Annotated in this window: 116 protein-coding genes (2 of these 116 running past the window's edge); 81 read left to right on the top strand and 35 right to left on the bottom strand. The window is 67.4% G+C overall.

The features are described 5' to 3' along the window. The 6 genes from AC1DER_RS01545 to AC1DER_RS01520 all read right to left on the bottom strand — a co-directional run. Positions 1–207 carry the 5' portion of a cytochrome c biogenesis CcdA family protein gene (locus AC1DER_RS01545; RefSeq protein ID WP_477243865.1) on the bottom strand. Its footprint begins 510 nt before the window's first position, so 207 of the gene's 717 nt are visible here — the first part of the coding sequence; it begins with the start codon at positions 205–207; its stop codon lies beyond the left edge, outside the window. Positions 208–210: 3 nt separating this feature from the next. After that, positions 211–354: a hypothetical protein gene (locus tag AC1DER_RS01540; protein ID WP_477357589.1), complete on the bottom strand. Its 144-nt coding sequence runs from the start codon at positions 352–354 to the stop codon at positions 211–213. Positions 355–535: 181 nt separating this feature from the next. After that, positions 536–955, bottom strand: coding sequence for an organic hydroperoxide resistance protein (locus tag AC1DER_RS01535; protein ID WP_477243863.1), 420 nt, complete (start codon positions 953–955; stop codon positions 536–538). Between the two features lie 204 nt (positions 956–1,159). Next, complete coding sequence (locus tag AC1DER_RS01530; RefSeq protein ID WP_441816304.1) at positions 1,160–1,453, bottom strand: hypothetical protein; 294 nt, start codon at positions 1,451–1,453, stop codon at positions 1,160–1,162. Then, complete coding sequence (locus AC1DER_RS01525; RefSeq protein WP_477243861.1) at positions 1,450–2,136, bottom strand: NAD(P)H-binding protein; 687 nt, start codon at positions 2,134–2,136, stop codon at positions 1,450–1,452. Before AC1DER_RS01525 ends, AC1DER_RS01530 begins: the two co-directional genes overlap by 4 nt. Before the next feature lie 133 nt (positions 2,137–2,269). Further along, positions 2,270–2,842 carry a TetR/AcrR family transcriptional regulator gene (locus tag AC1DER_RS01520; protein ID WP_477243859.1) on the bottom strand — a complete coding sequence of 191 codons (573 nt, stop codon included), beginning with the start codon at positions 2,840–2,842 and terminating at the stop codon, positions 2,270–2,272. 151 nt (positions 2,843–2,993) lie between these two features. Here AC1DER_RS01520 and AC1DER_RS01515 point away from each other — a divergent pair, with 151 nt between their 5' ends. From AC1DER_RS01515 to AC1DER_RS01505, 3 genes are all read left to right on the top strand, one after another. Beyond that, entirely contained in the window at positions 2,994–3,515 is a 522-nt protein-coding gene (locus AC1DER_RS01515; protein ID WP_477243857.1) for a DUF2975 domain-containing protein, read from the top strand. A 1-nt stretch (position 3,516) separates the two neighbouring features. Beyond that, complete coding sequence (locus AC1DER_RS01510; protein ID WP_477243855.1) at positions 3,517–3,777, top strand: helix-turn-helix domain-containing protein; 261 nt, start codon at positions 3,517–3,519, stop codon at positions 3,775–3,777. Between the two features lie 89 nt (positions 3,778–3,866). Further along, entirely contained in the window at positions 3,867–6,482 is a 2,616-nt protein-coding gene (locus tag AC1DER_RS01505; RefSeq protein WP_477243853.1) for a LuxR C-terminal-related transcriptional regulator, read from the top strand. 16 nt (positions 6,483–6,498) lie between these two features. Here the strand turns inward: AC1DER_RS01505 and AC1DER_RS01500 are convergent, their stop codons facing one another. The 4 genes from AC1DER_RS01500 to AC1DER_RS01485 all read right to left on the bottom strand — a co-directional run bounded on the left by AC1DER_RS01500 (position 6,499) and on the right by AC1DER_RS01485 (position 8,734). Then, positions 6,499–6,909 carry a cupin domain-containing protein gene (locus AC1DER_RS01500; protein ID WP_477243851.1) on the bottom strand — a complete coding sequence of 137 codons (411 nt, stop codon included), beginning with the start codon at positions 6,907–6,909 and terminating at the stop codon, positions 6,499–6,501. Between the two features lie 60 nt (positions 6,910–6,969). Then, the gene (locus AC1DER_RS01495; protein ID WP_477243849.1) at positions 6,970–7,266 is read right to left on the bottom strand and encodes a hypothetical protein; all 297 of its coding nucleotides are present in this window, start codon (positions 7,264–7,266) and stop codon (positions 6,970–6,972) included. A gap of 238 nt (positions 7,267–7,504) precedes the next feature. Then, positions 7,505–7,777: a hypothetical protein gene (locus AC1DER_RS01490; RefSeq protein WP_477243848.1), complete on the bottom strand. Its 273-nt coding sequence runs from the start codon at positions 7,775–7,777 to the stop codon at positions 7,505–7,507. 105 nt (positions 7,778–7,882) lie between these two features. Then, positions 7,883–8,734, bottom strand: a complete 852-nt coding sequence (locus tag AC1DER_RS01485) for a LysR family transcriptional regulator (protein ID WP_477243846.1) — start codon at positions 8,732–8,734, stop codon at positions 7,883–7,885. Positions 8,735–8,830: 96 nt separating this feature from the next. On the opposite strand from AC1DER_RS01485, the gene AC1DER_RS01480 reads away from it, so the two are divergent. Further along, positions 8,831–9,325, top strand: coding sequence for a lipocalin-like domain-containing protein (locus tag AC1DER_RS01480; RefSeq protein WP_477243844.1), 495 nt, complete (start codon positions 8,831–8,833; stop codon positions 9,323–9,325). Between the two features lie 20 nt (positions 9,326–9,345). Here the strand turns inward: AC1DER_RS01480 and AC1DER_RS01475 are convergent, their stop codons facing one another. Continuing rightward, positions 9,346–9,699 (bottom strand): 5-carboxymethyl-2-hydroxymuconate Delta-isomerase, encoded by a 354-nt coding sequence (locus AC1DER_RS01475; protein WP_477243842.1) that lies wholly within the window; start codon positions 9,697–9,699, stop codon positions 9,346–9,348. Between the two features lie 225 nt (positions 9,700–9,924). Between AC1DER_RS01475 and AC1DER_RS01470 the strand changes: the two genes are divergently transcribed. Continuing rightward, a complete protein-coding gene (locus AC1DER_RS01470) occupies positions 9,925–10,320 on the top strand; it encodes a carboxymuconolactone decarboxylase family protein (RefSeq protein ID WP_477243840.1) in 396 nt (131 codons plus the stop codon). 734 nt (positions 10,321–11,054) lie between these two features. Here AC1DER_RS01470 and AC1DER_RS01465 read toward each other — a convergent pair. Further along, on the bottom strand, positions 11,055–11,585 hold the full coding sequence (locus tag AC1DER_RS01465) for a hypothetical protein (RefSeq protein WP_477243838.1): 531 nt from the start codon (positions 11,583–11,585) through the stop codon (positions 11,055–11,057). Between the two features lie 263 nt (positions 11,586–11,848). On the opposite strand from AC1DER_RS01465, the gene AC1DER_RS01460 reads away from it, so the two are divergent. The 6 genes from AC1DER_RS01460 to AC1DER_RS01435 all read left to right on the top strand — a co-directional run bounded on the left by AC1DER_RS01460 (position 11,849) and on the right by AC1DER_RS01435 (position 18,980). Beyond that, the gene (locus AC1DER_RS01460) at positions 11,849–14,479 is read left to right on the top strand and encodes an excinuclease ABC subunit UvrA (protein ID WP_477243993.1); all 2,631 of its coding nucleotides are present in this window, start codon (positions 11,849–11,851) and stop codon (positions 14,477–14,479) included. Positions 14,480–14,911: 432 nt separating this feature from the next. Further along, positions 14,912–15,490 carry an antitoxin Xre/MbcA/ParS toxin-binding domain-containing protein gene (locus tag AC1DER_RS01455; protein ID WP_477243836.1) on the top strand — a complete coding sequence of 193 codons (579 nt, stop codon included), beginning with the start codon at positions 14,912–14,914 and terminating at the stop codon, positions 15,488–15,490. Continuing rightward, positions 15,487–15,969 (top strand): RES family NAD+ phosphorylase, encoded by a 483-nt coding sequence (locus AC1DER_RS01450; RefSeq protein ID WP_477243834.1) that lies wholly within the window; start codon positions 15,487–15,489, stop codon positions 15,967–15,969. Before AC1DER_RS01455 ends, AC1DER_RS01450 begins: the two co-directional genes overlap by 4 nt. Before the next feature lie 470 nt (positions 15,970–16,439). After that, positions 16,440–17,081, top strand: coding sequence for a hypothetical protein (locus tag AC1DER_RS01445; RefSeq protein ID WP_477243832.1), 642 nt, complete (start codon positions 16,440–16,442; stop codon positions 17,079–17,081). A gap of 65 nt (positions 17,082–17,146) precedes the next feature. Then, entirely contained in the window at positions 17,147–17,806 is a 660-nt protein-coding gene (locus AC1DER_RS01440; protein ID WP_477243830.1) for a hypothetical protein, read from the top strand. 250 nt (positions 17,807–18,056) lie between these two features. Next, entirely contained in the window at positions 18,057–18,980 is a 924-nt protein-coding gene (locus AC1DER_RS01435) for a LysR family transcriptional regulator (protein WP_477357585.1), read from the top strand. A 35-nt stretch (positions 18,981–19,015) separates the two neighbouring features. Here AC1DER_RS01435 and AC1DER_RS01430 read toward each other — a convergent pair whose 3' ends face one another. Both AC1DER_RS01430 and AC1DER_RS01425 read right to left on the bottom strand, forming a co-directional pair. Continuing rightward, positions 19,016–19,864 (bottom strand): SDR family oxidoreductase, encoded by an 849-nt coding sequence (locus tag AC1DER_RS01430; RefSeq protein ID WP_477243826.1) that lies wholly within the window; start codon positions 19,862–19,864, stop codon positions 19,016–19,018. A gap of 27 nt (positions 19,865–19,891) precedes the next feature. Then, a complete protein-coding gene (locus AC1DER_RS01425; RefSeq protein WP_477243824.1) occupies positions 19,892–20,791 on the bottom strand; it encodes a LysR family transcriptional regulator in 900 nt (299 codons plus the stop codon). A gap of 97 nt (positions 20,792–20,888) precedes the next feature. On the opposite strand from AC1DER_RS01425, the gene AC1DER_RS01420 reads away from it, so the two are divergent. Next, on the top strand, positions 20,889–21,749 hold the full coding sequence (locus AC1DER_RS01420) for an NAD(P)H-dependent oxidoreductase (RefSeq protein ID WP_441814413.1): 861 nt from the start codon (positions 20,889–20,891) through the stop codon (positions 21,747–21,749). Here the strand turns inward: AC1DER_RS01420 and AC1DER_RS01415 are convergent. The 6 genes from AC1DER_RS01415 to AC1DER_RS01390 all read right to left on the bottom strand — a co-directional run bounded on the left by AC1DER_RS01415 (position 21,664) and on the right by AC1DER_RS01390 (position 27,681). Then, entirely contained in the window at positions 21,664–22,122 is a 459-nt protein-coding gene (locus AC1DER_RS01415) for a peptide deformylase (RefSeq protein ID WP_441815196.1), read from the bottom strand. The genes AC1DER_RS01420 and AC1DER_RS01415 overlap by 86 nt on opposite strands. A 309-nt stretch (positions 22,123–22,431) precedes the next feature. Then, the gene (locus AC1DER_RS01410) at positions 22,432–22,920 is read right to left on the bottom strand and encodes a MarR family winged helix-turn-helix transcriptional regulator (protein WP_441814414.1); all 489 of its coding nucleotides are present in this window, start codon (positions 22,918–22,920) and stop codon (positions 22,432–22,434) included. Positions 22,921–23,110: 190 nt separating this feature from the next. Beyond that, positions 23,111–24,136 (bottom strand): saccharopine dehydrogenase NADP-binding domain-containing protein, encoded by a 1,026-nt coding sequence (locus AC1DER_RS01405; protein WP_477243820.1) that lies wholly within the window; start codon positions 24,134–24,136, stop codon positions 23,111–23,113. A 13-nt stretch (positions 24,137–24,149) separates the two neighbouring features. After that, a complete protein-coding gene (locus AC1DER_RS01400) occupies positions 24,150–25,949 on the bottom strand; it encodes a DUF885 domain-containing protein (RefSeq protein ID WP_477243818.1) in 1,800 nt (599 codons plus the stop codon). Positions 25,950–26,024: 75 nt separating this feature from the next. Further along, a complete protein-coding gene (locus tag AC1DER_RS01395; RefSeq protein ID WP_477243816.1) occupies positions 26,025–27,185 on the bottom strand; it encodes an alpha/beta hydrolase family protein in 1,161 nt (386 codons plus the stop codon). 121 nt (positions 27,186–27,306) lie between these two features. Next, a complete protein-coding gene (locus AC1DER_RS01390) occupies positions 27,307–27,681 on the bottom strand; it encodes a cupin domain-containing protein (RefSeq protein ID WP_441814418.1) in 375 nt (124 codons plus the stop codon). 171 nt (positions 27,682–27,852) lie between these two features. On the opposite strand from AC1DER_RS01390, the gene AC1DER_RS01385 reads away from it, so the two are divergent. Both AC1DER_RS01385 and AC1DER_RS01380 read left to right on the top strand, forming a co-directional pair. Beyond that, positions 27,853–28,836 (top strand): asparaginase, encoded by a 984-nt coding sequence (locus AC1DER_RS01385; protein ID WP_477243814.1) that lies wholly within the window; start codon positions 27,853–27,855, stop codon positions 28,834–28,836. 158 nt (positions 28,837–28,994) lie between these two features. After that, on the top strand, positions 28,995–29,651 hold the full coding sequence (locus tag AC1DER_RS01380; RefSeq protein WP_477243812.1) for a glutathione S-transferase family protein: 657 nt from the start codon (positions 28,995–28,997) through the stop codon (positions 29,649–29,651). 270 nt (positions 29,652–29,921) lie between these two features. Here the strand turns inward: AC1DER_RS01380 and AC1DER_RS01375 are convergent, their stop codons facing one another. Both AC1DER_RS01375 and AC1DER_RS01370 read right to left on the bottom strand, forming a co-directional pair. Next, positions 29,922–30,311 carry a VOC family protein gene (locus AC1DER_RS01375; protein WP_477243810.1) on the bottom strand — a complete coding sequence of 130 codons (390 nt, stop codon included), beginning with the start codon at positions 30,309–30,311 and terminating at the stop codon, positions 29,922–29,924. A gap of 12 nt (positions 30,312–30,323) precedes the next feature. Continuing rightward, positions 30,324–30,965, bottom strand: a complete 642-nt coding sequence (locus AC1DER_RS01370; RefSeq protein ID WP_477243808.1) for a glutathione S-transferase family protein — start codon at positions 30,963–30,965, stop codon at positions 30,324–30,326. A gap of 109 nt (positions 30,966–31,074) precedes the next feature. On the opposite strand from AC1DER_RS01370, the gene AC1DER_RS01365 reads away from it, so the two are divergent. After that, entirely contained in the window at positions 31,075–32,811 is a 1,737-nt protein-coding gene (locus tag AC1DER_RS01365; RefSeq protein WP_441814423.1) for an EAL domain-containing protein, read from the top strand. Positions 32,812–32,835: 24 nt separating this feature from the next. On the opposite strand, the gene AC1DER_RS01360 is transcribed toward AC1DER_RS01365, so the two are convergent. From AC1DER_RS01360 to flgA, 4 genes are all read right to left on the bottom strand, one after another. Then, positions 32,836–34,035 (bottom strand): ATP-binding protein, encoded by a 1,200-nt coding sequence (locus tag AC1DER_RS01360; RefSeq protein ID WP_477243806.1) that lies wholly within the window; start codon positions 34,033–34,035, stop codon positions 32,836–32,838. Positions 34,036–34,079: 44 nt separating this feature from the next. Next, positions 34,080–34,421: a flagellar protein FlgN gene (locus AC1DER_RS01355; RefSeq protein WP_441814425.1), complete on the bottom strand. Its 342-nt coding sequence runs from the start codon at positions 34,419–34,421 to the stop codon at positions 34,080–34,082. Positions 34,422–34,423: 2 nt separating this feature from the next. Beyond that, positions 34,424–34,735, bottom strand: a complete 312-nt coding sequence (gene flgM / locus AC1DER_RS01350; protein ID WP_441814426.1) for a flagellar biosynthesis anti-sigma factor FlgM — start codon at positions 34,733–34,735, stop codon at positions 34,424–34,426. Between the two features lie 106 nt (positions 34,736–34,841). Then, positions 34,842–35,519 (bottom strand): flagellar basal body P-ring formation chaperone FlgA, encoded by a 678-nt coding sequence (flgA, locus tag AC1DER_RS01345; protein WP_477357581.1) that lies wholly within the window; start codon positions 35,517–35,519, stop codon positions 34,842–34,844. Between the two features lie 143 nt (positions 35,520–35,662). Between flgA and AC1DER_RS01340 the strand changes: the two genes are divergently transcribed. The 51 genes from AC1DER_RS01340 to AC1DER_RS01090 all read left to right on the top strand — a co-directional run bounded on the left by AC1DER_RS01340 (position 35,663) and on the right by AC1DER_RS01090 (position 82,463). Further along, positions 35,663–36,583, top strand: coding sequence for a chemotaxis protein (locus tag AC1DER_RS01340; protein ID WP_477243801.1), 921 nt, complete (start codon positions 35,663–35,665; stop codon positions 36,581–36,583). 78 nt (positions 36,584–36,661) lie between these two features. Further along, the gene (gene flgB, locus AC1DER_RS01335) at positions 36,662–37,024 is read left to right on the top strand and encodes a flagellar basal body rod protein FlgB (RefSeq protein WP_477243799.1); all 363 of its coding nucleotides are present in this window, start codon (positions 36,662–36,664) and stop codon (positions 37,022–37,024) included. Further along, on the top strand, positions 37,021–37,428 hold the full coding sequence (gene flgC, locus AC1DER_RS01330; protein WP_441814430.1) for a flagellar basal body rod protein FlgC: 408 nt from the start codon (positions 37,021–37,023) through the stop codon (positions 37,426–37,428). The genes flgB and flgC overlap by 4 nt, the downstream gene beginning before the upstream one ends. Before the next feature lie 28 nt (positions 37,429–37,456). Continuing rightward, positions 37,457–38,122: a flagellar hook assembly protein FlgD gene (locus AC1DER_RS01325; RefSeq protein WP_441814431.1), complete on the top strand. Its 666-nt coding sequence runs from the start codon at positions 37,457–37,459 to the stop codon at positions 38,120–38,122. A gap of 20 nt (positions 38,123–38,142) precedes the next feature. Beyond that, complete coding sequence (gene flgE, locus AC1DER_RS01320; RefSeq protein WP_477243796.1) at positions 38,143–39,366, top strand: flagellar hook protein FlgE; 1,224 nt, start codon at positions 38,143–38,145, stop codon at positions 39,364–39,366. 20 nt (positions 39,367–39,386) lie between these two features. Then, positions 39,387–40,133 carry a flagellar basal body rod protein FlgF gene (locus tag AC1DER_RS01315; protein WP_477243794.1) on the top strand — a complete coding sequence of 249 codons (747 nt, stop codon included), beginning with the start codon at positions 39,387–39,389 and terminating at the stop codon, positions 40,131–40,133. A gap of 38 nt (positions 40,134–40,171) precedes the next feature. Continuing rightward, positions 40,172–40,957: a flagellar basal-body rod protein FlgG gene (flgG, locus tag AC1DER_RS01310; protein WP_441814434.1), complete on the top strand. Its 786-nt coding sequence runs from the start codon at positions 40,172–40,174 to the stop codon at positions 40,955–40,957. 8 nt (positions 40,958–40,965) lie between these two features. Continuing rightward, positions 40,966–41,679, top strand: a complete 714-nt coding sequence (flgH, locus tag AC1DER_RS01305) for a flagellar basal body L-ring protein FlgH (protein WP_477243791.1) — start codon at positions 40,966–40,968, stop codon at positions 41,677–41,679. Between the two features lie 11 nt (positions 41,680–41,690). Then, positions 41,691–42,797: a flagellar basal body P-ring protein FlgI gene (locus AC1DER_RS01300; RefSeq protein ID WP_477243789.1), complete on the top strand. Its 1,107-nt coding sequence runs from the start codon at positions 41,691–41,693 to the stop codon at positions 42,795–42,797. Between the two features lie 20 nt (positions 42,798–42,817). Further along, positions 42,818–43,837 (top strand): flagellar assembly peptidoglycan hydrolase FlgJ, encoded by a 1,020-nt coding sequence (gene flgJ, locus AC1DER_RS01295; RefSeq protein ID WP_477243787.1) that lies wholly within the window; start codon positions 42,818–42,820, stop codon positions 43,835–43,837. A 3-nt stretch (positions 43,838–43,840) separates the two neighbouring features. Further along, positions 43,841–45,724: a flagellar hook-associated protein FlgK gene (gene flgK, locus AC1DER_RS01290; RefSeq protein WP_477243785.1), complete on the top strand. Its 1,884-nt coding sequence runs from the start codon at positions 43,841–43,843 to the stop codon at positions 45,722–45,724. 10 nt (positions 45,725–45,734) lie between these two features. Continuing rightward, entirely contained in the window at positions 45,735–46,934 is a 1,200-nt protein-coding gene (gene flgL, locus AC1DER_RS01285; protein ID WP_477243783.1) for a flagellar hook-associated protein FlgL, read from the top strand. 162 nt (positions 46,935–47,096) lie between these two features. Then, positions 47,097–48,260 (top strand): flagellin, encoded by a 1,164-nt coding sequence (locus AC1DER_RS01280; protein ID WP_477243781.1) that lies wholly within the window; start codon positions 47,097–47,099, stop codon positions 48,258–48,260. Positions 48,261–48,364: 104 nt separating this feature from the next. After that, positions 48,365–49,705: a flagellar filament capping protein FliD gene (gene fliD, locus AC1DER_RS01275; protein WP_477243779.1), complete on the top strand. Its 1,341-nt coding sequence runs from the start codon at positions 48,365–48,367 to the stop codon at positions 49,703–49,705. A gap of 23 nt (positions 49,706–49,728) precedes the next feature. Further along, entirely contained in the window at positions 49,729–50,121 is a 393-nt protein-coding gene (gene fliS / locus AC1DER_RS01270) for a flagellar export chaperone FliS (protein ID WP_441814442.1), read from the top strand. A gap of 11 nt (positions 50,122–50,132) precedes the next feature. Further along, positions 50,133–50,411: a hypothetical protein gene (locus AC1DER_RS01265; protein ID WP_477357577.1), complete on the top strand. Its 279-nt coding sequence runs from the start codon at positions 50,133–50,135 to the stop codon at positions 50,409–50,411. Continuing rightward, entirely contained in the window at positions 50,408–50,968 is a 561-nt protein-coding gene (locus AC1DER_RS01260; RefSeq protein WP_441814444.1) for a PilZ domain-containing protein, read from the top strand. The genes AC1DER_RS01265 and AC1DER_RS01260 overlap by 4 nt, the downstream gene beginning before the upstream one ends. A 109-nt stretch (positions 50,969–51,077) precedes the next feature. Next, a complete protein-coding gene (locus AC1DER_RS01255; protein WP_441814445.1) occupies positions 51,078–51,740 on the top strand; it encodes a response regulator in 663 nt (220 codons plus the stop codon). Positions 51,741–51,953: 213 nt separating this feature from the next. Continuing rightward, on the top strand, positions 51,954–53,363 hold the full coding sequence (gene rpoN, locus AC1DER_RS01250; RefSeq protein ID WP_477246681.1) for an RNA polymerase factor sigma-54: 1,410 nt from the start codon (positions 51,954–51,956) through the stop codon (positions 53,361–53,363). Between the two features lie 14 nt (positions 53,364–53,377). Continuing rightward, entirely contained in the window at positions 53,378–53,764 is a 387-nt protein-coding gene (locus tag AC1DER_RS01245) for a response regulator (RefSeq protein WP_441814447.1), read from the top strand. Beyond that, entirely contained in the window at positions 53,761–55,251 is a 1,491-nt protein-coding gene (locus tag AC1DER_RS01240) for a sigma-54 dependent transcriptional regulator (RefSeq protein WP_477246679.1), read from the top strand. Before AC1DER_RS01245 ends, AC1DER_RS01240 begins: the two co-directional genes overlap by 4 nt. 90 nt (positions 55,252–55,341) lie before the next feature. After that, on the top strand, positions 55,342–55,710 hold the full coding sequence (fliE, locus tag AC1DER_RS01235; RefSeq protein WP_477246677.1) for a flagellar hook-basal body complex protein FliE: 369 nt from the start codon (positions 55,342–55,344) through the stop codon (positions 55,708–55,710). A 63-nt stretch (positions 55,711–55,773) separates the two neighbouring features. Then, positions 55,774–57,462 (top strand): flagellar basal-body MS-ring/collar protein FliF, encoded by a 1,689-nt coding sequence (gene fliF / locus AC1DER_RS01230; protein ID WP_477246675.1) that lies wholly within the window; start codon positions 55,774–55,776, stop codon positions 57,460–57,462. Between the two features lie 10 nt (positions 57,463–57,472). Further along, entirely contained in the window at positions 57,473–58,459 is a 987-nt protein-coding gene (gene fliG, locus AC1DER_RS01225; RefSeq protein ID WP_441815197.1) for a flagellar motor switch protein FliG, read from the top strand. Beyond that, positions 58,456–59,091 (top strand): FliH/SctL family protein, encoded by a 636-nt coding sequence (locus tag AC1DER_RS01220; protein WP_477246673.1) that lies wholly within the window; start codon positions 58,456–58,458, stop codon positions 59,089–59,091. The genes fliG and AC1DER_RS01220 overlap by 4 nt, the downstream gene beginning before the upstream one ends. Beyond that, entirely contained in the window at positions 59,088–60,485 is a 1,398-nt protein-coding gene (gene fliI / locus AC1DER_RS01215; RefSeq protein ID WP_477246671.1) for a flagellar protein export ATPase FliI, read from the top strand. The genes AC1DER_RS01220 and fliI overlap by 4 nt, the downstream gene beginning before the upstream one ends. Positions 60,486–60,490: 5 nt before the next feature. Continuing rightward, positions 60,491–60,958, top strand: a complete 468-nt coding sequence (locus tag AC1DER_RS01210) for a flagellar export protein FliJ (RefSeq protein ID WP_477246669.1) — start codon at positions 60,491–60,493, stop codon at positions 60,956–60,958. Positions 60,959–61,083: 125 nt separating this feature from the next. Then, positions 61,084–62,088, top strand: coding sequence for a flagellar hook-length control protein FliK (locus AC1DER_RS01205; RefSeq protein ID WP_477246667.1), 1,005 nt, complete (start codon positions 61,084–61,086; stop codon positions 62,086–62,088). A 169-nt stretch (positions 62,089–62,257) separates the two neighbouring features. Then, positions 62,258–62,737, top strand: coding sequence for a flagellar basal body-associated FliL family protein (locus AC1DER_RS01200; protein WP_477246665.1), 480 nt, complete (start codon positions 62,258–62,260; stop codon positions 62,735–62,737). Continuing rightward, a complete protein-coding gene (gene fliM, locus AC1DER_RS01195) occupies positions 62,734–63,741 on the top strand; it encodes a flagellar motor switch protein FliM (RefSeq protein ID WP_441814456.1) in 1,008 nt (335 codons plus the stop codon). Before AC1DER_RS01200 ends, fliM begins: the two co-directional genes overlap by 4 nt. Then, complete coding sequence (gene fliN / locus AC1DER_RS01190) at positions 63,738–64,073, top strand: flagellar motor switch protein FliN (RefSeq protein ID WP_441814457.1); 336 nt, start codon at positions 63,738–63,740, stop codon at positions 64,071–64,073. The genes fliM and fliN overlap by 4 nt, the downstream gene beginning before the upstream one ends. Next, positions 64,070–64,456: a flagellar biosynthetic protein FliO gene (fliO, locus tag AC1DER_RS01185; protein ID WP_441814458.1), complete on the top strand. Its 387-nt coding sequence runs from the start codon at positions 64,070–64,072 to the stop codon at positions 64,454–64,456. Before fliN ends, fliO begins: the two co-directional genes overlap by 4 nt. Further along, positions 64,453–65,301 carry a flagellar type III secretion system pore protein FliP gene (fliP, locus tag AC1DER_RS01180; RefSeq protein WP_477246660.1) on the top strand — a complete coding sequence of 283 codons (849 nt, stop codon included), beginning with the start codon at positions 64,453–64,455 and terminating at the stop codon, positions 65,299–65,301. Before fliO ends, fliP begins: the two co-directional genes overlap by 4 nt. Positions 65,302–65,314: 13 nt before the next feature. Further along, on the top strand, positions 65,315–65,584 hold the full coding sequence (locus tag AC1DER_RS01175; protein ID WP_441814460.1) for a flagellar biosynthetic protein FliQ: 270 nt from the start codon (positions 65,315–65,317) through the stop codon (positions 65,582–65,584). A gap of 8 nt (positions 65,585–65,592) precedes the next feature. Further along, positions 65,593–66,387, top strand: a complete 795-nt coding sequence (gene fliR, locus AC1DER_RS01170; RefSeq protein ID WP_441814461.1) for a flagellar biosynthetic protein FliR — start codon at positions 65,593–65,595, stop codon at positions 66,385–66,387. Between the two features lie 16 nt (positions 66,388–66,403). Beyond that, positions 66,404–67,567, top strand: a complete 1,164-nt coding sequence (gene flhB / locus AC1DER_RS01165) for a flagellar biosynthesis protein FlhB (protein WP_477246657.1) — start codon at positions 66,404–66,406, stop codon at positions 67,565–67,567. After that, positions 67,564–69,633, top strand: coding sequence for a flagellar biosynthesis protein FlhA (gene flhA, locus AC1DER_RS01160; protein ID WP_477246655.1), 2,070 nt, complete (start codon positions 67,564–67,566; stop codon positions 69,631–69,633). Before flhB ends, flhA begins: the two co-directional genes overlap by 4 nt. A gap of 61 nt (positions 69,634–69,694) precedes the next feature. Continuing rightward, positions 69,695–71,299 (top strand): flagellar biosynthesis protein FlhF, encoded by a 1,605-nt coding sequence (locus AC1DER_RS01155; protein WP_477246653.1) that lies wholly within the window; start codon positions 69,695–69,697, stop codon positions 71,297–71,299. Next, positions 71,286–72,203 (top strand): MinD/ParA family protein, encoded by a 918-nt coding sequence (locus AC1DER_RS01150; protein WP_477246651.1) that lies wholly within the window; start codon positions 71,286–71,288, stop codon positions 72,201–72,203. The genes AC1DER_RS01155 and AC1DER_RS01150 overlap by 14 nt, the downstream gene beginning before the upstream one ends. Continuing rightward, complete coding sequence (locus tag AC1DER_RS01145; protein ID WP_441814466.1) at positions 72,200–72,961, top strand: RNA polymerase sigma factor FliA; 762 nt, start codon at positions 72,200–72,202, stop codon at positions 72,959–72,961. Before AC1DER_RS01150 ends, AC1DER_RS01145 begins: the two co-directional genes overlap by 4 nt. A 51-nt stretch (positions 72,962–73,012) precedes the next feature. Then, a complete protein-coding gene (cheY, locus tag AC1DER_RS01140; RefSeq protein WP_441814467.1) occupies positions 73,013–73,405 on the top strand; it encodes a chemotaxis response regulator CheY in 393 nt (130 codons plus the stop codon). Beyond that, complete coding sequence (locus tag AC1DER_RS01135) at positions 73,402–74,043, top strand: protein phosphatase CheZ (protein ID WP_477246648.1); 642 nt, start codon at positions 73,402–73,404, stop codon at positions 74,041–74,043. The genes cheY and AC1DER_RS01135 overlap by 4 nt, the downstream gene beginning before the upstream one ends. Before the next feature lie 5 nt (positions 74,044–74,048). After that, on the top strand, positions 74,049–75,851 hold the full coding sequence (locus tag AC1DER_RS01130) for a chemotaxis protein CheA (protein WP_477246646.1): 1,803 nt from the start codon (positions 74,049–74,051) through the stop codon (positions 75,849–75,851). A gap of 26 nt (positions 75,852–75,877) precedes the next feature. Continuing rightward, on the top strand, positions 75,878–76,618 hold the full coding sequence (locus AC1DER_RS01125) for a flagellar motor protein (protein WP_441814470.1): 741 nt from the start codon (positions 75,878–75,880) through the stop codon (positions 76,616–76,618). A 7-nt stretch (positions 76,619–76,625) separates the two neighbouring features. Continuing rightward, positions 76,626–77,759, top strand: coding sequence for a flagellar motor protein MotD (motD, locus tag AC1DER_RS01120; protein ID WP_477246645.1), 1,134 nt, complete (start codon positions 76,626–76,628; stop codon positions 77,757–77,759). Between the two features lies 1 nt (position 77,760). Next, positions 77,761–78,534: a ParA family protein gene (locus AC1DER_RS01115; protein WP_477246643.1), complete on the top strand. Its 774-nt coding sequence runs from the start codon at positions 77,761–77,763 to the stop codon at positions 78,532–78,534. Beyond that, entirely contained in the window at positions 78,531–79,184 is a 654-nt protein-coding gene (locus tag AC1DER_RS01110; protein WP_477246641.1) for a chemotaxis protein CheW, read from the top strand. The genes AC1DER_RS01115 and AC1DER_RS01110 overlap by 4 nt, the downstream gene beginning before the upstream one ends. 79 nt (positions 79,185–79,263) lie before the next feature. Continuing rightward, complete coding sequence (locus AC1DER_RS01105; protein ID WP_477246639.1) at positions 79,264–79,554, top strand: STAS domain-containing protein; 291 nt, start codon at positions 79,264–79,266, stop codon at positions 79,552–79,554. Further along, the gene (locus AC1DER_RS01100; RefSeq protein WP_441814475.1) at positions 79,551–79,916 is read left to right on the top strand and encodes a response regulator; all 366 of its coding nucleotides are present in this window, start codon (positions 79,551–79,553) and stop codon (positions 79,914–79,916) included. The genes AC1DER_RS01105 and AC1DER_RS01100 overlap by 4 nt, the downstream gene beginning before the upstream one ends. A gap of 3 nt (positions 79,917–79,919) precedes the next feature. After that, complete coding sequence (locus AC1DER_RS01095) at positions 79,920–81,899, top strand: chemotaxis protein CheW (RefSeq protein WP_477246635.1); 1,980 nt, start codon at positions 79,920–79,922, stop codon at positions 81,897–81,899. Between the two features lie 45 nt (positions 81,900–81,944). Then, positions 81,945–82,463: a chemotaxis protein CheW gene (locus AC1DER_RS01090; protein WP_441814477.1), complete on the top strand. Its 519-nt coding sequence runs from the start codon at positions 81,945–81,947 to the stop codon at positions 82,461–82,463. Positions 82,464–82,524: 61 nt separating this feature from the next. Here the strand turns inward: AC1DER_RS01090 and AC1DER_RS01085 are convergent, their stop codons facing one another. Next, on the bottom strand, positions 82,525–82,698 hold the full coding sequence (locus tag AC1DER_RS01085; protein ID WP_441814478.1) for a DUF1328 family protein: 174 nt from the start codon (positions 82,696–82,698) through the stop codon (positions 82,525–82,527). Between the two features lie 179 nt (positions 82,699–82,877). On the opposite strand from AC1DER_RS01085, the gene AC1DER_RS01080 reads away from it, so the two are divergent. Together AC1DER_RS01080 and AC1DER_RS01075 are read left to right on the top strand one after the other, a co-directional pair. Beyond that, a complete protein-coding gene (locus AC1DER_RS01080) occupies positions 82,878–83,768 on the top strand; it encodes an NAD(P)/FAD-dependent oxidoreductase (protein WP_477246634.1) in 891 nt (296 codons plus the stop codon). Between the two features lie 5 nt (positions 83,769–83,773). Next, the gene (locus AC1DER_RS01075; RefSeq protein WP_477246632.1) at positions 83,774–84,679 is read left to right on the top strand and encodes a YihY/virulence factor BrkB family protein; all 906 of its coding nucleotides are present in this window, start codon (positions 83,774–83,776) and stop codon (positions 84,677–84,679) included. 89 nt (positions 84,680–84,768) lie between these two features. Here AC1DER_RS01075 and AC1DER_RS01070 read toward each other — a convergent pair whose 3' ends face one another. Beyond that, positions 84,769–85,080: an energy transducer TonB gene (locus AC1DER_RS01070; RefSeq protein ID WP_441814481.1), complete on the bottom strand. Its 312-nt coding sequence runs from the start codon at positions 85,078–85,080 to the stop codon at positions 84,769–84,771. 199 nt (positions 85,081–85,279) lie between these two features. Between AC1DER_RS01070 and AC1DER_RS01065 the strand changes: the two genes are divergently transcribed. From AC1DER_RS01065 to AC1DER_RS01035, 7 genes are all read left to right on the top strand, one after another. Further along, positions 85,280–88,090 (top strand): methyl-accepting chemotaxis protein, encoded by a 2,811-nt coding sequence (locus AC1DER_RS01065; protein ID WP_477246628.1) that lies wholly within the window; start codon positions 85,280–85,282, stop codon positions 88,088–88,090. Positions 88,091–88,172: 82 nt separating this feature from the next. Next, on the top strand, positions 88,173–89,060 hold the full coding sequence (locus AC1DER_RS01060; protein WP_477246626.1) for a CheR family methyltransferase: 888 nt from the start codon (positions 88,173–88,175) through the stop codon (positions 89,058–89,060). Continuing rightward, entirely contained in the window at positions 89,057–89,653 is a 597-nt protein-coding gene (cheD, locus tag AC1DER_RS01055; RefSeq protein WP_477246624.1) for a chemoreceptor glutamine deamidase CheD, read from the top strand. Before AC1DER_RS01060 ends, cheD begins: the two co-directional genes overlap by 4 nt. After that, a complete protein-coding gene (locus AC1DER_RS01050; protein WP_477246622.1) occupies positions 89,653–90,741 on the top strand; it encodes a protein-glutamate methylesterase/protein-glutamine glutaminase in 1,089 nt (362 codons plus the stop codon). Before cheD ends, AC1DER_RS01050 begins: the two co-directional genes overlap by 1 nt. 22 nt (positions 90,742–90,763) lie before the next feature. Next, positions 90,764–91,945 (top strand): methyl-accepting chemotaxis protein, encoded by a 1,182-nt coding sequence (locus AC1DER_RS01045; protein ID WP_441814486.1) that lies wholly within the window; start codon positions 90,764–90,766, stop codon positions 91,943–91,945. 125 nt (positions 91,946–92,070) lie between these two features. Continuing rightward, a complete protein-coding gene (locus AC1DER_RS01040; protein ID WP_477246618.1) occupies positions 92,071–93,831 on the top strand; it encodes a sensor histidine kinase in 1,761 nt (586 codons plus the stop codon). A 130-nt stretch (positions 93,832–93,961) separates the two neighbouring features. After that, complete coding sequence (locus AC1DER_RS01035) at positions 93,962–95,035, top strand: HDOD domain-containing protein (protein ID WP_441814488.1); 1,074 nt, start codon at positions 93,962–93,964, stop codon at positions 95,033–95,035. A gap of 91 nt (positions 95,036–95,126) precedes the next feature. Here AC1DER_RS01035 and msrB read toward each other — a convergent pair whose 3' ends face one another. Continuing rightward, complete coding sequence (msrB, locus tag AC1DER_RS01030) at positions 95,127–95,567, bottom strand: peptide-methionine (R)-S-oxide reductase MsrB (RefSeq protein WP_477246615.1); 441 nt, start codon at positions 95,565–95,567, stop codon at positions 95,127–95,129. A gap of 161 nt (positions 95,568–95,728) precedes the next feature. On the opposite strand from msrB, the gene AC1DER_RS01025 reads away from it, so the two are divergent. Further along, positions 95,729–96,271, top strand: a complete 543-nt coding sequence (locus tag AC1DER_RS01025; RefSeq protein WP_441814490.1) for a DUF4136 domain-containing protein — start codon at positions 95,729–95,731, stop codon at positions 96,269–96,271. Here the strand turns inward: AC1DER_RS01025 and AC1DER_RS01020 are convergent, their stop codons facing one another. Then, complete coding sequence (locus AC1DER_RS01020; RefSeq protein ID WP_477246613.1) at positions 96,272–97,177, bottom strand: LysR family transcriptional regulator; 906 nt, start codon at positions 97,175–97,177, stop codon at positions 96,272–96,274. A 132-nt stretch (positions 97,178–97,309) separates the two neighbouring features. Between AC1DER_RS01020 and AC1DER_RS01015 the strand changes: the two genes are divergently transcribed. Beyond that, positions 97,310–98,053 (top strand): SDR family oxidoreductase, encoded by a 744-nt coding sequence (locus AC1DER_RS01015; protein ID WP_477246611.1) that lies wholly within the window; start codon positions 97,310–97,312, stop codon positions 98,051–98,053. Between the two features lie 89 nt (positions 98,054–98,142). After that, a complete protein-coding gene (locus AC1DER_RS01010) occupies positions 98,143–99,042 on the top strand; it encodes an SDR family oxidoreductase (protein WP_477246609.1) in 900 nt (299 codons plus the stop codon). Between the two features lie 49 nt (positions 99,043–99,091). On the opposite strand, the gene AC1DER_RS01005 is transcribed toward AC1DER_RS01010, so the two are convergent. From AC1DER_RS01005 to AC1DER_RS00985, 5 genes are all read right to left on the bottom strand, one after another. Further along, positions 99,092–99,793 carry a sensor histidine kinase gene (locus tag AC1DER_RS01005; RefSeq protein ID WP_477246606.1) on the bottom strand — a complete coding sequence of 234 codons (702 nt, stop codon included), beginning with the start codon at positions 99,791–99,793 and terminating at the stop codon, positions 99,092–99,094. Further along, complete coding sequence (locus tag AC1DER_RS01000; protein WP_477246604.1) at positions 99,790–101,499, bottom strand: response regulator; 1,710 nt, start codon at positions 101,497–101,499, stop codon at positions 99,790–99,792. The genes AC1DER_RS01005 and AC1DER_RS01000 overlap by 4 nt, the downstream gene beginning before the upstream one ends. Next, positions 101,484–107,000, bottom strand: a complete 5,517-nt coding sequence (locus AC1DER_RS00995; protein ID WP_477357571.1) for a HAMP domain-containing protein — start codon at positions 106,998–107,000, stop codon at positions 101,484–101,486. Before AC1DER_RS00995 ends, AC1DER_RS01000 begins: the two co-directional genes overlap by 16 nt. 81 nt (positions 107,001–107,081) lie before the next feature. After that, positions 107,082–107,759: an alpha/beta hydrolase family protein gene (locus AC1DER_RS00990; protein WP_477244400.1), complete on the bottom strand. Its 678-nt coding sequence runs from the start codon at positions 107,757–107,759 to the stop codon at positions 107,082–107,084. Further along, the gene (locus tag AC1DER_RS00985; RefSeq protein ID WP_441814498.1) at positions 107,756–108,481 is read right to left on the bottom strand and encodes a DUF72 domain-containing protein; all 726 of its coding nucleotides are present in this window, start codon (positions 108,479–108,481) and stop codon (positions 107,756–107,758) included. Before AC1DER_RS00985 ends, AC1DER_RS00990 begins: the two co-directional genes overlap by 4 nt. A 25-nt stretch (positions 108,482–108,506) precedes the next feature. Here AC1DER_RS00985 and ligD point away from each other — a divergent pair, with 25 nt between their 5' ends. The 3 genes in view from ligD to AC1DER_RS00970 are tightly spaced (at most 21 nt apart) and all read left to right on the top strand, a layout consistent with a single transcriptional unit that may run on beyond the window. Further along, the gene (gene ligD / locus AC1DER_RS00980) at positions 108,507–111,227 is read left to right on the top strand and encodes a DNA ligase D (RefSeq protein WP_477244397.1); all 2,721 of its coding nucleotides are present in this window, start codon (positions 108,507–108,509) and stop codon (positions 111,225–111,227) included. A gap of 20 nt (positions 111,228–111,247) precedes the next feature. Further along, positions 111,248–112,144 (top strand): non-homologous end joining protein Ku, encoded by an 897-nt coding sequence (ku, locus tag AC1DER_RS00975; protein WP_477244395.1) that lies wholly within the window; start codon positions 111,248–111,250, stop codon positions 112,142–112,144. Between the two features lie 21 nt (positions 112,145–112,165). Then, a protein-coding gene (locus AC1DER_RS00970) for a tetratricopeptide repeat protein (protein ID WP_477244393.1) crosses the window boundary here: on the top strand, positions 112,166–112,243 show its 5' portion. It continues 747 nt past the right edge of the window; the window shows 78 of its 825 coding nt (coding positions 1–78); its start codon is at positions 112,166–112,168; its stop codon lies beyond the right edge, outside the window.

Below are 112,243 nucleotides of genomic sequence, written 5' to 3'. Positions count from 1 at the left end.
GCCAGAAGAGGACGACAATGCGCCGATCAGGATCCCGCTGGCGGCGAACGTGGCGACGAACCCGGCGATGATCAACGCAGGCTCGACGCGGCTGCGACCGGTGCTGGTGGCGAGCACGATCGGGAGCACCGGCAGGATGCAGGGCGACAGAATGGTGGCGACGCCCGCCGCACCGGCCAGCGCGAATTCGAATCCGTTCCCGACCATGGCTCAGCCCCCTTCGCGGGGCGAGAGGTCGACCTGCCGGGATGCTGCGACGCCATCGTCTGCAGTGGCCTGGTCGTTGGTGTGCGCCAGCTCCGGGGACAGGCCGGCAGCAGCGAGGAGTGCGAGGGCGAGGACGTTGCGGAACATGACAGGTACCGTGATGGGTGTCGGGACGCCATTTCATCGCCGGGGTGTATCCCGGGGGTGTCGCGCCGCAGCCGATTTGTATGCGAGCCGCGATGGCATCGATGGAGGCAAGGCCGGCCGGTTTCCCGGCCGACTTCACTGCCGGCACGCTGCGGATCCGCAGGGCAGGCGAGGAGGCGCGTCAGACCAGGTTGATCGTGACGCCGATGTTGCCGCGGGTGGCCTTGGAGTACGGGCAGGTCTGATGCGCGGCTTCGACCAGCTCGCGGGCGACGTCGCCATCCAGGCCGGGCAGGCTGACATTGAGGCGGGCCTGCAGGGCGTAGCCGTCGGCGTTCGTGCCCAGGTCCACTTCGGTGTCCACGGCCAGGTCGGCCGGGAGCTTGATCTTGCGGGCCGCGGCGGCGGCGCCGATGGCGCCGATGAAGCAGGCAGACCAGCCGGCGGCAAACAGCTGCTCGGGATTGGTGCCGGCGCCGGACGTGCCGGGCGACGACAGCTTGATGTCGAGACGGCCGTCAGAGCTCTGCGACGCGCCGTTGCGGCCGCCGGTGGTGTGGGTCTTGCCGGTGTACAGCACTTTTTCGATCTGGGTGGTCATGGCGATTCCTGGAGGCTATGGGAGAGGTGCATCGGGTTGTGGCCTGGGGTTGATATGCAACCCGCTGCCCTTTTCCGATGGCGAAATTCTTTCAACCCCATGTCCGCCGGTTGTGTCGCCGACAGGCCGTTATGCAAGGTTCTGTGGCCACGGCGGGCGCCGATACAGTTCGATACAAAGCCGCGCCGTCAATGTCCTGCGCCGTCAATGTCCTGTGTAGCGCGCCCGCTGCGACAACCCCGGCGCGGGGGCCGTCGCCAGCACCACCGTGCGCGGCCGCTCATGGACCGAATCGATCTGGCAGCCGATCGCCTCGATCGCGCTGACCACGTCGTCGCCCCAGAAGCGACCTTCGATCCGCACGTTGCGTCGTTGCATGTCGATCTGGATGCGGGCGCCCAGGTCGACACGAAGCAGTGCCCGCAGCAATTCACTCTCCGCCGCGGTGGCACTGGCCAGCGTGAGTTCCAGGTGCGCGTCTGGTTTCTTCATGGTCATTGCGAGTCCTCCTTTGGTCGCCGCACGACGTCCTCGATGTCGCCGCTTTCCAGCACCGCGCTCCTGCTGCCATCGCGGGCGACGGCGAGCATGGCCTGGCCGATGCCTTCGCTGGTCAGGACGGTATGCGGCAACAGCCTTCGCGCGAGAGACAGCAGCGGCGCGCTTACCGTGTAGATGCCGTGGATCCAGCCGGTCTTGGTGCGCACGCCGTGCAGCGGCTGGATGACGCCCGGCCGGAACAGATACACCGCCTTGAACGGAAGGCGCAGCAGCGCGTTCTCGGTGCGTCCCTTCACTCGCGCCCACATGCTGCGGCCGCTCTCGCTGCTGTCGGTGCCGGCGCCGGTCACATAGACGAAGACCATTGCGGGGTTGAGGCGGGCGAGGGTGGTCGCGGCCGCGAGGGTGAGGTCGTAAGTTACTCGTGTGTAGTCCGCCTCGCTCATGCCCAGCGACGACACGCCCAGGCAGAAGAAGCAGGCGTCGAAGCCCTGCAGCCGGTCTTCGATGGCGCTGTAGTCGAAGAAGTCGGCGTGGATGAGCTCCTGCAGTTTCGGGTGCGTCCGGCCGGTTGCGGTTCGACCGATCGCGACCACGCTGCTGACATCGGCGGCGTTGAGGCACTCGCGCAACACGCCCTGGCCGACCATGCCGGTGGCGCCAAAGATCAGGACCTTCATGACATGCACTTCCGCTGCGTGGAGGAGGCGACATTGCGGGCGGTGGTCTTGGGCATTGGCGTTCCAGCGATAGGGGGGGAAGGGGTGTTACTGAGTGTTCACGCACTCATTAATCACGGCAAAAAAAGGGGCGCTAGTCAGAAGCGGCAGCCCGCCAGAACGCCTCAAAGCCCGCACTGCGGTACTGCACGGCGGCATCGGGTTCCTTGAGCATGAAGTCCATCGTGGTTTCTGCCAGCGCGACCAGGATCGCGCCGATGTAGGCCGGCGGATGCTCGCGCAACTGACCCTTGGCCATGCTTTCCTGGAGCATCGACTGGAAGTCGGCGAAGCCCGCGGAGGCAATCGCACGGGTGTCTTGAGTGATGCGATCGGACACGGCCAGCTGCGCCACCACCTTGCGCTTGTCGACGTTCACCAGGCCCCAGTCGACGTACGTCCGCCACACATGGCGTGCCCGCTGCTTGATGTCGGCGGCACGCGGGTAGGTGGAGAGCATGGCCTCGCGCAGCTCGCGCTTGATCTCCAGGTAGAGATGATTGAGCAGCTCGTCCTTGTTGCTGAAGTACGTGAACAACGTGCCCTCGGCGACGCCGGCCACCTTGGCGATCCTTGCCGTGGGCGCGTTGATGCCGTCCTCGGCGAACACCCGGATGGCGGCGGCGAGCAGGGCGTTTCGTTTGTCTTCGCTGCGGGGGCGGGCCATGGCGGTTCGTTATTACTGAGTGCGTACTCAATCATATGCTTGCCTTGGCGATTGTGCAAACTCGCGCCTGACATATCGCATGGCAATATGTGTGTTGCTGTTTAACGATATGTTTGATATAGTCAATCGACAAAACCGTGGGAGAGACGACGTGCTCCAGCCCAGCTCTGGTACTGCGCTTACCGCCTCGCGGGTCCTGCTTGGGATCCTGCGCATCCTCAACATCGGCACGGGCATTGGCCTGCTCCTGGCCATCCCGGCCAGCTTCCTGTTCGAACCGACGTTCTTCCAGTTCTTCAGCAAGCAGCCGCCGCGCGTGGACTCGTCGCTGCTGATCCCGGTGCTGCGGACCTGGATGGTGCTGGCGCTGCTGATGGTTGCGCTGGTCCACGTGCAGCTGTCGCGACTGCTGGCGGTGGTGGCGACGGTCAACAGCGATCCGTTCGTGCCCGAGAACGCCGTGCGATTGAAGGCGATCGCCTGGTGCATGCTGGGCATCGAGCTGCTGAGGCTGGTGTTCGGCGTGATGGCAGGTGCCATGAATGCCGCCGGTTCGAACATCGACTGGAAGTTCTCGGCCAGTGGCTGGGTCGCGGTGGTCCTGCTGTTCGTGCTCGCGCAGGTCTTCGAGGTTGGCACGCGCCTGCGCGCGGACCTGGACACGATGATCTGACATGGCCATCTACGTGAAACTCGACGACGTGCTGCACGATCGGCGCATGACCCTCACCGAACTTTCCGCCAGGGTCGGCATCACGCTCGCCAACCTGTCCATCCTCAAGACGGGAAAGGCGCGCGGTATCCGCTTCTCGACCCTGGAGGCGATCTGCGAAGCGCTCGACTGCCAGCCTGGCGATCTGTTGCAGTACGAACGGTCCGCGCAGGTGACTCAAGCCGATCAGGCTGAAGCTGCCAGGGCGGACGAAGAAGGATAGGGCGGGCACGCACAACCGGGTGAAACGGACTTTCCGGGCAATCGGGTAAGCTGCGCCTCCGCGGTGTCGACCAGGTCCGACGAGCCGTCATGTCCGACTCCGAGATCATCCTCAAGACCACGCCGCCACGCTTGCCGAGCGCCGCGATGGAGCGCGAGCGCCTGGTGGCCTTGTGGGACGGGATCAGCGATCGCACCGCCATCCAGCTGGTTGCACCTGCGGGATTCGGCAAGACAACGGTGCTGCTGCAGTGGCGACGCCGCTGGCTGGAACGCGGGGCCGTCGTCGCATGGGTGAGCTGCGACGCCGAAGACGATCCGGCCCGCTTCATCGCCGCATTGTGCCGATCGGTGCACAGCGCGAGCAGCGATCTCGGACCGGGGTCCCCAGGGTCCGGCATCGCGGCATTGACCGACCTTCTGTCCGAAGTCGCCCAGCGCGGCGCGCAGACCGTCGTCGTCATCGACGAGGCCGAACGCCTGCCGGCGGCGACCGTACGCACGTGCGTGCAATACCTCCTGCTCAACGCACCGGCAAACCTGAGTGTGGCCATTGCCTCACGGCTGGCGCTTCCGTTGCGCGTCGCCGAGTTGGCGGCGAAGGGCAACCTCGCCACGCTGACCACCGATGACCTGCGCCTGCGATTCGAAGAGTCGCTCTCCATCCTCGAAAAGAACCTTGGCGCCAGGTTGAACCTGGACGAACGCGCACTGTTGCACGAAACCACCGAGGGTTGGCCCATCGGCCTGCAGCTTGCGATTGCGATGGCCGGGCACGATACCGATCCGGCCGCCGCGGTTCACCTGTTGTCGGCGCGGCGGGGCCATCTCCAGGGCTACTTCGTCGAATCGCTGCTGTCGCGTCTGTCCGGGCCGACGGTGGCATTGTTGACCCGCGTAGCCATCCTTGACGACATCAACGCCGAACTGTGCGAACTGATGAGTGGCGTCGCCGACGGCGACATGCAATTGCAGCAGATCATCGCCGAAACGCCCATCGTCATCCTTGGCGATCAAGCGGACTGGATCCGGTTGCATCCGCTCGCGCGCGACTTCCTGCTCAGCCGGTTCGAACTGCTTCCGCAGCAGGAACAGTCGGAGCTGCACGCGCGCGTTTCGCACTGGTATGCCAGGAACGAACGTTTCCATGAAGCCGCCAGGCACGCTCTTGCGGCCGGTGACGAGCCGCTGGCGCAGGCGTACGCGTTGCGATCGCTGTGGACGCTGGGCACGCAGGGTCAGATCGCCGAGGCGCGGGAATGGCTGGAGCGGATTCCCGCGGCGATGCTTGCACGCGATTGCGGGATCAGGCTCGGCGCCGCATTCGTGCTGGCGGCGACCGATCGCAATTCCGAAGCCCTGGCAATTGCGCGCGGGATCATCGATGACCCCGCCACCACACCCGCAACCCGCGTCGAGGCGCTGCGGGTCGCGGCCGGCGCGTGCATCTATGCCGACCGCCTGGGTTTGCTGCCGGACCTGGTGGCGCGCTGGACGCCGTTGCTGCGCGAGCACGACGATCCGCTGTACGCGGTTTCAAGCCTGAACACCCGCGCGATGGCAGCCCTGCATGCCGGCGCGACCCGCACTCTGCGCGAACTGTTGGACGAGGCTGCCGAACACGGAGAGGCGGGCTCGTTGCACCTTGCCGCGGGCCTGGGGCGGATGCTGCGCGCAATGGCTCACCTGTGGGACGGCGACCCCGAGCAGGCCGCCGCCACACTCCGCCGCGCCGTGGCGAATTCGGAACAGGAGAAGGGACGTCGCGGCATGGTCGCATCGCTGCAGGCCTCCGTGCTGGCCGCCGCGCTTACGCGAATGGGGCGGCCCGCCGAAGCGCTGCCGCTGCTTGCGAACCGGCTCGATGTCATCGAGCAGTGGGGCGCGCCCGACAACATCCTGCTCGCCTACCAGACGCTCGCACGGATCGCGCTTGGCGAAGGCGACGAGCGACGGGCGCTGCAGGTGCTGGAAGAACTGGATGCGTTGGCCGTGCGCCGGGAATTGCCACGCCTTCGGATTCATGGTCTCGCCGATCGCATTCGCATTCACGCGCGGCACAACGCCCGGGAAACCATCGATGCGCTCACCCAGGCGCTCGACGAGGCCCTGGCGACGATGCAGGGCGAGGAGCTTCGTCCGCTGCTGCCCGAGTGCGAACTCGTCGCGGCGATTGCCAAGGCCGATGCGGCGCTCGCACGCGACGCCCTGGACGAGGCCGAGCGCCTGCTCGATATCGGCGACGCGCTGGCAAAGTCGCTGCACCGCCAGGGCGATGTGCGTTCGATCATGGCGTTGCGCGCGGTGGTCGCATGGAAGCGCGGAGATGACCTCGCCACGCCATTGCTGAAGGAGGCCGTCCACCTGGCCACGCTCGCAGGCGATGCCTGGCTGCTGACCCATGTCCATCCGTTCGCGTTGGACATGGCGAGGGATCGGGAGCAACCGGGCAAGCGTGCAGTGGCTCCGCGCACTTCGGTGGCAAGGCCGTTGCTGGTGCGCAACGGCGTGCTGACGTCGAAAGAATCCGAAGTGCTCGGCCTGCTCGCCAGGGGGCTGTCGAACAAGGCGATCGCGCGGATCCTCGATGTCACCGCCGAGACAGTGAAATGGCACCTCAAGAACCTGTTCCAGAAACTGTCGGCTACGTCCCGCAAGCACGCGGTGGACCGGGCGCGCGTGCTGGGGTTGCTGCAGGAGCAGTGAGCTCCTGCTGCCCGGATCAGTTGGTGGGGACGAGCAGGGGCTTGCCCTTCTCGACGATGTAGGTCGCCAGTTCGGCCGCGTTGCCCTGGCCGAGGTTCTTCACCGAGTGCGCCGCACCGGCCGGGATGAACAGCACGTCGCCCGCCTTGAGCACTACCGGGGGCTGACCTTCGACCCGGTACTCCATCGTGCCTTCGATGGCATAGACGATCTCTTCGCCCGGATGGCGATGCCTGGGGGCCGTGGTCCCTGGCGCGAAGTCGACGCGCACCTGCACGACTTCGCGACCCGGAATCGATAGGTCGTGCTTCTGCAGGTCCGTGCGCTTGAGTCCGCTGGGGGCCGTCTGCGCAATGGCGGCAGAGGAGAGCACGAGCAGACCGGCAAGCGCGGCGTTGACGGATGCGATGGCGAGGTGGTTCTTCATGGGGGTCACCTGTTGCGTTGAATGGTGGAGTGGGGAGGCTGGCTGGGGTGATCGCGAGGCCTACGGCTCGTCTTCCCATGCAGTAGCCGAATCGAACATGCCCGGCTGCAGCGGCACTTCGTCCGCGAACTTCAGGTCGACCTGCGGCGCATTGACGCTGGTACGGCGTGCGGCGGGATCGATTGGCGAATTCGCCGGGTCTGCAACGATCCAGGGAGCGCGGTTCACCGGCGCGGGCACGCCAGAAGAGGCGGGGAGCAGGTCGTCGGCACGCTCGCGCACGGACTGCTGTGCGTAGGCAGCGGGGAGGATGACGGCGCAGATGAGCAGCGCCGCGGAGATGGTGAGCTTGTTCATTGCGATGCCTCTCAAGTGGTGATTCCATTTGAGCGGCTGCGCGTATCGGCAGTGTGTTCCAGTTTCCGCGGATTTGTATTTGTGTGTAGCGGCTCACGCCGCGTCCGTGAACGCGTCGTCCGCAGCGGCAAGAACCGTGCCCACCAGAGTGACGGTGCTGCCGTTTCCCCAAAACGGAACCGGGGGCCTTGTCGGCCCCCGGTTCTTGCCATCAGGTGGTCAGGCCATTGGGCCCGTCCTACAGACTGCCGCTGCAGGCCTTCTCGTTTCCGCTGCACCGGCCGAGCCGTTCAACATCGGCCTGTGCCTTGTCCTTTGCCGCGACGCGCTCGGCTTCGGTGGTGCAAACCCGCGTCGCAACGTTGCTTCCCACTTCCTTCTTCTTCTCGCATACCACGCCCTTGCCATCGGTAGCAGCGGCGGAACTCGACGCCGTGTCCGATGAAGTTGCTTCACCTGCGTAGGCAAGTGAGGTCGCCGACAGAGCAATGAGGAACAGTACGGTCTTCATTGTGGATCCTTCCTGGCTGTGGAGGGCTGAGAATAATCCTCCGGGTACTGTTTGCAAGTCAGGGGGGCAGGGCGGCTTGACCGGCGAGAGACCTGGCGAGGCGCATCAGCGGAGTGCCTGGACGAGCACCTGCAGCGTGCCCCGCGAACGCCGGTCATTGAGCGCGCTGTAGAGCATGACGTCCTGCCGGGGTATCGACGGCAACGAGGCAATGCCACTGACGTCCACCGCCCCGGCCGGGACGGCGCGTCTGGCCAGTACCGCCACCGCCAGCCCGCCGGAAGCAGCGGCGCCGAGGATGGCGGCTCCCTTGCCGACGAAGACTTCATCCCAGGCGATTCCGGCCCGGTCCAACGCGCTGGTCGCTGCTGCGCGGATCCGGCAGGACTCTCCTTGCGTAGCGAGCGGCAATGGCTTGCCGGCGAGCGGTCTCCACCCCGTGGCGGCGAACCACGAGAAATCCTCCGTGAACGCGGCCTTGCCTTGCTTGCGCCCATCGTCGGGACGCAGCACCAGGGCCGCATCGAGCTCGCCCTGCTCGTAGGCACGCATCAGCTCCTGCGTGCCTGCGATCCGCATCTCGATCCGCAGCCCTGCATCGTGGTCGTGAATGCGGCGCAACAGGGACGGCAGTTCGCTACCGATCAGCATGTGGTTGATGCCAACGACCAGTCGACGTTGCTCCGTTTCGAACGCAGCTACCGCAAGGTCGTGGCTGGACATCAGATCGCGTGCGGCGCCGAGGAAGGCCAACCCCTCAGCGGAAAGGCGAACCTGTCGTGGCGTTCGCTCCAGCAGGCGGCGTCCCAGTTGCTCCTCGAGCCGACGCAACTTCAGGCTGACTGCGGATTGGGTAATGCCCAGCGAGTCTGCCGCGCGGGTGAAGCTCTGCATCTCCGCGGCAAGAACGAAGGCCCTGACTGCACCGATGTCCAGAGTTTCCATATCGCCAATCATTCGATATTGAAATGACAGGTACAAGCATAGATATGTTTTAGTTATGCATCAAGCGGACTAACCTGCACCCGTGTAATCGTTCAACGGGAGCAACCCATGAGTCGCTTGATTGGCATTACCCTGGCAATGCTGGCCGGGTTGGCGGCGCGAGACGCCGCTTCATTCGAGAAGGTGTCACCGCTGCGCGGGACATGGACGCTGGTAGCGGCAGACAAGGTGCTGCCGGGTGGTGGACTGGCACGCGACTATGGCGAGCGGCCGAAGGGCAGGCTCGTCGTGGACGACCAGGGCCGCTACTCGTTGCAGATCTTCAAATCCGAACGGGTCCGCTTCGCCACCGACAGCAAGGCCGATGGCAGCGCGGACGAATTCAAGTCCGCGGTGATGGGCAGCAGCACGCACTACGGAACGGTAACGATCGACAGCGAGGCCAATCTGCTCGTGTTCTCGATCGAAGGTTCCTCGTTCCCGAACTGGGAAGGGACGGTGCAGAAGCGTCAGTACAAGCTCGACGGCGACGAGCTGAGTTACCGGGTGCCGCCTCGCCCCGACGGGAGCGTGCCCATCTCGGTCTGGCACAGGCAGGAATAGCCGGGGCAGGGGCCCTCAGCCTATGAAGCCGGGATCATTGCGCGGTTGAAATAGGTGGCCCGCTCGAACTCGGCGACATTCACGGCAATGCGTGGAAGCAGCGGGAACATCGCCGCCAACTCGGTAACGATGGCCTTCGACAAGGCAGCACGCTGATCGACACTGCGCCCCTGCATGATCCAGGCGAACGTGTGGATGAAGTCCTGCTTTTCACCGCCGACAGCGTAGATCTCGAAAGGCTGTACGCGGATCTTGATGTCGGATTCCTCGAAAAGCGCTGAAGCGTTCACTACTCGATGCAGGCGGGTGATGATCGCTTCTTCGCTGTGAATCTGAAGCAGTTCCTGGGAACAGTCGACTATGAAGTGCGGCATGGCGGCTCGTCGGTTGGAGGGAGAAGGCACTGGGCGGACGGAGGCCATCCTAGTCCGCTCAACCGATGGAAGTAATGTGTTCACGGAGATTTCTGGTATTTCAGAATCGAATCTTCGGTCCGTTCTTGCAGGGCGCGGCGGTCGCATCTATGGTTCTGCCTTCAAGCCGAGCCCGCTTCGCGGCTCCGCTTCGTTCAGACCTTGGTTCGCAGGGAGATCACGCAATTGGCAACAGACAATGAACGCTACGACCTTGGCGTAGCCGCACTTGCGGCGATCACGGGTGGCACGGGCACTGCGGTCGTGGAGAGCCTGAAGGACATCGCTCCCGATCTGGCGGAGTGGATCGTCTCGTTCTCGTACGGGGATGTCATGTCACGTCCCGGCCTGGACCTGCGATCTCGCCAGTTCGCGACGGTCGCGGCACTCACCGCCATGGGCACAGCCGCGCCACAGCTGAAAGTGCACATCAATGGAGCGCTCAATGTCGGCTGCCGGCCATCCGAGATAGTTGAGGTGATTCTTCAGATGGCCGTGTACGCGGGTTTTCCTTCGGCCATCAACGCCCTCAATATTGCTCGTGAGGTGTTCAAGGAACGCGGCGTGTCGATCGGCAGCTGAGAATTCATTCCAGCTCGACTCGCGCCTGCCTCGTACGGAAGAGGAGAGGCGGGTGGGCTGATGAGCCAGGAACGTAACTCGCTATCGCTCAGGGTTCCGCAGTGGGAAGCCCGGGCGGCCGACCGGCCTTGAGGTAAATCACGCTGCCACTGGCACTCATCCTGCGAGGTGGGTTCCAGGTGCCAAACGGTTCAATGCCACACGCGCAGCTTGTACCCACCGGGGCGTCCTGCACCTGGCAACCCAGGTAGGGCCGCACGTTCTCAGGGGCAATGACGAAACCGAAGTTCGATGGAAGAGGCGCGGTGCAGGCAATCTTGGAAGGATAGTCAGCGCAACGCCACGTGCTTACTTCAAACCCATTGTCCTGTTGCGCCTGGGTGCGCTGGTCATAGTCCACGCAGGCGTAATCGTTCGCTGTCGCATAGCGCCAGACGTATGGGCTCTGGCACGGAATCCGAAATGAGACGGGTCTGTTCGGGTCGGGGGTTGGCTGGGGGCGATTGTGTTGCCTGCGGAAAGCAATCGCATCGTTGTCGGCCTTGACTTGATCACGTACCGCGACTGGCACGCACACGCGGTCACTCGAAGTAGCGCGCCTGAGCGCGTAGCCAGGTCGGCAGTGCGTCGGACACTGGTATGCAGGGTCTGCCGCGAAGACAGGCACAGTCGCCCAGGCGAACGCGACAAGCCCGATGAGCGTAATGGCTGGGCCTGGCTTCATCCGCGGCACCTCACGCGTTTCGTGCACAGACAATGCGAACCCTGAGAGCCCACTCGTAAGGGGCGGGCACACCAGAAACGCCGTTGGCGTTCTTGCCCCCTGTGCCATCGAACATGGCAAACACAGTCCAGCCCCTGCCATCGTCCGTCGGTTGCGACAGGAAGACACGCCAGTCGTCGGGCTCACCGCGCCCGGATGCCGCTGAAAATCCAGCCGACATCGCCCGCATACCGTCGGGGCAAGTAACTTCGACCTGCTTGAGCTTGTTCCGGGTGGAGCCAGACGCGCGCTCGATGATGGCGTAGTTGGGCTCGTTGACGATCACTTTCGGGAGGAAGTGCTGGACCATTGGGCCAGAGCGAAATGGTTGGGGTTGGCCCAGTGCCGCGCCTGGAATTGCCAGACAGGCGAGCATTACCAACTGCGAAGTCCATGCGGTGATTTGCGCAGCCGGGCGTCGGTAACAGCCGAACCGAACCAGACGGCGCGTGGCGGCGTGGTCTCGATTCGCGGACGGGCGGGTGACGGTCGCTGCGTTCACGGCGGAGCACTCCTTTGCGGTGGGCGGCGGCCGGCACCCTGGAGGGGCCGCCGCACTCATGAATCCAACGCAGGCTGGTGCTCCGCGAGGCCAACCGTGCGCTGCGCCTTGCCGCACGTCGGCTATTGGCTGCGGTTTCAACCGGTAGATAGCGGACGTTGACCCGTTGGCAATCCTCCAGCCTGGTGACCTTCGAGCGCAAACCATCCGAGGTTCGAGGTCGTCACACCATTCAGCCGCGAACCATGCTTGGATTCACATCGATGTCCAGACGCGAACGCCAGAACGCATCGCCCGCAGCCTTCGTCCGTGTCCGAGGCGCGCGCGAGCACAACCTGCAGGATGTCGACGTCGATATTCCACGCGACGCGCTGGTGGTGTTCTCCGGCATCTCCGGCTCGGGTAAATCGTCGCTCGCGTTCGGCACCCTCTACGCCGAGGCGCAGCGCCGCTATCTCGAATCCCTTTCGCCGTACGCGCGACGGCTGGTCAACCAGGTCGGCGTGCCGGACGTTGATTCGATCGAAGGCCTGCCCCCCGCAGTGGCGCTGCAGCAGCAGCGCGGCACGCCGAACGTGCGTTCCACGGTCGGCAGCGTGACGACGCTGTCCAGCCTGATTCGCATGCTGTACTCCCGTGCGGGCACGTACCCGTCCAAGCAGCCCATGCTGTACGCGGAGGACTTCTCTCCCAACACGCCGCAGGGCGCGTGTCCGAACTGCCACGGGTTGGGCTACGTGTATGACGTGACGGAAGCGTCGATGGTCCCCGACCCGTCGTTGAGCATCCGCGGCCGAGCCGTCGCGTCCTGGCCACCGGCGTGGCACGGCCAGAACTTGCGCGACATCCTTGTCACGCTGGGCTACGACGTCGACGTGCCGTGGTCGCGGCTGCCGAAGAAGGACCGCGAGTGGATCCTGTTCACAGAGGAAACTCCAACGGTGCCGGTGTACCCCGGCTTCACCCCTGCCGAAACACGCACCGCGTTGCGCCGAAAGACGGAACCTGCGTACATGGGCACCTACACCGGCGCGCGGCGCTACGTGCTGCACACCTTCGCCACCACGCAGAGCGCGCTGATGAAGAAGCGCGTGTCGCGTTTCATGACTGGCGCACCGTGCCCCGTGTGCAAAGGGCGCAGGCTCAAGCGCGAAGCCTTGTCGGTGACCTTTGCGGGTCTGGACATCGGCACGCTGTCGCAGCTGCCGATCAATCGCGTCGTGGACGTGCTCAGGCCCGCCGCCGATGGCCACTTCGACACACCGGCTAAAACCCGCACCCGGGGCCGTGCCGACACCCGAAGGGACGTGGCCGCGCGCGTTCAGGCGGGCGGGGCGGCGCACGCCGGCGGTTCGGACGTTCGCCGCACACCGGATCTATCGGAAGAGAAACGCATCGCAGCGCAGCGCATCGCGCACGACCTGATCGATCGCATTGGCACGTTGCAGGCGCTCGGCCTGGGCTACCTCGCACTGGATCGGCCGACGCCCACGCTTTCACCAGGCGAACTGCAGCGATTGCGGCTGGCCACACAGATCCGCTCGAACCTGTTCGGTGTGGTGTACGTGCTCGACGAACCTTCCGCCGGGCTGCATCCGGCCGACAGCGAAGCACTGTACGACGCGCTGGACCGGCTGAAGATGGCCGGCAACACGTTGTTCGTGGTCGAGCACGACCTGGAATTGATGCGTCGCGCTGACTGGCTGGTGGACGTGGGTCCCGGCGCAGGCCAGCACGGGGGACGTGTCCTTTACAGCGGGGTGCCATCAGGCCTGCGCGAGGTCGAGGCATCGCATACGCGTCGCTATCTGTTCGACAAGCGCGACGCCCGCCGTCGCGATACCCGCGCCATTTCGCAATGGCTCGAACTGCGCGGCATCCACCGCAACAACCTTCACGGCGTGGACGTGCGCTTCCCGCTGGGCGCATTCACCACCGTCACCGGCGTATCAGGATCCGGCAAGTCGAGCCTTGTGAGCCAGTCCTTGGTGGAACTCGTCGGCGAACACCTGGGGCACGAACCTCCGACGGCAGACGCCGACACCGACAGTCCGCCCGGACCGGGACCAATCGCGCGCACCACGGGACGCATCGGCGCAGGCGCGGAGGCGATCCGGCGCCTGGTGAACGTGGACCAGAAGCCGATCGGCCGCACGCCGCGCTCCAATCTCGCCACCTACACGGGCCTGTTCGACCACGTCCGCAAGCTGTTCGCGGCGACGAAGGCCGCGAAGGCGCGCCGTTACGCCGCCGGCCGCTTCTCCTTCAACGTCGCGCAGGGACGATGCGAGACCTGCGAAGGCGAGGGCTTCGTGAGCGTCGAGCTCTTGTTCATGCCCAGCGTCTACGCGCCGTGTCCGACGTGTCACGGCCGTCGCTACAACGCAAAGACGCTGGAGATCGAGCTGCGCGGGAAGAACATCGCACAGGTGCTGGACATGACCGTTGACGATGCGCGGGCATTCTTCGTTGAAGAAGCCGCGGTGCATCGCCCGCTGGTCCTGTTGCACGACATCGGCCTGGGCTACCTGCGCCTCGGCCAGCCGGCGACGGAACTGTCCGGCGGCGAAGCGCAACGCATCAAGCTGGCGACCGAATTGCAGCGCAGCCAACGCGGAGACACGCTGTACGTGCTGGACGAACCGACGACCGGTCTGCATCCGGCCGACGTCGACAAGCTGATGGCACAACTGCATGGGCTCGTGGATGCGGGCAACACCGTCATCGTCGTCGAGCACGAGATGCGGGTCGTGGCCGACAGCGACTGGGTGGTCGACGTGGGACCAGGAGCGGGCGAGGAGGGCGGCCGCATCGTGGTCGCAGGTACGCCGGACGACGTCGGCCGGACCATGGCCTGTCGAACGGCGCCCTATCTGGCTCCGTGGTTACGCTGAGTCCGTCCGGGGCGATTCAGCTCGATGTTCCGTGCTGGCTGGAGCGGACACCTCGCATCGAGTCAGAACGTGAGTCGAGTACTCGTAGATCCGCGCCGCCGGAACATTCGTGGCTATGGCATGGATTCGATGGATCTGGCCACTTCAGGCCTTGCGGGCTTCCTCGGCCTTGTGGCGGTTGGCGTAACCGGCGCGTCTGAGTTCCATCTTGTCTCGCCACATTCGATCCAGAAGCCGTGGCTAAGGCCCAGCGAGGCGGGCAGGGCGCCGTTTATCGACCTCGGGGTAGGCACGGGCCGGGATCGGGGTCGGCTTATCGGGCTCGCGGGAAGCTGACTGGGGGCGGGGGTATCCGTAGCAATTGTGGCGAGCATCCACATTAGAGCATATGTGGCCTATACTTGGGCTACATATGCTCCGAAGAGACCCTCAATGACTACAGCCAAAGAGCGCAAGCGCACCGTATCCAAGAAGTTTGTCGCAGCGGCCGGGCATCGCGCCGTCTTCCATGACACGAGCGGGGACCGAATCACCAAGACGATTGTGGTGGAGGCAAAGATGCCTGCCAGCTTTGAGGGCTTCCGCGCATTCGTTCGCAACGCCAGTCCTCTACAGCGAGTGCATCTCGAGCGCGAAGGCGTGCCCTCCAGAGTTGTCAAATATCTGATCGACGAGACTGGGATGAGTTCAACCGAGTTCCAGTCTTATGTGCGTATGCCCAAGGCTACATTCACCAAAAAGATGAAGGAAAAGGCCCAGTTCTCAGGCACGACCGGACAGGCGGTCGTTGGCTGGATCGATCTAATCAACATGGTGGAAGCCATGCTTGCGGCGGAGCCAGACAACGTAGCCACGCGCGATTTCGACGCCGAGAAATGGGTCGGCAACTGGATCCAGCGCCCACAACGTGCACTCGGCGGGTTGGCGCCGGCGGAGTTGATGGACACTCCGACAGGCCGTGAATCGGTAATGCGAGTGCTGGGCGCGGTCCAAAGCGGCGCTTACCAATGAAGCTATTCCGAGTTGGGGCCAGCGGCCCTACCTGGGCTCCGAATGACATGACCGGTGCTGGCGCAGCACGTGCCCCGGGGCGTTGGAACCAGACCGGCGAGGCGATAATTTATGCCGCTCCTACCTTAGCGATGGCGGTTCTGGAAACCGCCGCACATATCGACGATTCGGGACTTCCGCTCAACAAATTCGTCGTCGCGATTGACGTGCCCGACGACATTTGGAAGGCACGCCAAGTCATTGCTGCTGTCGATTTGCCTGGCGGCTGGGATGCAATTCCACACGGTTTTGTGTCCATACAAGCTGGCTCGGCTTGGTACCTTGAAGGTCGCTGCGCGTTGTTGGAACTGCCTTCGGTTATCGTTCCAGAAGAAAGCATTGTTCTCATAAACAGTCAGCATGCCGACGCAACCCAAATTTCTGCGCGTACCGGGCGCCGACTGCAGTACAACTTACTGTTCCGGAGTGGCAGCGCTTAGGGCGACGGGGACCAGCGTGAGCTTAAGGGGGGCGCCCATAAGCTCATACATAATATGCATTATGCGAAGTGGAATTAGGCGAGCAATCCGCTTGCTCTTCGGGCCTGTAGACCATTTCCGACCCGCCCTCGCGACTTAATCCCATCCAGACACCAAACCGGGAGCCGACATATGGCTCCCGGTCTCCTACGCGGGGGTATCCCATGACAACTGACCAGAGGCCGCCGCGCTGGCGGCCGGGCAAACCCTGCCCGAACGACTGCGCGGCACGTCTCCACCAACAAGTCGTCTACAACCATCAAGTACTCAATGGGCCTTGGGCCGGCTGGCGACTGGCCGGTGCCCGATTGGTTGCACCTGGCGGAGAATGGATCGCCCCGCACCAGCTGGATCGCTGGTTGTGGATGCACGCCCGAATGTTTGAACGCTGATAGGCTGCTCCCCAGACTCGATTCTGGGGAACGCGTCGAATGTGCGCCATCGATTGGAATATCGTCGCCTCGTTGCTCAAGGTCCTGCTAAGCGGGCCCGTAGTCGCCGGTATCGTTGTCGCAGCAATACTGGCCCTGTTTCATGCGCAGATTGGCGGTCTGATCGATCGCATTGAGCTTGCCAAATGGGGCAACGCGGAAGTCAAGGCTCGCCAAAAGGACGCCGTTGACCCGAACCCCGTGAACCTGCCAAAGGTTCCTGAGGAGGAACCTTCCTTCGAGGTACAGTCTGCCGATAGCGCCGATAGCGCCGATAGCGCCGATTGCGACGAAAGGGTCCGCAAGCTCCAAGAAGCTTGGATCGAGGCGTTCAATGCGGAAAGAGCTCGTGCCTACCTGTGGGAGTACCGCTATCTCAATTATTACCTCGTCCCAAATACTCAGCGGGTGCTCGACTGGATAGCGTCAACGGAGGGCTCCACCACAACGCACCTATACGACTCACTGTGGAAATTCGCAATTCCGTCTCCTGAAGAGCGAGTGGCGATCCTGCATGCCCTACAGAACCACAGCCTTGTCTACATCGAAGGCGAAAAGGTCACGGTGACGCCAAAGGGATACGAATACATCCAATGGCGAGCAGCGGAGCCTCCGCCGACCCAACCAGTTCCGGCGACCTAGCACACCCCCCTGCGCCTCGCGATTCCCTGAGCCTTTCACGCGGGCTCACCCCGAGAAGACAACGAATGAATGCCTTTCTCTCTAACCCCGTTATTCAAGATGCATGCTCTGCCCTGCTGGCAGCGTCAGTCCTGGCAGTGCTTGCGTTCTTGTTCAGCAGGGCAAGAAACCTTCGCTGGGAGCGCGACCTGAAACGTGCCGTTGACCAGAACGGTGTCGGCTGGTCAATGGACCACAACCACGTACCGGACTTCAGTCTGCAGATTCACAACTACTCCAACGCAAGCATTCGCGTTCGCTCGGTGGTTCTTGTTGCGGATCGATTCAAAGTAGAACTTAGTCCGATGCCAAATAGGGGCATCGAACAGACCCCCATACTCAACGAGCTAACCCGAGAGAAGTTCAAACGGACTCTCCTTTCCCGCCAGATCGAGCCGGACAACAATCCACACGCTCTCATCCTTCCTCCAAAGACTATGGGGATCTGGATTGCCGATCCTCACACGATCTCATCCCGGGAATGGAAGATCGTGAAGGCATTCATCGCGTTCGAGTATCCAACTCTGTTTGGAAACACCGCGCTTATCAGGGTCGAGCTTCCGGAAAGAGCACTCGGAACAATCAAGAAGGTTTTTGATGAACTTTCAAGTGCGTCCCACAACAAGCGCCCTATGAAGGAGGTCTTCGACCTCCTTGGCCTGCCGCATCCGGCCGCGAGAGCTTGAAGCGCTGTCGCCGAGTGTCCGCTTATCGAGAGTGAAGGTCCTTGGCGGCGATGACCTTCAACTCGGTTCGAAGGCGCTTGAGAAGCCCAAGGGTCTCGGTGCGTGCCTTTCTGAACTCTGCGATAAGCGGCTCCTTATCATCCCGCGGTACCTGCCCGAATTCATGGCTCGCTGTCATTGGGGCCCGCTCGACCATGTGTACTCCGTGGCCCTGTCTGGCATATACAAGCGCTGGGATATAATCGGCGCCATGCTGCTCCGCCACCTGAAAACGTTCCTGGTCGTCGCCGAGTCGTTGAGCATCACCCGGGCCGCCCAGTACGTGCACCTGGCGCAATCGAGTGTCTCCGAGCAGATCCACGCGCTCGAAGCGGACCTCGGCGTAGCCTTGTTTGATCGCTCGCAGCGCCGCCTTCGCCTTACCGACGCCGGCCATCGTCTGTGCCCGCACGCACGCGAGTTGCTGGCATCCGCAGAGGAAGTTCGCGCTGCATTCCGCGGGCGGGCAACGGCGATGTCGGGGACGCTCAGGGTCGGGGCGCTTGAGACGCTATGTTCGACGAAGCTTCCGCCCTTGATGGCGACCTTCGGCAAGTCACACCCGTCGATCCGGTTCCAGCTGAGTTCCGCAAACAGCGCTGCTTTGCGCGAGGCCGTTGCATCGGGTGAGCTCGATGTCGGCTTCGCGTTCGGGGAGCCGCCGGCTTCCGCCGAGCTGCAGGGGGAGATCGTCGGCCACGAGGACCTCATCGCTATCGCGCCAGCCTCCCATCCCTTGCGAGGTCGCGCGTCGGTCACGACAGAAGAGTTGGCCGCCGAGCCCTTCCTGGTGACAGGGCCTGGTTGTGTGTACCAGTCGATGTTCGAGCAGGCGTTCCGCCGATCGGTCCCGCGCGTGGTCGGCGAATTCGGCAGCCTGGCTGCCATTCAATCGCTGGTGGTCAGCGGTGTGGGCTGCGCGGTCCTGCCCCGTGCGGCATTGGGTCGCGTCGAACTGGAAACGCTGCGCTTGCCATGGGTTGAAGGCGCTGGTGCGGTGCCGATTTCAATGTTGTGGCGCGGGCGGCGAGATCCGTCCCCGCCGCTGGCGGAATTCCTGGACGCGGCCAGGAATGGACTGGGCGATACCCACGCCAGCACCGCGCAGGGCGAAGGCTCCCGATTGCAGGGTTGACGATTCTGCCGGGAGCGCCCTCCCCCGCTCGACCCTTACGCCAATCGATGGCCACCGTCGACATGCAGGACGCTGCCGGTCGCGAATGCGTTGTGCATCAGGAATCGAATCGCGTCAGCGATATCCTCCGGCGTCCCAATGCGCCCCAGGGGCAAGCGTTCTGCCATGGCTTCCAGTGTTTCCTTCTTCTTGTCGCCGGCAACGAAGTCCCACAGCGGTGAGTCCACCCAGCCCGGCGAGACGGCATTCACGCGAATGGGGCCCAGTTCGACGGCCAGCGCGTAGGTGAGCGACTCGAGTGCGCCATTGATCGCCGCCACCACCGACCCGCGCGCCGCGGGACGATAGGCCGCGATGCCGGAGGTGAACGTGATCGACCCCCGCGGTGACAGTTTCGGCGCGCCATATTTCGCGAGCAACAGGGGCCCGATGAACTTGGAATCGACGACCCTGCGCGCGGCCTGCATCTCCATGTCAGGCAGCAGCCGATAGGCCCCTTCGATATCGGCGGCCGTGGTTACGATGTGGTCCACCGGTCCGATCCGATCGAAGAGGCGGGCCACCTGCTCTTCCTGCGTGATGTCAGCCGCAAGAGTCGTCAGGCGATCGGCATGGCCCAGCGATACGCGCGCGGCGGCGAGCCTGGTCTCGGTCCGGCCGACGATGACGACCTCGTCGCCGTCAGCCAGGAGCGCCCGCGCAAGCGCCAGACCCATGCCCGAGCTGCCGCCGACGATGATGATGCGTTCTGATTCCGATTGGTTGCTCAAGCGCTGGTCCCGGTCAATGTCCGTTTCGATGACGGCAAGACTCTGCGACCTGGGGCGAAATCTGAAAAGCGGGAATTTCCGATCCGATTGATCGGCATTGCCGATCAGTGGCATCAACGGAGGATTGCCGGATCGCCTGGGTCAATGATCGAACAGGGAAACAACCGTTTCGCGGATCCAGCGCTGCGCGGCGTGGTTGTGGGCGCGCTCATGCCAGACCATTGCCACGGTGAAGCCATCAACGGGCAGTGGACAGTCGATCAGTTGCAGCGTGTCCTTCTGGTCCAGCACCAGCCGCTCAGGGACGAGCGCGACAAAATCCGATTGCGACACGATCTGCGGAACGAACAGGAATGAAGCCGCCGAAAGAACGACGTTGCGGCGGCGCCCCAGTGCATCCAGGGCGGAATCGACGGGCGTGACGAATCCGTTTCCCCTGGGAGAAACGATCACGTGCTCCAGCTCGCAGAACGCTTCGACCGTCATTTGGTCCCGCAGGTGGGGGTGCATCTTTCGACCGATGAGCACGTAACGCTCGTCGAACAAGCGTCTGGCGCGAAGGTCCGGCGGCGCTGTCTGCGTTGTCATGAATGCCAGATCGACCTCCCCTCTTTCCATCTGCGCCTCCAGTTGCGAGGCGTCCAGATTCCGGATCGCCAACCGTGCGGACGGCGCTCGCTCCCTGAGTGTCCTGACCAGTGGCTTCACCACCGCCGCCTGCAGATAGTCGGTACAGGCAATCGAGACGACCACGTTGGCGCTGGAGGGGTCGAAGCCCTGGTTTGCGTGCACCGTTGCCCGCACCTGGTCCAACGCCTGCCGCAATGGTTCGAGAAGGTCGATGGCCTTGGCAGTGGGTGTCATCCCCCGCTGCGCTGGAATCAGTAGCGGATCATCGAAGAGGTCTCTCAGCCGGCTCAGCTGCGCACTCACCGCCGGCTGGCTCAGATGCAGGCGGGCGGCGGCCCTGGTGACGTTCTGCTCGATCAGCAGTGCCTCAAGCGTTACCAGCAGATTCAGATCCAGGCGCCTGCTATCCATGGTGTGGATGGTAGCCAAAAAGTTTCCCGGTTTCACCGACGGTCCGCGGTGTCGGACAGTGCCGGGTAGTTACTTCGCTCCCGCCAAGGTTGAACACATGAAGAAGAAGGTACTGATCGTGCTCGCGCACCCCGAGCCCGCTTCGCTGAACCGCCAGCTGGTCGCAGACGCGATACAGGTGCTTGAGGCGCAGGGGCACGAAGTGCTGCTGTCGGACCTCTACGCGATGGGCTGGAAAGCCATCTATGACGAATGGGACTTTCCCAGCCGGGCCGATCCGGAGCGCCTGGACTTCGTGAAAGAGTCCGGACACTCCTACTCCAGTGGGCAGCAGGTCGCCGACATCGCCGGCGAACAACACAAGGTGCTCGCCGCCGACGCCGTGATCCTTCAGTTTCCGCTGTGGTGGTTCAGCGTGCCTGCCATCCTCAAGGGCTGGATCGACCGTGTTTGGGCCTACGGTCTGGCGTATGGGTACCGGGATGCCGGGAACCGATACCGCTACGGCGATGGGGCTTTCAAGGGAAAGCGAGCGCTGCTCTCAGTGACGGTCGGCGGTCCGGCCCTGGACTACTCGGAGCGAGGCATCAACGGCCCGCTCGACCAGTTGCTGTTCCCCATTACACACGGCACGTTGTTCTTCCCGGGCATGGACGTATTGCCCACGCATGCCATCTATGGAACCGGCCGCATGACCACAGAGAGCGTGGACGCAGCGAAAGCTGCGTGGCGGCTGCGCCTTGCCCGGCTCTTCGACGAGGCGCCCATTCCCTTCCGGGCGCAGAACAATGGGGACTACCCCGACGGTCACGTTCTGGCCAGCGACGTCGCGGTTGGACGCGACGGGTTGCTGGCACATGTGGGAGACGTGTTCACTTCCGCAACAGGTGAACCTTCGTGGCGCGCTCCCGTGCCGATCTCGCAACCACTCCCCACTCAGGAAGCATTCGATCCGTAAGCAGGATGCCATCGAGGTGATCCATCTCATGCTGGATCAGTTCGGAAAGGTCCTCGGCGACGTGATCGAGCTGCGCGTGCCGCATTTCGGAATCAAGGTACGAAATGCTCAGCGAGCGGCTGCGTCGGACACGGACTGCGATCTCGGGCAGGCACATGCAGTCATCCCAGACCTCGAACTCCGCCCGGCTGATCCAGCTTATTGTCGGATTGACCATGAAGAAGGGCCCATCGCCCAGGTCAAAGGCAATGACGCGTTTGGGAACGCCCAGTTGGGGCAGAGCCACTGCCCTGCCCCAGCCATGCGACGCCCGAAAATCCGACAGGGCGGCGGCCAGGTCGGTGAAGTGGCGGGAAAGGGTTCGATCGCCCATCCCAACGGCAGCACTCAGCTGTCGCAGCCGCGGATCACCCAGCGGAAGGATTTCAGGCACAGCAAGTTCCTCGTTTGTCGATGAATGTGTCCTCAAGACGCTTGAGGTCGGCAACAGCGCCTCTTCGATGACGAAGACCAGTGCGCGAGGGACCTGGCCAAGCTGCAGCGCCGATCATGATCTTCTCAAGATACCGGTGTCGCTTTCGTGCAGGTTTGCGTGTGTTCTTGCGGCCAATCCGCGAGTGCGTGGGATCTTCTGCAGAGGTGGAAACATGAGTACCGGCGCTTTGACCGCGAACCCTGCCCTTCAACTGTTCTTGCGGGCCTTCGCGAGACTTCGATGCGCCTCTTCGATGCGGCTTGCAAAGGACTTCTTGTCCAGGGTGGCGATGGCATCCCTGAGTACGGCGGACAGCGGCATTGACATGTCCTTCTCGAGGGACCTGGCCGCTTTCTCCGTGGCAGACCAATGCTGCTCAAGCTGCGGAATCATCCGCTTCGCCGCTGCGGTGAACTCCACGATCCGCTCGCGCCCGTCATCACCGCTCCGCAGGCGCAAGAGACCCTGCTTCGCCATTTGCGAGACCGTCTGGCTGGTCGCCGAGTGCGTCATGCCCGCGTGCTCTGAGATTGATCGGATGGATGACGGACCCAGTTCCAACAATGCCCGCATGACCGGCGTGTAGCGAGGCCGATAGTCCAGCCCGACCTTTGAATAAGCTTCTTCGACAGCGCCGTCGAGATGCTCGATAAGGTTGCGGAGCAGAGTTCCGAGGGTTGAAGACTTGATGCTCATGACAGTCTGTCCGGTCAGCCCAGGCGGAAGATGGTGAACACCGAATATATAAGCGCTATTGGATTTCCGCAACGCAACGAGTGATCCGAGGATTGCACCCATGTATGGCATCCAGCACTTCGGCCCTTCCTGGCGGCCTGCATCGCCCTGAGCCTGACGCCGGGGCTACGCGGTCAGCCTTTAGCGCAGTTCATTCCATCTGGACACGCAAGCCACGGTGCGAAAGCTCATCGAGGAATTCCTCCGGATCGAACGCCTGGCCGGGGCTCAACACGCCGACCCGGGCGAAATCGGGACCCATGCGCTCCACGGCGGCGGCCATCATGGTTGCGGTGAAACCGTAGATGTCCGTGCCGCGCGCCTGCATCCTCTTCTCGCCGCGGGCATGACGAAGTGCCACCACGACCAGATAGCCGGTCTGCTGGCGTAAAGCCGCCGGCGACTGCGCAGCCACTTCCGGGTCGTGGGCACGGAACTCCTGCACGGTCGACAGCGCCATCTGCACCGTCACTTGCTGCGCTGGCACGTGCATTGGAATCGTGGCTACTTCCACGCCGGGAAAGCTGGCGACAACTTCGCGCACGCCGTTCGGAGGGCCGAAGTCGAAAGTACCGACGCTCGGTGGCTCGTTCACGGTCGAGAACTGACCCGCGCTGAACTTCAGCCGCGGCGTGCCCTGCGATTTGCGCGCCGTGGCCTGCGACCCCCGCGTCGGGATCCAACCGGTCACCAGGTATCCCACGGAAACCTCGTCGACCGAACCGAGGTCCCGCCCCGCCCGCCCCGCCAGCAGGTCGGCCAGACCCCCGAACGTCGCCATTCCAGGAATGATGGCAACGCGGGCCATGCGCGCTTCGCCGGCCAACTCGTCGAACAGCCGTTTGGCCGTCAACTGCTCCACGGCGTTGGTGTCGAGGTAGTGGGCACCGTGGTTGATCGCAGCGAGCGCCAGCGGATAGGCGGTGTCGCTCTGGGGGCCTGCGCAGTTGATGAGCACATCCACCCCGGCCAGCGCGACACCGAGCGCGGCCGGATCGTCGACGGCGGCAACGGCTGTGCGTGCGTTGCCGCCCAGGCGGTCGGCGACCCGCTGGAGCCCCTGCATCTCGCGCCCCACGAGGAGCGGCACACGGCCGGCACGTGAAAGCTCCGTTGCAACCAGCTGACCGGTATGTCCGCTGGCACCGTACACGGCGATGTTTGCGCGATTGCCCATGTTCCTTCTCGAATCAATTCTTGAGCTGGGACGGAATGAACTCGTTGCGTACTGCCTCGGCGATCAGGTCCGGCGGCAGCATGCCCTGCGCCACCAGGAAGTCGTTGAAGGACTGGCGGTCGAACTTGTCGCCCAGGGTCAGCTCGGTGCTCTGGCGCAACTGCATGATTCGCGAATAGCCGTAGAAGTACGCCGCCGCCTGGCCAGGGGTCTGGAAGGTGTAGCGGTCGATCTCCTGCTTGGCCAGGCCATCGGAGAAGCCTGCCTCGTTCACCAGCACGTCGTGTGCGCGCTGCGGCGTGATCAGGCCCAGATTCAACATCGGGTCCAGGAAAGCGCGGGCCGCGCGCAGGAGGCGGAACTGCAATGCGACGAACTGCCCTGCCGGCGGCTCGTACGGCAGCATCTCCATCTCCGAGTACAGCGCCCAACCTTCGGCGTTGACGCTGTTGAATGCGAACAGGCCGCGCGTCAAGGACACGCCGCGCTCGATCATGCCCGCGTACTGCAGCTCATGACCGGGCCGGCCTTCATGGGCGGTCAGGGTCCATGACGCGGCTTCGTAGGTGAAGTCGTCGTAGGCTTCACCCGCTTTACCACCCGTACCCGGGTGACTGGTGGTCAGCACGAAGGTGCCGCGCTCGCCCTGGTTGTCGATGAAGGCCGGCGGGTCCATGTGCGGCGACGAGATCGCGGCATTCTCGGCATCGGAGGCAATGCGGATGACGATGCTGCGTTGTGGCAATGCGACGATGCGCTCCTTCCTGATCGCCGCCTCGATACCGGAGATGGCCCGGCGGTAGGTCGGCAGTACCGAATCCTTGTCCAGTTGCCTGGCCTTCAGGCCTTTCAGGACCCCCAGGTAGTCGGTCGCCCCGATGCCCTCGGCCTGGGCCACGATCGGCGCCATCATCTGCATCGCTGCACGCGTCTCGGCGAACTCGAGCATCGCCTGCTTGATCAGCAGGTTCGGATCCACCACCAGCCCGAACTGCTTCATCCGGTGCGTGTACAACGCCTCCGGCAACCGGAAGTCGTCACGGGCGCGTGGCAATACGGTCTCGCGGGTCCAGGCGTCATACGCCTTCATCTGCGCTTCGAGCTTGTCCAAGGGGGCCTTGGCATCGGTGATCTGATACTTGGCAAAAAGCTCGCGCAGCCCGCCGATGTACTTGTCGGTCTTTCCCAGCTTCTGCTCGACCTCGCCCCGGTAAGGCGCCAGCAGGGATTTGTCGTCGAGCCGCTCCATCGTGCGCGCCCTGGCCAGTTCGGCAATTGGCTCACAACCCGGGGTCAAGCCCGCGTAGCAATTCAGGCGTTCGAGTGCCGCAGGCCGGCGCTTGGGATCGGCCTCGTCCTTGAGCAGCACGAATATGCCGTAGAACATCACCTGGCCAACGTCGGTATAGGGCAGCAGGTACTTCGAGCTGAGGTCCACGTCTTCGACCTGCAGGTCGATCTGGTCGATCAGGATCGACAGGTCCTGGCGGACGTTGGGGTCCTTCTCTGCCTTCAGGCGCAACTGCAGCTTGCCGCGCGCCGCCAGTAATGCTTCGCGCATGCGTGCGCTGGCCTGCGGCTTGAGGTCGATCACCTTTGCGTCGGACTGGGCCGCACCGAAATCGGACGCATCCTCGGGGCTGAACCGTGCGGTGACGTCGAGCAGGATCTGCGCATCAGCGTTGCTTCTGGCGATCCAGGCGGGAGCGTTGGAGGTCGCCTCGGGCGATGCGGAAGGCGTGGCCCGAACCTGCGCAGGAGTCGAAGCGAGCGCGAGCGATATCGCGGCAACGAGGGAAAAGCTTTTCAACATGGGGGTCCCCTGATGGATGGTTGTCGCGACGCTCAGACAGGTTGTCTGGCGCATCGCCACGGTCATTGGCAAGCGCTAGTGGATCTGCTCCGCCCGGCCGTACGCTGGCTTGATGTCCTGCTTGATCCAGTCGCCGAGCAGGCGGAAGTAGCCGTCGGCGACGCGGGTGAAGTGACGTTTCCCGTCGGCGTCCTCGGTGAATTCGTTGATGCCGTGGTCGGTTCGCGGGAACACGTACAGATCGATCGACTTGCCCGCATGGACCAGGTCGATCAGACGTTCTCTCGTCACCGTACCGGGTGCTTCACGATCCTCGCCGGCGAGCACCCACAGTTGCGGGATGTCCAGTGCCCGGATGGCCGCAAGCGCGTCGTACTCCCAGATGATGTTGAGATTGTCCATGCGCGCCGCACCGGTGCGGCGCAGGTCGGCCTCGTCATCCCGCAGGATTCGTCCGGTGAACTCCCCGTTGATTTCGTTGAACCATGCTTGGGAACCGAATCGCTTCTTGACCCGCGTCAGCTGGTCGTAGCCGCTCGTGAAGTGCGAGGCCATGACCGCGCCGGTAGCGTTGGTGACTTCACGCGCATCGGCGATGGTTTGCGGCGGGGCGTGCTTCTCCCGCAGCTCCTTGAACACCTGCTCCCGGTCCTCCTCCAGTGGCGTCATGACCAGCCCGAAGCCGACCGCGACAAAGTCGGCGTGAGCCCGCCTGGCGGCGAGTGGCGCGACCCAGCCGCCCTGGCTTCCGCCGAAGTAGCCCGCGCGCGAATAGCGTCCCGCCGCTACCCGTCGCGCCTCGTCCAGGGCGGCGACGGCATCGTCGGCAAGCAGTTCGAAGTTCTGGGTGTACTCGCCTTCCGAACTGCCGGTGCCTCGCTTGTCGTATACGAGCACGGACAGACCCTGCGCGGCGAGCACGTAGGGGTAGTAGAAGCCGATCGCGGGCCAGCGCTCGGAGCCATGGACGAAGACCACCAGTGGCGGCCTGCCCTGCGGATGGCTGGGTTCCATCAGAACGCCGGACAGCTTCGTCCCATGGCTGGTGAAGTGCACCGCCGTCTCGCTGATCTCGACCCGTTTCCATGCAGCGAACTTTCCATCCATGCCCTTCACGGCAACCTGGTCGTTCTCGCAGCGGACCAATGTGTCGTCGCCGTTGACGTCGCCCTTGCGGCCGTCCAGGAAGGTATACCGGGTCTTCGAGTTCGTCCCGACAGGGTTGGTGATAACCACGCGATCTCCAGCGTCGTTGCCGTGAACGCCAGTGGCGCAGCCCGCATGGGCGGCCCCCGCGGTCATCGCCAACAGCCCCGCACAGCACAGTCCTTGCCACGTTCTCACGTTGATCTCCCGGTCAGATTTGAACTTGGTCGGGTGCCGTAAAGACGGCGTCCACGACGTTTCCGGTATTGCGGGTTGCGGCGGGCTCGAATATCACGACCTCTGCCTCTTCGTCGGCAGCGGTGCGATGCTCGACACCATGCGGAACGACGAGCATCTCGCCCTCGCGCAGTTCGATAACGGCGTCGTGGAACTCGACGCGGAAGACTCCGCGCCAGACCAGGAACATCTCGTCCTCAACCTCATGGGTGTGCCAAGGGAACGTGCCCTTGACCTTGACGAGTTTCATCTCCTGCCCATTCAGCCGCGCCACCGTCTTCGGGCGCCAGTGTTCGTTGAAACGACTGAACTTTTCATCCAACCCGACTTTCTCGATCTTCCTGGTCATGGCAATCCTCTGCTGCAACCACGTTGGGGGAGCCCTTCGCGTCCACGCCTGCATGGCGACGCTCCGATAGTGTATAAGTGCTGTTATATATCCGTGGGGGTGCTTCGGCCATATGCCATTGGTCCCGTCAGTGGCTGAACGCGGCCACGGATCCCTACTGCCGAGGCCACAATGGATAACAGCAAACGTATCCCCCGCCGCATCGCACTGATCGCATGCGGTGGCACCATCTCGGGTGTTCGCGAACGCGATGGCGGATTCAGCCCCGGCAGGCATGCCGCGGAGCTTCTGTCGGAGGTGCTCGTTCCTCCGGGTGTCGAGATTCGCGCACTGGACGCATCGACGGTGCCCAGCCGGGCGATGAGCCCCAATGACGTCCTTGGCCTGATCCAGCAGGTTGATGCACTCGAACAATGGGACGAGATCGACGCGGTGGTGATCAGCCAGGGAACGGACAGTCTCGAGGAAACCGCTTACCTGTTCGAACTCATCTCGTCGGCGCGGATGCCTGTTGTGCTGACGGGCGCCATGCGAGCGGGTGCAATGCCTGGCGCGGATGGTCCCGCCAACATCTCCGCTGCCATCGCGGTGGCAGCCCACGAGGACGCTGCGCGGCATGGACCGCTGGTGGTGCTGGGCGACGAAGTGCATTGCGCCCGCTGGGTGACCAAGGCGCATTCCAGCAGGCCGGCTGCGTTCGCCAGCCCGGGTTGCGGGCCCGTCGGCATCGTTGGTGAAGGGCGTGTGCGGCTATGGGGTGGCGACCGCGCAGGACCGCCGCTTGGGCGGCCCGATTGCCTGGAGCAGCGGGTCGAGATGTTGTACATCGGCATCGGCGATGATGGGCGGCTGGCCGAAGCCGCTGGCGAGTACACCGATGGTCTGGTCGTCGCGGGGATGGGGGGCGGTCATGTTCCGCCCCGCGCTGCCGAAGTTCTGGTGAAGCTCGCTCGACGGCTTCCCGTTGTCCTTGCGACCCGCTGTGGCGCCGGCCCGGTGCTTACTTCGACCTATCGCGGATCGGGTTCCGAGACCCATCTCCTCGAACGGGGCCTGCTGCCGGTGGGGCAATTGTCTCCTCTGAAGGCCCGCCTGCGCCTCATGGTTGGACTGGCCTTGGGCCTGCCTCCTGGCGAACTGTTTCCAACCTGGTGAGTCCGGCCGACGCGACGGTCGCACGCCTACTTCAGGATCTGACTGGTTGTGACTGACGGCACACTGCGCGGACCGTATTGCGCATCACAATTCACTTTCGTGACGCGCCGTGCTGCGCGCGGGCTTGCATTCCGCAGCCCGTCGGTCTGGAGGAAATGGTGAGCAGGATCCTTTATTCAGGCACGCGCAATGCCTCAAGTTGGGCGTTTCGCGCCTGGCTCGCACTCAAGGAAGCGCATATCGATTTCGAGGAGCGCATCGTCGACATTCGCGTCCCTCAGCGTTTCGACAACCTCGCGCGCATCCAGTCGTTCTCGCCGCCCGGCGCTGTCCCGGTTCTGGTCGAAGGCGACCACGTGATCTACGACTCGTTGGCGATCATGGAATATGCCAATGATCTTTCGGGGGGCCGTCTGCTTCCACTCGACCCCGCGGTCCGCGCCACTGCACGCTCATTGCTGGCCTGGCAACACGCCGGGCTGTCGGGCCTTTGTGCGCGGCTGTCGTTCGAAAGCGCGTTTTATCCGGATCGCCGCGCGATTACCGCGAACGAGCAAGCCGAATCTGAGCGCGTCGCCGCGACGTGGGAGTCCACCCTCGAACTTTGTGGTGGACCGTATCTGGTCGGTCAGCTGTCTCTGGCCGATCTGGCATTCGTGCCCACGGTCATCCGGTTGCTGGCGCATGCGCCGGACTTGCGCGCCTATCCCTTGAGCGTGGAGTGGGCTTCGCGCCTGTTGAGACGCCCGGCCGTGGAGGAGTGGATGCAGCAAGCCGCGGAGCTGCCACCGGTCTATCTGGACGGTTACCGGTAGTCCCGATGACTGCTTTGCGAAGGTTCAATCCAGCCAGAGCCGCAGCAGCAATCTGCTCTGCCCCAGCGAGCCCGCGTCAAAGGCGCGGGTGACCGCTGCGGCAGTGACGAGACCTCCAATACCGCAGCAGGCGCATCTGAGCGCCTCGTGGAATAGTGCCTGCATTCGTGGTCGCCCCCTTGCGATCGAACCGGCCCAATACTAGTCGGACACAGGGGGCAAATCGAAGTGCCCCCGCCGGGGGGCTCCCCCCCCTGCCCTGCGTGGCCGCTAGGCCGCCGGCAGCGCGCTGAGCATGACGTAGTACCCGTCGGGGTCGCGCAATGCGATTTCCCGGGTGCCCGCGCTGGGATTCACGTTGAGCTCCTCCTCCAGGGCTTCGACGAGGCCGCGGGCGCGATCCAGGGCCTCGTCGAAGTCATCGATGCGGAAGAACAGCAGCAGGCCGTTGCCAGGCTCGGCGCGGTCGGGGCTGGAAAGCGTCGGGTGCTCATGAGCGCCCCATTGGTGAAGACAGAGCAGGACGGTCCCGTCTGTGTCGAGGATCTGCCCGAAGAAGTCGTGGGCAGGCCTGCTGGTGGGCAGCCCAAGGAGCGTCTGGTACCACGCGAAGCTGCGGGCAACATCCGCCACGCCGATGATCGTCCAGGTGCGTTTCATGGTCCTTCCCTCCTATGCCGGTTCGACCCGCGCGCAGTACGCCTCGATTGCCCGCTTCCACGCGGGCCTGGCCAGGCAACGGTCCCGATACGAGGCGACGCCCGGATACGGCGCGATCAGTCGCTCGTCCTTGATGCCCGACAGGACGTGCACCAGCAGGATGTCGGCGACGGTGAAATCCCTTGTCGCCACGAACTCGCGATCGGCAAGCCAGCGCTGCAGGTTGTTCAGCATGCGGTTCGACCAGCCGACCAGGAATTCGCGGTGTTTGCCGCAACCGCCGTCGGCGCTCCAGTCGAGGACGAGCAGGCTGAGCAGCGGCGGCTCGACCGTGTTCATCGCCGCGAAGCACCAGCGCATGACCTGCGCCTCGCCGGCGCGGTCGGAAGGGATCAGGCGGCCGGACTTCTTCGCCAGGTAGAAGACGATCGCGGCCGACTCGGACATCGCCAGTCCATCGTCGTCGATCGAGGGGATCTGTTCGAAGGGGCTGAGACGGCGATATTCCTCGGTGTTCAGGTCGTGCGCGGGGTGGTCCATCCCGGCCAGCTCGAACGGAAGCTGCATCTCTTCGAGCGCCCACAGAACGCGCAGATCGCGTGTGAACCCGCGCGCGCCGGCATTGACCTTCGAAAAGCCGTAGACCTTGAGCATGGTGACGTCCCTTCGTTGAGCTGTCCCGCTGCGAAGGGTACCGCCGCTCCAGAGCCGGTGCACCACCCTGCCCCTCCGCGCCGGCGCACGAAAACGCTACCCTGTCGCGATGAAGCAACCCTACGACGCGCTCAGCGGGATTCCTGTCGATCCCGTGACCCTGCTTTACCGGCTTGGCGCCGGTGGGCCGAGCCTGCCCAAGGAGCTGGCCGCGGCGCGTGCGACCAAGCGCCAGCTGGCGTTGCTGCACGTCGATGTGGACATGTTCCGCTCGGTCAACTCGAACATGGGCGAGGCGGTCGGCGACCAGGCCCTGGCGGCGATCGCCCAGCGCCTGCGCAAGGCCATGCCGGACGAGAGCTGGCTGTGGCGGCTCAACAGCGACGAGTTCATCGCCGGCATCCGCTACCTGCCCGGCGAGACCGACGGCGAGGCCCTGGCCGAGATGCTGCGCGACGCCTTCGAGACGCCGCTGTGGATCCCGCCCTACTCGCTGCCGGTGACGCTGTCGATCGGCATCGCGGTGTTCCCCGATCACGCCAACGATGCGCCGTCGCTGCTGGCCAGTGCCGAGCGCGCGCTTCTGGACGTCAAGCGGCAAGGCCTCAACAGCGTCGGCCTGTATTCCGCCAACGCCGACAAGAAGGCGCCCAACGACGGTTTCGCCGAGCGCTTTGTCGAGGCGATGGACAACCGCGAGCTGCACCTGTTCTACCAGCCGCTGATCGACGCGCAGGACGGCGGCATGATCGGGTTCGGCGGACTGTTGCGCTGGGACACGCCGGGCAATGGCCTGCTGCGCGCGAGCCGCTTCCTGGAGATCGTTGAGCGCGTTGGCCTGTCGGCGCAGTTGGGTTCCTGGGTCGCCGAGGCGGCGGCGCGGCAGCTCGCGCAGTGGCGCGACCAGGGGCTGGATTACCTGACGTTGTCGGTGCACCTGGCCAGCCCGCTGCTGGCACAGCCGCGTTGCCTCGATGAGATCGGCGAACTGTTGCACCGCTTCAACCTGCCCGGCAAATCGCTGGAGTTCGAGATCTCGGAAAGTGCGCTCGCCCTCGATGCGCACCGCATCCATGAAACGCTGGTCGGCCTGCGCGCACTCGGCGCAACGCTGACGGTGCAGGACTTCGGCCTGGGCGGTCTGAGCTTCGCCTCGCTCGCGCAGTACCCGCTGGACCGGCTGAAGATCGACCGCAGTTTCTTCCGCAATGTCGCCAGCGATCCGCGCAGCGCGGCCGTCGTGCGCGGCATCATCGCGATGGGCCATCGCCTGGGCATGAAGGTCACCGCCAAGGGCGTGGAGACCGAAGCCGAGCTGGGCTTCCTGCGCCGCAACCACTGCGACTTCTTCGTCGGCCATCTGTTCAGCCCGCCGTTGCCGGCGGAAGAGCTCGATGACCTGATCCGGCGCCGTTTCCTGCTGCCGGGTGCGTTCGCCGCGACCCGTCCCGAGCGCACGGTCCTGCTGCTCGACGACGAGGAGAACGTGCTGCGTTCACTGGCGCGGTTGTTCCGTCGCGACGGCTACAACATCCTCACCGCCAGCAGCGTGCGCGAGGCCTTCGACCTGCTGGCGAGCAACGCGGTCCAGGTGATCGTGTCCGACCAGCGCATGCCCGACATGACCGGCACCGAGTTCCTGGCGCGCGTGCGCGACCTCTACCCCGACACGATCCGCATGGTGCTGTCGGGCTACACGGACCTGGCGACGATCACCGAAGCAATCAATCTGGGCGCGATCTATCGTTTCCTGACCAAGCCCTGGAACGACGACGAACTGCGCGAACACATCCAGGCTGCATTCCGCGCGCACGAGCGGCGCGCCGCAGGCGAAGAAGGGTTCTGACGGCGGGGTTCCCCGCGCTTCAGGTCAGGCGCCTTCGGCGTCGCGCGGCTGGACCACCGGCAATACCACCCGGAACGCGCTGCCGGCACCTGGCGTGCTGGTGACCTCGATGCGGCCGTGGTGCTTGGCGACGATGCTGTAGGCGATCGCCAGGCCCAGGCCGGTGCCGCGGCCGATGGGCTTGGTGGTGTAGAACGGCTCGAAGATGCGCTGCAATGCATCGGGTGAGATGCCGCAGCCGCTGTCGGCGATGCTGATCCACGCTTCGCCACTCTCGGCGCCGGTGGCGATGACTATGCTGCCGCGCTCGGTGATCGCCTGGCCGGCGTTGATCAGCAGGTTCATCAGCACCTGGTTGATCTCCGACTGATGGCATTCGACCAGCGGCAGCTCGCCGTAGTGCTTCTCCAGACGGACCTTGTACTTGAGGTCGTTCCAGACGATGTTGAGGGTGGACTCCAGGCCGCGGTGCAGGTCCGACGGGCGCATCGCCTCGTCGCGGCCGGTGTGCGAGAAGTCCTTGAGATCGTGCACGATCTTGGTGACGCGCTCGATTCCTTCGCGCGATTCGGCCAGCAGCTTGGGCAGGTCGCCGATGATGAAGTCGATGTCGAGGCGGTCACGCTTGCCCCGCACTTCTTCACGGCACGCGGCGGGATCGACCGACTGCAGTGCGGCCTCGTGCGCCTCGACCAGCGCGAACAGCGCGCCGATGTACTCCTGCAGCGTGCCCAGGTTGGAATGCACGTAGCCGATCGGGTTGTTGATCTCGTGGGCGACGCCGGCGGCCAGCTGGCCAATCGATGCCATCTTCTCCGATTGCAGCAGTTGTTCCTGCGTGCCGGCGAGGCGGCGGTAGGTGTTCTGCAACTCGTCGTGTCGCAGCTGCAGTTCGCGCTCGCGGCCGTTGCGTGCCGACAGGTCGTCGAAGGTCACGAAGCTGCGAACCATGCTGGCGTGACCGGCGGGCCCAGCCTGCTCGTCGTGGTGCAGCGCGATTGCAAGCAGGACGCCGGAAGGTGTGGTGATGTCGCCATGCCAGCTGCCGGACTGGCAGGCCAGCGTCCAGGCGTCCTTGGGCAGCAGGTTGAGCAGGTACTCGGGTGCTGCGCCGGACTCGACGCGCTCGGCCAACGCGCGGGTCGCGGCATTGGCCAGCGTGACCCTGCCCGCACAGTCCACCAGCATCACCGCGTTATCGGTGACGCTGAGCGCCCAGAGCATGTCGTCGCTCCAGGTCGAAGTCGGTTTTGTCGTGCCGGGTTGGTTCATCCCACTCCAAGACAGCGCGCCTGCGGGCGGGCGCCGGGCTGTCCGGTGGAATCGTACACGCTCGTCGACTCGATGCGACCGAGGTGGCGCAAGGCCCAGTTCACTTCGCGGCGTCGGCGCGCGAGCAGCACGCTGTTGGCCTGGTTGAGCGCGCGCAACTCGGTCAGGCGACCGGCAGCGGCAGCGTCGGGTGCCAGTGATTCGGCATGGCGCAGGGCAATCAGCTTGGCAGCGGTTGAGGCAAGCAAGGCATCGACATCATGGGCGAGCAGCGCCTGGCGCTCGGCGACCAGCGCCTGCTCCAGTGCTTCAAGCGATGCGTCGATGGCGGTGCCCATCGTTACTTGCTCAGCTCGCGGTCGAGGTCGAGCATGCGCGTGGCGATGGCCTGCGAATCCACGCGGTAGCTGCCGTCGGCAATCGCGCTGCGAACGGCGTTGACGCGGGCGATGTCGATGCTGGCCGGGCCGTTGCCGAGTTGGCGCTCGAGCGCCTGCAGGCCTTCGGCTTCGCCGGTCAGGCGCACGCTGTCGGTGGCGGTGGTCGCGCCGACCGGCGCGTTGCGCTCGGTGCCGGCACGCGCGGTGGCCGACGTCACGGCGGCTTCCGGCGGTCTGGCGGCGGGCAATCCGCCGTCGATCTTGTGGGTCATGGCACGCTCCTGGGTGGCTCGGTCGAACACTGTAACGGCACGGCATGGGGGAACTTGAGGGATCCCCGTTCATCTGTTTGGGGGCGGCACTTCAAGGCGCGCCTCTTCATGGAATGACCTCGACCTCACCCTGGGCCGTGACCCGGCCGCGCAGGACGCGGCGCGAGGTGGCGTTCTCCACCGTCACCATGCCGCCGGCGCGGTCCGGGCCGAGGGCGCGGCCCTGCATCCGGACCTCTACCCCGCCGGTGCGCGACACCAGCACGACGGGGTCGCCGCGGCGAAGGGGGATGCCGGTCGAAAGATCTGCCTCGATGGGAACCGCGCCGGTTGCGAGTGCGCGGTTGGGCGTGCGCCCGACCAGTGCGGCCGGGTCGCTGAAGGTGGCGCCACCGGCGCGGCCGATATCGCGGCGTTGCACGGACAGCTGGTTGGCGGCGATGGCGACGCCGGCCGCGGCCGGGGCCGTCAGTACGACCACGTCGGCCTCGCGGCGGACTCGCACGGGCACATACAGTTGCCAGCCCGGGGCGTCGTCGCAACGCACCTGTGCGGTTCGCGGCCCGGAGGCGACGGCCTTGAGGGGTTGGCGGCACTGCGGAAGGCGCAGCGCCGGGTCGAGCGTGGCCTCGGCCTGGGCATCGCCTGCCCCGACCGCGGCGATGGCAGCCGAGCGGATCGACGCCAGCGGCTGCGGCGTGGCTGCCTGTGCAGCGGCGATCGCCATCAGCGCGACCGCAAGCAGCGCCATCGCGACGGCACGGGCACCGGCGGTCCGGCGCACTGATGGCGATCGCGTTGGAAGGTGTGGCATGACCGGGGCTGCCTCGACGGGCGGATGCATCCCCCGGTGCCTGCAAGCGCTGTGCCACGACGAAGCGTGTACGTCGACTCAAGGAACGCCCGCGCAGGCCGACAAAACGGGGCATGAGCCAGGACCTGCTCGACCGCATCGACCAACGCACCCGCCTGGCCGGCCACAACCGGCTGGCCCTTCTGCTGTTCCGCCTGGGCTCGCGTCAGCTTTTTGGCGTCAACGTGTTCAAGGTGCAGGAGGTGTTGCCGCGGCCGCCGCTGTTCACCCTGCCGCAACTGCCGCCGGCGTTCTCCGGCGCTGCCGACGTGCGCGGACGCACCGTGCCGGTACTGGATCTGGCCCGCGTCATCGGCCATGCCGGCGAGGACGGCGGCGAACCCAAATACCTGGTGGTGACCGAGTTCAACCGTTCGGTGCAGGGATTCCTGGTCGCCGGGGTGGACCGCATCGTCAACATCGCCGTCGAACAGATCCAGCCGCCGCCCGAACTGGGCGGCGACAGCCACTACCTGACCGGCGTCACCCGCCACCAGGGCGAACTGATCCAGCTGATCGACGTGGAAAGCGTCCTCGCCGAATCGGTGCCGCGGGCGAGCGATGCCGGCAACCTGTCCGCCCTCCCCGTCCACGGCGGCTCGCGCGAGGTGCTGGTGGTCGACGACTCGCGCGTGGCCCGCAACCAGATCCGGGCGGTGCTGCAGCAACTGGGGCTGGAATCGACCCTGCTGTCGGACGGACGCCAGGCGCTGGACCACCTGCAAGCGCTGGTCCAGGCCGGCCAGTCGCCGTGCGAGCGCTACGCGATGGTGATCTCCGATATCGAGATGCCGGCGATGGACGGCTATACCCTGACGACGGAAATCCGTCGCGACCCGGCCCTGCGCGGATTGTTCGTGCTGCTGCACACCTCGCTGTCGGGCGTGTTCAACCAGGCCATGGTCGAACGCGTGGGCGCCGACGATTTCGTGCCCAAGTACTCGGAAAGCGAGCTGGCACAACGGGTGGCGGCGCGGATCGGCGCGCTGCGCTGAGCCCAGCTGGCCGCCTGCGCGCGGCGTGTGGCACGTGGCTTGCCTGATCCGGGGGGAGAACCCGCCCCCGGAGGGCCCATGTCCGACTTCCTAGGCATCCACGGCACTGCGCTCGCCCTGCGCGAACAGCGCCTGCAGGTGCTGGCGGCCAACATCGCCAACGCCGACACGCCCAACTACCAGGCGCAGGACCTCGACTTCAATGGCGCGCTGCAGGCCGCGCTGCAGCCGGGCATGGCCGCGGGCGGCGATGCGATCGGCAGCGCCGCCGCCGCGGCACGCTACACGCGCGCGTCCAGCCAGCCCAGCCTCGACGGCAACACCGTGGATGGCGATCGCGAGAACGCCGCCTTCGCGCAGGCGACGCTGGAGTACCGCGCGTCGATGTCGTTCGTCGAATCCAAGGTCCGCTCGATGCTGACCGCGATCACCGGCCAATGAGCAACCTGCCGATCTTCGACGTCGCCGGTTCGGCGATGAACGCGCAGTCGGTGCGCCTGAGCACGGTCGCCTCGAACCTGGCCAACGCCGACTCGATCTCCGGTTCGCCCGATGCGGTCTTCCGCGCCAGGCAGCCGGTGTTCTCCGCCGATCCGGTCGCAGGCAGCCCGGAGCTGGCCGGCGTGCAGGTCAAGGAAATCACCCAGAGCAATGCGCCCGCACTCAAGCGTTACGAACCGGGCCATCCGCTCGCCGACGCGCAGGGCTACGTGTACGCACCCGACATCGATCCGGTCGCGCAGATGGTCGACCTGATCTCGGCCTCGCGCAGTTACCAGGCCAACGTCGAGGTCTTCAACAGCGCCAAGGAACTCGCGCTGGCCACCTTGAACATGGGCCGCTGATGCGACCCGCCAGCAAGCAAGGATACCGATGAGCAACACGATTGGCAGCACCGACAACAGTTACGCCTCGCTGGGGTTGCAGACCCCGCAGGCGACGCGCAACAGCTCGCTGGGCCAGACCGATTTCCTGCGCCTGATGACCGAGCAGTTCAAGAACCAGGATCCGCTCAAGCCGCTCGACAACGCCCAGTTCCTCGGCCAGCTGGCGCAGTTCTCCACCGTGCAGGGCATCGACAAGATGCAGGGCGCGATGGACGCGGTGGCCAGCGTGATGGAGTCCGACCAGGCCCTGCGTGCGGCCTCACTGGTAGGTCACGACGCGCTGGTGGAGGTCGACACGGTCGAGCTCGCCGCGGGCGCCGGAGTCGAAGGCGAAGTCACCGCGGCCAAGGCCGGGACGATCACGTTCGAAGTCGTCGACGCTGCCGGCGTGCGCGTGCGGCAGATGGCTGTGGAGGCCGGCGCCGCCGGCGACACGAAATTCCGCTGGGACGGTCTCAACGACAACGGCCAGCCGATGCCAGCCGGCCGCTACACGATCCGCGCCACCACCGGCAGCACCACCGACAGCGAATCGCTGGCCGTGCGCGTGGCGGCCCGCGTCGACAGCGTCTCGGTCGAACCAACCGGGCTCGTGCTCAACCTTGCGGGCGTGGGCAGCCACCCGCTCTCGTCCATCCGTCGCATCGGCTGACCCTCTTCCAGGAGCACACCATGAGTTTCCGCATCTCGCTCAGCGGCATGAACGCGGCCTCGGCCGATCTCAACGTCACCGCCAACAACATCGCCAACGCCAACACCACCGGCTTCAAGCAGTCACGCGCGGAGTTCGGCGACGTGTTCGCGCTGTCGCCGTACGGCCTGTCGCGCAACGCGATCGGCGCCGGCGTGCGGCTGGAGAAAGTGGCCCAGCAGTTCGGCCAGGGCAACACCGACTTCACCGGCAAGGCGCTGGACATGGCGATCTCCGGCCAGGGCTTTTTCACCCTGTCGGCGAACGGCGCCACGGTCTACTCGCGCGCCGGCAACTTCGGCCCCGACCAGGACGGCTACGTGGTCAATCCGGCCGGCCAGCGCCTGCAGGTGTTCCTGCCCAATGCCGGCGGCAATGGCTTCGACACCGGCCGCATGGGCGACCTGCGCCTGAGCAAGGGCGACTCGCCGCCGCTGGCGACGACCGAGGTCGAAGTCGGCACCAACCTGCCTGGCAACGCCACTGCGCCGACGCTGACGCCGTTCGATCCCAATGAACCGCTGAGCTACAACCACACCACCTCGCTGACGGTCTACGACTCGCTCGGCGCACCGCACACGCAGTCGCTGTACTTCATCAAGACCGCCAACCCGAACGAATGGCAGCTGCAGACCCAGATCGACGGCACCACCGTCGGCACCGCGCAGACGCTGCAGTATTCGTCGAACGGCGACCTGGTCACGCCCGCCGCGCCGGGCCGCATCACCCTGCCTGCCCACACCCCGCCGGGCGGCGCGGCGCCGATGGCGCTGACGCTCGATATCGGTGCATCGACGCAGTACGGCAAGGCGTTCGGTGTGTCCGAGCTGGTGCAGGACGGCTACACGACCGGCCGCCTGACCGGCATCGAAGTGTCGCCGGAAGGCGTCGTCAACGCGCGCTACACCAATGGCGTGTCGACGCCGCTGGGCCAGGTCGCGATGACCACCTTCGACAACCCGCAGGGCCTGCAACCGCTGGGCGACAACGGCTGGGCGGAAACGTTCGAATCGGGCCAGGCGCGCCGCGGTGGCGCCGGCACGTCCGAGTTCGGCCTGGTCCAGGGCGGCGCGCTGGAAGCGTCCAACGTCGACCTCACCGAACAACTGGTCAACATGATCACCGCGCAGCGCAACTTCCAGGCCAACTCGCAGATGATCTCGACCCAGGACCAGATCACCCAGACCGTGATCAACATCCGCTGACGTAGAAGGCACCCGCCGCCATGGACAAGAGCCTCTACATCGCGATGACCGGCGCCAGCGCCACGCTGCGCGCGCAGGCGCAGGTCTCGCACAACCTCGCCAACACCGACACCGTCGGTTTCCAGGCAACGTTGAACGGCATCGTCGCCGCGCCGGTGGCAGGCGCCGGGCTGCCCTCGCGCGTGGCGACCATGGCGCGCGACATGGGTGTCAGCAGTGCGGCCGGCTCGATCACCAACACCGGCAACGCGCTCGATGTCGCGCTGCATGGCGACCGCTGGCTTGCGGTGCAGGACAGCAGCGGCGGCGTGGCCTATACCCGCGCCGGCAACCTCAAGCTCAACCAGAACGGCCTGCTGACCACCGCCAGCGGCCTGCCGGTGCTGGACCAGAGCGGCGCGCCGATGTCGATCCCGCCCAACGATGCCCTGGACATCGCCGGCGACGGCACGGTGTCGATCGTGCCGCAGGGCCAGCCCGCCTCGACCATGGCCAGCGTCGGCCGGCTCCAGGTCGTCGCGGCGAACACGCGCGACCTGGTGCGTGGCGAAGACGGACTGATGCATGCCGCTCCCGGCGCCACCGCTCCGCCGCCCGCCGCGGGCACCGTCCTGACCTCGGGCGTACTGGAAGGCAGCAACGTCGATGGCACCGGAATGCTGGTGTCGATGATCCAGCTCGCGCGCCAGTTCGAGATGCAGGTACGGGTCTTGCATAGCGGTGACGAGAGCGCGCGCTCGGCCAACACCCTGCTGTCGTCGCGCTGACCACCCCACCACCCAACACTTCGTAACGGGAACCCGCCATGACCCAGGCTCTGTGGATCGCCAAGACCGGCCTCGACGCGCAGCAGACGCGCATGGCGGTGATTTCCAACAATCTCGCCAACACCAACACCACTGGCTTCAAGCGCGACCGCGCCAGCTTCGAGGACCTGCTGTACCAGACCGTGCGCCAACCCGGCGGCGCCTCGTCCGAACAGACCCAGCTGCCGACCGGCCTGTCCACCGGCACCGGCGTGCGCGTTGCCGCGACCGCCAAGGAATTCGCCCAGGGCAACATGGTCCACACCGACGGCGCACTGGACGTGGCGATCGATGGCCGCGGCTTCTTCGAAGTGCTGATGCCCGATGGCAGCACCGCCTACACCCGCGACGGCAGCTTCAAGCCCAATGCGCAGGGCGAACTGGTGACCAACTCCGGCTACCCGGTGCAACCGGGCATCCAGATTCCCGAAGGCGCCGAGTCCGTGACCATCGGCGCCGACGGCACGGTCAGCGTCAAGCTGGTCGGCCAGGCCGGCAGCGTGCAAGTCGGTTCCTTGACGCTGGCCGACTTCGTCAATCCGGCCGGGCTGCAGGCCCGCGGCGAGAACCTCTATGTCGAGACCAGCGCAAGCGGCCCGGCGCAGAGCGGCGCGCCCGGCCAGGGCGGCGCCGGCACCCTGGTGCAGGGCTCGCTGGAAGGTTCCAACGTCAACGTCGTCGAGGAGCTGGTGTCGATGATCGAGACCCAGCGCGCCTACGAAACCAACGCCAAGGCGATCTCGACGACCGACTCGATGCTCGGCTACCTCAACAACAACCTGTGAGCACGTCGATGAGCGCATCGATGACGTCCACCGCGTTCGCGTCCGCGCTGCTGATGACCCTGTCGGGCTGTGCAAGCCTGGTCGGCAATGTGCGTCCGTTCGACGAAGTGGCGCCGTCTCCGGCAACGGCCATGGCCGCCGTCAGTCCGGCGCCCGGCAACGGCGGCGGCTCGATCTTCGCCGGCAATGGCCCGGGCAATCGCGGCATGCGCCTGTTCGAGGACAACAAGGCGCGCGAGGTCGGCGACCTGCTCACCATCGTGCTGGTCGAGAACACGCGCGCCAAGACCAACGCCAAGACCGCGGTGACCAAGGACTCCAACCTGGCCATGGCGGCACCGACGATCTTCGGCCAGGACATCACCTACAACGGCAATCCGCTGCTGCAGGCCGAGGTCGAGGGCAAGCGCAAGTTCGGCGGCGCCGGCGACAGCGCGCAGAGCAACCAGCTCGATGGCGATATCACCGTCACGGTCGTCGAGCAGCTGCGCAACGGCAACCTGCGCGTGGCCGGCCAGAAGCAGGTCCGCCTGAACCAGGGCGACGAGCTCGTACAGGTTCAAGGAATCGTGCGCGTCGCCGATATCAGTCCCGACAACCGGGTCACCTCCGACCGGGTCGGCGAGGCACGCATCGTCTATGGCGGTCGTGGCGCGCTGGCGCAGTCGAACGCGATGGGTTGGCTGGGTCGCTTCTTCAACTCCGCCGCCTTCCCCTACTGAGGTCCGCGACCATGCGCCCGTCCATTTCGTTGTGCTTCGCCCTCGCCGTTGCCGGCCTGTTGCTGTCGGCTGCGCCTGCGCGCGCGGAGCGCATCAAGGACCTGGCCCAGGTCGCCGGCGTTCGCGGCAACCCGCTGGTCGGCTACGGCCTCGTCGTCGGCCTGGACGGCAGCGGCGACCGCACCAGCCAGACCCCTTTCACCGTGCAGAGTCTCAAGACGATGCTCGACCAGCTCGGCGTGACGATTCCGCCGGGCGTCAATCCGCAGCTCAAGAACGTGGCGGCGGTGGCGATCCAGGCCGAGTTGCCTGCGTTCGCCAAGCCCGGCCAGCCCATCGATGTCACCGTGTCGTCGATCGGCAACGCCGGTTCGCTGCGCGGCGGCAGCCTGCTGATGGCGCCGCTGCGTGGCGCCGACGGACAGGTCTACGCGATCGCGCAGGGCACGCTGGTGGTCAGCGGCCTGGGCGCGGCCGGACGCGATGGTTCGCGTATCTCGGTCAATGCGCCCAACGGCGGCAGCATTCCCAACGGCGCAATCGTCGAACGCGCGGTCGCCAACGCCGCGTCCAATGGCCTGGTCACGCTCAACCTGCACGAGTCCGACTTCACCACCGCCGCGCGCATCGTCAGTGCGATCGATGACGCGTTCGGCAACGGTCGCGCTCATGCCGTCGATGGCGTCACCATCGAAGTCACACCACCCGCGGGCGACCGCATCGCGTTCCTGGCGCAGCTGGAAACGCTCGATGTGAACCCCGGCGCGGCCGCGGCCAAGGTCATCGTCAACGCACGCACCGGCACAGTGGTCATGGGCGGCCAGGTCACGGTGCTGCCGGCAGCGGTGTCGCACGGCTCGCTGACGGTGTCGATCACCGAGAACGCGCAGGTCAGCCAGCCCAATGAATTCGGCCGCGGCAACACCGTGGTCACGCCGCAGTCGACGGTGGAAACCCACCAGGATGGCGGCCGCATGTTCCTGTTCGCGGGCGGTACTTCGCTGGAGGCGATCGTGCGCGCGGTCAATGCCGTCGGCGCCGCGCCGGGCGACATCGTCGCGATCCTCGAAGCGCTCAAGCGCGCCGGCGCGCTGCGTGCCGAGCTCGAGGTGATCTGAGCCCGCGCTCGGAAGCCGCCATGCGCCTGCCCGCCGCCACCGCCATCGCGCTCGAACCGACGTCGGCCACGCCGCACGCGCGGATCGAGAAGGCCGCGCACGAGCTGGAGGCGCAGTTCGCGCAGATGCTGATCAAGTCGATGCGCAGCGCCAGCCCGGGCGATCCGCTGATGGGCGGCGACAACACCTACCGCGACATGTACGACCAGCAGCTCTCGCGCGAGCTGACCAAGGGCCGCGGCCTCGGCCTGGCGCCGATGATCATGCGCCAGCTCGAACGCAGTTCCGGCACCGCGGCGCAACCGGCCGCAACCTCGTATGCCTTGCCACCGAACAACCTGCCGCTGGGCGCTCCGGGAGTTGCGGCGCCGATGTCTCTGGCGCCGTCCAGCTCGGGCGTGTCGATGCCGGCGCTGACGCCGGCCGAAGCCCCCGCGGCGCCGGCCGTCGGTGCGATGTCCGATTGCGCGCCCGATGGGCCGGTCGATTGCAGCAGCCCCGAGGCCTTCGTGCGCTCGATCTGGCCGCACGCGCAGAAGACCGCCGCCGAACTCGGCGTGCCGGCCAAGGCGCTGGTGGCCCAGGCCGCGCTCGAAACCGGCTGGGGGCGTCGCCTCGCGGGCCAGGACGGTGCGTCCTCGCACAACCTGTTCGGCATCAAGGCCGGTGGCCGCTGGAATGGGCAGCGCATGAGCGCCAACACTCACGAGTACGTAGACGGCACCCGTCGCAGCGAGCGCGCCGATTTCCGCGCCTACACCTCCCCAGCGGACAGTTTCGCCGACTACGCGCGCGTGCTCGGAAACCCTCGTTACGCCTCGGCGCGAGGCGCCGGCGACGACGTGCATCGCTTCGCCAGCGCGTTGCAGCAGGCCGGCTACGCGACCGATCCATCCTATGCCGCGAAGATCAGCGCGATTGCCAATGGCGCCACGCTCAACCGCGCACTGGCGACGATACCAGGCGCGGATTCCATGAACCGTTACGCGGCCGCCACGGTCGACATGCCTTCCGGCAGTACGCTTTCGAGCAAGGGATAAACGATGTCTGGAGTGCTCTCCACCGGAACCTCCGCGCTGCTCGCCTTCCAACGCGCGCTCGGCACCGTCGGTCACAACGTCGCCAACGCCGCCACGCCGGGCTACAGCCGCCAGCGCGTCGAGTTCGCCGCACGTCCGGGCCAGGCCAACGGCCCTGGCTATATCGGCCAGGGCGTGGACGTGGCCCGGTTGCAGCGCCTGGCCGACGGCCTGGTGTTCGCGCGCCAGGTCGACAGCAGCGGTGAACTTGGTCGCCTCAGCCAGCTGTCTTCGATGAGCGACCGCATCGACAAGCTCGTGTCCGATTCGGCGACGGGTCTGTCGACGCCGTGGTCGGCATTCTTCAATGCCGCCAAGGGTGTCAGCGCCGATCCGACGTCGCAGGTTGCCCGCAGCCAGCTGCTCGCTTCCGGCGAACAGCTCGCGAGCCGCTGGCGTGCGCTGGACGGGCAGTTGTCCTCGCTGGAGGGTGAATCCGAGCAGCGCCTGAAGGACAAGGTCGGCGACGCCAACCGCCTCGCCAGCGAGATCGCCGCGCTCAACCAGGACATCGCCAGCGCCGGCAGCAATGCCGCGCCCGACCTGCTCGACGCGCGCGCCCTGCGCATCGACCAGCTGGCCTCGCTGGTCGGCGCGGAGACCGTCGCCCAGGACGATGGCTCGATCAACGTGTTCACGCCGGGCGGTCAGCCGCTGGTACTTGCCGATCGCGCGATGAAGCTGACCACGATCGCGGACCCCTACCGTCCCGATCACCTGCAGGTCGCGCTCGAAGGCGGCGGTGGTGCGGTGCGGCTGCCGCAGTCGGCAGTGTCGGGCGAGCTGGGCGGCCTGCTCGAGTACCGCGACCGCGTGCTCGATCCTGCGCGCGCCGAACTCGGCCGCCTCGCCACTGCCTTCGCCGAGAGCTTCAACGCGGCCCATCGCGCCGGTGTGGACTACAACGGCGCGGCCGGCAAGGACTTCTTCACCATCGCCCCGCCGCGGGTCGATGCGCACGCCGGCAACACCGGCAGTGCGACGATCAACGCCAGTGTCAGCGATGTCGCCGCACTCAAGGGCAACGACCTGGTACTGCGCTTCGATGGCATCTGGAAGGCAACGCGCGCTGACACCGGCGAAGCGGTACCGATGACCGGCACCGGCACCGCTGCCGATCCCTTCAAGGTGGCCGGCGTTTCGCTGGTGGTCGGCGGCGCGCCTGCCGTCGGCGACAGCTTCGCGCTACGGCCGACGGCCGACGCCGCCGGCAGCCTGCGGGTGGCGATCACCGACCCGTTGCAGATCGCGGCGGCCTCGCCGTTGCAGGTCAAGGGCGACACGACCAACCTGGGCGATGCACGCGCGTCGGCAGCCAAGGTCACCGACCCGGCGGCATTTGCTTCCTTCGCCGGGGCCACGGTCGAGTTCATCGACGCCACGCAGTACACCATCAACGGCGCCGGCCCCTACCCTTACACCGCGGGCACGCCCATCGGCGATCCGGCGACGGGCTGGTCGATGACGCTGACCGGTACCCCGGCCGCGGGCGACAGCTTCTCGCTTGCACGCACGCCGCCGCGCTCGAGCGACAACGGCAACGCGCTGGCGCTCGCCGGGCTCGACCAGAAAACCGTGCTCGATGGCGGCACGCAGTCGCTCACCTCCGGCCTCAGCGGCCTCACCGCGCGCGTGGGCGGCGAAGCCCGCCATGCCAAGTTGAGCCTGGAAGCGCAGACCGCCATCAACGACCAGGTCATCGCCGAGCGCGAATCGCTTAGCGGCGTCAATCTCGATGAGGAGGCCGCCGACATGATGCGATTCCAGCAGGCCTACCAGGCCGCGGCGCAGGTGATCACCACCGCTGACAACATGTTCCAGACGCTGCTGTCGGCCGTGCGCCGCTGAGGACCAGACGATGACCCTACGAATCTCCACCGCCGGGTTGCATGCGCAGGGCCTGCAGAGCCTGCTGATGCGCCAGCAGCAGGTCGCGCGAACGCAGCAGCAGCTGGTCACCGGCAACAAGCTCGAGAGCGCCGCGGACGATCCGTCCGGCATGGCGCAGGCACAGCGGCTGGACCACGCGCTGGCCACGCTGGAGCAACACGGCAAGAGCGCCGGCCTGCTCGAACACCGCCTGCGTTCGCAGGAACAGGCGCTGAGCGATGTCGGCAGTCATCTGACGCGGGCGCGCGAACTGGCGATCCAGGCCAACAGCCCGGTGCTGTCGGACCCGGACCGCAAGGCGATCGCCGACGAACTGCGTTCGATCCGCAGCGAGATCATCAGCATCGCCAACCGCGAAGACGGCGCTGGCCGTCGGCTGTTCGCCGGTGCGCGCGATGGCGTGATCCCGTTTGCCGATGACAACGGCAACGTCACCTACGCCGGCGACGACGGCCGCAACCTGGTCGAGGTCGCACCCGACCTGACCGTCGCCGACACCGATGCGGGCAGCGACGTGTTCATGCGCGTGCGCACCGGCGACGGCATCGCGCGCGGCATTGCCGGCGCGGCCAATACCGGCACCGGCGTGCTCCAGGCCAGCGCGATCACCGACCACGCGGCGTGGGCCGGCCGTTCGCTGCAGGTGCAGTTCACCGCGCCCGATGCCTACCAGGTCGTCGATGCCGCCGGCACCGTGCTCGCCAGCGGCGCCTACACGGCCAACAGCACGATCAGCGCCGGTGGCGTGCAGGTCACGTTGACCGGTGCGCCCGCGGCCGGCGATACCTTCACGGTCGAACGCGCGCCGGTGCGCGACGTGTTCGCCACCCTCGAGAACCTGGCCGACACCCTCGATACCCCGGCGACCAGCCCGGCCGAACGCGCCCGCCGCAGCAATGCCCTGGGCGCTGCACTGGGCGACATCGAAACGGCGCAGGACCACATGCTGTCTGTGCGTGCCGGCACCGGCACGCGCCTGGCCTCGCTCGACAATGCCGCCGACGTGCGCGGCGCCGATGACCTGACGTTCTCCGAGACGCTGTCGCAGCTGCGCGATGTCGACTACGCCGAAGCCGCTAGCCAGCTGACCCTGCAACTGACCGCCCTGGAAGCCGCGCAGAAGACCATGCTTCGCGTCCAGTCGTTGTCCCTGTTCGACAAGATGTAAGGAAGCGAAGGACTTTTTTCGTGATCGGGTGGTCTGGCCCTAAAGCTTGACAGGACAGCGCCGATATTGATCACAGCAGCGGCGCTAGGCCCACCGGCCAACACCCTGCGAAAGCCGGACAGGCTATCGCCGCCGGATCCAACCTTCCAGGAGATCGCACCCATGCAAGTCATCAACTCCAACATCATGTCGTTGAACGCGCAGCGGAACCTGTCGACGTCCGGCTCGCAGCTCGCCACCAGCCTGCAGCGCCTGTCCTCGGGCCTGCGCATCAACAGCGCCAAGGACGACGCCGCCGGCCTCGCCATCTCCGAGCGCTTCACCACCCAGGTCCGCGGCATGGACCAGGCTGCACGCAACGCCAACGACGGCATCTCGCTTTCGCAGACCGCCGAAGGCGCGATGGGCGAAATCGGCAACAACCTGCAGCGTATCCGTGAGCTGGCCGTGCAGTCGCGCAACGCCACCAACTCCTCGACCGACCGCGCCGCGCTGAACGCCGAAGCCCAGCAGCTGAAGTCGGAAATAGACCGCGTCGCCGAGCAGACCTCCTTCAACGGCACCAAACTGCTCGACGGTTCGTTCACCGACCAGGCGTTCCAGGTCGGCGCCAACCAGGGTGAGACGATCACCGTGTCGGGCATCACCAACGCTTCCTCGTCGGCCCTGGGCACCTGGACGTCTGCCCCGACCACCACCTACAGCCAGACCACCTCGGCGGCCACGGCCACCGCGTTCGCCACCGGCATGTCGATCGACGTAAACGGCGTGACCATCTCCACGGCCGCAGGCGCCGCCGATGCCGCCGCTGCCGCGACCGCCTTCAAGGCTGCCTTCGACACCGCCAAGGCCAACCCGGCCAACACCGCCCTGGCCAACGTCACGATGAGTGCCGCCGGTGCGATCACCTCGACCGACAAGACCCTGACGCTGGCCAACGCGACCAACGTCAGCGGCGTGACCGCCGGCGCCACCAACGGCACCGCGACGACCGTCGCCGGTACCGCGCAGACCGGTTTTGGCGCCCTGGACATCTCCACCGTCGACGGCGCCGATGCCGCGATGCTGGCAATGGACGGCGCGCTGACGGCGATCAACACCGCCCGCGCCAACATGGGTGCCGTGCAGAACCGCTTCAGCTCGGTCGTCGCCAACCTGGGTTCGACCTCGGAGAACCTGTCGGCCGCACGCAGCCGAATCCAGGACGCCGACTTCGCTGCTGAAACGGCCAAGCTGACCCGCAACCAGATCCTGCAGCAGGCCGGTACGGCGATGCTGGCCCAGGCCAACCAGGCGCCGCAGGGCGTGCTGAGCCTCCTGCGCTGATGATCCACCCACGTGGCGCGGCTTCGGCCGCGCCACGTGCCGTTTCAACTGCTTCAACAGTTTCAACAGTTTCACCTTCTTCAATCTGACCCGCGGAGATCGCAATGGCTGGGGTAAGCAGCGCCGGTATCGGCAGTGGCCTCGACGTCCCGACCCTGGTTGCCCAGCTGGTCGCCAACGAGCGCGCGCCGACTGCGGCCCTGATCGACCGCAGCGAGCGCCAGACCAAGGCGCAGATCTCCGCGCTGGCGACGCTGCGCAGTGCCTTCGACGGCCTGCGCACCGCCCTCACCAAGCTCACCTCCGACGATTCGACGCTCGCGCGCAAGGTCACCGTCCAGGCCGAGGCCGGCTTCAGCGCCAGCGCCAGCGCCGGTGCGGCGACCGGCAACTACCAGGTCGAAGTCCTCGCGCTCGCGACGACCCACAAGCTGTCGTCGACCGCGTATGCCAAGAGCGACACCGCGGTCGGCACCGGCCAGCTCACCATCGTCAGCGGCGAGACGACGATCAACGTCGACATCGGCGATGACAACAACACCCTGGCCGGCATCCGCGACGCCATCAATCGCGCCGCCGACGGCAAGGGCGTCACCGCCACGATAGTGAACGCCGACGACGGCGCGCACCTGGTGCTCAGCGCCACCCAGAGTGGCGCGGCCAATGCGCTGCGCATCACCACCAGCGGCGGCGACGGCGGCCTGGCCGGACTGCGCCACGACCCGCCCAACGCCACCACGATGACCCAGCTCAGCGCCGCCGGCGATGCGCGCGTCAAGATCGACGGCCTGGTCCGTTCCAGCGCCAGCAACACCATCACCGACATGCTGCAGGGCGTGACCCTGACCTTGACCAAGGCCGCGGTCGGCACGGTCAAGGAACTCAACGTCTCCAGCGACCCGGCGGCGCTGCGCAACGCGGCCAAGGGCTTCGTGACTTCGTACAACGCCTCGCTCGGCGCGATTGCGAGCACGTCCAAGTACGACCCCGCCACCAAGATCGCCGCGGCATTCAACGGCGACGCCATGGTGCGGGGCACCGGCCAGGACCTGCGCAACCAGCTCAGCGGCTCGGTCACCGACCTCAAGGCGCTGGGCATCACGATTGCCGCCGATGGCACGTTGAAGATGGACGATGCGGTGTTCGACGCCGCCATCGCCAAGGACCCGACGCCTGCCACGCGACTGTTCGGCGCCGACAACAGCCTCGCCGCCGGCTTGCAGAAATCCCTGGCCGGCCTGCTCGACAAGGACGGCCTGATCGACAGCCGCAGCAACAACCTCGCCGGTCGCACCAGCTCGATCGAGGACCAGCGCAATGCGCTCGACCGCCGCATGACCCAGGTCGAGGCCCGTTACCGGGCGCAGTTCGTCGCCCTGGACGGGCTGATGTCGAAGATGCAGTCGACCAGCAGCTTCCTTTCCCAGCAACTTGGCCTGCTTTGACCACCACCGACACGAGCCGCGCCATGCACAGTGCCCGCACCTACGCCAACCAGTACCGCCAGACCGGCGTGTCCAGCGCCGTGCTCGACGCGAACCCGCACCAGCTGATCGCGTTGATGCTGGCCGGGGCGCGCGAGCGTGCACGCCTGGCGATCGCCTGCCTGGATCGCGGCGACCTGCCGCGCAAGGCCCAGGCGATCACCGACGCCAGCACGATTATTGGCGGCCTCAACGGCGCTCTGAACCTGGAGGCTGGCGGCGAGATCGCCGATGGCCTGCAGGCGCTGTACGACTACGCGCAACGACGCCTGCTGGCAGCCAACCTCGACAACGACGCCGCGCCGCTGCACGAAGTGGACTCGCTGCTCGGCGACATCGAATCGGCCTGGCGCGCGATTTCGCCGGAGACGGTGTGATGGCGGGCGTCGTGCCTACCCTGCCGGTCGTCGAGGTGCGCGCTGCGATCGCCGCCGAGGACTGGTCGCTGGCCGACGCGCTGCTGGAGCAGTACCACCTTGACCTCGTCGCGTCCCTGCGCCAGGCCGGCTCGCCGCTGCCGGCCGACGGCCCGTGGCTGGACCTGCTGCGCCAGCAGGACGAGCTGATCGCCGAACTGCGCAGCGCCTGCGATGCCACCGAATTGGCGATCGCGCGCCTGGGCGCCGACCGCCGCGGCGCCCGCGCCTGGTTGCGGGAGCTGGCATGAACCTGCCTATCGCCTCCGACCCGGTATTCGGCGAAACGCTGGTCTGCGACGAGATCCGGCCGGCCGCGTTCCTGCCGGGCGGATTCGACCAGGCGCAGCTGCAGGCGATGTGGGCCCGCGGCGAGATGCTCCTGCGCGCCCTGGCCGTGGTCGAGGACGGCAGCGGCGGCGAAGAGCCCGAGCAGCCCTCCGACCACGCCGTCCTTCGCATCGAGGCCAAGCTCGACCTGCTGACCGCCCTGGTCGCCAGCCTTGCCACCGCCCACGACGCCGACCCGCTGCGCCCGTTGCGCTGGTCGTCGCAGGGTGCCTGCCTGACTGCGGACGCCAACATTCCCACCGGTACGGTGGGTCGCTTCCGCGTCCAGCCCGCCGATTGGCTGCCCTCGCCCCTGGTGCTGCCGGCCACGTTGCACGCACGCGACATCGATCAGGCCGGCAGGCCGCGCCTGTGGCTGCGCTTTGGTCCGCTTTCGCCGGTGCTGGCGGCCGCGCTGGAGCGGCACCTGTTCCGGGTCCACCGCCGGGCCGTGGCCGAGAGCCGCCGCGGCCGCTGACCCGGCCGCTTATTTATCAAACGACGGTCACATTACTGTTGAGCGGCGCTGCCCTGTTGTGCGCACTGCGGCTATCTTGGCCGGGTGGTGCAATGGGGATCTGGCGTTGGTGCGAGTATTGATTTGCGATGATCACACCCTCGTCCGCGCGGGTGTGCGGCGATTGCTGGAGTCGTTCGCCGATATAGAAGTCGTCGCCGAAGCGAGCAATGCCGACGAGGTCATGATGCGCACGCAGCAGACCTTGCCCGACATCGTCCTGCTGGATCTCTCCCTGCCCGGCCGCAGCGGCTTCGACGCGCTGGCCGAACTTCGCCGCACCTGCCCGGACACCGCGGTCGTGATCATGTCGATGCACGACGATGCCCTGCACGTGCGCGAGGCGTTGCTGCGTGGCGCCAGCGGCTTCGTCGTCAAGGAAGCGGCACCCGCCGAGCTCGAGATCGCCGTGCGCGCGGCCGCATCGGGTCGCACCTTCCTCAGCCCGCAGGTGTCGGCGCCGCAGTTGCAGGGTTACCAGGCCCGCAAGGGCAACAACGGCAATGGCAACGGCGACAGCAAGGGCAGCGAGGACATCGACAGCCTGCCGCGCCGCCAGCGCGAGATCCTGCTGGCGCTGGGAACCGGCCGCACCACCAAGCAGATCGCGGCGGACCTGGGCATCAGCGTCAAGACCGTGGAAACCCATCGCGCGCGGATGATGGAAGCGCTGGGTGTGCGCAATGCCGTTGAACTGTTGCGCATCGCCATGCGCCACCACGACCGTCGCTGAGACATCCGTCGCAACGGGATACTGACGCTCCGCGTCAATGTTCGGCGCCGTCCGGACCGATCGCGTCGGAACCACGACGCAATGTCAGGGAACCCCCTACATCGATACAGGTATACCCCTAGTTGCGCGTAGGTTTGCCCCTATCGGATAGCCGTCACAGAACGAGCACGATGGATTCCGGGGATCGGCTGGACGCTGATCAGGGGAACCGAAGTGAAAGCCGCAATACGTGCCAACCTCGTGCAGGGTGTCAACCTGACGCCGCAACTGCTGCAATCGATCCGGTTGCTGCAGCTGAACTCCCTGCAGCTGGAACAGGAACTTCGCCAGACGCTCGAGCGCAACCCGCTGCTGGAGCAGGAAGAGCCGGGCGACGACGCCGAAGCGTCGGGCGATGCAGACAGCGCGACCCTGGAAGCGGCGGCATGGGACGAACTGCCCGAACCCTCCTTCCTGTCCGGTGGCGGCATTGCCGGCGGTGACGGCGACGATGCAACCCTGCGCATTGCCGGACAGGCCTCCAGCGACCCGCGCGTGCGCCTGCTGGAACAGCTCGCCCTGCAGTGGAACCAGCGCGACCTGGAAATGGCGGCCTGGTGGCTGGACCACTGCGACGATCGCGGCTATCTCGAACACTCCGTTGCCGAACTGCTGGCGCTGGGTGCGCAGGCCTTCCCGCAATGGGTCGATGACCTGGAGGTCGTCCGCCAACGCCTGCTGCATGGCGACTGCCCCGGGGTCGCCGCGGTCGACGCCGGCGAATGTCTGCGCGCGCAACTGGCCCTGCACACCGACTGCGGCCTGCGCACCCTGGCCCTGCGCATCCTTGGCGAACAGCTACCCCTGCTGGCCGCCCACGACGACGCGGCGCTGGCCGCCGCGCTCGACGAGGACATCGAGCACGTACGCGCCGCGGTGGCGCTGATCCTCACCCTGCGCGCCCATCCGATTGAAATCCTGCCCGAACCTGACACGGCGGTCGTCCCGGACGTGGTTGTCTGGCACGCCGGGGGCGCCTGGCGCGTGGCGCTGAACCAGCGCACCGCGCCGCGCGTGCGCATCGCCGCGCACTGCGAGCGCGCCCTGGCCGGCAACGCGGGCAGCCACGGCGGCAACGCCAGCAGTCATGCGGTGCTGCGCGGCCTGCTCGACGAAGCCCGCTGGCTGGTCCGCGGCCTGGCCATGCGCAACGACACCCTGCTGCGCACCGCGCAGGTGCTTATCGAGCGCCAGCGCGCATTCCTTGATCGCGGCGAGGAAGCGATCGTGCCGCTGACGCTGAACGAGGTTGCCGAGGCGATCGGCATGCACGAGTCCACCGTCTCGCGCATCGTCAACGGCAAGTACATCCAGACCCCGCGCGGCACGTTCGAACTCAAGCGCCTGTTCGCGGTGCGGTTGGAAGGCGCCGAAGTCGCCGGCACCGCGGTACGCGCCATGGTCAAGCGCCTGATCGAGTCCGAACCGGCCGCCGCGCCGCTCGCCGACGACGTCATCGCCGGCCTGCTCGCGCGCCAGGGCGTGCGCGTTGCGCGCCGCACCGTCGCCAAGTATCGCGACCAGCTCTCGATCGGTCCGGCCCGGGCGCGCCAGCGCCTTCCCGGCCGCGCGATGGCCGGCTGAAAGGAGTGCATGACATGCGTGAATTGAACGTACTGCTGGTAGACGACCATGCCGGCTTCATCGCCGCGGCGATGCGCAGCCTGCGCCGGCTGCCGTGGATGCACGTGATCGGCACCGCCAGCAACGGCATCGAGGCGATTGCCCAGTGCGAGACGCTGCGGCCCGACGCGGTGCTGATGGACCTGGCCATGCCCGAGATGGGCGGCCTGCAGGCCACGCGCCTGATCAAGGCCCAGGACAATCCGCCCTACATCGTGATCGCCAGCCACTTCGACGACGGCGAGCATCGCGAACACGCCCTGCGTGCCGGCGCCGACGCCTTCGTGAGCAAGCTGGCCTACCTGCACGACGTGGTGCCGCTGCTCGAGAAGCTCGTCGCCGACTCGGGAGACGTGGCATGAGCGAGTCGCGCATCCTGATCCTCGATCACGACATCGAGCGCGCCGAGCGCGTCTCCACATTGCTGGAGTTCATGGACTTCAGCCCGCGCATCGTCGCCGATGCCGGCGACATCGACATCACCCGCGCCCGCGCCAGCGACTGGGTCGCCGTGCTGATCGGCGAGGTCGGCGATGGCGCCAGCTGGCAGGCGTTCGCCGCCTGGCTGGCGCGGCAGTCGCTGCATCCGCCGGTGCTGGAACTGCCCGGCCATGCCGCCGACGCCGCCTGGCGCGCCGCATTGCATCCGCAGACCGTGTGGCCGCTGCACTACCCGATCCGCCGCACCGAACTGCAGGAATCGTTGCGCCGGGCCAGCCTCAAGCGCCTGGATGAAGATGCGCGCCTGGAGATTCCGAAAGTCGGCCCGACCGGCCGCAGCGCAGGCGTGCTGCAGCTCAACCGCATGATCGACCAGGTCGCCCCGCACGACACCACGGTATTGGTGCTGGGCGAATCGGGCACCGGCAAGGAAGTCGCGGCGCGTGCGATCCATGCGCGGTCGGCCCGCCGCGACAAGCCCTTCGTGGCCATCAACTGCGGCGCGATCCCGCCGGATCTGCTCGAGAGCGAACTGTTCGGCCACGAGAAAGGCGCCTTCACCGGTGCGCTCACCCAGCGCAAAGGCCGCTTCGAGATGGCCGAGGGCGGCACGCTGCTGCTCGACGAGATCGGCGACATGAGCCTGCCGATGCAGGTCAAGCTGCTGCGCGTGCTGCAGGAACGCTGCTTCGAGCGCGTCGGCGGCAACGAGACCCGCAAGTGCGACGTGCGCGTGGTTGCCGCGACCCATCGCAATCTGGAAGACCAGATTGCCAAGGGCAACTTCCGCGAAGATCTCTTTTACCGCCTCAACGTGTTCCCGATCGAGATGCCGGCGCTGCGCGAGCGCAGCGAAGACCTCCCCGACCTGATCGCCGCGATCACCCGCCAGCTGGCCGAAAGCGGCCGCGGCCGCGTGGCGTTGGCAGACGACGCGGTCAATGCGCTGCGCCACTACGCCTGGCCCGGCAATGTCCGCGAGCTCAGCAACCTGCTCGAGCGCCTGGCCGTGCTGCATCCGGGCGGCAACGTCCGCGCCGCCGACCTGCCCGCGCGCTATCGCGCGGCGCTGCCGCCGGGCGAGATGTTCGAGGCATCGCCGACGCCTACCCAGATCGCGCCGCCGCAGGCCGCCAACCTTGGCCACGCGATGGCGATCGACCCGACCCTGCTCGCCCCGACCGCGACACTGCCGCCGCAGGGCATCGACCTGCGCGGGCACATCGCCGGCATCGAGCTGGAGTTGATCCGCGCCGCCCTGAACCAGTCCGGTGGCGTGGTCGCCCATGCCGCGCCATTGCTCGGGCTGCGCCGGACCACACTGGTGGAGAAGCTGCGCAAGTACGGCATCGATCGCGACGACCGCGACGGTGCAGACGTGCCGGGGGACCAGGCGGCGGGATTCTGAGGCGACGGGTCTGTGACGGCAGAAATCTGACGCCGCTCTGGCACGCGCCTTGCCTAGTCACTGCAAGCACGATTGGCAGCGACTGACCCGATGACCGACGCCATTTCATCGATCCTTTCCCAGATCCGCGCGCACGAGATGCGCTCGCGCGGAAGCCTGGCCGACGCGCCGCTGGGCAATGCGATCGCGATCGACGGCAACCGCGCCAGCGGCGGCGTGGGCGGCACCGCCTCCGCCCCCGGTTTCCAGCAGACGCTGTCGAATGCGATCGACAAGGTCAGCCAGACCCAGGCCAATGCCAGCAGCCTGCAGACGGCCTTCGAACTGGGCGATCCGCGCGCCGACCTGGCGCGGGTGATGGTGGCGATGCAGCAGTCGCAGGTCGCCTTCCGCGCCACCGTCGAAGTGCGCAACCGCCTGGTGCAGGCGTACCAGGACGTCATGAACATGCCCATCTGAGGCACGCAGTAACCAGCCGAACCCGCCGCTCCCGCCACCACTCTCCGCAGCAGACCCGCACCGATGAGCGTGATCGCACTTCCCCAAGGCACTGCCGGCAGCTTGCGCGACCTGCGTCGCCTGCAGGACATTCCTGCCGTTCGCCAGCTCGGCCTGTTCGCGCTGGTGGCTGCCGCCATCGCGCTGGGTCTGGGGTTGTTCTTCTGGACGCAGAAACCCGACTACGTGCCGGTGTTCGCCGGTCTCGACGCCAAGGCGACCGGTGAAGCCTCCGATCTGTTGCGCACCGCGCAGATCCCGTTCCGCATCGATCCCGGCAGCGGCGCACTGGCCGTGCCGACCGAACAGATCGGCGCGGCCAAGATGGCGCTTGCCTCGGCCGGCCTTCCTGCCGACAACAGCGCCGGCTTCGAATCGATCCAGGGCGACCAGGGGTTCGGCACCAGCCAGTTCATCGAGAGCGCGCGCTACCAGCACGTGCTGGAGATCGAGCTGGCACGCACCATCGGCAACCTGCGCCCGGTACGCGAAGCACGCGTCCACCTGGCCCTGCCCAAGCCGAGTGCGTTCACCCGCCAGAACGAACCGGCCAGCGCGTCGGTCGTGCTGCAACTGCAGACCGGCAGCACGCTCGAGCGCGGCCAGGTCGATGCGATCGTGCACCTGGTCGCATCGAGCATTGCCGAGTTGCCGCCCGAGCGCGTGACTGTGGTCGACCAGTTCGGGCGCATGCTCTCCAATGCCGATCCCGACAGCGACGACGCCATCGGCGCCAAGCAGTTCGAGCAGCAGCGCCGCCAGGAATCGGTGTACGTGCAGCGCATCCAGGAACTGCTCGAGCCGATGACCGGCCCCGGCCGCATCAGCGCGCAGGTCAGCGTCGACATGGACTTCGCCCAGACCGAACAGGCCAGCGAGCGCTATGGCCCGCAGACGGCGATGGTGCGCAGCGAACAGCTTTCCGAATCCGGCAACCTCGGCGCCGCGGCCGTGCCGCCGCAAGGGATTCCCGGCAGTGTCAGCAACACGCCGACCGCGGCCAATACCGTCGCCCCGGCTGGCAGCCCTGCCGCTCCCGGCGCGCAGCCTGCCGCGCCCCCTGCCCCGGCCGCTGCGGTGGCGCAGTCCGGCCCCGGCAGCCGCAGCTCGGTGCGCAACTACGAGCTCGACCGCACCCTCACCCACACCCGCCAGGCCCCGGGACGGATCCGCCGCGTCACCGCCGCCGTGCTGGTCGACAATGTCGCCCAGGGCGCAGGCGAAACCGGCAAGCCGGCCAAGCCGCGCGCACTGAGCTCAGCCGAGCTGCAGCGCATCCAAACCCTGGTGCAGCAGGCCATCGGCTTCGATGCGCAACGCGGCGACGTGGTCTCGGTGGTCAACGCGCCGTTCGCACGCGACATCGGCGAGGTCGACAAGGACGGCCCGCCGGTGTGGCAGAACCCGCGCGCCCGCGACCTGCTGCGCACCGTGCTGGGCGGCCTCGCGGTGCTGCTGCTGATCTTCACCGTGTTGCGCCCGGCGCTGCGCCAGCTGATCGCCCCCAAGTCCCGCACCACCACCACCACTGCGGTGGTGCTGGAACATGACGAAGACGTGCCGGTGGCGTTGTCGGCGCCGCAATCGGCCAAGGCCGGCGGGCCGGCGCAGCTGAACTTCGACGAGAAGCTCGAAGTGGCGCGCACCGCCGTCAACACCGATGCCAAACGCGTGGCGCAGGTCGTGCGCGACTGGGTCGAATCCGATGGCTGAGTCGATGCCCCTGTCCGGCGTCCAGCGTGCCGCGATCGTGCTGCTGTCGCTCGGCGAGCAGCAGGCGGCCGAGGTGCTCAAGCACATGGGCGCCAAGGAAGTGCAGAAGCTCGGCGTGGCGATGACCTCGGTCGGCGGCGTCTCGCGCGATGATGTCCTGCGCGTGTTCGACGATTTCGTCGACGTGCTGGCACAACCGAGCGCGCTTGGCTCGGGCGCCGACGAATACGTGCGCGCGGTGCTGACCCAGGCGCTGGGCGAGGAACGCGCCAGCAGCCTGATCGACCGCATCCTGCTCGGCCGCAACACCTCCGGGCTCGACACCCTCAAGTGGATGGAACCGCGCGCCATCGCCGACCTGGTGCGGCTGGAACACCCGCAGATCATCGCCATCGTGATGTCGCACCTGGACGCGGACCAGGCCGCCGAAGTCCTCAAGTGCCTGCCCGACCGCGTCCGCGCCGACGTGCTGGTGCGCATCGCCACCCTCGACGGCATTCCGCCGCACGCGCTGAACGAACTCAACGACGTCATGGCGCGCCAGTTTGCCGGCAGCCAGAACCTCAAGTCGTCCTCGGTCGGCGGCATCAAGGTGGCGGCCAACATCCTCAACTTCATGGACTCGGGCCAGGACGAAATCATCCTGGGGGCGATCGGCCAGGTCGACGGCGACCTGGGTGGACGCATCCGCGACCTGATGTTCGTGTTCGACAACCTTTCCGATCTCGACGACCGCTCGATGCAGGCCGTGCTGCGCGACGTTCCCAGCGACCGTCTCGCGCTGGCGCTGCGCGGCGCCGAAGCCAAGGTGCGCGAGAAGATCACCGGCAACATGTCGCAGCGCGCCGCCGAGATCCTCATCGAGGACATGGAGGCCCGCGGCCCGGTGCGCCTGGCCGAAGTCGAAGCCGCGCAGAAGGAGATCCTGTCGATCGTGCGCCGGATGGCCGACAGCGGTGAGATCCAGCTGGCGGCCAAGACCGAGGCATTCGTATGAGTGCCCAGGCCGTGTCGTTCGACGTGGTGCGCTGGAATGCTCCTGGCCTGGCGACGGGCCTGGCGCCGCTGGTCGAAGATCAGCCGGTACTGCCCGCGCCACCCAGCGTGGAGGAGTTGCAGGCGCTCGAACGCGCCGCCCAGGCCGAAGGCTATGCGCGTGGCCACGCCGAAGGCCTTGCCGCGGCGCAGGACGAAGTGCGCCGCACGATGGCGCAGATCGAGGGCATCCTCGACGGCTTCACCCGGCCGCTGGCCCGGCTCGACGGCGAAGTGGCCGATGCCCTGGCCGACCTTGCCGTGCGCATCGCCGGCACCCTGCTCGGCCGCGCCTATATCGCCGATGCCACCCTGCTTGCCGACCTCGTGCGCGAAGCGCTGGATGCGGTCGGCAGCGGCAGCCGCGAGATTGAACTTCGCCTGCACCCCGACGATTTCGGCGTGCTCGCCCCGCACCTGGCCGGACTCGACGGCGTGCGATTGACCATCGACGGCACGCTCGGCCGCGGCGAACTGCGCCTCAACAGCGAGAGCGTGCGCATCGATGGCACCCTGGCCGCGCGCCTGCAGTCGGTGCTCGATGCCGCAGTGCTCGATGCCGCGCTGGTGTCCAGTCCGGAGGCCACGCCATGAGTCAGGTCGCCGCCGCCCACTGGCAGGAAGCACGTGGACTGCGCCTGGCCTCGCGCCTGGCCGCGGCCAATCCGCAACCGGCCTCGCTGGGGCTGGCGCGCGAAGGGGTGCTGCGCCGCGCCGTGGGTCTCACCCTCGAGGCCTCCGGCTGCAGCGCGCCCCTGGGCTCGCGCTGCCGCGTCGAGACCGCCGGTGGCCGCTGGGTCGAAACCGAAGTCGTCGGCTTCGCCGGCGACCGCACCTTCCTCATGCCCACCGCCAACCTCGAAGGCCTGCTGCCGAACGCGCGCGTGGTGCCGACGCGGCGCCGCGGCGAAGTCGCGGTCGGCGAAGGCCTGCTCGGTCGTGTGATCGACAGCGATGGCGTGCCGTTCGACGGTCGCGGGCCGCTGCGCGCCGAGCACTGGGTCGGCCTGGGCGGTGTCGCGATCAATCCGCTCATGCGCGAGCCGATCACGCGTTCGCTCGACGTCGGCGTGCGTGCGATCAACGCCCTGCTGCCGATCGGACGTGGCCAGCGCATCGGCCTGTTCGCCGGTTCCGGCGTCGGCAAGTCGACACTGCTGGGGATGATGACCCGCTACACCGCCGCCGACGTCATCGTCGTCGGCCTGATCGGCGAGCGCGGCCGCGAAGTACGCGACTTCGTCGAGAGCACCCTGGGCGAGGAAGGCCTGCGCCGATCGGTGGTGGTCGCCGCGCCGGCCGATCGCCCGCCGCTGGCGCGCCTGCACGGTGCGCTGCGTGCCACCGCCATTGCCGAGTGGTACCGCGACCAGGGCCTGCACGTGCTGCTGCTGATGGATTCACTGACCCGCTTCGCCCATGCCCAGCGCGAGATCGGCCTGTCGGTGGGCGAGCCGCCCACCACCCGCGGCTACCCGCCATCGGTTTTCGCCAAGCTGCCGCAGCTGGTGGAACGGGCCGGCAACGGCGCCGAGGGCAGCGGCTCGATCACCGCGTTCTATACCGTGCTCACCGAAGGCGACGACCAGCAGGAACCCATCGCCGATGCCGCGCGCGCGATCCTGGACGGCCACATCGTGCTGACCCGTCGCATCGCCGATGCCGGCCAGTACCCGGCAATCGACGTCGAGGTCTCGGTCAGTCGCGTCATGCAGGACATCACCGACCCGGCCTGGCGCGAGCGCATCCGCAAGCTCAAGCGCCTGATGGCGGCCTACTCGGCGCAGCGCGACCTGATCGCCATCGGCGCCTACCAGCGCGGCAGCGATCCGTCCGTCGACGAGGCCATGGCCCGCTGGCCGGCGATCCAGGCCTTCCTCGGCCAGGACGTCGCCGAAGCTTCCGACGTCGAAGCCAGCCGCGCCGCTCTCGCGCGCCTGCTCGACGGCACCGACACCTCCTCCCTGCCGATGATCCTGGAGACCTGATCCACATGCGCTCGCAACGGCTCGACCCGCTCATCAAGGTGGTACAGCAACGCCAGGACAAGGCCGCACGCGAGGTCGCCGAGCGTGAGCGCGAGCTCGCCGCGCAGCAGGAGCGGCTGGATGCCCTGCGGCGCTACGCCGAGGAATACGCGGCCGCGCCGACATCGACCACCATCGTGCCGGCGCTGCTGGTCAACCGGCTCGCATTCCGCGAACGGCTCAATGCCGCGGTCGTGCAGCAGGCCGGTGTCGTCGACAACAGTCGCCGCGTCAGCGATGTCGAACGCGCACGCCTGATGCTGGCCAGCCGCGAGACCAAGGTGCTCGAACAGCTGGCCGACAGCTACCGCGCGCAGGAGTCGAAGGACGCCGAACAGCGCATGCAGCGCGAGCTCGACGACATCGGCGGTCGCGCCGCCCGCGCCGCGGCGGTTGCCGCCGAAGCCGCCGACGCCGCGGAAGCCAAGAAGTGATCGGAGCGGCCGCCAGCGTTCCGTCCGCGCCTGCGCCGCCGCCGGCCAGCGCGGGCAATCCTGCCCGCCCGGGTCCTGCCGATGCGACAAGTGCGGGCGCTGTGGCCGAGGGCTCGAATGCGCCCGTGAAGAACGGTGCGAAGACGGACGGCGGCAAGGACGCAAGCGCAGTCAACGCGTCGGCGAAGCGCGACGCAGCCGCGGACGGTGCGACCGGCGATGCCGAACCGGAGAGCGACTTTGCCGGGATGCTGGCCGCCAAGACCGAAGCGCCTGCCGCAACCGTCGCCGCACCTGCACCGCGCGATGCGGCCGTCGCCGGCCCCGAGGACGCCAATAGTTCCCTGCCTGATCAATTACTTGCACTGCTTTCCGGAAGTCTTGTCGCACCCGTTGTGACGAATGCGCCGGCGACTGCCGCGCCGGCGCCTCCCACCGACGCCGGCACATCCAGGTCAATGCCGGCGACGCCTGCGGCCGCGATGCCCTTCGCCTTTGCCGCCACGCCCACCACGACCGCTTCCACCGACGCCAGCATCGCGCTGCCCGCCGTGACCGAACTCGCCGCCGCGGCGCTCAACGGCGACGGCGATGTTGCCGCCACCGCCGTCGATGCCTCACCGTTCGACAACGCCCTTTTCGCCGCCATGGCTCCGTCCGCATCGCCACTGCGCGCCGACGCGGCCGCGACCGTGCCGGGCCCGCCGCTGGCGTTGCCCGACAACCCCGATGCCGGCTTCGGTGACGGCATCGGCGCACGCATCGCGTGGATGGCCGAGCAACGCGTGGGGCATGCCGAGATCCGTCTCAATCCCGAGCATGTCGGTCCGATCGAGGTGCGCGTGCAACTGGACGGCACGCGCGTCAACGCTGAATTCCACAGCGCCCACGCCGATGTGCGACAAGCGATCGAAGCCAGCGTGCCGCGCCTGCGCGAGATGCTCGGCCAGCAGGGCCTGCAGCTGGGTCATGCCGACGTCGGCCAGCGCCACGGCGGCCAGCACGCCGGTCAGAGCCCGCGCCCGATGTCCGCCGGCCGCGACAGCGATGTGGAAACGGCGGGCGCGCGTCCGTCAGTACTCGCTGCACCGGTCGTGCGCAGTCGCGGGCTGCTCGACGAGTACGCCTGATCGGCGCACGTACCACGTCAACACACCGGCGCGACCGGGTTCAGTTTCCCGTCAAAACCCCGACACCACCCCGGCAACGCCGCGCCATCGTCGCGGCACACCGCTTGCACGGACTCTGGCATAGCCCCCAGGAGCGCCGCTCGTGCCAGCCCCCAGTTCCCAATCCCCAGTGTCGAGCCAGCGCCCGCGCGAAGAAGGCGGCAAGCGCAACTGGCTGATGATTGCCATCGTCCTGCTCGCCGCGGCCGGCGCCGGTGGCTGGTGGTGGCAGCAACAGCAGGCCCAGGCCGCCACGCCGGCAGCACCGCAGGCCGCGTCCCCCGTGCGCGCGGCGGCGCAGTACTTCGCCATCGAGCCGGCGTTCGTGGTGAACCTGGCCGACGAGAACGAAGTGCGTTACCTGCAGGCCGACGTGCAGCTGGTCACGCGTGATCCGGCCACCCTGGCCGCGTTCGAAACCCACGCCCCGGCAATCCGCAACCGCCTGCTGCTGCTGTTCGGCCAACAGTCCTCGGTGCGGCTGGCGCAGCGCAGCGGCAAGGAACGCCTGCAGGAAGCGGCGCTGTCGGAAGTGCGCCAGCTGCTGAAGGCCGAAGGCGCACCCGACAAGGTCGAAGCGGCCATCTTCACCAGCATGGTCACCCAGTGATGAGCGCGGACCTGCTCTCCCAGGACGAGATCGACGCGCTGTTGCATGGCGTCGACAGCGGCGTGGTCGAGACCGAGCCGCCGCCGGCGCCGGGCGAGGCGCGCAGCTACGACTTCGCCAGCCAGGACCGCATCGTCCGCGGCAAGCTGCCAACGCTGGAGATGATCAACGAACGCTTCGCCCGCACCTGGCGCATCGGCCTGTTCAACCTGCTGCGGCGCTCGGCCGACCTGTCGGTGCGCGGCATCGACCTGGTCCGTTTCGGCGAGTACATGCACTCGCTGCAGGTACCGACCAACCTCAACCTGGTCAAGATGAAGCCGTTGCGCGGCACCGCGATCGTGATGTTCGAGCCGCGCCTGGTCTTCACCGTGGTCGACAACTTCTTCGGCGGCATGGGCAAGTACCCGGCCAAGATCGAAGGCCGCGAGTTCACCCCGACCGAGATGCGGGTGATCCAGCTGCTGCTCAAGCAGACCTTCGCCGACCTGGTCGATGCGTGGGCGCCGGTGATGCCGGTGGAGTTCGAGTACCTCAATTCGGAGGTCAACCCGCACTTCGCCAACATCATCAGCCCGCGCGACTACATCGTCGTCAGCCGCTTCCATGTCGAGCTCGAGGGCGGCGGCGGCGAACTGCACGTGGCCCTGCCCTACGCGATGCTCGAACCGATCCGCGAACAGCTCGATGCCGGCGTGCAGAGCGATCGCGTCGAGAAGGACGAAAGCTGGACGCGCGCCATGCGCCTGCAGTTGCAGGACGCCGAAGTCGAGCTGAGCTCGGCGATCGCGCGCCGCCAGATCAGCCTGCGCGAACTGTCGCGCCTGCGCGTGGGCGACATCATCCCGATCGAACTGGCCACCAGCGTGCAATTGCAGGTGGAGCAGATGCCGCTGTTCTCCGGCGAGTTCGGCATCCACAACGGCCGCAATGCCATCAAGGTCACGCAGGTGCACGCCGCGCGGACCATTCCCACCCTCGACTCACTCACGGCGACGCCATGAACTCCGATCTTTCCGCAGCACGAGCCGCATTCGATCCGCTGACCGCCGATTCCGGCTTCGGCAATGGCACCGACCTGAACCTCGACGTGATCCTCGACGTCCCGGTGTCGCTGTCGCTGGAAGTCGGTCGCGCCCGCATCCCGATCCGCAACCTGCTTCAGCTCAACCAGGGTTCGGTGGTCGAACTCGAGCGCGGCGCCGGGGAACCGCTCGACGTCTACGTCAACGGCACGCTGATCGCGCAGGGCGAGGTGGTCGTGGTCAACGACCGCTTCGGCGTGCGCCTGACCGATGTGGTCAGCCCGGCCGAGCGGATCAAGAGGCTGCGATGAGCGCCGCGCACGCAGCCCAGGCCGCCCACGCCGCCGTGGCGGCGACGCCGGTGGCATCGCCGGCCAGCGCCGGCAGCATCGGCGGCGCGGTGTTGGCGCTGATGCTGGTCATCGGTCTGATCTTCGCCCTGGCCTGGCTGGCCAGGCGCATGCCTGGCATGGGCGGCGCCAGCAATCCGGCGCTGCGCATCGTCGGCTCGCTTGCGCTGGGCCCGCGTGAGCGCCTGGTCGTGGTCGCCGTCGGCGAGACCCAGTTGCTGCTCGGTGTCGGCGCCGGTGGCACGCGCACGCTGCACACCCTCGACGCGCCGCTTCCGCTCGCCACGCCCGCCACGCCGGCCTTCGCGCAGTTGCTTGCGCAGCATTTCGGAAAGAAAGCATGAGTCGCGACAAGATCCTCCGCTGGTCGCTGCGCGCGATCGCGAGCCTGCTGGTTGCAGCGGTGCTGACGATCACCACGGGCACCGGCACTGCCAATGCGCAGTCGCTGCCGTCCACGCCTGCATCGGTCGGCGCTCCGACGGCGGCCGCGCCGGTGGCTGCAGCGCCGTCGCGTGCCCTGCCGTCGGTCACGGTGGGCAAGATCGGCGGCGAGCCGGTGAGCATGCCGCTGCAGGTGCTGGCGCTGATGACCGGCATCACGCTGCTTCCGGCGGCGCTGATGGGCATCACCGCCTTCACCCGGATCATCATCGTGCTGAGCCTGCTGCGCCAGGCACTGGGCACCGGCCAGACACCGGGCAACCAGGTGCTGCTGGCGCTGGCCCTGTTCCTGACCGCGATGGTGATGATGCCGGTGTTCGACCAGGCCTGGGCCGCGGGCATCGCGCCGTACCTGGACAACACCCTCGACTTCAAGAGTGCCTGGGTCGCCGCATCGGAGCCGTTCCGTGGCTTCATGTTCGCGCAGGTGCGGCAGAACGATCTGATCACCTTCGCCGGCCTGTCGCACACTGGTCCCTATGCCACGCCGCAGGACGTGCCGTTCAGCGTGCTCGCCGCGTCGTTCCTGACCAGCGAGCTCAAGACCGCGTTCGAGATCGCATTCCTGGTCTACATCCCGTTCGTGATCATCGACCTGGTGGTGGCGAGCGTGCTGATGTCGATGGGCATGATGATGCTGTCGCCGATGCTGATCTCGGCGCCGTTCAAGATCCTGCTGTTCGTCCTGGTCGACGGCTGGGTGCTGGTCGTCGGCTCGCTCGCCGCCAGCTTCAACCCGGTCTGACGGGGCGACGACGATGAGTCCTGAAGTCGCCCTCGGCGAGATCGCCCGCGGCCTGCAGATGGCGATGCTGCTTGGCGCCCCGCCGCTGCTGGCGGTGCTCACCATCGGCGTTGTGGTCGGCGTGCTGCAGGCCGCCACGCAGATCAACGAACCGACGATTGCCTTCGTGGTCAAGGCGATCACGCTGATCGCGACGCTGGCGTTGACCGGGCACTTCCTGCTCGGCCGCATGGTCGCATTCACCATCGACCTGTTCCACCGCATCCCGCAACTGATCGGTTGATCGCAGGCATGGACGCCGACACCGTCACCCTGGCCTCGGCCACCGGCCTTGACCTGTTCGCGATGCTCGGCACGGTGCTGTGGTACGCGATCAGGATTGGCGCGGCGGTCCAGGTGCTGCCGATGGTTGGCGGTCACGGGCTGCCGGCGCGGGCGCGGCTGATGATCACGCTGGCGCTGGCGGCGGCCATCTCGACCGTGCTGCCAACGCCACCGGTCATGGCCGTCGACGCGGCCACCGTGCTCGGCGTGATGCGGGAGTTCGCCGTCGGCATCGCCATCGGCCTGATGCTGCGCCTGGCCTTCGAGGCCGGGCAGTTCGCCGGCGAGCTCGTCTCCCAGGGCATGGGCCTGTCGTTCGCGACCATGGCCGATCCGCTCAGCGGCGCGTCCTCGCCGGTGCTGTCGCAATGGTTCTACCTGGTGTTCGGCTTGTTGTTCTTCAGCTTCGATGCCCACCTGGCGCTGGTGCGACTGCTCGCTGACAGCTATGCCAGCCTGCCGATCGGCGCCGCGCTGCCGGACACCCAGGCCTTCCTGGCCGCCGTGCCCACCTTCTTCACCACCTGCCTGCGCGCCGGCGTGTTGCTGGCGCTGCCGGTGGTGATGGCGCTGCTGGCGGTGAACATCGCCTTTGGCGTGCTCGCCCGCGCGGCGTCGCAGTTGAACCCGATGGCGATCGGCCTTCCGGTGTCGCTGCTGGTCGGCCTGTTGCTGCTGATGATGCTGTCGCGCGAGCTGCAGGCGCCCGTGCAGCACCTGTTCGACGACGCCTTCAACGCCGCCCGCGGCCTCACCCGATGAGCTGTGGCGGGCCGCGATGAGCAGCGAAGACCGGGAAGACCGCACCGAACAACCATCACAGAAGCGCCTGCGCGAGGCGCGCGAACGCGGCGACGTGCCGCGATCGCGCGAGCTGGCCAATGTCGCGGTACTGGGCTGCGCGGTGATCGCGCTCAAGGCAACCGGCGGCCATATCGGCGCGGCATCGCGCGACTGGCTGCGCGCCGCGTTGAGCTTCGACCGTGCACTGATCGATGCGCCGGACCGGCTCGTGCCGCACGCCGCCAGCCTGGTCGCGGGCCTCGCCCTGCCAATGCTGCCGCTGGTGCTGGCGGCGCTGGCCGCGTGCGTGATCGCGCCGATGGTGATGGGCGGCCTGCGCTTCGCCGGTCAGTCGCTGCAACCGGATTTCAACCGCCTCAACCCGATGACGGGCCTGGGCCGCATGTACGGCCGCGAAAGCCTGGCCGAGGTGCTGCGCTCGTTGCTGCGCGTACTGCTGATTGGCGGCATTGGCACGTGGGTGGTGCACCGCGCCTTCAACTCGCTGCTGGCGATGCCGCACGCGTCGCTGGAAGCGGCCGTGGCCCAGGGCGTCGACCTGGCGTCGACCGCGTTGCTGGCGATGGTCGCCGCGCTGGGCGCGCTGGCCGCCATCGACGTGCCGTGGCGGCACTTCCAGTACCGCAGCAAGCTGAAGATGACCAAGCAGGAGCTGCGCGACGAGGCCAAGGAGTCCGAAGGCAACCCCGAGGTCAAGGCACGCGTGCGCCAGGTCGCCCGCGAGATGTCGCGCCGCCGGATGATGGAGGCGGTGCCGGGCGCCGATGTGGTGGTGATGAACCCGACCCACTACGCGGTCGCACTGAAGTACGCCGCCGGCCGCATGCGCGCGCCCACGGTCGTGGCCAAGGGCGTCGACGAGATGGCCCTGGCCATCCGAGCCGTGGCCGAGAAGAACCGGGTCGCCGTGGTCGAGGCACCGCCGCTGGCACGCGCCTTGTATCGACAGGCGCAGGTCGACCAGGAAATCCCGGTGAAACTCTACGCCGCTGTCGCGCAAGTGCTGTCCTACGTGTACCAGCTCAAGGCCTGGGTGCCTGGCCGCGGCCCGATGCCGTCGCTGGCGACGGTCGATGTCGGCGCTGACGGCGCCGTCGACGAAGCCGTTGAACAAGCCGACAGGGGCGACGCCCGATGAGCGAGCAGGCCCGCCCTTCTGCCGCCGGCTGGATGAACGCCATCCGCGACGGCGCCGCCGCGCCGCTGGTGGTGATGGCGATGCTCGCAATGGTGGTGGTGCCGCTGCCGCCGCTGCTGCTGGACGCACTGTTCACCATCAACATCGCGCTGTCGCTGGTGGTGATGCTGGCGGTGGTCTACGTCAAGCGGCCGCTGGAGTTCTCGATCTTCCCCAGCGTCCTGCTGATGGTCACCCTGCTGCGGCTGGCGCTGAACGTGGCCTCCACGCGCGTGGTGCTGCTGCACGGCCATGAAGGCGCGGGCGCGGCCGGCCATGTGATCGAATCGTTCGGCCAGTTCGTCATCGGTGGCAGCTATGCGGTCGGCCTGGTGGTGTTCGCGATCCTGACCATCGTCAACTTCGTCGTCGTCACCAAGGGCGCCGGTCGCATCTCGGAAGTGTCGGCGCGCTTCATCCTCGACGCCCTGCCCGGCAAGCAGATGGCGATCGACGCCGATCTCAACGCCGGCCTGCTGACGCGCGAGGACGCCAAGGCGCGCCGCCAGGAAGTCCGCGAGGAAGCCGACTTCTACGGTTCGATGGACGGCGCCAGCAAGTTCGTCCGCGGCGACGCCATCGCCGGCATCCTTATCCTGGCGATCAACCTGGTCGGCGGCATGCTCATCGGCGTGCTCCAGCACGACATGGCCTTCGGCGAGGCGGTCAGGACCTACACCCTGCTCGCGATCGGCGACGGCCTGGTCGCGCAGCTGCCGGCGCTGCTGGTCGCCACCGCCGTGGCGATGCTGGTCACCCGCTCCACCGGCGAACAGGAGATGGGCGCGGCGGTGTCCAAGCAGGTCTTCGGCCAGCAGCGCGCCCTCACCGTCGCGGCGCTGCTGATGGCGCTGGTCGGCATCGTGCCCGGCATGCCGAACGTGCCGTTCCTGGTGCTGGCGGGCATCCTCGGATTCGCCGCCTGGAAGCTGCGGCAACGCGCGCAGGCCGAGGCGCAGGCGCCCGCGCCGAGCGCCGCCGCAACGCCTTCTCCGAATGCCGAGCTGAGCTGGGACGAGATCCGCCCGGTCGAGCCGCTGGCACTGGAAGTGGGCTACCGCCTGATCGCGCTGGTCGACAAGGCCCAGGGCGGCGAACTTCTGGCGCGGCTCAAGGGCGTGCGCCGCAAGCTGACCCAGGACCTGGGCTTCCTGGTTCCGGCCGTGCACGTGCGCGACAACCTGGAACTGGCCCCCGGCCAGTACCGCCTGCTGGTGCATGGCGTGCCGATCGCCAGCGGCGAGCTGCATCCCGACCGCGAGCTCGCGCTCGATCCGGGCCGTGTGTTCGGACCGCTCGAGGGCATCCCCGGCAAGGACCCGGCCTTCGGCCTGGATGCGGTGTGGATTCCGCCGGGCCAGCGTGCCCATGCCGAATCGCTCGGCTACACCGTGGTCGACGCCGCCACCGTGGTCGCCACCCACCTGTCGCACCTGGTGCGCGAACGCGCCGCTGAACTGCTCGGTCACGAGGAAGTGCAACACCTGCTGACGGGTCTTGGACGCAGCGTCCCCAAGCTCGTCGAAGATTTGACGCCAAAACTGCTGCCGCTGTCGGTGGTGGTGAAGGTGCTGCAGTCGCTGCTGGCCGAGCGCGTGCCGGTCAGGCAGATGCGGCAGATCGTCGAAGCGCTGCTGGACCACGGCGCGCACAGCCAGGACCCGGCCCTGCTCACCGCCGCGGTACGCACTGCGCTGGGGCGCTTCATCGTCCAGGAACTCAATGGCATGGCCGCCGAGCTGCCGGTCTACACGCTGGCGCCGGCTCTGGAACGGGTATTGCAGGACTCCGTCAGCGGCCAGGGCGCCGCGCTGGAACCCGGACTCGCCGAGCGGCTGCATCAGAACCTCAGCGAGTGCGTGACCCGCCAGGAAGGCCGCGGCGAACCCGCGGTGCTGCTGGTACCGGGCGGGGTCCGCGCGACGCTGGCGCGGCTGGTGCGGAACAGCGTTCCCTCGCTGTCGGTGCTGGCCTACGGCGAGGTCCCCGAGGACAAGCGCCTGCGCCTGGTTGGTGCGATTGGTTAGTTCGACAGATGTGCCCTGAGACAGACGTGGCGTCGGCGTTCCGGCGCGGCAGGAGGAAGCAGTGAGAATCAAGCGTTTCATCGCCCCCGACATGCGCACCGCGTTGCGCTTGGTCCGCGAAGAACAGGGCCCCGATGCGGTGATCCTGTCCAACCGCGCCACCGAGGGCGGCATCGAGATAGTCGCCGCCACCGATTACGACGAATCGCTGGTGACGCAGGCCCTGCGCGCCGCACTGCCGACGCTGGAGACGGCGCCTGTCGCGACGCCTGCAGTTGCGCCAGTCGCTGCGCCAGTCGCTGCGCCGGTCATTGCCAGCACTCCTGAACCTGCAATGGCAACCGCAATGGCAATGGCAGCGGCAGTGACGACCGTTGCCAGGCCGCAACCGTCGCTGGTCTCCCGCGCACGCGCGGTGTTCAAGGTGGGCGATGGTCCGAAGGTCATCGACGGCCCGACGCTCGCCGAGCTGACTGCAGCGCCGACCTCCAAGGTACCGGCCGCGGCCACCATGCCCGTGGCCGTTCCGGTGCCGGTGCTTTCCAGCGTCGTCGCAAGCGTCGTCGCAAGCGATACCGATTACCTCACCATTCCCGAAGCCGTTGCCGCCATCGCGCCGACGGTCGCGATTGAAAGCCCGGTGACGCCCGTCGCGACGGAACAGACCGAAGCGATCGCCGCGGCGGAGAGCGTGCTCCCGGAAAGCACCCCACCGCAGATCCCCGCCCTTCGCCCCGTCGCAACCACCATGGAACAACCCGACCCGGCCCTGGTGTCCATGCGTGCCGAGCTGTCGAGCATGCGCCAGCTGATCGAAAAGCAGATGGAGCAGCTCTCGCTCGAACGCCTGCGTGGATCGCCGGCACGCGCGGCGGCCTACGAGGCGCTGCTCGAATACGGCTGCGACGACATGCTCGCCCAGGCCGTCGCGGCAAAGATCGACCCGCGCCTGGAGCCGGCCCGGATCCTCGAACCGATGCTGGCCGAGCTCGCCCGCATGCTCACCATCGCCCGCAGCGAAACCATCGACGATGGCGGCGTGATCGCCCTGGTCGGTCCGACCGGTTCGGGCAAGACCACCACGGCCGCCAAGCTGGCTGCACGCTTCGCCGCGCGCCACCGCGCCCGCGACGTCGCCCTGGTGACCATCGATGGCGAGCGCGCCGGTGCGCGCGAACAACTGCATGCGCACGGGCGCCGCCTGGGCATCACCGTGTGCGAAGCCGCTGGCCCCGATGGCCTGCAGACCGCCCTCGCCCAGCTCACCGATTACCCGCTGGTGATCGTCGATACCCCCGGGTATGCCCCGCGCGACCGCGGCCTGTTCGGCCAGATCCTCTGGCTGCACCAGAGCCGCAACGTGCGCAGCCTGCTGGTGCTGCCGGCCAACGCCCACCCGCACGACCTGGGCGAAGTCGTCCGTCGTTACGGGCCGGCCGCGCCGGAAGGCGTGGTGCTGACCAAGGTCGACGAGGCAGGACGCATGGGCTCGGCGCTGTCGGTCACCGTCCGCCACGGCCTGACGCTGGCCTACACCACCCACGGCCAGAACGTGCCGGACGACATCGATACCGCCGACGCAACCCGACTGGCCCGGACACTGGAGAAAGTGTGCCGTGCTGCCGATAACACCCTCGCCGCCGAGGATCGCCATGCAGTTGCCTGACCCCCATCCGCGCTCCGCCCACCTGTCCGTCCAGTTGCCCAACCCCGGTGGCAACGCGGCGCCGTGCGTGATCGCCGTCGCCAGCGGCAAGGGCGGCGTCGGCAAGACCTCGGTATCGGTCAACCTCGCCACCGCCCTGGTCAATGCCGGCCAGCGCACGCTCCTGCTCGACACCGACCTGGGCCTGGCCAACGTCGACGTGATGCTCGGCCTGTCGCCGCGCTTCACCCTCGCCGACGTCTTCGCAGGCCGCTGCGAACTGCGCGATACGGTCATCGAGGGCCCGAACGGGCTGATGGTGGTGCCTGCCTCGTCCGGCAAGCGCCACATGACCGAACTGCAACCGCAGCAGCATGTCGGCCTGGTGCACGCGTTCTCGCAGCTCGACCTGCCGATCGACGCGATGGTGATCGACAACGCCGCCGGCATCGCCGACGGCGTGCTGACCTTCTGCCAGGCCGCGCAGGATGTCGTGGTCGTGGTCTGCGACGAACCGGCCTCGGTCACCGATGCCTACGCGCTGATCAAGGTGCTCAACCGCGAACGCGGCCTGACCCGCATCCAGGTGCTGGCCAACCAGGTCCAGCACGCCGCCGAGGGCCGTCAGCTGTTCGAGAAGCTGCAGCGCGTCAGCAACCGTTTCCTCGATGTCACCCTCAATTACCTCGGCGCGATTCCGCGCGACGAATGGCTGCGCCGCGCGATCCAGCGCCAGGAAGCCGTGGTCGATGCATTTCCTTCGTCGCCGTCGGCACTGGCCTTCCGCGACATCGCCCGGCGCTCGCGCCAGTGGCAGTCGCCGCCGGGGCCGCGCGGGCACGTCGAGTTCTTCATTGAGCGGCTGATCTCACAAGCGCCCTCGCAGGCTCCGGCCAATTCGCCCGTGCGGAGCTCTGCCGCATGAACGCCGTCGCCGCCGCCCACTACCGCGCCGCCCAGAACGGCAGCGCCGCCGACATCGTCGTCCGCCACGGCGAGCTGGTCCGCCGCATCGCCCATCACCTCGCCGCGCGCCTGCCGGCCAGTGTCGAGATCGACGACCTGATCCAGGCCGGCATGCTCGGCCTGATCGACGCAGCACGCAATTTCCAGGCTGACCAGGGCGCCGCGTTCGAGACCTACGCATCGATCCGCATCCGCGGCGCGATGATCGACGAGATCCGCCGCGGCGACTGGGTGCCACGCTCGGTCCATCGCCGCTACCGCGACATGATCGCCGCCACCCGCGACATCGAGCAGCGCACCGGCCGTGCCGCCACCGCGCAGCAGGTCGCCGACGCGCTCGGCATCGGCCTGGACGAGTACCACCGGATGGTCGAGGACGCCGCCCGCGGCCAGCTGGTCAGCCTCGATGCCCACATGGAAGAACACGACGGCGAACCGCGCCTGGCGACGAGCAGCAACGCCACGCCGGCGCGGATGTTCGAGAACGGCGCATTCCGCGACGCACTCGGCGCGGCCATCGGTGACCTGCCGGAGCGCGAGCAGCTGGTGCTGTCCCTCTACTACGAGCAGGAACTGAACCTTCGCGAGATCGGCGCGGTGCTGTCGGTCAGCGAATCGCGCGTCTGCCAGATCCACGGCCAGGCGATGGTGCGACTGCGCGCGCGCCTGGGCGAATGGCGCGGCGAGCGCGAAGAAGACGACGACTACCTGCCCTGACCGGCCACCACTCCTTTTTCCACGAAATCCAGAACTGCCCAAGAGACCCGCATGGACAAGAACATACGCATCCTCATCGTCGACGACTTCTCGACCATGCGCCGCATCGTCAAGAACCTGCTCAACGATCTGGGGTTCTTCAACACCGCGGAAGCCGACGACGGCAACAGCGCACTGATCGAACTGCGCAAGGGCCCGTTCGACCTGGTCATCACCGACTGGAACATGCCCGGCATGCCCGGCATCGACCTGCTCAAGGCGATCCGCGCCGACGCCGCGCTGGCAAAGATCCCGGTGCTGCTGGTCACCGCCGAGGCCAAGCGCGAGCAGATCCTCGAAGCGGCGCAGGCCGGCGTGAACGGCTATGTGATCAAGCCCTTCACCGCGGCCACGCTCGGCGACAAGCTCGGCAAGATCTTCGAGCGCCTCGGGGCCGCAGCGTGAATGCCGTGCCGGTGGTCCAGGCGCCACCCGGGCGCGACACGCCGGAGCGTGAGGACCGCCAGACCGTGATCGAATGCCTGCACGCCGCGCTCGACGCGCTCGAGGCCGACGACCACGCCGCCTGGCGCGCCCATGTCGATGAACTGATCCAGTGGCGCACGCAGCCGCTGGTGATGGGACTGGCCAAACTCGCGCGCGAACTCGATCAGGCGCTGGGCGATGGCCCGGGCAGCGGCGGCGGTTCGCTGCCGGAAGCCTGCGCGCGCCTGGAGCACGTGGTGCGCATGAGCGAGGAAGCCAGCCATCACACGCTCGACCTGATCCAGGAATGCGGAGCGCTGCTCGGCACGCTGCCGGTCATCGAAGCCGGGGGCCAGGCCGTGACGGTCCAGGCGATCCGCAATCGCCTCTCGGAGATGACCGCCGCGCAGGGCTACCAGGACCTCACCGGTCAGATCATCCGTCGGGTAGTCGACCTGGTGCAGGCGGTGCATGCCGGGCTGGGCGATTACGCCGATGCAGGCGACCGGCCGTTGCAGCTGTCCGGTCACGGACACGGTCCGTCGCTCGCCGGTGTCGATCCGCCCGCGGCCACGCAGGACGACGCCAACCAGCTGCTGTCGTCGCTGGGTCTGTAGCCGCCGTGTCCGCGATCGCCTCTGACATCTGCGCCGACTTCCTGGTCGAGGTCGGCGAAATCCTCGACCAGCTCGGTGAGCAGATGGTCGCGCTGGAGCATGCGCCGACCGACCGCGAATGCCTCAACGCGGTGTTTCGCGGCTTCCATACCATCAAGGGCGGCGCGGGCTTCCTCGATTTCACGCCGATGGTGGCGATCTGCCACGCCGTGGAGGATCGCCTCAACGCCGCGCGCACCGGCGCCGCGCCTCTGGACGCGCAGGCGTTCGACGGCGCCCAGCAATCGCTGGACCTGCTGGTGGACATGTTGCGCAGCGTTTCCGCCGGCCTGGAACCCTCGCCCGCGCCGGAGCCTTTGCTCGCCGCGTTGCGCGCAGGTTCGTCGGCGCCTGCGCCAATGGCGACGTCCGCTGCCTCTGCGATCGCCGCGTTCGCTGCGGGCGGCGACGGCATCGACGACCTCGATTTCGAAGCGCTGCTGGACAGCCTGCACGGTGCCGGCGGCGTTCCCGGCGAGGTGCCCGCGGCGACCGCGCCTGCGCCGGCTCCCTCGCCCGCAGCCACGCCTGCTCCTTCGACCGCCGTGGCGAAAGCCGGCAACGCCGCACCGGCGGAGAACGCGGAAGTCACCGTCCGCGTCGACGTGCGCCGCCTCGATGCGATGGTCAACCTGGTGGGCGAGCTGGTGCTCGCGCGCAACCGCCTCAAGACGATCCGTCCGCGCCTGCGCGACGATGATCTCGACCGCGCCGTCGGTTCGCTCGATGCCGCGACGTCGAGGTTGCAGTCGGCCGTCATGACCGCGCGCATGCAACCGGTCGGGCGTGTGTTCGCCCGTTTCCCCAAGCTCGCCCGCGACGTCGCCCGCCAGCTTTCGAAGAACGTGGACCTGGAAGTGATCGGGGCCGAAACCGAGCTCGACCGCAACCTGGTGGAGGCCCTCGCCGACCCGCTCGTGCATCTGGTCCGCAACGCCATCGACCACGGCATCGAGATGCCCGATGCACGCCGCCGCGCCGGCAAGCCGGAGCTGGGGCGCGTGCGTCTGAGCGCGCAGCAGGAAGGCGACCACGTCGCCATCGAGGTGCGCGACGACGGCAACGGCATCGACCCCGAACGGGTCCGGCGCAAGGCCATCGACAAGGGCCTGATCGATGCCGAGGCCGCCGCGCGGCTGTCGGCCGAGGAATGCCTGCAGCTGATCTTCCTGCCGGGATTCTCCACGCGCGACCAGGTCAGCGACCTGTCCGGCCGCGGCGTTGGCATGGATGTCGTGCAATCGCGCATCAGGGAGCTGTCGGGCTTCGTGCAGATCCATTCAGAGCCGGGCGTCGGCAGCCGCTTCGCGATCCGCGTGCCGCTGACGCTGGCGATCCTGCCGACGCTGCTCGTCGAGATCGGCGACGACGTCTATGCACTGCCGCTGGTGCGCGTGGTCGAAGTGCTCGCCTACCAGCCCGGCAACACCTTGTGGATCGATGGCCAGCAGGTGCTCGACCTGCGCCAGGAACCGCTGCCACTGCTCGATCTGCGCGAATGGCTCGACCTGGAAGCCGGTTCGATGGCGGAGACGACGTGCGTGGTGCTGCAGTCGGGCGAGCAGCGCTTCTGTCTGATCGTCGATCGCGTGCGCGGCCGCGAGGAAGTGGTCATCAAGGCCTTGCCGCCCACCTTGCGTGGACTGCCCGGCTACGCCGGCGCAAGTCTGGTCGGTGACGGTCGCATGACACTGATTCTCGACGTCGATGCATTGCTGCGTACCGGATTGCGAGAGAGCTCACAGAACAGCCGGTCGCAACTCAAGTAATCCCCATGGCAACCGATAAATCCCCCATGGACCGACTCAGTATCATTGGCGCAGTTCTCGCCATCTCCGCGCTGCTCGGCGGCAGCGTGCTCAAGGGCGCGGGGCTGTCCAGCCTGTGGTCGCCGGCGGCGTTCGTGATCGTGATCGTCGGCACGCTGGCATCGATCCTGCTGCAGACACCGATGGCGACGTTCATGCGCGCGATGCGCATGTTCCGCTGGGTGTTCCAGCCGCCTGCGCACGATCGCGTCGCGGTGATCGCGCAGATCGTCGAGTGGTCCACCACTGCACGCAAGCAGGGCCTGCTCGGCCTGGAAGCACAGGTGCAGCAGCAGGAGGATCCGTTCCTGCGCAAGGGGCTGCAGATGGTGGTCGACGGTGTGGAGCCGGAGTCGATCCGGCAGATGCTCGAGATCGACCTGCACGGCCAAAGCACGCGCGATCTCGCCGCTGCGAAGGTATTCGAAGGCATGGGCATCTACGCGCCCACCCTTGGCATCATCGGCGCGGTACTGGGCCTGATGGCGGTGATGAAGAACCTCGCCGATCCGAGCAAGCTCGGCCACGGCATTGCCGCGGCCTTCACTGCCACCATCTACGGAATCGGCTCGGCCAACCTTGCGCTGCTGCCCATGGCCAGCAAGCTCAAGGGACTGGTGCACTCGCAGACCGAAGAGCGCGAGATGATCATCGAGGGCCTGATCGCGATCGCCCAGGGCGAGAACCCGCGCAACATCGAAGCACGCCTCAACGGCTACGTGCATTGAGGTCGGCATGGCTCGCAGGCGCCCCCACGAGGACCACATCAACCACGAAGCCTGGGCGATCCCCTATGGCGACCTGATGACGTTGCTGCTGGCCTTCTTCGTGGTGATGTATGCGATCTCCTCGCTCAACGAGGGCAAGTACCGGGTCGTGTCCGATGCGCTGTCGTCGGCGTTCGGCGGGCCACCGCGCACCATCGTGCCGATCCAGCTGGGCAAGTCGCAGCTGCGTGGCTCGTCATTCGACCGCCCGTCGCTGCAGACCGCCGCGGCCAAGACCGGCCCGGCGTCGACGAGCGCGGTGACCAGTGTGCGCGTGCGCCAGATGCTGGACATGCCGACCTTCGGCCGCCACCACGTCAACGACAAGACGGTCGAATCGGAGCAGCAACTGCTGCGCGAGCGCGATACCCAGCTCAACTCCCTCGGCGCGCAGATCCAGGATGCGCTGACCGAGCTGGTGCGGCAGAAGCTGGTCACCGTACGACGCGGCCGCACCTACCTCGAAGTCGAGATCCAGAGCGACATCCTCTTCGCCAGCGGCGTCGCCGAACCGAGCACGATTGCAACGGCGACCGTGCGCAAGCTCGCCGCCGTACTGCGCGCCGCGCCGAACGCATTGCGCGTGGAGGGCTACACCGACGATGTTCCGATCAGCACCGCGTTGTTCCGCTCGAACTGGGAGTTGTCTGCTGCGCGCGCGGCCAGCGTGGTCCATGTCCTGGTCGGCGAAGGCATCGGCCCAGAGCGATTGGCCGTGGTCGGCTACGGCCAGCACCAGCCGATCGCGGACAACAACACCGTCGAGGGTCGCAATGCCAACCGTCGCGTGCTGCTGGTGATCCTGGCCGCACCGCAGGGACCGGACGCGGTGCCGGACAAGACGCCGGCGATCGCCATGCAGGACGTGGCGCCCGCTGCGCCCGGTGCGCCAATCGCCGTGGCGCCGGCAGCATCGCCGCGGTCCTTGCCCCATCGCTCGCCGCCCTCGGTGCCCATGCCCGCACCTTCCACCTCGCCTGCCAGCTCGCCGGCAAGACGCGCAGCGACCGCGCATGACATCGCCGCACCTTCCCTCCACCCGGCGACCACGGCACCGGCCACGGTGTACGTGCAACGCGCCACCGACTCGGAGGCTGGCTGACATGCAGGCCTGGGCCATCGCAAACCAGAAGGGCGGCGTCGGCAAGACCACGACCACCCTGTGCCTCGCCCGTGGACTGGCGCTGGCCGGCAACCGCGTACTGCTGATCGATCTCGATCCGCATGCGTCGCTGACCCGGGCCTTCGGCGTCCCGTCCAGTCCGCCGCCCGCCGGCACGCACGACCTTTTCAGCATCGACGGTGCGTCACTGGCATCGCTCGCGCGCACCACCGACATCGAAGGCCTCAAGCTGGTCGCCGCACAACCGGCCCTGGCGACGCTTGAACGTCGCGGCGCAACCCAGCCCGGGCTCGGGCTCGCGCTGGGGCGGGCGCTGCATGCCGCCAGGTCGATGTACGACTATGCCCTGCTCGACTGCCCGCCCACGCTCGGGCTGCTGATGGTCAACGCACTGGCTGCGGCAGACCGCCTGGTCGTGCCGACCCAGACCGACCCGCTCGCCCTGCACGGCCTGGCCGACATGCTGCGCACCGCCGAGATGGTGGAGCGCTCGCGCCGCCGGCCCATGCCGCGCTATGTGCTGCCAACCCTTTTCGACCGGCGCACGCGCACCGGTGTGCATAGCCTGGAGCTGCTGCACGATCGCTACGAAGACCGCGTCTGGCCGGGCGCGGTGCCGATGGATACGCGCCTGCGTGACGCGCACGCGCTGACCACCGCGGTCATGCCCACCGGGCGCGGCGCCGATGCCTACCGGCGCGCCTTGAAGTGGCTGTTGGCCCAGGACGGCGCCGCGCAACAGCAGGCCGCATGAACACCGGGGGCGACATGATCATCGACGATTACCTCGACGCCCTGCTCGATGGCGCTGACAGTTCGCCGACGACCGTGGTCGCGATCGATGCGGTTGCTACCGCCCCGGCACCAGCGCCCGCAGCGATTGAAACGCCAGCACCCGGCCCCGCAGCGGTCGCCGCGGGCCCGGTTGCGCCTGCCGCAATCCTGCCGCCGCCTGCCCGGCCCCTGCCCTCGCCGCCACACAAGGCCGTAACCGCCTCTTCGCAGCGCTGGCTGCGGGCCAATGTCGGCCACGACAGCTACGCACTGGAACTGCTGCGCGTCCAGGAAGTGCTGAGGCCGGCCCCGATCGTGGCGATGCGCGGTGCCGCGCCGTCCGTGCTGGGCGTGATGAATCTGCGCGGCCGCGTCGTGCCGGTGTTCGACCTCGGCATCTGGCTCGGCACCGACCGCGTGCAGCCCGACGAGCGCAGCCGGATAGTCGTGGTCGAGCGCAACGACGAGCTGATCGGCGCCCTGGTCAGCGCAGTCGAGGATGTGGTCACCCTCGGCCGCGACCGCGTCGAGCCGCCGCTGCCCGGCAGCGATCCCGGCGCCATCGTCGGCATCGCCCGCGTCGGCGCCGTGCCGACGGTGCTGCTCGACGCCAATGCCCTGTTCGGCTGACGCGGCCCTCAACTCGCGGCCCTCAAGTCGTGACGCAGTTCGCCGTTAATGCCTTCGAGTACCCGCCAGTGGCTGACCTATGAACCAGCTATCCCTGCAAACCGACCTGGGCATTGAATGCGTCGCCGAGCTGCAATCGGCGCTGCAGCAACACCTCGACCACGGCGGTCCGCTGGCCTTGGCCGGCGATCGCGTCGAGCGCGTGCATGCCGCCGGACTGCAGTTGCTCCACGCCTTCGTCCGCGACCGCGCCGCACGCGGCCACCACACCTTCGTCACCCTTGCCTCGCCGACCCTCGCCGCGGCTGCGCGCCAGCTCGACCTGGCCGCCAGTCTCGGGGTCGACACTGAAACCGGAGAGACCGCTTGAGCGCGCAACTTCTGATCGTCGACGACTCCACCTCCATGCGGCAGATGGTTGCCTTCGCCCTGACTTCCGGTGGCTACACCGTGCGCGAGGCCGAGGACGGCCGTGCCGCGCTCGAGATCGCCCGCACCCAGCGCTTCGACGCGGTGGTCACCGATGTCAACATGCCGGTCATGGACGGCATCACCCTGATCCGCGAGCTGCGCCAGCTGCCGGCCTACAAGTTCACGCCGCTGCTGATGCTCACCACCGAATCCGGTGGCGACAAGAAGATGGAAGGCAAGGCCGCCGGCGCCACCGGCTGGCTGGTCAAGCCGTTCGATCCCGAGCAGCTGGTCGCAACCATCCGCAAGGTGCTTGGCTGAGCCATGGACATCACCCGCTTCCACGCTGCGTTCTTCGAGGAAAGCCGTGAAGGGCTGGACGCAATGGAGAGCGGCCTGCTGGCAATGGAAGGCGGCAACGGCGATGCGGAAACCATCAACGTCATCTTTCGCGCCGCGCATTCGATCAAGGGCGGTGCGGCGACGTTCGGCTTCACCGCCGTCACCGACCTGACCCACCTGCTGGAAACGCTGCTCGACGAGGCCCGCGGCGGTCGCCGCGCGCTCGATTCCGATGCGATCGGCGCGTTGCTGACGGCGGTGGATGTGCTGCGTTCGCTGCTGGCAGCGTGCGAGCACGGCAGTCCGGTAAACCAGGCGGCGTTGACACAGGCGCGTGCCGGCCTGGATCGCCTGTTGGCGATGCCGGGCGCAAGTGCAGCAACCGGACCCGCAAGCGGCAGCGCCAGCGTCGCCAAGGCCGAACCCGCAGGCGACTGGCGCATCGGCTTCAAGCCGGCGCCGTCGATGTTCATGGGCGGCAACGATCCGCTGCGCATCCTTCGCGAACTGGCCAGCCACGGCGAACTGGGCGTCACCTGCCTGGACTCGGCCTTGCCGCCGTTCGAGCAGATGGATCCGTTCGAGGCCTACCTGGCCTGGGACCTCACCCTGCCCGGCCACGTTTCGCGCGCCGCCATCGACGAGGCGTTCGCCTGGGTCAAGGGCGAGTGCGAGCTCGACATCACCTCGGTCGCAGCAGCGCCGCTGGCGCCGGTGGTCGAGTCCGCTCCGGCGCTTGCCACCGACACGGCCGTGTCCCGCGGCGGCGACACCGCCGACAGCTCGATCCGCGTCGCGGTCGCCAAGGTCGATGCGCTGATCAACCTGGTGGGCGAGCTGGTGATCACCCAGGCCATGCTGCGCCAGCGCTCCGAGCAGCTCGACCCGGTCGCCAACGAGCTGCTGCTGTCGGGGCTGGTGCAACTGGAGCGCAACACCCGCGACCTGCAGGAATCGGTCATGGGCGTGCGCATGCTGCCGGTCGAGTTCGCCTTCAGCCGCTTCCCGCGCATGGTCCGAGATCTCGCCACGCGCCTGGACAAGAAGGTCCAGCTGCGCACGTTCGGCGAGGCCACCGAGCTCGACAAGGGCGTGATCGAGAAGATCGTCGACCCGCTGGTGCACCTGGTCCGCAATGCCATCGACCATGGCCTGGAAATGCCCGCCGACCGTCGCGCCGCGGGCAAGGACGAATCCGGCACGCTGACGTTGTCGGCCGCGCACCAGGGCGGCTACATCGTGATCGAGGTCGGCGACGACGGTCGCGGCCTGAACCGCGAACGCATCCTGCGCAAGGCCGTCGAACGCAACCTCGCCGTGCCCGAGAACCCCAGCGACGCACAGGTCTGGGACCTGGTGTTCGCGCCGGGCTTCTCCACCGCCGAAGCGCTGACCGACCTGTCCGGTCGCGGCGTCGGCATGGACGTGGTCAAGAAGAACATCGCCGCCCTCGGTGGCCAGGTCGAGATCCGCAGCCAGTTCGGCCACGGCACCACCGTGTCGATCCGCTTGCCGCTGACGCTTGCCATTGTCGACGGCATGTCGGTGGCGGTCGGCGACGAAGTGTTCATCGTCCCGCTCAACATGGTGGTCGAGTCGCTGCAGCCGGCCGCGGCCGACGTGCGCACCATAGGCGGCGATACCCGCGTGCTGCGCGTGCGCGACGACTACCTGCCGCTGCTCAACCTGGCCCAGCAGTACGGCCTGCCCGCGGCAACGCGCGCCGCCGACGCCGAACCGGCCACGCCGATCGCGGTGGTGGTGGAAAGCGACGGCCGCCGCCTGGCGCTGGAAGTCGACGAACTGCTCGGCCAGCAGCAGGTAGTGGTCAAGAACCTGGAAAGCAATTACCGCCGCGTGCCGGGCGTCTCCGGCGCGACCATCCTGGGTGATGGCCGCGTGGCTCTGATTGTCGACACCGATGGCCTGGTCCAGGCCGCGCGTCCGCCGCTTGCCGCCTGATCACCCACCCACTCCAACGCGCAGACCTTCCTTCGAGGCAGCACCATGACCGCCACATCCGCACATTCCCCGCGCAACGATCACCGCGCCAGGACGCAGTCGGTGGAAGCCGCCGACGAGTACCTGACCTTCGCCCTTGGCGAGGAGGAATACGGCGTCGAGATCCTCAAGGTGCAGGAGATCCGCGGCTACGACACCGTGACCCGCCTGCCCGACGCACCGGACTACATCAAGGGCGTGATCAACCTGCGCGGCACCATCGTGCCGGTGATCGACATGCGCCTGAAGTTCCGCCTGGCGCGCGCCGAGTACAACGCGCTGACGGTGATGATCGTGCTCAACGTCGCCGACCGCGTCGTCGGCATGGTCGTCGACAGCGTCTCCGACGTGATCCAGCTCGAAGCCGAACAGATCCGCCCGGTGCCCGACATCGGCTCGGCGATCGACCGCCAGTTCATCACCGGCATCGGCACGCAGGGCGAACGCATGCTGATCCTGCTGGAAATCGAGCGCCTGATGACCAGCGCCGAGATGGGCCTGGTGGCCGAGGCCGCGGCGGCCTGAGGGCCGCCGGACAAGCGCCATTGACAGGGCTAGCCATTGACAGGGCTAGCCATTGAAAGGTCTAGGTGATCTTCTTCGCCACCGTCATGCCGAGGATCAGCAGCACCAGGGCAATGCCCAGGCCGACCCAGAACAGCAGCTTGGCGATACCCATCGCCGCGCCTGCGGCTCCGGTAAAGCCCAACGCGCCGGCGACCAGGCCGATGATGGCGAATATGATGGCCCACTTGATCATCTTGCGCTCCACTGGGGATCTGGCGCGACGCTAGCCCGCGCCATGTAGTGGTCACGTGAGTGTCTTAACCGCCCGGCGGCTGAAGCCGCGGGCGCGCACGGCTCGACACCCCATTCACTCCTGCGACGCCACCATGCCCGCAAGGGCCATCCGGCTCCGAATGGAGTGGACGCGATCACGTGTCGGACCTGTTCGATTGCATCGTCATCGGTGGCGGTCCGGCCGGATTGACCGCCGCGACCTATCTGGCGCGCTACCGTCGGTCCATCGTGGTCTTCGACCACGGCCTGTCGCGTGCGGTCTGGATTCCCACCAGCCACAACTGCCCGGGCTTTCCCGATGGTGTCGGTGGACGCGAGCTGCTGGCGCGGATGCGCCGGCAAGCCACTTCGTTCGGCGTGCACACCATGGACGAGGAAGTCGCCTCACTGGTGCACCAGCAGGACCACTTCGTGCTCACGCACGGCAACGCCCATGCGCGGGCGCGCAATGTGATTCTCGCCACGGGATGCGAGGACGTCATGCCCGCGATGGACGGACTTGAGGCGGCAGTTGCCAGCGGCGCCATGCGCCTGTGTGCGATCTGCGATGCCTTCGAAGCGATCGACCAGGACATTGCAGTCTACGGGCCGCTCGAGCACGCCGCTTCGCATGCGCGCTTCCTGCGCACGTATTCGCGCAAGCTCGTCATGGTTCCGTCGCGGGAACCGCAGGGTGCAGACGAACGCGGGCAGCTCGAACGCGACGGTATCGAAGTGACCCGACCTGCGAGCGCGCCACGCTTCGATGGCGATCGCTGCCAGTTCGACATCGACGGCGCGACACGAAGCTTCGACGTCGTCTATCCATCGATGGGCATGATCTCGCGCTCGAGCCTGGCCACTGACGCCGGCGCGAAATGCGATGAGGAAGGCGCGCTGATCACCGACCGCCACCAGATGACGTCAATCGAGGGGCTCTACGCCATCGGCGATGTCGTCAGCGGCCTGAACCAGATCTCGGTCGCCACCGGGCATGCAGCCATCGCGGCTACGGCGGTGCACAACCGTCTCGCGCCGAATGCCTGCTGACGGACATGACCGACCCCACGTCACCGCGCCCCCTCCCCGAGCAGCAAGGCAAGTCGCTGCGCCGACCGGCGGTCGAGGCATTAGTCCGCCGCGCCCGCGGCAGCCTGCCGGTGGCGCTGGCGCAGCGCTTCGTCGACACCGACCTGATGTCGCAGGCCGCCGCCCTTGCCCTGTATGCCGTGCTGTCGCTGGCGCCGCTGCTGCTGATCCTGGTGTGGCTGACCAGCGCCCTGCTCCCGGGCGCGCAGGAAGCCCTGATGGACCAGATCGGCACCCTCGCCGGCCACGAGGCCGAGCAGATCGCGCGCACGATCATCGACAACGCCCAGGCCCGGCCCGACACCGGATCGATCGCCGGCTGGTGGAGCGCGGCCTTGCTGCTGGTCGGCGCCACGGCGGTCTTCGCCCAGCTCCAGGACGTGCTGAACCGGATCTTCCGCACCGATGCCACGCGCCTGTCGAGCATGCTCGCCTGGTTGCGCAAGCGCGTCTTCTCGCTCGGGCTGGTCTTCGCCATGGGCTTCCTGCTGCTGGTGTCGATGACCGTCAGCACCGCGCTGCAGTTGGCGTTCTCGCGCTACGAGTGGGCGCTGCCGGCGCTGCTCAACGCTGCCACCTGGCTCATCTACACGCTGTCGTTCGCGCTGATGTACCACTACCTGCCCGACCGCCGCGTGGGCTGGAAGCGGGCCCTCGGCGGCGGCGCAGCGACCGCGGTGCTGTTCGTGCTGGGGCGCAACGCCATCGGCTGGTACCTGGAACGCTCCAACCCGGGCTCGGCCTATGGCTCGATGGGCGCGCTGCTGCTGGCGCTGGTCTGGATCTACTACGCCTCGCTGATCGTCTTCATCGGCGCATTGTTCACTGCCGTGATCGACGAGCGGGCGCTGGCGCGGCAGAAGCCGGCCTGACGCCCGGGGCCGGTTATCAAAACCCGCGCCAGGAAGCAAAAAAAAACGCGCCTGAAAAGGCGCGTTCTTCTTTGCCGGTCAACGCTCGATCAGAGCGCGAAGTCCAGCCGCACCTTGCCGCGACCGCCGCCCGGGGCGAACTGCCACTGCTTGACCGCCTTCACCGCGGCCGCTTCGAACGTACGCGCCGGCTTGGCGTTGACCACCGAGACACTGGCAACGTTGCCGGCATCATCGACGACGAACTCGACTTCGACATAGCCCTGGGTGCCCGAACGCGCCGCATCGGCAGGGTATTGCGGTTCAACGCGCTTGATCGGCTTGAGATCAGCCATCGCCGGCGCAGCGAACGACAGCATCAGGGCCGCCAGGCCGGCAGCTATGAAGGTGGGAAGACGCATGGGGCACTCCTTGGGGTTGGATTCGTGACGACATCCCCGGCATCGGCCGGCCCGGGAAATTCTTTAGCGCCACGGTGGAGCTCGTCGCAACGCGACCACAGCGCGCCCGAAGCGTGACGCGCACCTAAAGTTTCCGCCCGCCGCGCCGATGCCGGGAGAGTCGACCCGCAACGGGTCCGTCCTGACCCCGAGGCCCTTTATGTCCGTCCGCCCCACTACCCCCTATCTGGATGGTTTCCTGACGCCGGCAACCCGGCTGATGGCGCGTTTGCGCTTCAGCCAGAAGGCGATGGTGATCGGTACGGCATTCATGCTGACCTGCGGCGTCCTCGCCGGCATCCTCATCACCCGCTCCAACGCCGAGATTGCCGCGGCCCGCATGCAGCACGAGGCCAGCACCGGCCTGGGCCACCTGCAGCGCGCCATGCTGGCGATGCAGGACCACTCCCAGCTTGAGGCGCGCCGCTTCGCCAAGGACACGGTCGCCGACCAGGCGCTGGCCAAGGCCGCCGACACGGTCGACGCGGAGCTGGAGGCACTGTCCGCCTGGCAACAGGACAAGCTCACCGACGCGCCGTTGCAGGCACCGATCCAGGCCGCCCGCAGCGCCTGGGCCAAGGCCGTCGACACCCACAAGGATGCGGCCGAAGCCGTGGTCGCGCATAACGCCGCGATCCGCCGGATCGGCGAACTCATGGGCCAGCTGTCCGACCACACCGGTCTGGCGCAGGCGCAGAACGCCGCGGTCCTGTACATGGGCCACGCCGGCACCGATTGGATCCCGACCCTGGCCGAATACACCGCGCAGCAGTCGCTGGTCGGCGTGCGCGTGCTCGGCGAAGGCGCGATCTGGGTCGACGACCGCACCAACCTGGCGGTGTCGCGCAACATGCAGGACTACGTCCGCAGCCGCGTCGAGCTGGAGTACAAGGACGCCACCGAAGAGCTGCCGCGCCTGGCCGTCACTGCCGGCAAGCCGCTGACCGGCGCGCTCGCCGCGATCGCCAAGCAGAACGAGCTGATCCAGGCCAATATCCTCGATGCCGAGACGCCGGTGCTGCCGGTGAAGGTGATGGCCGCCCGCGCCGATGCGACGCGCCTGGCCCTGGGTGCCGCGATGGCCGCCGCCAACCGCTCGCTGGCCCTGGCCGCCGATACGGAGATCTCGCGACTGCAGCGCCGCACCGGCCTGACGCTGGGCGCGTGCGTGCTGATCCTGCTGCTCTCGGGCTACCTCTTCCTGGGCTTCAGCCGCGGCACCCGCTCGTCGCTGCAGAGCGTCATCGGCGTGTCGCGCAAGATCGCCGACGGCCACCTCGACAACAGCATCCGCATCGACGGCCGCGACGAAGTCGCCGAGCTGATGACGGCGATGTCGCAGATGCAGTCGCAGCTCAAGGCCAACATCGAGGAGGAGCGCCGCGTCGCCGACGAGAACCTGCGCATCCGCAACGCGCTCGATGACGTCGGCACCAACGTGATGATCGCCGACAACGAGCGCCGCATCATCTACATGAACCAGTCGGTCTCGGCGATGCTGATCCATGCCGAATCGGACATCCGCAAGGACCTGCCGCACTTCGAGGCCCGCCGCCTTCTCGGCGCGAGCATGGACGTGTTCGACCGCGAGCCGGGCTACCAGAAGCGCGTGCTCGACGGCCTGCGCGAGCGTTACGCCTCCCGCATCGTCATTGGCGGGCGCACCTTCTCGATGGCGGCCTCCCCGATCATCAACGCTGCCGGCGAGCGCCTGGGTTCGGTCGTGGAATGGGGCGACCTCACCGCCGAAGTGGCAGTGGAAGCCGAGATCGCCAGCATCGTCCAGGCCGCCGTCGAAGGCGACTTCTCGCACCGCATCGCCCTCAACGGCAAGGACGGATTCGTCAAGCTGCTGGCCGAAGGCATCAACCAGTTGCTGGAAACCAACGCCGCCGCACTCGACGACGTGGTCCGCGTGCTCTCGGCGCTGGCCCAGGGCGACCTCACCCAGACCATCGACGGCGACTACCGCGGCACGCTGGGCCGCATGAAGGACGACGCCAACAGCACCGTCGCCCAGCTCAGCCGCATCGTCGGCGAGATCCGCCAGGGCAGCGACGCGATCAGCGCCGCCGCCGGCGAGATCGCCGCCGGCAACAACGATCTGTCGCAGCGCACCGAGCAGCAGGCCGCCTCGCTGGAGGAAACCGCCTCGTCGATGGAGGAACTCACCTCGACCGTGCGCCAGAACGCCGACAACGCCCGCCAGGCCAACCAGCTGGCACTGGGCGCGGCCGACGTCGCATCGCAGGGTGGCCAGGTGGTCGGCCGAGTGGTCGACACCATGAGCGCGATCAATACCGCCTCCAAGAAGATCGTCGACATCATCGGTGTCATCGACGGCATCGCCTTCCAGACCAACATCCTGGCGCTGAACGCCGCGGTCGAGGCGGCACGTGCCGGTGAGCAGGGCCGCGGCTTCGCCGTGGTCGCCGCCGAGGTCCGCTCGCTGGCGCAGCGCTCGGCCGGCGCCGCCAAGGAGATCAAGCAGCTCATCACCGATTCGGTCAACAAGGTCGAGGAAGGTTCGACCCTGGTCGACCAGGCCGGCCGGACCATGGGCGAGATCGTCACCAGCGTGAAGCGGGTCACCGACATCATCGCCGACATCACTGCTGCCTCGCTGGAGCAGTCCACCGGCATCGAGCAGGTCAACCAGGCCGTCACGCAGATGGACGAAGGCACCCAGCAGAACGCGGCGCTGGTCGAGGAAGCCTCGGCCGCCGCACGCAGCCTGGAGCAGCAGTCCGAGCAGCTGGTGCAGACGGTGGCGGTATTCCGCCTGACCTCCGGCGGCAGCGCTGCGACGAGCGTGTCGCGTGCACCGGCGGTGGTCGCGGTGGCTGCTCCGGCGCCGGCGCACAGGCCCGCTCCGGTCGCCGTTGCCGCGCGTACCAAGCCGGCGGCGCGCAAGCCGCGCGGCAATGGCGCGGTGGTCAATGGCAGCGACGCGCACTGGCAGGAGTTCTGATCCGCGCACGCCTGATCACCGCATGCGGCGGCGCGGCTCATCCCGCGCCGCCCCATGACAGCCCACGCAAGAGTCCCTGCACATGATCAGCACGCGCCCCCGCGAACGCCGCAGCCACGAAACCGGGAGCCTCGACGAGCGCGCCTTCGTCTTCGATGACCGCGACTTCCGCCGCGTCTGCCGCCTGATCCGCGATCGCGCCGGCATCAACCTCGGCCCGCACAAGCGCGACATGGTCTACAGCCGGCTGGCGCGGCGCGTGCGCTCGCTGGGCCTGGAACGCTTCAGCGACTATCTCGACCTGCTCGAACGAAGCCCGGAGACGGAATCGCAGGCCTTCGTCAACGCGCTCACGACCAACCTCACCTCGTTCTTCCGCGAGGCCTACCATTTCGACGCATTGAGCGAGCACCTGCGCGCGGCAGCGGCCGCCGGAGTGGCCGAGCAGACGATCTGGTGTTGCGCCGCGTCCACCGGCGAGGAGCCCTACTCCATCGCCATTACCGCCTGCGAGGCGTTCGGCACGATGACGCCGCCGGTACGCATTCTTGCCACCGACATCGACACCAGCGTGCTGCAGACCGCCGCTACCGGGGTCTATCCGATCGAGCGCATCGGCGACCTTTCGCCGCAACGCTGGCGGCGCTTCTTCCAGCGCGGCAGCGGCCCCAATGCCGAACTGTGCCGGGTCAAGCCTGAGTTGCAGGCGCTGGTCGAGTTCCGCCCGCTCAACCTGCTCGCGGCCAATTACGGCCTTCGCGGCGGCTTCAGTGCGGTGTTCTGCCGCAACGTGATGATCTACTTCGACAAGGCCACGCAGTATCAGGTCCTGCACCGGATCTCGCCGCTGCTGGGCAGCGGCGGCCTGCTCTTCGCCGGCCATTCCGAAAGCTTCTCCCACGCCCAGGACCTGGTCGTGCCTTGCGGGCGCACCATCTATCGCGCAACCGCGCAGGCCGGTCGCCGGTGAGCGCCGCCGCGGCCGCAGCCCTGGCGCCGGGCAGCTACTACGATCCGGTCCTGCAGACCGAGGCGATCAAGCTGTTGCCCGCCGACTACGTCGTCACCGATCGTCCGGTCGCGCTGGTCACCCTGCTTGGTTCGTGCGTGGCCGCGTGCCTGTTCGACACCACGCTGGCAGTGGGCGGCATGAACCACTTCATGCTCCCCGGCGGCGACAGCGACTCGGTGTGCTCGCGCTACGGCGTGCACGCAATGGAACTGCTGATCAACGACCTGCTCAAGCGCGGCGCCCGGCGCTCGCGCCTGCAGGCCAAGGTGTTCGGTGGCGGCAACGTGCTCAGCGGCTTCTACAGCGATCCGGTTGGCACGCGCAATGCGCGCTTCGTGCTCGAATACCTCGCGGCCGAGCGCATCCCGGTGCTGGCGCAGGATCTGGGCGACATCCATCCGCGCAAGGTCTGCTTCTTCGCCCAGACCGGTCGCACCCTGGTCAAGCGCCTCCCGGCCACGCGCGACGATGGCATCGCCGATGTCGAGCGCGCCTACTACGGTCGCCTCACCGGCACCAAGGTCCGCAGCGGCGGCGTGGAACTGTTCTGATGCCTGCCCGTCCCACACGCGTGCTGGTGGTAGACGATTCGGCGCTGGTACGGCAGCTGATGACGCAGCTGCTCGGCGAGGCCGACGGCATCGAGGTCGTCGGCACCGCGGCCGACCCGTACATCGCCCGCGAGAAGATCAAGCAGTTAGCTCCGGACGTGTTGACGCTGGATATCGAAATGCCGCGCATGGATGGCCTGACCTTCCTGCGCAATCTGATGCGGCTGCGGCCGATGCCGGTAGTGATGGTCTCGACCCTGACCGAACGCGGTGCCCAGGTCACGCTCGACGCGCTGGCCCTGGGTGCGGTCGATTTCATCGCCAAACCCAGGCTCGATGTCGTGCAAGGGTTCCACGAATACGCCTCGGTGCTGGTCGAGAAAGTCAGGCAGGCGGCGCGTGCGCGCGTCGTACCGGCGGTCGCGGCGCATCCGCTGCCGCCGGAGGCGCAACTGGCTTCTCAACCGGTCGGCTACCGCACCACCGATCGCCTGCTCGCCATCGGCGCATCCACCGGCGGCACCGAAGCCATCCGCGAAGTGTTGGCGCGCATGCCCGCCGATGCGCCGGCGATTGTCATTGCCCAGCACATCCCGGGCGCCTTCAGCGGCGCCTTCGCCGAACGGCTCAACCGCCACAGCAAGATGACCGTCGTGCACGTGGAGCACGACCAGCCACTGCTGGCCGGCCATGCCTACGTTGCTCCCGGTGGGCGCCACCTGCGCGTGCAGCGCAGCGGTGCGCGCTGGCACTGCCGTCTCGGCGACGACGAAGCGGTCAGGCGCCATCGCCCCAGCGTCGACGTCCTGTTCGAGTCCGTCGCCGAGCACGCCGGCGCCAATGCCAGCGCCGCATTGCTGACCGGCATGGGCGACGACGGCGCGCGCGGCATGCTTGCCTTGCGCAAGGCCGGCGCAACGACCTTCGCCCAGGACGAAGCCAGCAGCGTGGTGTGGGGCATGCCGGGCGCGGCTGTCGCGCGCGACGCCGTCGACCACGTCCTGCCGCTCGAACACATCGCACATCACCTGCTCTGCGCCGCGTCGATCGACTCAAGCGCGCTGCCGAGCGGCCGTTATCTAACGTAGACCGCCCCCGACGAGACCGATGATGGATTCGCGCGTACTGATTCGCATCGCAGCGCCGCTGGCGCTCACCTTCACCCTCATCTGCACCGAGGCCTTCGGACTGCCAGCACCGGTGCGCTGGGGCGCGCTGGTGGCGATGACCTTGGCCTGGCTCGGCTTCGGCTGGAGCATCCTCAGGCCCGGCAGCCGCGATGGCGCACTGCTGGGCGAACAGATCCGCCTGCTCGATGAGCTGCGCAACTTCGTCGGCGCCGAAGTCCAGGGCTCGCGCACCGAGATCGAGCGCACCCGCGAACTGATCCGCGAATCGGTCGCCAGGCTCGGCGGCAGCTTCGAGGCGGTCAACCGCAAGTCGCGGCAGCAGGGCGATGTGGTGTCCCGCCTCATCGACCGTACCGGCGATGGCGAGAACAGCGGCGGCGTCGACGTCTCGCGCTTTGCCCTCCAGGCCAGCCAGCAGATGGAGCAACTGGTCGAAGCGCTGGAAGCGGTCAGCGGCCAGAGCAGCACCACCGTGACCCACATCGATGCGATGGCCGGTCACCTCGATGGCATCTTCGCGCTGCTCGAGGACGTCAAGTCGATCGCCGACCAGACCAACCTGCTGGCGCTCAATGCGGCCATCGAGGCCGCGCGTGCCGGTGAAGCCGGACGCGGCTTCGCCGTGGTCGCCGACGAGGTCCGCAACCTGTCCGAGCGCTCGACCGCCTTCAACGAGCAGATCCGCAAGCTCGCCCACAGCTCCAAGGATTCGATCGCACGGGTCCGCGACACCGTCAGCCAGATGGCCTCGCGCGACCTCGACCGCAGCCGCGGTGCACGCGCCGAAGCCGCTGCGATGCTCGAGCGCGTCGACGGCATCAACCGCGGCCTCGGCAACGGCATGCGCGAGATCGCCGAGTGCGGTCGCGCCATCGACGGTTCGGTGGCCGACGCCGTGCGCTCGCTGCAGTTCGAGGACATCGCCACCCAGGCCCTGACCGCCGCCAACGTGCACCTGGAACGCCTGGGCGCGATCAACCGCGAGGCCACCGCTCTGCAGGAGCTGCTGCATCGCAGCAGCGGCGCCGGTGGCGCGGAGATCCGCCAGGCCCTGGGCCAGCTCGGCCAGCGCATCACGCAGATGCGCGGCGAGTGGGAGCGCCCGCCGCACAAGCCGGTGATGCAGCAGTCTATGGACGCGGGCAGCGTCGAGCTGTTCTGAGTCAACACTAGCCAACCCGTCTCGGCCAACCGGCCGATCCGGCATTGCGGTGCGCCCGGCTGGGCAGGTAGCTTTGACGCATGCCCAACGCCTCACTGCCAGCAACGCCCCCGCCAGGCCGGGGCTTGCTGCGCGAGTTCGCCCGACTGCTGCTGATCGCGGTCGTGGTGCCGGTGCTGGTGCTGACTGCGCTGATCCTGTGGCAGCGTTCCACCGCGACCCGCGAGCAGTTCGGCACCAGCCTTGAAGCCGTCGCCGAAACCACCGGCCACGACGTCGACAGTTTCCTGCAGTTGCACCTCGTGCCCGTCCAGCTGCTCGCCGACCGCCGCAGTGCCGCCGGCAATCTCGACGATGACGCGGCATGGGCCGATGACCTGCTGCGCCTGCATCGCCACTACTCCGACTTCACTTCGCTGGTGGTCGCCGACGGCGCCGGCACGGTGCGGGTGATCCAGCCGGAACTGCCCGGCCGCGGCGTCGTCTCGGTCGCCGACCGGCCGTACTTCAAGGAACCGGCGAGCAACGGCCGCGCCTACGTCTCCAACGCATTCCGCGGCCGTTACCTGGGCAAGGCGCCGCTGGTGGCGGTCTCCGCGCCGATGTTCGCCAATGGCCGTTTTGCCGGCATCGTCCAGGGCGCCATCAGGATCGAGGCGTTCGCGGCACTGCGCAGCCAATGGCTGCGCGCGCGCGGCTTCGAGGTGCTGTTGCTGGACCGCGACCAGACCGTGGTGCATGCCAGCGAAGGGCTGCCCTACCGCTCGCTGGACGTGCTCGGCGACAGCCCGCGCGATCGGGAGATCCGCGCACTGCAGCGCTCCAGCGACCGCTCGAAGATGCAGCGCCTGCACGGCGTCCTGCGCGATGGCGGCGACGCCTACGCCCGCGCCGTCCCGCTGCAGATGGGATGGCGCCTGCTGCTGCTGGTGCCCGATCGCGTCGTCGTCGCCGAGCTGCGCCGCAACACCATGGTCATCCTGGGCCTGCTCGCACTGGTGCTGGTCGGCGTGCTGACCATCGTCAACATGCAGATGAAGCGCCTTGGCGGCAGCGTCCACGAACTGCTGGACCGGATGCAGCGTTTCGCCCTGGAGCGCGCCTCGGCGCCGATCGAACCCGGAAGCGTGCCGCGCGAACTGGCGCCACTGGCCGAAGCCATGAACCAGCTCGCCGCGCGCACCCACGAGGCCTATGGCGAGGTCAACCTCAGCCTGCAACAGCAGCGCAACCTGCGCGAGGAGCTGCAGGCGGTCACGCGACGCCTGCTGACCGTGCAGGAGGATGAGCGACGCACGCTCTCGCGCGAACTGCACGACGACATCGGCCAGGCGATCACCGCAATCAAGCTCGGCGCGATGGCCATCCAGCACGACGACGACCCGGCCCGCCGCGACGAGATCCTTGCCGAGATCATCGCCACGACCGACCAGACGGTCACCAAGCTGCGCAACCTGTCGCTGCTGCTGCGTCCGCCACAGCTCGACACGCTGGGCCTGGAGACAGCGCTGCGCTGGCAGGCCGACAAGTTGTTCCGCCAGGGCCAGCCGCAACTGGAGCTGGCATTGGCGCCACTGCCACGGCGGCCCGATCCCGAAGTCGAACAGGCCTGCTTCCGCATCGCCCAGGAAGCGCTGACCAATGTCCTGCGGCATGCCGCCGCGACCCAGGTCACGCTGACCCTGGCGATCGATGAAGACGAACGCACGCTGAGACTGGCCATCGCCGACGACGGCCGTGGCTTCAATGGCGACGGCGTCCACGGCCTGGGCCTGGTGACCATGCGCGAACGGGCGCAGCAGCTGGGCGGGACGCTGGAAATCGAGAGCCGCCCCGGTGGCGGCACGTGCGTGCGGGCCACCTTGCCGATGCACATCGCCCGCTAGCCGGCACGGAGCCTCCCAGCGAGCCCGCCCGAACTGTGCGCGAGTTGGCAGTTCGCGAACCACGCACTTCAGGACGGCCCCGCGCTGCCGTTAGTCGATGCAACAGCAACGACCTACGGAAGAGCGCCCGGTGTTTATTCTCGTGGTGAGCGACGACGGCGGCCATGCCGCGCAGATCGAAGAGGAACTCAAGGACCAGGGACTGGACTGGCGCATCGCCTGGACCGACCGCGCCGAAGTCGCCCTGACCGGCGACTGGAATCCGGACGTGATCGTCTGCGCCGCCCGCGTCGGCTCCAGCCATGGCCGCAGCCTGCTCGGACAACTGCGCAAGCGCCATCCCGATGCAGTCAGCATCCTGCTGATGGACAACGGCAGCGACGAGGACGCGATGGAAGCGCTGGAAGTCAGCCACCGCGTGCTGCCCGAACCGCTCGAGGCGCTGGCGCTGATCGAAGCGGTCGAAAGTGTCATGGAGCTGCGCACGCTGCTGTCGGACCAGTCGCTCAAGACCGCGATCGGCCGAATGGGTTCGCTGCCCGCCGCACCGCGCCAGTACCTGGCGCTGACGCGGCTGCTGCGCGATCCGGAGACCAGCTCGGCGCGCGTGGTCGAAGCGGTGTCGAAGGACCCCGCCGTCGCCGCCAAGGTGCTGCGCCTGACCAACTCCGCGTACTACTCCGGTGGCCGCGAGATCAGCGACCTGCGCACCGCCGTCACCCGCCTGGGCCAGAACGCGTTGCTGCAGCTGGTGCTCGCCAACGAAGTGTTCTCCGCCGGCGCGAGTTCGGCGCATGCCGATGCGATGCGCGACCGCGCCCTGCGCATCTCGCAACTGGCCGGCCGGCTGCTCGCGGGACCGAGCGCGGAACTGGCGTCCACCGCCGGCCTGCTGGCCGAGGTCGGCCTGTTGCTGCCGCCGATGACCAGCAGCGACGGCGACGGCAGCATCACCCCGCACGGCGTCGCCGGTGCCTACCTGCTCGGTCTGTGGGGCCTGCCCTCGCCGATCGTCGAGGCCGTGGCATTCCACCAGAATCCGGCGCGGCTGCGCGGCGGCTTCTGGGTCGCAGGCGCGGTGCACGTGGCCGCGGCCATCGTCAACGGCAGTGAAGTCGACGAGGCCTACCTGCGCACGGTCGGACAGCTCGACCGGCTTCCGCGCTGGCGCTCGCTGGCCGACGAGATGGCCGAAGCAGCCTGAGTCGCTGCGATACCCGAAACGCTCGCGGGCGATCTGCGCCCGCGAGCCTCACCCTTCGTGCATGCGTGCGCTGCTGCGCGCGATGCAGCGATCAGACGTCCTCGACCTGGTCGATCCAGGCACCGTAACCGGCCGCTTCCATCTCCTCGCGCGGGACGAAGCGCAGCGACGCCGAGTTGATGCAGTAGCGCAGCCCGCCGCGATCGCGCGGACCGTCGTCGAACACATGCCCCAGATGGCTGTCGCCCTGCGCCGAACGCACCTCGGTGCGGATCATCCCGTGCGAGATGTCGCGCAGCTCGGTGATCGGTCCGATCGGCTTGGTGAAACTGGGCCAGCCACAACCCGAATCGAACTTGGCCGACGAGGCAAACAACGGCTCGCCGGAGACGATGTCGACATAGATGCCTGCCCGGTCGTTGTGCAGGTACTCACCGGTGCCGGGACGCTCGGTCGCGCCCTCCTGGGTGACCCGGTACTGCTCGGGGGTCAGCCTGGCGACGGCTTCGGGGGTCTTGCGGTACTCGCTCATGCAGATTCTCCGGGGAGGAAGGGAACGCCCCACCGAAATGGGGGCGCCTGGCCGGACCCCAATACCCTGCCGCGGCAGCCAGCGATCCTCAGGACTGTTCACGTCCGGACCACGCGATCTGGTGCCTGATCTGCGCTGATCGCAACCCCCTAGGTGTTCCCATGAAAGCGCTTGCCCTGTCCCTGGCACTGGTCTCGTTCGTCGCAGTTGCGGCCACGCCCAAGGTCACCACCGACTCTGACCCGGCGGCCAACTTCGCCGCATACAAGACCTACTACTGGGCGATGAAACCCGAGGGCGGCTCGCCGCTGATGCAGCAGCGCATCGTCGCAGGCATCGATGCGCGCCTGCAGGCCAAGGGCTGGACGCTCGCCGAAGGCGGCGATGTCGCCGTCGCGGCCAACATCTCGAGGTCGCAGAAGCAGTCGCTCGATACCTTCTACACCGGCACCGGCATGGGTGGCTGGGGATGGCGCGGCGGTTGGGGCGGCGGCATGGGGATGGGCAACGCCTCGACCACGGTTCGCACCTACGACGTTGGCACGCTGGTGGTCGACATGTTCGACGCCAAGTCCAAGCAGGCGATCTGGCGCGGCACTGCCAGCGGCACCGTGCCGAGCAACCCCGACAAGGCCGCGGCCGGTCTCGACAAGGGCCTGGACAAGATGTTCGCCAGCTTCCCGCCGACGCCGAAGACCAAGTAGTCAGTCACCCTGCCCGGCCAGGCGCTGCGCGAACTCGCGCGCCGCCCAGTCCAGGAACACGCGCACGCGCGGCGACAGCTGGCGCGTGCGCGAATAAAGCAGTGATACCGGCGCCGATGGTGGCGGTGTCTCGGCGAGCAACTGCACCAGTGCGCCGCTGCGCAGCTCCGCCTCGATATGGAAGCGCGGCACCTGCGCCATCCCCAGGCCCAGGCGGATTCCTGCCAGATAGCTCTCGGTGCCGGTGACCGACAATCGGCACGGCAGCGACACGGTTCGCCCGCCGTCGCCCTGGCCGAACGTCATCGGCGTGACATGACCGGTGGAAATCGAACGCAGTCCCACGACGAGGTGGCCATCGAGCTCGTCGATGGTTCGCGGTGTGCCATGGCGCGCGAGGTACTCCGGGGTGGCGACGGTGATGCGCTCGAGCACCCCGACCTGCCTGGCCACCAGTTCGCTGTCGCGCAACTGGCCATAGCGCAGTGCGCAGTCCACGCCCTCCTGCACCAGATCGACCCAGCGGTCGCTTTCGCTCATCGACAGTTCGATGTCCGGATAACGCTCGAAGAATGCCGGCAATGCCGGCACCAGGAAATGACGCGCGATGGTGCCCTGCACCTCGACCCTCAACACGCCTTTCGGCGCCGCGTTGCGGAACACGCCGTCGGCGTCCTCGATGTCGTCGAGGATGCCCAGGCAACGCCGGTAGTAGGCCTCGCCATCCAGCGTCGGCCGCACCACGCGGGTCGTGCGCTGCAGCAGCCGCGCGCCGAGCCGCGCTTCGAGGTCGTGGATGACCTTGGTGCAGGTCGAGCGCGGCACGTCCATGTCGTGCGCGGCCTGGGTGAAGCTGCGTCGCTCGACGATCCTGGCGAACAGCCGCATGACATCGAACCGGTCCATGCTATCGGCGCCCTATTGTTCGCTCTGCGGAAACAGTAATACCACTCCTGAGGGGATTATCTCCAGATCGGGCCTCGGCAGACTACTTCCACGCCGCCAATCCCGGTGGCCGCCGCCCCAAGGAGTCCTCCCATGAACGCGTCCTCCACCCCCAGAACCGCCCTCGTCACCGGCGCCTCCCGTGGCATCGGCGCCGCCATTGCCGAGCGCCTCGCCGCCGACGGCTTCACCGTCGTCGTCAACTACGCCGGGTCCCCGGACGAAGCCGAAGCCCTGGTCGCGAAGATCGAGCAGGCCGGTGGCCGGGCCATCAGCGCCCAGGCCGATGTCGCCGATGCCGGCGCGGTCGCGCGCATGTTCGAAGCCGCGCAGGCCGCCTTCGGTGGCGTCGATGTGCTGGTCAACAACGCCGGCATCATGCGCCTGGCCGCGCTGGTCGACAGCGACGACGCGCTGTTCGACAGCCAGGTCGCCGTCAACCTCAAGGGCACCTTCAACACCCTGCGCGAAGCCGCCCGGCGCCTGCGTGACGGCGGCCGCATCATCAACCTGTCGAGCAGCGTGGTCGGCCTGACGCCGGCCACCTACGGTGTCTACGCCGCTACCAAGGCTGCGGTCGAAGCGATGAGCCAGGTGCTGACCAAGGAACTGCGCGGCCGCAGCATCACCGTCAACTCGGTGGCGCCCGGCCCGACCGCCACCCGCCTCTTCCTCGAAGGCAAGCCGCAGGAAGTCATCGATCGCTTGGCCAAGCAAGCGCCGCTGGAACGCCTTGGCGAGCCGGCCGACATCGCCGCCGCGGTGGCCTTCCTCGCCGGCCCGGACGGTGCATGGATCAATGGCCAGGTCCTGCGCGCCAACGGCGGAATCATCTGATCGCCACACACCCCACACACCCCGCGTCCCACACCCCACTTCAACGGCGCATCGCGGCCCACGCCCGATGCCCGTGCCAGGAGAACCCCATGAACAACGTCATCGTCATCACTGGCGCCTCCAGCGGTTTCGGCCGCCTCAGCGCCGAGGCGCTCGCGCGCGCCGGCCACACGGTCTATGCCTCGATGCGCAACACCACCGGCCGCAACGCCGCGATCGTCGAACAGATGAAGGCTTTCTCGCAGCAGCACGGAGTAGACCTGCGCACCGTCGACATGGACGTGCAATCGCAGGATTCGGTCGACCAGGCGATCGCGCAGGTCATCGCCGAAGCCGGTCGCATCGACGTGCTGATCCACAACGCCGGCCACATGGCGTTCGGCCCGGCCGAAGCCTTCACCGCCGAACAGTACGCGCAGCTCTACGATGTCAACGTGCTGAGCACGCAGCGCGTCAACCGTGCCGCGCTGCCGCACCTGCGCCAGCAACGCAAGGGCCTGGTGGTCTGGGTATCGAGCAGCAGCGTCGCCGGTGGCACGCCGCCGTACCTTGCACCTTATTTCGGCGCCAAGGCGGCCATGGACGCGATCGCGGTGCAGTACGCACGCGAGCTGTCGCGCTGGGGCATCGAAACCTCGATCATCGTCCCGGGTGCGTTCACCAGCGGCACCAACCACTTCGCCCACAGCGGACAGCCGGCCGACGCGGCGCGCCTGGCCGAGTACGACGCCGGCCCCTACGCCGGTTTCGGTGGCCAGGTGCAGCAGGCGTTTGCCGAGATCGTGCCGGCCGATGCGGATGCCTCGCTGGTCGCCGAGGCGATCGTGGCCACCGTGGCGGCGCCGTTCGGCAAGCGGCCATTCCGCGTGCACGTCGACCCGGCCGCCGATGGCGCCGATGTCGGGTTCAGCGTGACCGACCGGCTGCGCGCCGAAATGTTGAACCGCGTTGGCTTGTCGGACCTGCTGACGCCGCACGCGCAGGGCTGATGCGACCCGACCCGGGGGCCGTCGCTGACGGCTCCCGGGCAATCGCCGCCTACTCCGCTTCCTCGTCCAGCAGCGGCAGGCTCAGGCGCAGCATCGGCGTGTCCGATGCGTCTTCCAGCAGCACCAGTTCGCCGCCATGCCCCTGCGCGATCGCCAGCGCGATGACGGCACGCAGCCCCAGTCCGTCGCCCATGGACGCAGGTTGTGGCTCGGCGAACAGGTTGGCGATCGATCCGCGGATGCCGGAAGCACGCAGCAGCGGCCCTTCGAACAGAATCGATCCGGCCTCGCGATCGAGGGACACGACCGCGCGTGCGGGCGCGACGCCGGCTTTGGCGCCCACGTCGGGCGACGGCGACGACATCAGCCACAGCATGGTCGAGAACAGACTGGCCAGCCTCGATGCATCGCCGTTGATGCGCGCGCGATCGGCGCCGTCGCGGTACTCGACCCCGATGTCCACGGCAGACGCGCCGGCCGCGCTCAGGCAGCCTTCGATCAGCAGTTGCAGTTCCACCGGGCCGCGGATATGCAGCAATCGCCCCTGGTCGGCACGGACCCAGTCATTGACCTCGTCGATCATCGACACCAGGCGGCGGATCTGGCGATCGATCAGATCGAACAGCTCGTCGCGCTCGGCGCCTTCGCTTTCGCCGTACCGCAGCAGGTACAGCGCCGACTGCATCGGCGAGAGCGGTTCGCGCAGGTCGTGGGCCCATTTGCCCATCCATGCAGGTGTGGTCCCACTCATCGCGTCTCACCTGTCATTGGCCGGCCCCGTTGCTGGCAGATCTGCCGGATGGCGCCGATATCCGGCGGCTTGACCAGGTGATGGTCGAAGCCCGCATTCGAGGTGCGCTGCCGGTCTTCGGGCTGTCCCCAGCCGGTCACTGCAACGATGACGATCTGGTCCTGGCCGCTGTCGCGAATCGAACGGGCAATGTCGTAACCACTGCGACCGGGCATGCCCACATCCAGGAAAACGACTTCCGGGGCGAACTCGCGCAGCTCTTCGTCGACCAGATGCGGATCGTAGATCGCCCTGGCTTCCTGGCCCAGCAGCCGGAGCATCGCCGCCATGGTGTCGGCCGAATCGCGGTTGTCGTCGACCACCAGCATGCGCCGGGAGCCTGCCGGCTCAGGCGCCGGTGCCGCCACTGCGTCCGGCACGAACGCCTGTGTCGCGACGGGCAGGCGCACCGTGAACGTGCAGCCTCGACCCAGGCCGGCGCTGCTGACCTCGACGCGACCTTCGTGCATCTCGGCCAGGCGCTGCACCAGCGTCAGCCCGATCCCAAGACCGCCATGGCTGCGCTCCACGGTCGAGTCGACCTGGTGGAAGCTCTCGAACACCACTTCCAGCTGGTCCGGCGCCAGTCCGATGCCATCGTCGCGCACCCACACGCGGATCTCATTGCCATCGATGTCGGCGCCCAGTTCGATCCGGCCACCCGGGTCGGAATACTTGGCGGCGTTGTTCAACAAGTTGGCGAAGACCTGCGAAAGCCGCGCCTGGTCGGCATGCAGGCGGATCGGTTCATCGGGCAGCACCAGGCTGAAGGAGTGGCCGCCGTGCTCCATCCATGGCCGTGCACTGTCGATGGCCACGCTGATCGCATCCTGCAGCACGACCGGGCCGCGCTTGAGGTTGAGCTTGCCGCGCGAGATGCGGGCAATGTCGAACAGGTCGTCGATCAGCCGCACCAGCAGGGCGACCTGGCGTTCCATCATGTCCAGCAGCGGATGGTCTTCGCCGGGCGCACCCATCCGTCGCAATGCCAGCGCGTTCTGCAACGGCGCCAGCGGGTTGCGCAGTTCGTGCGCCAGGGTGGCGAGGAATTCGTTCTTGCGCTGGTCGGCCTCGCGCAGGCGCGCTTCGGCCTTCATCCGCTCGGCGTTCTCGGTCAGCAGCTGGAAGTTGCGCGCCGCCAATGCCTCGTTGGCGTCGCGCAGCGAGGCGTTGAGCTGCTCCAGCTCCAATGCCTTTTCCATCTGCAGCGTCTGGTTCGCTGCCGAGAGACTGTCGTTGAGGACCTGCAACTCGCGCCGCTTGCGGTAAAGCTCGACCAGCACCGAGACCTTGCTGCGCATGATCTCCGGAATCACCGGCACCATGATGTAGTCCACCGCTCCCAGCTTGTAGCCGCGCAGGCGGTCGAGGTCGCTGACATTGACGGCCGTGACGAAGATGATCGGCGTGTTCTCGAAACGCGGGTGCTGATGGATCAGGCTCGCGGTTTCGAAGCCGTCCATGCCCGGCATGTTCACGTCGAGCAGGATCACCGCGTACTCGTCCTGCATCAGCAGCTTCAGGGCATCGAGGCCGGAATGGGCGTCCACCAGCTCCTCTTCCAGCGGGTCGAGGATGGCGTGGTAGGTCATCAGGCGCCCGGGCTGGTCATCGACCAGCAGGATCTTCGCCCGCGCCTGCGCGGCGACGGTCAGCGCTGAAGCCATTGCCGCAGCACTCCCAGCAACTGGTCGGTCACCACCGGCTTGGCCAGGTAGTCCGATGCGCCCGCCTCCAGGCATTTCTCGCGGTCGCCCTTCATCGCCTTGGCGGTCAGGGCGATGATCGGCAGGGTGCGGCGATCAGGCTGCGCACGGATGGCGCGCATGGTGTCGTAGCCGTCCAGCCCCGGCATCATGATGTCCATCAGCACCAGGTCCAGCTGCGAGCCGTCGCCGACACGGGCGATCGCGTCGCGACCGTTGCTGGCCGTCGCCACCGCCATGCCATGCCGCTCCAGCACGCTCGACAGGGCGAAGATGTTGCGGATGTCGTCGTCGACGACGAGGACGTTCTTGCCGCGCAGCGCCTCGTCGGATTCGTGCAGGCTGCGGACCATGCGCTGTTTGGCCGGCGGCAGGTTGTCGATGACGCGGTGCAGGAACAGCGCGGTCTCGTCGAGCAGTCGCTCGGGCGACTCCACACCCTTGAGCACCACGCTCTTGGCGACGCGACGCAGGCGTTCGTCCTCCTCGGCGCTGAGGTCCTTGCCGGTGAAGACCACGATGGGCAATTGCTTCAACCGCTCGTCGCTGTGGATGCCCTCGAGCAGGTCGAAGCCGCTCATGTCCGGCAATCTCAGATCCAGCACGGCGCAGTCGTACTGACCATTGGCGAGTGCGGACAGGGCATCTTCGCCGGTGCCGACCGTGTCGATCTCGACGTCGTCGTGGCGCAACAGCTCGACAATGCTCAGCTGCTCGGCGGCGTCGTCCTCGACCACGAGCAGCCGCTTGACCCGCGGCACGGTGTAGTCCTTGATCCGCTGCAGCGCGTCGCCGATCGATTCGGTCGAGGACGGCTTGGGCAGGTAGGAGAACGCGCCGCGCTCGATGCTGTGGTGGCGTCCCTCCTCCACCGTGACGATCTGCACCGGGATGTGGCGCGTCGAAGCGTCCTGCTTGAGGCGGGCCAGGACGGTCCAGCCGAGCATGTCGGGCAGGTAGATGTCCAGGGTGATGGCGCTCGGGCGGTATTCGCGGACCAGGCGCAGCGCGTCGGCGCCACGGCTGGCCACCAGCACCTGGAAGCCGCGCGAACGGGCAAGGTCGCGCAGTACGGTTGCGTAGTTGGCGTCGTCCTCCACGACCAGCAGGGTCGGAGTCTTGGCATTGAGCGTGTGGCGGTCGTCCTCGACTGCCTCGGCGTTCGCCGCGGCAGTGTCGCTCGACACGGCAGCGGCGAGCTCTCCGCGCAGGTGGCCCGGCCTGCTGCTTGCGGGATTTTCGCGGGTACCCGAATAGCGCAGCGGCAGGTACAGCGTGAACGTGCTGCCCTGGCCTTCGACGCTGTGCAGCCTCAGTTCGCCTCCGAGCAGTCCGGCGATCTCGCGGCTGATCGCCAGGCCAAGCCCGGTGCCGCCGTACTTGCGCGAGGTGCCGGCGTCGGCCTGCTGGAACGCCTCGAAGACGATGCGCTGCTTTTCCGGGGAAATGCCGATGCCGGTATCGCTGACCTCGATGGCCAGCACGACCGGGCTGGCCGACAGCACCGGATGGTCCTCGCTCCAGCCGCGCGTGACGGCCTGCGCGCGCAACCAGACGCTGCCCTGCTCGGTGAACTTGAAGGCGTTCGACAGCAGGTTCTTGAGAATCTGCTGCAGGCGCTTGGGATCCGAGCGCAGCTTCGGCCCGAGTTCGGGCGAGATGCCGATGCCGAACTCCAGCCCGCGGCGCTCGGCCTCGTGGCGGAAACCGCGGTCGAGGTTCTCGCGCAGGTGGGTGAAGCTGATGTCCTCGATGTCGATGGTGACCGTGCCCGATTCGATCTTCGACAGGTCGAGGATGTCGCTGATCAGGTGCAGCAGGTCCGTGCCGGCGGCGTGGATGGTCTTGCCGAACTCGACCTGGCGCGGCGTGAGGTTCTCGTCCGGGTTCTCCGCCAGCTGCTGTCCCAGGATCAGGATGCTGTTGAGCGGCGTGCGCAGCTCGTGCGACATGTTGGCGAGGAACTCGGACTTGTAGCGCGAGGTCTGCGCCAGCTCCGCGGCCTTTTCTTCCAGCGCCCGGCGGGCCTGTTCGATCTGCTGGTTCTTCTGCTCGACCTCGGCCTTCTGCGCGGCCAGCAGCGAGGCCTTCAGCGCGATCTCCTCGTTGGTCTGCTGCAGCTCGTCCTGCTGCGACTGCAGCTCGCTGGCCAGCTCCTGCGACTGCGACAGCAGGCGCTCGGTACGCATCGTCGCCTCGATGGTGTTGAGGACGATGCCGATGCTGCCCGAGAGCTGCTCGAGGAAGGCGCGCTGCGATGGCGTGAACTCGCCCAGCGTGGCCAGTTCGATGACGGCCTTGATCTGGTCTTCGAACGAGACCGGCAACACGATCACGCTGCGCGGAACGGCCTGCAGCAGGCCGGACTGGATCTGCACCACGTCGGTGCCGACGTTCTGGATCAGGATCAGGCGCGCCTGCTTGGCGCACTGCCCGACCAGGCCTTCGCCGAACTCCAGCGTGCGCTTGCTGGCAGGCGTCGTATCGGCGTAGCCAGCGAGCTGGCGCAGGCGCGGCGCCTCGCACTCGGCGCCTTCCTCGACGATGTACATCACGCCCTGCTGGGCATCGACCAGCCCCGCCAGTTCCGACAGCAGCATCTGTCCGAGCGTGATCAGGTCGCGCTGGCCCTGCATCATGCTGGAGAACTTGGCCAGGTTGGTCTTCAGCCAGTCCTGCTCGCGGTTGCTCTCGGTGGTGGCACGCAGAGTGCCGATCATCGCGTTGATGTTGTCCTTCAGGTCGGCGACTTCGCCGCGCACGTCGACCTGGATCGAGCGGGTCAGGTCGCCCTGGGTCACCGCGGTGGCGACTTCCGCAATTGCGCGCACCTGCGTGGTGAGGTTGGCCGCGAGCTGGTTGACGTTGGCCGTCAGGTCCTCCCAGATGCCCGCGGTTCCCGGCACGTTGGCCTGGCCGCCCAGGCGCCCTTCCACGCCCACTTCGCGCGCCACCGTGGTGACCTGGTCGCCGAAGATGGCCAGGGTCTGGGTCATGCCGTTGATGGTTTCTGCCAGTTCGGCGATCTCGCCCTTGGCTTCCACCGTCAGCTTCTTGTCGAGGTCGCCCTTGGCCACCGCGGTCACCACCGCGGCGATGCCGCGCACCTGCGTGGTCAGGTTCGACGCCATCGAGTTGACGTTGTCGGTGAGATCCTTCCACGTGCCGGCCACGCCGGGCACCGTGGCCTGGCCGCCGAGCTTGCCTTCGGTTCCCACTTCGCGCGCCACGCGCGTGACTTCCGCGGCGAAGCCGTTGAGCTGGTCCACCATCGTGTTGAGGGTGTCCTTGAGCTGCGCGATCTCGCCCTGCGCGTCCACCGCGATCTTGCGCGACAAGTCACCGCGCGCCACCGAGGTCGCCACCTCGGCGATGTTTCGCACCTGCGTGGTCAGGTTGGACGCCATCGAGTTGACGTTGTCGGTGAGCTCCTTCCAGGTACCGGCCACGCCGGGCACCTGCGCCTGGCCGCCGAGCTTGCCTTCGGTGCCCACTTCGCGCGCCACGCGCGTCACTTCCGCGGCGAAGCCATTGAGCTGGTCCACCATGGTGTTGATGGTGTCCTTCAGCTCGAGGATCTCGCCCTTCACGTCCACGCCGATCTTGCGCGACAGATCGCCCTTCGCAACCGCGGTGGTCACGTCGGCGATGTTGCGCACCTGCAGCGTCAGGTTCGACGCCATCTGGTTGACCGAGTCGGTCAGGTCCTTCCACGTACCAGCCACGCCGGGCACCTGCGCCTGGCCACCGAGCTTGCCTTCGGTGCCGACCTCGCGGGCCACGCGCGTGACTTCCGCGGCGAAGCCGTTGAGCTGGTCCACCATCGTGTTGATGGTGTCCTTGAGTTCGCGGATCTCGCCGCGCACGTCCACCGTGATCTTGCGCGACAGGTCGCCGCGCGCCACCGCCGTGGTCACCTCGGCAATGTTGCGCACCTGCGAGGTCAGGTTGGAGCCCATCGCGTTGACCGAGTCGGTCAGGTCCTTCCAGGTGCCGTCGACACCCGGCACCAGCGCCTGGCCGCCGAGCTTGCCTTCTGTACCCACTTCGCGCGCCACGCGCGTGACTTCCGCGGCGAAACCGTTGAGCTGGTCGACCATCGTGTTGATGGTGTTCTTCAGCTCGAGGATCTCGCCGCGCACGTCCACCGTGATCTTGCGCGACAGGTCGCCCTTCGCCACCGCCGTGGTCACGTCGGCGATGTTGCGCACCTGCAGGGTCAGGTTGGACGCCATCGAGTTGACGTGATCGGTCAGGTCCTTCCAGGTGCCGGCGACGTCGGGCACCTCGGCCTGGCCGCCGAGCTTGCCGTCGGTGCCGACTTCGCGCGCCACGCGCGTGACTTCGGCGGCGAAGCCATTGAGCTGGTCCACCATCGTGTTGATGGTGTCCTTGAGTTCGCGGATCTCGCCGCGCACGTCCACCGTGATCTTGCGCGACAGGTCGCCGCGCGCCACCGCCGTGGTCACCTCGGCGATGTTGCGTACCTGCGACGTCAGGTTCGACGCCATTGCGTTGACCGAGTCGGTCAGGTCCTTCCAGGTGCCGGCCACGCCGGGCACGATCGCCTGGCCGCCGAGCTTGCCCTCGGTGCCGACCTCGCGCGCCACGCGCGTGACTTCCGCGGCGAAGCCGTTGAGCTGGTCGACCATCGTGTTGATGGCCTCCTTCAACTGCAGGATCTCGCCACGCACGTCCACGGTGATCTTGCGCGACAGGTCGCCGTTGGCCACCGCGATGGTGACGTCGGCGATGTTGCGGACCTGCGCGGTCAGGTTGCTCGCCATCTGGTTGACCGAGTCGGTCAGGTCCTTCCAGACACCGGACACGCCCTTGACCTTGGCCTGTCCACCCAGGCGACCGGCAGTGCCCACTTCGAGCGCCACGCGCGTGACCTCGGAGCTGAACTCGCCCATCTGCTCGATCATGCGGTTGACGATGTTCGCCGAGCGCAGGAACTCGCCCTTCAGCGGGCGTCCGTCCGCCTCCAGCGGCACGGTCCGGGTCAGGTCGCCCTTGGCCACGCCGGCCATCGCCTCGGTCATGGTCTCGACCGGGCGGACCAGGTCGTCGATCAGGTGGTTGACCGACAACTCCATGCCGGCCCACTCACCCTGGCGGTCGGCCGGGGCGATGCGCTGGCGTGTCTGGCCTTCGCGGCCGACCGCATCGCCGACCCGGGACAACTCTGCCGCCAGGCGCCGGTTGTGGCTGATGATGCCGTTGAGAATATGCGCCAGGCGTCCTTCCGGGCCCTCCCAATGCAGCGGCAGGCGCACCGAGAAATCGCCTTCGAGCACCGCATTCATGCTTTCGATCAGCAGTTCGAGCGGCTCGCGGCCAGGCGCCTCGCGCGTTGGCTGCACCTTGTCCTGGACCTTCACGGAAGCCTTCTTCTTGCCGCTGGCCGCCGCCTTCTTCGTGCCGGCAGTGGCCGCGGTCTTCTTGCTTGTCGTTGCCAACAGACACCCCCTGATGTCCCTGGATCGTCGCGCACCCTAGCCCATCTGTGGGGAGACTGCATTCACAGTGCGTGAACGGACTCAACCGGTCACGGTCGAGCCGATCCACAGCGCCAGTACGTCGAGCAGCTCCGCCATCACCTGAGCATCCTTGCGCCCGGTCCGGGCCGGCACGTGGAAGGAATGATCGGCGTCGGCAAACAGCTGCAATGTCGTGGGTGCCGTCAGCCCCGCCACCGCGGACTGGAGCAGTTCCAGGCTGGCCAGTTCGTCGCGCGTGCCCTGCAGGAACAGCATGGGCACGTCGATCAAGGACAGGTGCGCGGCCCGCTCGACCGACGGCTTCCCCGCCGGGTGCAGCGGGAAGCCGATGAAGGCCAGGCCACGCACACCATCCAGGGGCGCGGCCGACTGCGCCTGCGACGTCATGCGCCCGCCGAAGGATTTGCCGCCGGCGATCAGGGGCATTCCCGCCAGCCGCCTCGCAGCCTCGGCCACCGCCGCCCGTACCGTCGACTGTGCCAGTTTTGGCGTATCGGGACGCCTGGAGCCGCGCTCCATGTACGGGAACTGGTAGCGCAATGTCGCCACCGAGCGTGCGGCCAGGCCGTCCGCGACCGCCGCCATGAACGCATGGGTCATGCCCGCACCGGCACCGTGCGCCAGCACGTAACAGGCGATGGCATCCTCCGGCACCTGCAACAGGCCGGAGACGTGCTCGCCGGATTCGATGTCGATGCCGACCGCCTGGGCGGTCATGACGCGGCCCCTTCCTGCACCGCCGCCAGTTCCATCAGCGTGCGCGCGTACTCCGGCGCGGTCGGCTCGTGCATGAAATAGACATGGACCTCGTCCCATCCGGTCTGCATGAAGCGCTCCACCCAACGCGCGAGGTCGTGCCCCGAGTAGTGTTCCAGGCGCAGTCGCACGTACCCCCAGCTCGAGGTCTCGTGCAACGGCGGCGGTGTGGCGTCCTCGCGCTCGGACAGGCACAGGGCCGCACCGGCGCCGCGCAGTGCGTCGTAGACATCGTCGTCGAACCAGCTGTCGTTGCGGAATTCGAACACGGCCCGATGGTCTTGCGGCAGCAACGCCAGGAAGTCGACCAGGCGCGGCAGGTCCTTCTTCAGGAACGGTGGCAGCTGGAACAGCACCGGCCCACGCTTGTCGCCGAGCGCCTCCAGATGCCGGTAAAGGTAGGCAAGCGGCTCGCTCGATCCGTCGGCCTTGAGCCGCGCCTCGTGGGTGATGTGGCGCGAGGCCTTGATCGCGAACCGGAAGTGCGAGGGGGTGGCCGCCGCCCATTGCTCCAGCATCGACACCCTGGGCATCCGGTAGAAGGTATTGTTGATCTCGACCGTGGGCAGGCGCTGTGCGTACCACGCCAGCATGGCATCGGGCTTGATGGTTTCGGGATAGAAGCTGCCCTTCCATTCCTTGTAGGAATAGCCACTGGCACCCACCTGCAGTCGTGCAGTCATGGTCCGAACCCTCCGGTCACCCGACATGGCAAAGCTCAGCGAATATTCCGCCAAGCGCCGCTTCGATGCCACCCCGGAACCGCCGCCGGTGGCCGTCGAAGCCGGCAGCGGGCCGCTGCTGTTCGTTGTCCAGCAGCACAAGGCACGGGCGCTGCATTACGACTTCCGCCTGGAGTGCGATGGCGTGCTGAAGTCATGGGCTGTGCCGAAGGGACCTTCACTGAACCCGGCCGAGAAGCGTCTGGCGGTGTTCGTCGAGGACCACCCCTACGACTACGCCTCGTTCGAGGGCGTGATTCCGCCCGGGCAGTATGGCTCTGGCGAGGTCATCGTCTGGGACTGCGGCGTTTACAGTCCCGATGAGGGCGGGACCTCGTTTCACGATCGCATCGAGGCCGAACGCCGCGTGCGCGAAGGCATCGCCGCCGGCAAGCTCAGCATCCAGCTGCGCGGCGAGAAGCTCAAAGGGTCCTTTGCGCTGGTGCGCACCAAGGACCCGAAGACCTGGCTGCTGATCAAACACAAGGATCGCTTCGTCACCACCGCCGACGTCACCGCGCAGCAGCGGTCGGTGCTCTCCGGCTACTCGGTGACCGATCTCAAGGTCGCCCCGGTGCATCGCATGCCGGCGGCGCGCCTGGCCCCCAACGGTGAACTCAGCGCCATGCCGTCGAAGCTGCAGCCGATGCTCGCCGAGATCGGCGATTCGCCGATGCAGCACCCGGACTGGATGTGGGAACCCAAGCTCGACGGTTACCGTGCCCTCGCCTTCGTCGACGGCAACGGCGTGCGCATCCGCTCGCGCCGTGGCCTGGAACTGGCCGGCACATTCCCGCGACTGGCCGCCGCACTGCGCGAACAGGCCGAGGCCGGGCTCATCCTCGACGGCGAACTGGTGGCGTTCGACGCCGCCGGCAAGCCGTCCTTCAACGCCTTGCAGAACCGCTTCCAGCTCAAGGGCGAGCGCGAGATCGCTGCGGCCGACCGCGCCAGCCCCACCCTGTTCTACGCCTTCGATCTGCTGCACTTCGAGGGCATCGACTTGCGCACGACGCCCTGGCGCGACCGCCGCCGCTACCTTGCGCAGTGCCTGTTGCCCTCGCCGCTCATCCATCTGGTGCACGCCGATGGCGATGGCGTGGCGTTGCAGGCCGCCGCGCTCGCCAGCGGCTTCGAGGGCGTGGTCGGCAAGCACAAGGACAGCGTCTATGAAGCCGGCCGGCGTTCGCCCGCGTGGCTGAAGATCAAGCCGACCCACAGCGCCGAGTTCGTGATCGGCGGCTACACGCGCGGCAAGGGCGCGCGGGCGAAACTGGGCTCGCTGCTGATCGGCTATTGGGACAAGGGCAAGCTGCGCCACGCGTCCCACGTCGGTTCCGGCTTCGACGAGCGCTCGCTCAGGCAGGTGCTGGCGCGGCTGGAGCCGCTGCACAGCGACCAGTGCCCTTTCGTGGAAACGCCGCTGGTGAACGGACCGGTCACCTGGGTGAAACCCGAGCTGGTGGCCGAGGTCAACTACCAGCAGTGGACCGAAGACGGATCGCTGCGCGCACCGACCTTCGTGCGCCTGCGCGACGACATCGACCCTCGCACCGTCAAGCGGGTCGAGCCGGACCTGGCCGCCCGGGCCGACAAGCCACGCGCGCGCGGAAAGACCGCGCCAGCGCAACCGGCCAACGCCGGCGACGAGATCCTCGCCGCGCTCGACAGCCCGAAGAATGCCTTCGAACTGGGCGTCGGCGACCAGCGAGTCCGGCTGACCCACCTCGACCGCGTCTATTGGCCGGCAGTCGAGGCCCTGCAGCAACCGGCACAGACCAAGCGCGACCTGTTGCGCTACCTGGCCCAGGTGGCGCCGCTGATGCTGCCGCACCTGGCCGACCGGCCGTTGACGATGATCCGCATGCCCGACGGCATCGGTGGCCAGCGATTCTTCCAGAAGCACTGGACGCAGGAGCGGCCGGATTTCGTCGAGACGGTGAACGTCTATTCGGCGCACAAGGACGAGAACCACGAATACCTGCTGTGCAACAACCTGCCGACGCTGTTGTGGCTGGCGCAGCAGGGAACGCTGGAGTTCCATGTCTGGCATTCGCGTGCACGCCCGGGGCCCGACGCGGTGTCGTCATCGACCGACTACGACGGCTCGCTGCAGTCGCTGGAAGCCTCGGTGCTCAACTACACCGACTACGTCGTGTTCGACATCGATCCCTACATCTACTCCGGGAAGGAAGCACCGGGCGCGGAGCCGGAGCTGAACACCATCGCGTTCGAGAAGGGCAAGCAGGTCGCGTTCTGGCTGCGTGAACTGCTGCAGGGCATGGCGCTGGAGCCGATCGTGAAGACCTCGGGCAAGACCGGCCTGCACGTGTTCGTGCCGATCCGGCGCACGCTCGATTTTGACGCCGCCCGGCACGTGTCCGAGCTGGTCAGCCGCCACCTCATGCGCCAGCACCCCAAGGACATCACCATGGAATGGAGCGTGCCCAAGCGCACCGGCAGGATCTTCATGGACCACAACATGAACGTGCGCGGCAAGACCTTGAACGTCGCCTACTCCCCGCGCGGCGAGCCCGGCGCGCCGGTATCGATGCCGCTGACCTGGGACGAACTGGCCAGCGCGCACCCGCTCGACTTCCGGATCCCGGATGTGGTAAAGCGTTTGTCCCGCACGGGCGATCGCTGGAGCGATGCCCTGGAACGCAAGCAGGACCTGGCGAGCGCCCTGGCGGGTGGCCCCGCCTGACGACCCGCCCGGAGGCTGTCATGGCTGCACGTTCGATTGCGTCGCTGACCGTTTCATTCGGTCTTGTGTCCATACCGGTCAAGCTCTATTCGGCCACCGAGGCCAGCCGGCAGATCTCCTTCAACCTGCTGCACAAGGGCTGCGGATCGCGCCTGAAGCAGCAGTACGTGTGCGCAAGGGAAGAAATTCCGGTGGCGCGCAACGACATCGTGAAAGGCTACGAGTTCGCCAAGGACCAGTACGTCATGTTCACGCCCGAGGAGCTCAAGGCGCTCGAAGAGGCCGGCACCCACAGCGCCGACATCACCGAGTTCGTGCCGATCTCCTCGATCGACCCGGTCTACTTCGACAAGGCCTACTACCTGGCGCCCGACAAGGGCGGCGCCAAGCCCTATGCGCTGTTCGCCAAGGCGCTGCGCGAATCCAAGCGATGCGCGGTCGGCACCTGGGCCTCGCATGGCAAGCAGCACATCGTGATGATCCGCCCGGTCGACGACGGCCTGGTCATGCAGCAGCTGCTGTACGCCAACGAGGTCCGCTCCATCGGCGACCTCGACATTCCCAAGACCGACGTGCGCGACGCCGAGCTCAAGCTCGCCCAGCAGCTGATCGACCAGCAGGCGTCCAGCCGCTTCGATCCGAGCGCCTACAAGGACGAGGTCAGCGAGCGCGTCGAGGCGGCGATCCAGCGCAAGGTCGAAGGCGAGCAGATCACCGTCGCCGAGGAACCAGGCGGTGGCGCGCAGATCATCGACCTCATGGAAGCGCTTCGCGCCAGCCTCGAGAAGAAGGGCGCCGCCCCTGCCAAGGGCAAGGCCGCGGCGCCGGCAGCGACACGCGCGCGCAAACCGCCCAAGCAGGCCGCCGAGGCCGAAGCGGCGCCGGCCAAGCGCAAGGTTGCCAAGAGGGCGAAGTAACCGCACATGCATCACTACGGCATGCGCGATGTCGAAAAACTGCTCCGCCTGCCCCGCAGTGCCATCCGTTCGCTGGTCGCGGCCGGGTTCGTGGCGCCC

Source organism: Lysobacter sp. 05T417 (assembly GCF_056396405.1).
This window is presented reverse-complemented; position numbering and strand designations above follow the sequence as displayed.

Excerpts from the sequence above, each read along its gene's own strand:
- AC1DER_RS01495 (WP_477243849.1), bottom strand. The coding sequence starts at position 7,266 with ATGAACAAGCTCACCATCTCCGCGGCGCTGCTCATCTGCGCCGTCATC.
- AC1DER_RS01125 (WP_441814470.1), top strand. The coding sequence starts at position 75,878 with ATGGACCGACTCAGTATCATTGGCGCAGTTCTCGCCATCTCCGCGCTG.
- AC1DER_RS01440 (WP_477243830.1), top strand. The coding sequence starts at position 17,147 with ATGAATGCCTTTCTCTCTAACCCCGTTATTCAAGATGCATGCTCTGCC.
- AC1DER_RS01535 (WP_477243863.1), bottom strand. The coding sequence starts at position 955 with ATGACCACCCAGATCGAAAAAGTGCTGTACACCGGCAAGACCCACACC.
- fliO (WP_441814458.1), top strand. The coding sequence starts at position 64,070 with ATGAGCGCCGCGCACGCAGCCCAGGCCGCCCACGCCGCCGTGGCGGCG.
- AC1DER_RS01000 (WP_477246604.1), bottom strand. The coding sequence starts at position 101,499 with ATGGCTTCAGCGCTGACCGTCGCCGCGCAGGCGCGGGCGAAGATCCTG.
- AC1DER_RS01480 (WP_477243844.1), top strand. The coding sequence starts at position 8,831 with ATGAGTCGCTTGATTGGCATTACCCTGGCAATGCTGGCCGGGTTGGCG.
- AC1DER_RS01085 (WP_441814478.1), bottom strand. The coding sequence starts at position 82,698 with ATGATCAAGTGGGCCATCATATTCGCCATCATCGGCCTGGTCGCCGGC.
- AC1DER_RS01460 (WP_477243993.1), top strand. The coding sequence starts at position 11,849 with ATGTCCAGACGCGAACGCCAGAACGCATCGCCCGCAGCCTTCGTCCGT.
- motD (WP_477246645.1), top strand. The coding sequence starts at position 76,626 with ATGGCTCGCAGGCGCCCCCACGAGGACCACATCAACCACGAAGCCTGG.
- AC1DER_RS01475 (WP_477243842.1), bottom strand. The coding sequence starts at position 9,699 with ATGCCGCACTTCATAGTCGACTGTTCCCAGGAACTGCTTCAGATTCAC.
- AC1DER_RS01490 (WP_477243848.1), bottom strand. The coding sequence starts at position 7,777 with ATGAAGACCGTACTGTTCCTCATTGCTCTGTCGGCGACCTCACTTGCC.
- flhA (WP_477246655.1), top strand. The coding sequence starts at position 67,564 with ATGAGCGAGCAGGCCCGCCCTTCTGCCGCCGGCTGGATGAACGCCATC.
- AC1DER_RS01325 (WP_441814431.1), top strand. The coding sequence starts at position 37,457 with ATGAGCAACACGATTGGCAGCACCGACAACAGTTACGCCTCGCTGGGG.
- AC1DER_RS01385 (WP_477243814.1), top strand. The coding sequence starts at position 27,853 with ATGGATAACAGCAAACGTATCCCCCGCCGCATCGCACTGATCGCATGC.
- flhB (WP_477246657.1), top strand. The coding sequence starts at position 66,404 with ATGAGCAGCGAAGACCGGGAAGACCGCACCGAACAACCATCACAGAAG.
- ku (WP_477244395.1), top strand. The coding sequence starts at position 111,248 with ATGGCTGCACGTTCGATTGCGTCGCTGACCGTTTCATTCGGTCTTGTG.
- AC1DER_RS01360 (WP_477243806.1), bottom strand. The coding sequence starts at position 34,035 with ATGCTCTGGGCGCTCAGCGTCACCGATAACGCGGTGATGCTGGTGGAC.
- AC1DER_RS01510 (WP_477243855.1), top strand. The coding sequence starts at position 3,517 with ATGGCCATCTACGTGAAACTCGACGACGTGCTGCACGATCGGCGCATG.
- flgB (WP_477243799.1), top strand. The coding sequence starts at position 36,662 with ATGTCCGACTTCCTAGGCATCCACGGCACTGCGCTCGCCCTGCGCGAA.
- flgL (WP_477243783.1), top strand. The coding sequence starts at position 45,735 with ATGACCCTACGAATCTCCACCGCCGGGTTGCATGCGCAGGGCCTGCAG.
- AC1DER_RS01110 (WP_477246641.1), top strand. The coding sequence starts at position 78,531 with ATGAACACCGGGGGCGACATGATCATCGACGATTACCTCGACGCCCTG.
- AC1DER_RS01375 (WP_477243810.1), bottom strand. The coding sequence starts at position 30,311 with ATGAAACGCACCTGGACGATCATCGGCGTGGCGGATGTTGCCCGCAGC.
- AC1DER_RS01370 (WP_477243808.1), bottom strand. The coding sequence starts at position 30,965 with ATGCTCAAGGTCTACGGCTTTTCGAAGGTCAATGCCGGCGCGCGCGGG.
- AC1DER_RS01045 (WP_441814486.1), top strand. The coding sequence starts at position 90,764 with ATGGATTCGCGCGTACTGATTCGCATCGCAGCGCCGCTGGCGCTCACC.
- AC1DER_RS01410 (WP_441814414.1), bottom strand. The coding sequence starts at position 22,920 with ATGAGCATCAAGTCTTCAACCCTCGGAACTCTGCTCCGCAACCTTATC.
- cheY (WP_441814467.1), top strand. The coding sequence starts at position 73,013 with ATGGACAAGAACATACGCATCCTCATCGTCGACGACTTCTCGACCATG.
- AC1DER_RS01240 (WP_477246679.1), top strand. The coding sequence starts at position 53,761 with ATGAGCGAGTCGCGCATCCTGATCCTCGATCACGACATCGAGCGCGCC.
- AC1DER_RS01245 (WP_441814447.1), top strand. The coding sequence starts at position 53,378 with ATGCGTGAATTGAACGTACTGCTGGTAGACGACCATGCCGGCTTCATC.
- AC1DER_RS01010 (WP_477246609.1), top strand. The coding sequence starts at position 98,143 with ATGAACAACGTCATCGTCATCACTGGCGCCTCCAGCGGTTTCGGCCGC.
- AC1DER_RS01220 (WP_477246673.1), top strand. The coding sequence starts at position 58,456 with ATGAGTGCCCAGGCCGTGTCGTTCGACGTGGTGCGCTGGAATGCTCCT.
- AC1DER_RS01020 (WP_477246613.1), bottom strand. The coding sequence starts at position 97,177 with ATGGACCGGTTCGATGTCATGCGGCTGTTCGCCAGGATCGTCGAGCGA.
- AC1DER_RS01425 (WP_477243824.1), bottom strand. The coding sequence starts at position 20,791 with ATGGATAGCAGGCGCCTGGATCTGAATCTGCTGGTAACGCTTGAGGCA.
- AC1DER_RS01405 (WP_477243820.1), bottom strand. The coding sequence starts at position 24,136 with ATGGGCAATCGCGCAAACATCGCCGTGTACGGTGCCAGCGGACATACC.
- AC1DER_RS01315 (WP_477243794.1), top strand. The coding sequence starts at position 39,387 with ATGGACAAGAGCCTCTACATCGCGATGACCGGCGCCAGCGCCACGCTG.
- fliI (WP_477246671.1), top strand. The coding sequence starts at position 59,088 with ATGAGTCAGGTCGCCGCCGCCCACTGGCAGGAAGCACGTGGACTGCGC.
- AC1DER_RS01455 (WP_477243836.1), top strand. The coding sequence starts at position 14,912 with ATGACTACAGCCAAAGAGCGCAAGCGCACCGTATCCAAGAAGTTTGTC.
- AC1DER_RS01505 (WP_477243853.1), top strand. The coding sequence starts at position 3,867 with ATGTCCGACTCCGAGATCATCCTCAAGACCACGCCGCCACGCTTGCCG.
- fliE (WP_477246677.1), top strand. The coding sequence starts at position 55,342 with ATGACCGACGCCATTTCATCGATCCTTTCCCAGATCCGCGCGCACGAG.
- AC1DER_RS01105 (WP_477246639.1), top strand. The coding sequence starts at position 79,264 with ATGAACCAGCTATCCCTGCAAACCGACCTGGGCATTGAATGCGTCGCC.
- AC1DER_RS01095 (WP_477246635.1), top strand. The coding sequence starts at position 79,920 with ATGGACATCACCCGCTTCCACGCTGCGTTCTTCGAGGAAAGCCGTGAA.
- AC1DER_RS00985 (WP_441814498.1), bottom strand. The coding sequence starts at position 108,481 with ATGACTGCACGACTGCAGGTGGGTGCCAGTGGCTATTCCTACAAGGAA.
- AC1DER_RS01115 (WP_477246643.1), top strand. The coding sequence starts at position 77,761 with ATGCAGGCCTGGGCCATCGCAAACCAGAAGGGCGGCGTCGGCAAGACC.
- flgH (WP_477243791.1), top strand. The coding sequence starts at position 40,966 with ATGAGCGCATCGATGACGTCCACCGCGTTCGCGTCCGCGCTGCTGATG.
- AC1DER_RS01355 (WP_441814425.1), bottom strand. The coding sequence starts at position 34,421 with ATGGGCACCGCCATCGACGCATCGCTTGAAGCACTGGAGCAGGCGCTG.
- flgJ (WP_477243787.1), top strand. The coding sequence starts at position 42,818 with ATGCGCCTGCCCGCCGCCACCGCCATCGCGCTCGAACCGACGTCGGCC.
- AC1DER_RS01025 (WP_441814490.1), top strand. The coding sequence starts at position 95,729 with ATGAAAGCGCTTGCCCTGTCCCTGGCACTGGTCTCGTTCGTCGCAGTT.
- AC1DER_RS01540 (WP_477357589.1), bottom strand. The coding sequence starts at position 354 with ATGTTCCGCAACGTCCTCGCCCTCGCACTCCTCGCTGCTGCCGGCCTG.
- AC1DER_RS01210 (WP_477246669.1), top strand. The coding sequence starts at position 60,491 with ATGCGCTCGCAACGGCTCGACCCGCTCATCAAGGTGGTACAGCAACGC.
- flgG (WP_441814434.1), top strand. The coding sequence starts at position 40,172 with ATGACCCAGGCTCTGTGGATCGCCAAGACCGGCCTCGACGCGCAGCAG.
- AC1DER_RS01150 (WP_477246651.1), top strand. The coding sequence starts at position 71,286 with ATGCAGTTGCCTGACCCCCATCCGCGCTCCGCCCACCTGTCCGTCCAG.
- AC1DER_RS01005 (WP_477246606.1), bottom strand. The coding sequence starts at position 99,793 with ATGAGTGGGACCACACCTGCATGGATGGGCAAATGGGCCCACGACCTG.
- fliN (WP_441814457.1), top strand. The coding sequence starts at position 63,738 with ATGAACTCCGATCTTTCCGCAGCACGAGCCGCATTCGATCCGCTGACC.
- flgK (WP_477243785.1), top strand. The coding sequence starts at position 43,841 with ATGTCTGGAGTGCTCTCCACCGGAACCTCCGCGCTGCTCGCCTTCCAA.
- AC1DER_RS01420 (WP_441814413.1), top strand. The coding sequence starts at position 20,889 with ATGAAGAAGAAGGTACTGATCGTGCTCGCGCACCCCGAGCCCGCTTCG.
- fliP (WP_477246660.1), top strand. The coding sequence starts at position 64,453 with ATGAGTCGCGACAAGATCCTCCGCTGGTCGCTGCGCGCGATCGCGAGC.
- AC1DER_RS01400 (WP_477243818.1), bottom strand. The coding sequence starts at position 25,949 with ATGTTGAAAAGCTTTTCCCTCGTTGCCGCGATATCGCTCGCGCTCGCT.
- AC1DER_RS01050 (WP_477246622.1), top strand. The coding sequence starts at position 89,653 with ATGCCTGCCCGTCCCACACGCGTGCTGGTGGTAGACGATTCGGCGCTG.
- fliR (WP_441814461.1), top strand. The coding sequence starts at position 65,593 with ATGGACGCCGACACCGTCACCCTGGCCTCGGCCACCGGCCTTGACCTG.
- fliF (WP_477246675.1), top strand. The coding sequence starts at position 55,774 with ATGAGCGTGATCGCACTTCCCCAAGGCACTGCCGGCAGCTTGCGCGAC.
- AC1DER_RS01260 (WP_441814444.1), top strand. The coding sequence starts at position 50,408 with ATGAACCTGCCTATCGCCTCCGACCCGGTATTCGGCGAAACGCTGGTC.
- AC1DER_RS01060 (WP_477246626.1), top strand. The coding sequence starts at position 88,173 with ATGATCAGCACGCGCCCCCGCGAACGCCGCAGCCACGAAACCGGGAGC.
- AC1DER_RS01390 (WP_441814418.1), bottom strand. The coding sequence starts at position 27,681 with ATGACCAGGAAGATCGAGAAAGTCGGGTTGGATGAAAAGTTCAGTCGT.
- AC1DER_RS01430 (WP_477243826.1), bottom strand. The coding sequence starts at position 19,864 with ATGCCACTGATCGGCAATGCCGATCAATCGGATCGGAAATTCCCGCTT.
- AC1DER_RS01365 (WP_441814423.1), top strand. The coding sequence starts at position 31,075 with ATGAAGCAACCCTACGACGCGCTCAGCGGGATTCCTGTCGATCCCGTG.
- AC1DER_RS01415 (WP_441815196.1), bottom strand. The coding sequence starts at position 22,122 with ATGGGCGATCGAACCCTTTCCCGCCACTTCACCGACCTGGCCGCCGCC.
- flgM (WP_441814426.1), bottom strand. The coding sequence starts at position 34,735 with ATGACCCACAAGATCGACGGCGGATTGCCCGCCGCCAGACCGCCGGAA.
- AC1DER_RS01340 (WP_477243801.1), top strand. The coding sequence starts at position 35,663 with ATGAGCCAGGACCTGCTCGACCGCATCGACCAACGCACCCGCCTGGCC.
- flgC (WP_441814430.1), top strand. The coding sequence starts at position 37,021 with ATGAGCAACCTGCCGATCTTCGACGTCGCCGGTTCGGCGATGAACGCG.
- AC1DER_RS01450 (WP_477243834.1), top strand. The coding sequence starts at position 15,487 with ATGAAGCTATTCCGAGTTGGGGCCAGCGGCCCTACCTGGGCTCCGAAT.
- msrB (WP_477246615.1), bottom strand. The coding sequence starts at position 95,567 with ATGAGCGAGTACCGCAAGACCCCCGAAGCCGTCGCCAGGCTGACCCCC.
- fliS (WP_441814442.1), top strand. The coding sequence starts at position 49,729 with ATGCACAGTGCCCGCACCTACGCCAACCAGTACCGCCAGACCGGCGTG.
- ligD (WP_477244397.1), top strand. The coding sequence starts at position 108,507 with ATGGCAAAGCTCAGCGAATATTCCGCCAAGCGCCGCTTCGATGCCACC.
- AC1DER_RS01525 (WP_477243861.1), bottom strand. The coding sequence starts at position 2,136 with ATGAAGGTCCTGATCTTTGGCGCCACCGGCATGGTCGGCCAGGGCGTG.
- AC1DER_RS01445 (WP_477243832.1), top strand. The coding sequence starts at position 16,440 with ATGTGCGCCATCGATTGGAATATCGTCGCCTCGTTGCTCAAGGTCCTG.
- AC1DER_RS01485 (WP_477243846.1), bottom strand. The coding sequence starts at position 8,734 with ATGATTGGCGATATGGAAACTCTGGACATCGGTGCAGTCAGGGCCTTC.
- AC1DER_RS00990 (WP_477244400.1), bottom strand. The coding sequence starts at position 107,759 with ATGACCGCCCAGGCGGTCGGCATCGACATCGAATCCGGCGAGCACGTC.
- flgE (WP_477243796.1), top strand. The coding sequence starts at position 38,143 with ATGAGTTTCCGCATCTCGCTCAGCGGCATGAACGCGGCCTCGGCCGAT.
- AC1DER_RS01520 (WP_477243859.1), bottom strand. The coding sequence starts at position 2,842 with ATGGCCCGCCCCCGCAGCGAAGACAAACGAAACGCCCTGCTCGCCGCC.
- AC1DER_RS01300 (WP_477243789.1), top strand. The coding sequence starts at position 41,691 with ATGCGCCCGTCCATTTCGTTGTGCTTCGCCCTCGCCGTTGCCGGCCTG.
- AC1DER_RS01070 (WP_441814481.1), bottom strand. The coding sequence starts at position 85,080 with ATGCGTCTTCCCACCTTCATAGCTGCCGGCCTGGCGGCCCTGATGCTG.
- AC1DER_RS01530 (WP_441816304.1), bottom strand. The coding sequence starts at position 1,453 with ATGACCATGAAGAAACCAGACGCGCACCTGGAACTCACGCTGGCCAGT.
- AC1DER_RS01145 (WP_441814466.1), top strand. The coding sequence starts at position 72,200 with ATGAACGCCGTCGCCGCCGCCCACTACCGCGCCGCCCAGAACGGCAGC.
- AC1DER_RS01435 (WP_477357585.1), top strand. The coding sequence starts at position 18,057 with ATGCTGCTCCGCCACCTGAAAACGTTCCTGGTCGTCGCCGAGTCGTTG.
- AC1DER_RS01500 (WP_477243851.1), bottom strand. The coding sequence starts at position 6,909 with ATGAAGAACCACCTCGCCATCGCATCCGTCAACGCCGCGCTTGCCGGT.
- fliD (WP_477243779.1), top strand. The coding sequence starts at position 48,365 with ATGGCTGGGGTAAGCAGCGCCGGTATCGGCAGTGGCCTCGACGTCCCG.
- AC1DER_RS01280 (WP_477243781.1), top strand. The coding sequence starts at position 47,097 with ATGCAAGTCATCAACTCCAACATCATGTCGTTGAACGCGCAGCGGAAC.
- AC1DER_RS01065 (WP_477246628.1), top strand. The coding sequence starts at position 85,280 with ATGTCCGTCCGCCCCACTACCCCCTATCTGGATGGTTTCCTGACGCCG.
- AC1DER_RS01015 (WP_477246611.1), top strand. The coding sequence starts at position 97,310 with ATGAACGCGTCCTCCACCCCCAGAACCGCCCTCGTCACCGGCGCCTCC.
- AC1DER_RS01075 (WP_477246632.1), top strand. The coding sequence starts at position 83,774 with ATGACCGACCCCACGTCACCGCGCCCCCTCCCCGAGCAGCAAGGCAAG.
- AC1DER_RS01175 (WP_441814460.1), top strand. The coding sequence starts at position 65,315 with ATGAGTCCTGAAGTCGCCCTCGGCGAGATCGCCCGCGGCCTGCAGATG.
- AC1DER_RS01090 (WP_441814477.1), top strand. The coding sequence starts at position 81,945 with ATGACCGCCACATCCGCACATTCCCCGCGCAACGATCACCGCGCCAGG.